Consider the following 91,609-nt stretch of genomic DNA (forward strand, 5'->3'; position numbering starts at 1 on the left):
GGCCCCAGGGGTCGTTGGGCAGGCGCTCCAGGTAGGCGCGCCAGGTGCCGGGCTTGGCCGAGGCGGGTTTTTCCACCAGTACCTTGAGGCCCTGGGCGGCGCTGGGGTAGCTGCCGTTGTCCAGGCGGTAGAGCTTGAGCGCCTGCATCAGCCCGGCGATGTCCTGGCGGGCGGCGGTGGCACGCGCCTGGTCGGGGCGGTCGAGCACCTTGGGCACCACCATCGCTGCCAGGATCCCGAGGATGACCACCACCACCATGATCTCGATCAGGGTGAAGCCGCGTTGGCGACGGGGGGCAGAACGGCGTGGGCAGGTAAGCGACATCTCGGCATTCCTTGGCGGGATTCGGGGGCCGATTGTGGCAAGGGCATATGTCAGTGGTATTGAAAATCCTCGGGAGTTCCGGTCGCCAATCGGTCAGACAGACCCCCTAGGATGCAGCTTTGCCCACACCGAGATGCCCATGCGCAGACGCCGCCCGCAACAGGCCGGTTTTACCCTGATCGAAGTGCTGGTGGCGCTGGCCATCGTGGCCGTGGCGATGGCCGCTGCAGTGCGCGCGGCCGGGCTGATGACCCAGGGCAATGGCCTGCTGCGCGACAAGTCGCTGGCCCTGCTCTCGGCGCAGGCGCGCCTTGCCGAACTGCGCCTGGAAGGCCAGGCAACCCCGGGCCTGCGCCGCTTGGAGTGCGACCAGGGGCGCCTGCGCCTGCGCTGCGAGCAGCAGGTCGACAGCCGCCCCGGTGGGCTGCTGCAGGTGCGCCTGGAGGTGTTCGAGCGTGACCGTGAAGGCCCGCCGCTGGCGCGCCTGGAGAGCTGGCTGGGCCAGGCGCCTAGGGGCGAATGAGGCGCGGCAGCGCGGGGCCTTCGGGCAGTCGCGCGATGCCGATGCGGCTGCGCTCCCCGGCGCGCTCGATCACCAGCGCATCGGCTTCTATGGCCACCAGTTGCACCCCCTGCGCCAGTTGCTCGCCCACCCGCACGGCCTGTGGCGCGCCGCCGTTGAGCGAGACGATGGCCACCGCACCGGCACTGCCGGCCAGCAGCCCGCTGAGGCTGATGTCGACCTGCGCCGGCAGGTTGGCGAACCACTGTCCGGCGGCGGCCGGGGGTGCCGATAGGGTCTGCTCCATGGCAGCCGGCACTGGTTGGGGGGTGGGCGTCCAGAGCAACGTGCCCCAGGTCGCGAGCCCGGCTAGCGCCGCGAGCAGCGCCGCGCCCTGGACCAGTTGCGGGGCAGCCACGGGTTTGAATGCTAGTGCCATGGGGAACGGTCTCCGTGTGGTTCCTGGCCCGAGCATACGCGCCGATTCTCACGCTTTTGTTTCACACGACGATCATCTTCGCCGTGCACGCTGTCACCAGCCAAGGAGGCATCGCCCCATGCAACGCAGCCATCCACAACAGGGCTTTACCCTGATCGAACTGATGGTGGTGCTGGTGATCGTCGGCATCGCCAGCGCCGCCATCAGCCTGAACATCCGCCCCGACCCGGCCAGGGCCTTGCGCGAAGACGCCGAGCGCCTGGCGCAATTGCTGCTGGTGGCCCAGAGCGAGGTGCAGGCCGATGGCCGCGCCCTGCTCTGGCAGGCCGACCGCGACGGCTACCGTTTTGTGCGGGCCGGCGCGGCGCTGGACAGCGACCCGCTGCTGCGCCCGCGCCCCTGGCAGGCCGCGCCGGTGACGGTGCAGCGCACCCCGCAGCGGGCCGTGCGCATCGACCCGGAATGGATCGGCGAGCCGCCGANNCCGCTGACCCTGCGCCTGGTCAGCGGCCAGCAGCAGATCGAAGTGCGCCGCGATGCCGCCGGCCGCGTCGAGGTGCACCAGCCATGAGGCGCCACCCGCAAGGCGGGTTCACCCTGATCGAGGTGATGGTGGCGATCCTGTTGATGGCCATCGTCAGCCTGGTGGCCTGGCGCGGGCTGGACAGCGTCAGCCGCGCCGACCGCCACGTCAAGGACAGCACCGAACAGGCCCGCGCCCTGCTGCGGGTGTTCAACCAGCTGGAGCGCGACCTGGCCTTGCGTGCCAGCAGCGAACTGGTCGAGCCGGTGCTGGCGGGCATGGACCCGCCCAGCGAAAAACCGCTGCCTGCGGTGCGGGTGCAGGCCAGCGACGGGCGCCCGGCGCGCCTGGAGCTGATTCGCAGCAGCGCCGCCGACGACGGCCTGATGCGCGTGCGCTGGTGGTTGCAGAGTGGCACGCTGTACCGCGCCGCGGCGCCGGCACGCGACCGCTTCCCGCTACCGGCACCTGCCGGCCGGGTGGCGGTACTGGAGGATGTGGCTGAATTCAACCTGCGGGTGTGGGAGCCGGGCAAGGGCTGGCGGCACCTGACCGGCGAGGCCCGGGACAATCCGCCGGGGCTCGAGATCGAACTGCTGCGTCAGAGCGCCCAGGGCCCGCAGCGTTACCGCCAGGTACTGGGGCCGCTCAACTGAGCAGCACCACGCCACCGGGCAGTTCGGTGCAGCGTGCGCCGTAGGCGTCGCGGATCAGTTGCGCCACCCCTGGCAGCTGCGCCAGGCTGAAGCGCGCCTGCACCTTGCGTCGCCCCAGGCTGGGGTTGAGCAGCACCAGCATGCCGGGGCGGTAGCGGTTGATTTCGTCGATCACCTGGCTCAGCGGCGCGTCATGGAACACCAGCCGCTGCTCGCGCCAGGCCATTACCTGTTCGGCATCGAACGGCTGCGCGCTGCCGGCGCTGCGGGCGTCGTAACGCAGCTGCTGGCCGGCGGGCACGGGCAAGCTGCGGCCCTGCCAGAGAATCTGCACCTGGCCCTGCAGGCAGGTGACGCACACGGCCGAATCGGTGTGGCGCACATTGAAGCGCCCGGCCTGGGCCGACACCCAGGCCTGCCCGGCCTGCACCTGCACCGGGGCCTGGGCCAGCACCTCGACCTCGCCTTCGAGCAGGGCGATCGCTTCGCCGCTGCGGTTGATGCGGGTCTGGGTGTTGAGCTCCAGCGCGATGCCCTGGGTCAGGTCGATGCGCCGCTGCTCGCCAACGCCGGTGTGAAAGTCTGCCGCTGGCGTGCCGAGCCCGTCCACCAGGTTGCTGCGCAGCAGCACGAAGGCTGCCGANNGGGGGGGGGGGGCCGCCGGGGCCGCCAGCGCGCCACCCAGGAACGCGCGGCGCCCCAGGGTGCGCAGGGGCTCCACGCGCTCGGCCTGGCGCGCCGCCGGCTCCAGCTGCTGCCACAGCTGGCGGGCCTGCTCGAAGGCCTGGGCGTGCGCCGGGCTCTGTGCGCACCACTGGCGCAGGGCGCGTGCGTCGGCGACGGTGGCGCGCCCGGAGGTAAGCAGCAGCAACCAGTCCTGGGCCTGGCTGTGCAGGCTGGGTTCAGCCGAAGTCTGGGGTGTCATGGTCTGAGGGGCCTGCATCAAAATGGCGCTGTGTATTGTTCAAGACGGTTTTCCCGCACCGGGACCGAACCGCTGGAACACTTTTCTTTCCAGCCGCGTGGCGCAGTAACCCAGTGCGGCCTTGAGCTCCTTCTCGACCATGCGCGTGGAGATGCCGAAGCGCTGGGCGATTTCCAGGTGCGAGGCTTCCTCCAGGCGCGCGGCGATGAAGATGCGCCGGCGCCGTGCCGGCAGTTCGTAGAGTGCGCCGAGCAGGCACTGGATTTCCTGCTGGCCGCCGACGATGCGCGCCGGGTCCTGGTCTTCGGCCACCTGCAGCAGGTCTTCGACCTCGGCGCCGGTGAGCAACCGGGCGTCGGCCTGGCGCCGGTCGGCGGCGATGTTCAGGGCCATGCGGTAGAGGTAGGCATTGGGCTTGTGCAGCGCGTGGGTGGCCTGCATGCGGTCGACCCGCAGGTAGGTTTCCTGGAGCACGTCGCAGGCCAGGTCGTCCGAACCCAGGCGGCGTTTGAGGCGCACCTTGAACTCGTCGTAAGAGGTCAGGAACAACGTGACCAGAGGTGTATTCATACTGCCTAGCCTCCATGCGATTAAGGGCAGTCCATGCGTGTATCGGGCAACAGCAGCAGCGTCACCGGTTGCGCCAGCGCCGAGGGCGGTGGCCGCTCCAGGCGCAGGGCGCGCAGGCTTTCGACCAGCGCGCTGTCACGCCGGTGATCGCCGGTGGAGGCCAGCAGGCGGCTCTGGGCCAGCACCCCGCGGGCGTCGATCCATACCTGCACGGCGGCCCGGTAATGGCCTGGGCGTGCCAGCGCGCTGGCACACAGCGCCTGTTCCACGGCGCGTTGCAGCGTGCGCGCATAATTGCCGGCCGCGCTGGCCCCGCCTGTGGCACGCGGGTTCGGCGCGGCTGCCGGCAGTGCCACGCGCTGCACGGTGAAGGCCTCGGCGCCGCTGTAGCGGGCCATCAGCCCGGTGCCTTCGAGCAGCCTGCGCAGGCCGTCGCGGGCGCTGAACGCGCCGCTCAGCGGCATCGAGCGCTGGCGTGCGGTCAGCTCCCGGTCCACCAGCACCGCCATGCCGCTCTGCTGGCCGAAGGCGTGCAGCGCCTCGTCCAGTGGCTGGGCCGGTATGTCGAAACGGATCGGGCCTGCGCCGTGCACCGGCATCGCCAGCACGGCCAACAGCAGCACGGCGATTCTGGCAAGGCAGTGGCGCAAACCGGTGTCTCCCCCGAAAGTCGCCATCGTGGGGCCTGTGTATGAATCTGATGTGACAGCGGTAGGCAAAAAACCTTAACGATGTGGGAAGTCGCCTGGGGCTAGACTGGGGGAAACCGCTTCAGGGAGGGCATGGACATGGGCTGTCGAATCGCGGGGTTGTGGCTGGTTGCCGGTCTGCTGAGTGGGCTGTCGAGTGGCGTGGTGCATGCGGGTCAGGACGAGGGTTGCATCGACGTGCAGGTGGGCCAGGCGCGGGCGCTGGCGTACGACTGCCTGACGCGCCAGTTGCAGAACGGCAATGGGCAGCGCGCGGCGCAGGCCAACCGCAAGGCGATGGAGGTGGATGTGAGCCGGCGCGCGCCGAACCAGCTGGGGTTGTTCAACCAGTCGGCCACGGGGCAGCGCATGGGCAATGCGTTCGGGGTGTCGGTGCGGCCGCAGCGGCCGGGGCCGTGAATTCGACTGCGGGGGGTGTCAGTGCCACCCTCTTCGCTGGCAAGCCAGCTCCCACAGGTGGTGACTCAAGGACCGCGTAAAGATCTGCAAGATCGTGGTGAGCCCATCGCGGGGCAAGCCCGCTCCCACAGGAACCGTGGGGACCCGGGGCCTGTGCAAAACCTGTGGGGCTTGACCTCTTCGCTGGCAAGCCAGCTCCCACAGGTGGTGACTCAACGACCGCGTAAAGATCTGCAAGATCGTGGTGAGCCCATCGCGGGGCAAGCCCGCTCCCACAGGTACCGTGGGGACCCCGGGCCTGTGCAAAACCTGTGGGAGCGGGCTTGACCCGCGATGGGCCGCGCAGCGGCCCCTACCGCCCCCGCGGCAAGCAGATGCGAAACTGCGCCCCCCCCAACGCCGACTGCCCCACCGTCAGGGTGCCACCCTGCCCCTCGATCACCCGACGGCTGATCGCCAACCCCAGGCCAAACCCGCCCGTGGCACGGTCCCGACTGCGATCCAGGCGGTAGAACGGCTGGAAGATGCGCTCGCGCTCCTCCTGCGGAATGCCGATGCCGTCATCCTCGACGGTCAGCACGCACGCGCCCTTGGCATCCACGCTCAGGCGCAGCAGGATGCGCTGCCCGCAATAACGCATGGCGTTGCGGATCAGGTTCTGCACCGCCCGCGCCGTCAACCGCGGGTCCAGCACAAAGCGCGACAGATCCGGCTCGGCACGCACCTCCAGGCTCACCCCGCGCCCATCCAGCTCTTCGGCATAGCTGCCCAGGATGCTGTCGACGAACTCGGGCAGCGCCACCTCCACCCGCTCGCCACCCTGGCCATTCTGCAAGCGATTGTACGACAGCAGCTCAAGCACCAGCGCATCCAGCTCGCGCACGTGCCCCACCAGTTCCAGCAGGCGCTTGCGACTGGCCGGGGGCATTTCGTCGTACAGCAGCACCAGGCCGAAATCCAGGCGGGTCAGCGGCGTGCGCAGCTCATGCGACACCGCATTGAGCAACTCGCGCTGCTGGGTCAGCAGGCATTCGATATCCGCCGCCATGGTGTCGAACACCTTGGCCAGCGCGCCGATGTTCGAGCGTGGCGAGATCAGCGTGCGCTCCGCCAGGTTGCCTTCGCCCAGGCGCTGCGCCGTGGCCTTGAGCCGCTGCAGGTCACGCCAGTGCGGGCGCACCCAGAACAGCAGGCAGCCCAGCAGCGCCGCACCGATCAGCACGGTGATGCCCCACGACAGCAGGTAGATGTCCGCCGGGTCCGGCGGGTTGCGCAGCACCACCATCCACTCGCTGTCCAGCGGCGCCAGGGCGGTTTCGTAATAGCCCCACTCCCCCAGGCGCACCACGTACTGGCCGGCCTGCAGGTGCGCCTGCTCCTCGGCGTTCAGGTCCAGGTCGGCGCGCCGGCGCAGCTCGATGCTGAGGGGGGCGAAATCGGTGTTCAGCGCCTCGGCCACCTGGGGCCAGCTGTCGCGGTGCTTGAGGTGGAACTGGTTGACGATCAGGCGCTGCACGCCCCGCGCCTGGTCCTGGTTGTAGGCGATGTAGCGGTCATGGAACACATGCAGGATCAGTTCGGGGATCAGGAAGATCGACCCGGCATACGCGACGATGGTCACCAGATACAGGCGTACCAGAATTTTCAGCATGGCCGTGGCCGCTCCTCAGAATTCCCACTCGACTCGGCTGAACAGGTAGCCCTTGCCCCACACCGTCTTGATCTTGCGCGCCTCGCCGGCGCTGTCGTCGAACTTGCGCCGCAGCTTGGATATGGCCACGTCCACCGAGCGGTCGGTGCCGTTGAACTCGATGCCGCGCAACTGCTGCAGGATGCAGTCGCGGCTGAGCACGCTGCCGGCATTGCGCGCCAGCACCACCAGCAGGTTGAACTCGCCGCTGGACAACTCCACCGTCTGGTCGCGCCACAGCACGGTGCGTTCGGCCAGGTCGATGCGCAGCCCGCCGATCACGATCAGGTCGCTCTCGAGATGCGGCTCGTTGATGCTGCTGCGCCGCAGCAGGGTCCGCACCCGCGCCAGCAGCACGCGCGGCTCGCACGGCTTGCTGACGTAGTCGTCGGCGCCCATCTCCAGGCCCAGCACCTGGTCGTGGCTGTCGTCGCGGGCGGTGAGCATGAGGATCGGCAGCAGCAGCGATTCGGCGCGCAGCTGTCGGCACACCTGCAGGCCGTCCAGGCCCGGCAGCATCAGGTCGAGGATCACCAGGTCGGGTTTGCTGCGCCGCGCCTCTTCCAGCACGTGGTCCCCCCGCGCAATCACGCTGACGCTGAAACCATTGCGTTGCAGGTAGCTGGCGATCAGTTCGCTCAGGGCGCAGTCGTCTTCGACCAGAAGGATAGTGGGCATGGGTAGTTTGAAAGGCCGGGAAAGTCAGGCAGGATATAGCGCTTATTCGCAGGTCGCGAAATTCTTCACACTTTTTCACACTCGCCCTACATAGCTTAACAACTGCCTGTAGCGCGGCTGCCTTAGCATTGCCGGGTCATTTATGGAAGATCCGCATGCCCAGTTCAAGCCCCGTCCGTCTGCGTACCCTGGCGCCCCTGTTGCTGCTGAGCCTGGCCCTGGCCGGCTGCGACAGCAAGCCGCCCGCCGAAGAACAAGCCCCCAAGCCCGCCGTCAGCGTCGAAACCGTGCGCGAGCAACCCCTGGCCATCAGCACCGAGCTGTCGGGGCGCATCCTGGCGCCACGCATTGCCGAGGTGCGCGCGCGGGTGGCCGGGGTGGTGCTCAAGCGGGTGTACCGTGAGGGCAGCGACGTGAAACAGGGCGACGTGCTGTTTCGCATCGACCCGGCACCGTTCAAGGCCGACTACGACAGCGCCCGCGCCAACCTGGCCAAGGCCGAGGCCACGCGCTTTCAGGCGCGCCTGCAGGACCAGCGCTACGCCGAGCTGATTTCGATCGACGCGATCAGCCGCCAGGAGCATGACAACGCCCGCGCCGCCGCCATGCAGGCCGACGCCGAAGTGGCAGCGGCCAAGGCCGCGCTCGAGCGTGCGCGCCTGAACCTGGGCTATGCCACCGTGACCGCGCCGATTTCCGGGCGCGTGGGCCGTGCCCTGGTGACCGAGGGCGCGCTGGTGGGGCAGAACGAATCGACCCCGCTGGCGATCATTCAGCAGCTCGACCCGATCCATGCCGACCTGACCCAGTCGACCCGCGAGATCAACGCCCTGCGCCGTGCCCTGCGTGCCGGCGAGCTCAAGCAGGTGGGCCAGGACCAGGCCCGCGCCACGCTGATCCAGGATGACGGCACCCCTTACCCGCTGGCGGGCAAGCTGCTGTTCTCCGACATCAGCGTGGACCCGAGCACCGGCCAGATCACCCTGCGCAGCGAGTTCCCCAACCCCGACCTGGACCTGCTGCCCGGCAGCTTCATCCGCGTGCGCCTGGAACAAGCGGTGCAGCCCAAGGGCATCAGCGTGCCGCAGCAGGCCATCCTGCGTGACAGCGCGGGCCTGCCGCGGGTGCTGCTGGTGGACGCCGAGCAGCGCGTGAGCGAGCGCGCCGTGGTGCTGGGCAGCGTGCAGCAGGACCGCTGGATCGTCACCGAGGGCCTGGCCCCGGGCGATCGCATCGTCACCGAAGGCCTGCAGCACGTGAAGGTGGGTGACCAGGTGAGCGTGACCCCCGCCACCGACACGGCTGCCCCCATCGCCCAGACCACCGCCCAGTGAGGCCCTGATCCATGCCGCAGTTCTTTATTGACCGCCCGGTGTTCGCCTGGGTGGTCGCGCTGTTCATCCTGCTCGGCGGTGCGCTGGCCATCCCGCAGTTGCCGGTGGCCCAGTACCCCAACGTGGCGCCGCCACAGATCGAGGTGTACGCGGTATACCCCGGTGCCTCGGCGCAGACCATGGACGAGAGCGTGGTCAGCCTGATCGAGCAGGAGCTCAACGGCGCCGATCACCTGCTGTACTTCCAGTCCACCAGCAGCCTGGGCAGCGCCACGGTAACGGCGACCTTCCAGCCGGGCACCAACCCGGAACTGGCCCAGGTCGATGTGCAGAACCGCCTGAAGATCGTCGAGTCGCGCCTGCCGCGGGCGGTGACCCAGCAGGGCCTGCAGGTGGAGAAGATCTCCACCGGGTTCCTGATGCTGGTGACCCTGACCGCCGACGATGACCGCCTCGACGAAACCGCGCTGAGCGACTTTCTGGCGCGCAACGTGATGAACGAGGTGCGCCGGGTACCGGGCGTGGGCAAGGCGCAGCTGTATGGCTCGGAACGCGCCATGCGTATCTGGCTCGACCCGCAGAAGCTGATTGGCTTCAACCTCACCCCCGAGGATGTGAACCTTGCGATTGCCGCGCAGAACGCCCAGGTGGCCCCTGGCAGCATCGGCGACCTGCCCGGCAGCCCGACCCAGGAAATCACTGCCAACGTGCTGATCAAGGGCCAGCTGTCGACGCCCCAGGAGTTCGCCGACATCGTGCTGCGCGCCAATGCGGATGGCTCGCGGGTCACCGTGGGTGATGTGGCGCGGGTCGAGATCGGCGCCCAGGAGTACCAGTACGGCACGCGCCTGAATGGCAAGCCGTCCACCGCCTTCAGCGTGCAGCTGGCGCCCGGTGCCAACGCCATGCAGACCGCGACCCTGGTCAAGGCCAAGATGGACGAGCTGTCGCGCTACTTCCCGCCCGGGGCGGTGTACGACATCCCGTATGACACCTCGCCGTTCGTCAAGGTGTCGATCGAACAGGTGATCAACACCCTGATCGAGGCCATGGTGCTGGTGTTCCTGGTGATGTTCCTGTTCCTGCAGAACATCCGCTACACGCTGATCCCGACCCTGGTGGTGCCGGTGGCGCTGATGGGCACCTTCGCGGTGATGCTGACGCTGGGCTTCTCGATCAACGTGCTGACCCTGTTCGGCATGGTGCTGGCCATCGGCATCCTGGTGGACGACGCCATCGTGGTGGTGGAGAACGTCGAGCGGATCATGGCCGAGGAAGGCCTGCCGCCCAAGCAAGCCACGCGCAAGGCCATGCAGCAGATCAGCGGCGCCATCGTCGGCATCACCGTGGTGCTGGTGGCGGTGTTCGTGCCGATGGCGTTCATGCAGGGCTCGGTGGGGGTGATCTACCAGCAGTTCTCGGCGTCGATGGCGGTATCGATCCTGTTCTCGGCGTTCCTTGCCCTGAGCCTGACCCCGGCGTTGTGCGCCACCCTGCTCAAGCCGATCGCCAAGGGCGAACACCACGTCAAGCGCGGTTTCTTCGGCTGGTTCAACCGCAAGTTCGAAGGCATGAGCAACGGCTACCAGCGCTGGGTGATGCACGCGATCCAGCGCAGCGGCCGCTACCTGGTGGTGTATGGCCTGCTGCTGGTGGCGCTGGGCTGGACCTTCAGCCAGCTGCCCTCCTCGTTCCTGCCTACCGAAGACCAGGGCTACACCATCACCGACGTGCAGCTGCCGCCCGGCGCCAGCCGCAACCGTACCGTGCAGGTGGCCGAGCAGATCGAGGCGCACAGCGCAGGCGAACCTGGCGTGGGCAACACCACGGTGATCCTGGGCTTCAGTTTCTCGGGCAGCGGGCAGAACGCGGCGCTGGTGTTCACCACGCTCAAGGACTGGTCCGAGCGCACCGCAAAGGACAGCGCCGAGGCCATCGCCGAGCGCGCCAACATCGCCTTCAGCCAGTTCAAGAACGCGGTGGCCTATGCGGTGCTGCCGCCCTCGGTGGATGGCCTGGGCACCTCGACCGGTTTCGAGTTCCGCCTGCAGGACCGTGCCGGCGTGGGCCATGCCGGGCTTATGGCGGCGCGTGACCAGTTGCTGGCCGAGGCCGCGAAAAGCCCGGTGCTGGCCAACGTGCGCGAGAGCGCCCTGGCCGAAAGCCCGCAGGTGCAGTTGCTGATCGACCGCAAGCAGGCCAACGCGCTGGGCGTGTCGTTCGACGACATCGGCACGGTGCTCAACACGGCCATCGGCTCGACCTACGTCAACGACTTCCCCAACCAGGGCCGCATGCAGCGGGTGGTTGTGCAGGCCGAGGGCGACCAGCGCAGCCAGGTCGAGGACCTGCTCAAGATCCACGTGCGCAACACCAGCGGCAAGATGGTGCCGTTGTCGGCCTTCGCCCAGGCGCAGTGGGTATCGGGGCCGGTGCAACTGACCCGCTACAACGGCTACCCGGCCATTGCCGTGTCGGGCGAGCCGGCACCGGGCTACAGCTCGGGCGCGGCGATGGCCGAGGTGCAGCGCCTGGTCGATGCCCTGCCGCTGGGCTTTGGCCTGGAATGGACCGGGCTGTCGCTGCAGGAGCAGTTGTCCGGGGCGCAGGCACCGATGCTGATGGCGCTGTCGCTGCTGGTGGTGTTCCTGTGCCTGGCGGCGCTGTACGAAAGCTGGTCGATCCCTACCTCGGTGCTGCTGGTGGTGCCGCTGGGCGTGCTCGGTGCGGTGCTGGCGGTGACCCTGCGCGACATGCCCAACGATGTGTTCTTCAAGGTCGGCCTGATCACCCTGATCGGCCTGTCGGCGAAGAACGCGATCCTGATCATCGAGTTCGCCAAGAGCCTGGTGGACGAAGGGCATGACCTGGTCGAGGCCACCGTGCAGGCCGCGCGCCTGCGCCTGCGGCCCATCGTGATGACCTCGCTGGCGTTCATCCTGGGCGTGGTGCCGCTGGCGATTGCCACCGGCGCCAGCTCGGCGAGTCAGCAGGCCATCGGCACCGGGGTGATCGGCGGCATGCTCAGCGCCACGCTGGCGATCGTGTTCGTGCCGGTGTTCTTCGTGGTGGTGATGCGCGTGACCGGCTGGCGCCGGCGTGACGCCCAGGCCGACACTGCGGTGGTCGAACAAAGCTGATGGACAGCCGCGCGGCGGTCATGGGATGGTGCTAGCCCGCTTATGGACTGGAACCTTGCAATGACCGCCGCCGTACTTCCCCCCTGCTCCATTCTTTTGCTGGCCGGCGGCCGTGGCCAGCGCATGGGCGGGCAGGACAAGGGCCTGCTGTCCTGGCAGGGCCGCCCGCTGATCGCGCACGTGCACGCCGTGGTGCGTGACCTGAGCGATGACCTGATCCTTTCCTGCAATCGCAACCAGCACGCCTATCGGGCGTTTGCCGACCAGTTGGTGGGCGATGCCGAGCCTGGGTTTCCCGGGCCGCTGGCCGGGGTGCTGGCCGGGCTTGCGGTGGCGCGGCATGCCTGGCTGGTGGTGCTTGCGTGTGATGCACCGATGATCGAGCGCGGGTTGCTCGAGCAGTTGCTGAGCGTGGCGGTGACCGGGGACTGCGCGGCGATGGTGCGCCAGGGCCAGCAGTGGCAGCCGATGTTCTGCGTGATCCCGGTGCGCCAGCAGGCGAGCTTGCAGGCGGCATGGCAGGCCGGTGAGCGCAGCCTGCTGCGGGCGTTGCTGGACCATCCGTTGCAGGCAGTGGAGTGTGCAGAGGAGGACCGGCGCCTGAGCAACTTCAATACGCCGCAGTGGTTGGGGCAATAAGGCTTTTTGTGTCGTCTGTGAGGGCCTCTTCGCGGGCCAAGCCCGCTCCTACAGGGGACGGCGGTGACATTTAGGCCCGTGCAATACCTGTGGGAGCTGGCTTGCCAGCGAAGGGGCAGTTCAGGCGCCGGAGATTCGAGGCCCATCGCGGGCCAAGCCCGCTCCCACAGGGACGGCGGTGACCTTTAGGCCCGTGCAACACCTGTGGGAGCTGGCTTGCCAGCGAAGGGGCAGTTCAGGCGCCGGAGATTCGAGGCCCATCGCGGGCCAAGCCCGCTCCTACAGGGGACGGCGGTGACCTTTAGGCCCGTGCAATACCTGTGGGAGCTGGCTTGCCAGCGAAGGGGCGATTCAGGCGCCGGAGATTCGAGGCCCATCGCGGGCCAAGCCCGCTCCTACAGGGACGGCGGTGACTTCGAGGCTTGCGCTACCCCTGTGGGAGCGGGCTTGACCCGCGATGGGCGGCACCGCCCCCCTCGAACACCACACACCGATTGCGCCCCGCCGCCTTGGCCGCATACAGCGCCTGATCGGCCGCCGCCACCAGCGTCAGGGGCGTTTCGCCCTGCCCCGCCATGCCTGCCACGCCGATACTCACCGACACCCGCCCGAACGGGCTGCCAGCATGCACGATGTTCAGCTCGGCCAACCGCGCCAGCACCGTCTCGGCCACCACCACCGCGCCCGCCACCTCGGTATTGGGCAGCACCATCGCCAGCTCTTCCCCGCCATAACGCGCCACCACATCCGTCGGGCGGCGCACGCACTCGCGCAACAAGGCGCTCACCGCCTTGAGGCATTCGTCACCGCCGATGTGTCCGTAGGCGTCATTGAAGCGTTTGAAATGATCGATATCGATCAGCAGCAGCGCCAGCGGCTGGGCCTCGCGCTGGGCACGCCGCACTTCGCTGGCCAGCACCTCGTCGAAACGCCGGCGGTTGGCCAGCCCGGTGAGCGTGTCGTGGGTGGCCAGCACCGCCAACTGCCGGTTGGTGGCCAGCAGTTCTTCGCGCGCCACCAGCAATTGCGCATCCATCTCGGCACGATGGCGCATGTCGCGGATCAGCAGCCGGCCAATCACCGCAATCACCCCCTGCAACGCCAGCACCAGCCCCACCGTCAGCCACGCTTCCATGCGCCAGGCGTCCAGGGCCTCGCGCTTGCCGATGGCCACGGTGGTCACCAGTGGCAGGTGCTCGTTCTTGCGAAACGCATACAGGCGCTCCACCCCATCCAGGCTCGAGGCAAACGAAGCCGTGCCCACCGAGTTTTCCACCAGGTAGCGGGTGTAGATCGGCGACCGGGAAAAGTCGCGGCCCATGTCCTGCTCGCGAAACGGGTAGCGCACCAGGATGCGCCCACTGGTGTAGGTGAGCGCGATCGCACCGTCCTTGCCCACGTCGATCTTGCCGAACAGGCGCAGAAAGTTCTCCACCCCCAGGGTCACCGCGATCACCCCGGCGAACTGCCCCCCGGGCTGCTCGAAACGCCGGCTGACGGTGATCACCCATTCATGGGTGGAGCGGCTGCGGATCGGCGGGCCGATGAACACCTCGCGGGACGGGTTGTTGCGATGGTGGATGAAGAACTCGCGGTCGGCGCTGTTCGCACCGTCCGGAATCGGGCCGTTGGTCGACATCAGCCATTCGCCCGTCGGGCCATAGACGGTCAGCCCATGCAGTTGCGTCAGCAGTTCGTTCTGCTCCTCCACCAGCCCGGCCAGGCGCGCCAGTTGCTGCGGCCCGCCGCCATCGACTTCGAGCCGCTCGCTCAGGCCCAGCAGCATCATCGAACTCTGGCGGATGATGCCCTCGGCATAGGTGTCCAGTGCCTGGGTCAGGTTGAGGCTGTGTACCTGAACCTCGTTCAGCGCGCGCTGACGTGCAGCCCATATCTTCCAGGCCGTCAGCGATGCCAGCGATACGCAGATCACCAGCAACAGCAGCACGGCCAGGCGCACGTCACGCTTGTGCGGCAGCGGCACCGGCAGTAAGGGGGTCGACATCATGAAACGCTCCTGCGATGCCACAACTGAAGGCATCCTGCCATCAGCTGTACTCCGGAATGCCCTGTACCGCAAGGGGCAGAGCATCAGGCGCGCAATCAAGCGGTGGGGGTCACGACGGGCTGCTGCAGAATCCGGCAGGCAGAAGTTGCAGGGCAGTGAAGCTGAAAGTGGGACGCAAGGCCGCCCGCTCCAGTGAGCAGCCTTGCGCATGCATGCAGGCAGGCCTTGCGGTGCGCCGCTGGCGCGGTTGCCCTTCAGTAGCGGAACTTGCCGCCATGAATGTCCTGCAGCACCTGATCGGTCACCCGCACGTAGGTTTCGGTGCCCGGCAGCCAGGCATACACCGGGTCTTCGCCGGTCTGGCTGGGGTCGAAGGCTTCGCTTCTGAGCTTGGTCTTCTGGTACTTGAAGGTGCCGGTGGTTTCCATGCAGGTCTTGACGCGCAAGAACATCGGCACCGCGTAGTGAGGCATCTGGCTCTTGACGAAGCGCAGCAGGTCGCAGAAATCCAGCTGCTCCAGCGGCGCCGACGGGGTGATGGCGGCCATCCCGGCGCGACCGTTGGTGTTCTTGATTTCCACCCCGTAGGCCACGGCTTCGGCAATGTGGGGGTGCTGCACCATGATGTTCTCGACTTCGGTGGTGGAGACGTTCTCGCCCTTCCAGCGGAAGGTGTCCCCCAGGCGGTCGACGAACTGGGCATGGCCAAAGCCGATATCGCGAATCAGGTCGCCGCTGTTGAAGTAGCGGTCGCCCTTTTCGAACACGTCGTAGAGCACCACCTTCTTGCTCTTCTCCGGGTCGGTGTAGCCATCGAACGGGGCGTCGTCGTCGATCTTGGCCAGCAACAGGCCCTGACCGCCCTTGCCGACCTTCTGCATGAATCCGTCGGCGTTGCGCCGTGGTTCGCCGGTGTCGTGTTCGTACTCCACCAGCGACCAGGCGTTGATGGCAAAGCCGATGGTGTTCTCGAAATTGAGGATGTTGGTAAAGCCGATGTTGCCGTCACTGGCGGCGTAGAACTCGCAGACCCGCTCGATGTTGAAGCGTTTCTTGAAGTCGAGCCACACGCCCGGACGCAGGCCGTTGCCGATCATCTTCACCACCGGGTTATCGCCATCGTTGCCGGCCGCAGGCTGATCGATCAGGTAGCGGCACAGTTCACCGACGTAGCAGATGGTGGTGGCCTTGAATTTGCGCGTGTCTTCCCAGAACTGGCTGGCGCTGAACTTGCGGCGGATGGCGAAGCCCGAGGCACCGGCCAATGCCGAACCCCAGCTCACGCACAGGCCGGTGCCGTGATACAGCGGCAAGGTGCAATAGACGATGTCATCGGGGCGCATGTCCAGGGCGATCATGCCGAAGCTGCCGTAGACCTTCATCCAGCGCCCATGTTTGAACACCCCGGCCTTGGGCAGGCCGGTGGTGCCGGAGGTATAGATGTAGAAGCAGGCGTCGTCGAGGTAGACCTGCTGGGTAGTCGCCGGATTGGCCGTAGCGTGCCCCTGACTGGCAAGGGTCAGGTTGACGTAGCCCTCGGGGGCGGTGCCGGCATCGCGCGTGGTGTCGGTGTCGGCCAGGAAAAAGGTGCGCTGCCTGTCGATGGCCACCTCGTCGCGCACCGCCTCGAACGATGGCACCAGCTCCTGGCCGACGATGATCGCCGACGGGTTGACCAGGCCCAGGCTGTGGATCAGCACGTTGTTGGTCTGCGAGGTGTTGAGCATGGCGCAGATGCCGCCGATCTTGCTCACGGCCAGTACGCTGACCAGCAATTCGGGGCGGTTCTCGATGAAGATGCCTACCACATCGCCTTTTTTCAGGCCACGGGCCAGCAGGTAGTGGGCGAAACGGTTGGCCCACTGGTTGACCTGTTCGTAACTGAAGCGTGTGTCCTTGTAGAGCAGCGCCGGCCCTTGAGGGTTGCGCGCCACCGCCTGTTCGAAGGCCCAGCCCAGGCCACAGGGCTGATCGGCCTTGAGTTTGGAAACCTTGAGGCCCCTGACGAGCCGAGGAATGGCCCGAGTGATCGAGGGAATTTTGCGCAGCATCATGCCCCAGGTAATCATGTCGCTATTACTACTCATGGCACCTCCTGGTGGATTGACCGTGGCCGCCAGGCGGTTCGACAAACGCCATGACCAGCCAATCGTTTTTATTGTTGTGCACGCCATGTGAAAAAGTCCTCGCGCAGCGGGGTGCGCGAGGACGCCTGGTGCCGATCAATCAGAACTCGTCGGCGACCGACTCGAGGATCTTGCCCATCAGGTAGACCGTGGTGCGGGCCACTTGCTTGACCGCCTCTTTTTCTTCGTCGGTCACGACCCAGCGGTCGATGGCGGCGTTGACCTGCTCGGAGTGCTTCTCGTCGATGATCGCGTGGGCGACGAAGAAGGTCAGTTGCTGGTCGGTCAGCTTGAGATGGTTCTTGCACACGTCCATCAGGGGTTCGAGGTGCTCATAGCAGTCCTCGGCCCAGAAGCTGTAGCCCAGGCGCGGAATGATGCCGCGGCATACGGAAACGAAGTCCAGGTAGCCGTAGAACGCCTCGGTGGCCGGCAGCATCGGTTTCTCGAACTCCGACGGGTCCACGCCAATGGCGATCAGGTCGTTGTACGCCATGTTTTCATGGCCCAGTTCTTCCAGCGCATGCTTCATCGCGAAACGCAGCAGGCCGACCTTCTTGTGGTCCTGGTTCCAGCACGCCACCGCCTGGTTGATCGCGTTGTTCTTGGTGTAGTGGTACACCTGGACAATCGACTTGATGTACAGCTCACGCTGCAGTTCGGGACGCTTCATCATCTGGAAGAAACGGCCGGCCTTGATCTTTTCCCATTCGGCGTCACAGATGGCTTTGAGCTCTTTGCGAAACGCGGTCACTTCAGTCATTTCACTCTCTTCCTTGGCGTGTTGATAAATCGTTCATGACACGTGTTATACGGTCAGGCGAATACGGCGTTACAGGCGCAGCACGGACTTGATGATGTAGATGAACTTGGAAAAGAAGCCCAGGCCTTCGATAGTGTCCCAGTGTTCCATCAGCACACCATTTTCAACACGGTAGATATCGATCACCTTGTAGTTCACCGTGAAGAACCTGTGCTTGGCCCAGTGCTTGGCATACAGGAAGACATAATCGCCTTCGGCGCAGACCCGCTCGATACTGGTACCCGACTCGGGGAACGTCTTGAAGAACTGCGTGAAGTAGGTCTTGAAGCCTTCGCGGCGCGGGGGAATGAACACGTTGTTGTGCTGCACGTAGTCCTCGGCAATCAAGGTATCGGCAACCGCCAGTTCACGCTGACCAAACATGCGCTCGTAAAACTCGATGACCACTTCTTTGTTCCTGGCTTCCATCTTGGATCAACCTCAATGTTGTCGTTATTGTGTGATGCTTATCCCGCCAGTGACTGCCTCGCGTGACGGGCGGCCAAGGTATGGCGAATCAGGTCATCGACGTCCTTCAGGTCTGCCGGGCAGCTGGGCAGGCCGAAGAAGGGCGTCACCGACGGCATCAGATCGCCTTTGTACAGGGCGTAGTAATGATCGCCACGGGCCTTGATCTGGAAGAAGATGCCGTCCTGATCGAACACGAAGCTGTCGAACTTCGGCGCCAGCCGTGGCTTCACATAGGTGATGAATGTCTTGTAGCCGCCTTGCAGGGCCACCAGCGAGGCACCGGTCATGGCCAGCCCGTTGACCACGTTCTTGACCGGGGCATGCTTGTCGACGATCAGGCGCGAAAGTTCGACGCACTCGTGCTCGTAGTTGGGCCCGGAGAACTGCACCAGTTGTTCATGGCTGATGAACTCACCCGACTCGTGAGGGAACGGCGTAATACGCTGAGTGCCGATGATTTCACCATCATGATAAAAGGCAAACACATAGGAACGCGGGTCGTATTCATCCAGGCACACGGTATTGTCGACCGAGTTGCCAAACAGCGTCTTGTAATAGATCTTGCGCTGCCCATACAACCGGCTACGGGCACGAGAAAGTTCGATGAATTGCGCAGGCGTTACCACCTGCCTGACCTTTACCTTGTCAGACTGGCACAACTCCTGGAGGACTGAATCATAGAAACTGTAGATGGCCGAACCGGCGGAATCATCCTTTACCAACTGCATACTTGCCGAAGGCAAGTCAGCCTTGTTACTGGCGAGTGACGGCATGAGAAATCCCTTCTTATTGTGATCTGTAGTATTCAACTCAGCCCAGCGCACGACTTAAGTTTCCACAGGACAATACATAGCTTCGCCTCCTTGCGTAGATAGCCATAGGTTGTTGATTTACGGGCTGCGCACAGCCAGACACTCACCCGCTAGTGGCGGGCGTGCCGTTGAACCAGAGCGAGGTACAGTCAGTTCGGTGGTAGCGAGGCCAAGGCTCGGCAGATCTGCTCGGCGCGCTCGCCCAGCACCTGTGGCGTGGCGATCGGGAGGTCCGCATGACCCAGGTTGAAACCGTCACCGACAAAGCGGGCCAGCACATGCAGGTGCGCGTGACCTACGGTCTGCCCGGCCACTGCGCCATCGCACAGCAGCAGGTTGATACCTTCACAGGGCTGTTCTTCGAGGCTCAGGCCGCTTTCACGCAGGGCGGCCGCCATCCGTTGACCCACACGCATCATGTGGCCACAGGTTTGAGGAGGGATATCACCCAGGCCGCTTGCGTGGGCCTTGGGAATGACCAGGACATGGCCAGGAGTGATCGGCTGAATCGAGAGAAAGGCCAGGCACTGCTCGTCTTCGTAGACAACGGCAGCCGGTGCTTCTTTCTTGGCGATTGCACAGAAAATGCAGTTCACGGATAGCTCCCTCTATTGTTGTAGGTGCAACCCCGGTGGAGGCATGAAGATCCGGGATGCTACAGGCTGCATTCCATTGCAGAGTTGACCGCGCAGCTTGTAGGAGAAATTACCCCTGGCCTTCCTCAGCTGTACACGGGAGTTTTGAAATTTTTTGTATCTGAATCCCGTAAATTTCCTAATGGGTTGATTTGAATGGGTTTTCCCAAGGTAACTTTTTGTATCCGGGCTGCATGGGGGCGTCACCGGCCAGGGCCCTGAGGGCCGAGGACGGTGACGCGATCACCCACCCGCTGTGCGTGGGGTCGCCCGGCCTGAGCTACACGAACGCATCGGCATGAAAATGCGCGGGCTCCAGCCCCCGCTGCTCGACGAAATCGCGTCGCGCCGAGTCGACCACGATCGGCGCACCGCAGGCATAGACCTCGAAGTCCTTGAGGCTATGGAAGTCCTGCAGCACCTGGCGGTGCACGAAGCCGGTGGCACCCTGCCAGTCGCAGGCCGGGCCCGGCTCGGACAGCACCGGGGTGTAGCGCAGCCACGGCAACTGCGCCTCCCAGGCCAGCAGCTGTTCATGCCGGTAGAGGTCCTCACGGCGCCGCCCGCCCCAGTACAGGTACACCGGGCGGCGGTTGTCGCCGCGCTCGCGCAGTTGCTCGAGCAGCGCCTGCACCGGGGCAAAGCCGGTGCCGCTGGCCAGCAATACTATCGGCCGTTGGCTGTCGCGCAGGTAGAACGAACCGAACGGCCCCTCCATGCGCAGGATCGCCCTGGGCTGCAACGCATTGAACACATGCCCGCTGAACACCCCGCCCGGCATGTGCCGGATGTGCAGCTCAAGCTGGTTGTCGCGCGCCGCTGCGGTGGCCATCGAGTAGCTGCGCCGGCTGCCGTCCTTGAGCAGCACCTGCACGTACTGCCCCGGCAGGTAGGCGAATGCGGCGCCCGGCGCGAGCATCAGGCGCAGCACCGCCACGTCGTGGCTGACCTTGTCGAGGCTGGCCACGCGCACGCCCATCTGCTGGATGCCGATGCCGCGCAGCTCGGTGACTTCCGGCGCGTCGATGACCAGGTCGGAACGTGCCCTGGCGCAGCAGAACAGCGCCAGGCCCTGGGCCCGCTCGGCTTCGCTGAGCACTGCCAGCGGGCTGTCGGCGTGGTCCACCTCGCCGCTGAGCACCTGGCCCTTGCAACTGCCACAGGTGCCGGTGCGGCAGCTGTGCTTGAGCATCAGGCCATCGGCCAGGGCAGCGTCGAGCACGCTCTGCCCGGCGTTGACCGGGCAGCTCAGGCCGACCGGCTGGATCTGCAGGGTGAAGCTCATGTGCGTACCCTCCGTCACTGCGCGCGTCCGGCGGCGGCCAGCAGGTCCAGCGCCACGTCGACGATCATGTCCTCCTGGCCGCCGACCATGCGCCGCTTGCCCAGCTCGACCAGGATGTCGACGGTTTTCAGGCCATAGCGCGCCGCGGCGATTTCGGCGTGGCGCAGGAAGCTGGAGTAGACCCCGGCATAGCCCAGCGCCAGCGATTCGCGGTCGACCCGCACAGGGCGGTCCTGCAACGGGCGCACGATGTCGTCGGCTGCATCCATCAGCGTGTAGAGGTCGGTGCCGTGGTTCCAGCCCAGGCGCTCGGCGGCGGCGATGAACACTTCCAGGGGCGCGTTGCCGGCGCCCGCGCCCATGCCGGCCAGGCTCGCATCGATGCGATCGCACCCCTCCTCCACCGCGGTGATCGAGTTGGCGACCCCGAGGCTGAGGTTGTGGTGGGCATGCATGCCGGTTTCGGTCTCGGGCTTGAGCACGGCCTTGAACGCGCGAAAGCGATCACGCACGTCCTGCATGTTCATCGCCCCACCGGAGTCGGCCATGTACACGCAGGTGGCGCCGTAGCTTTCCATCAGCTTGGCCTGGGCGGCCAGCTGCTCGGCCGGGATCATGTGGCTCATCATCAGAAAGCCCACGGTGTCCATGCCCAGCGCGCGCGCATATTCGATGTGCTGGCGGGCCACGTCGGCCTCGGTGCAGTGGGTGGCCACGCGCACCACGCGGGCGCCGGCGTCATACGCGGCCTTGAGGTCATGCACCGTGCCGATACCGGGCAGCAGCAGGGTGGTGATCCTGGCGTGACTGATCACGTCGGCCACGGCCTCGATCCACTCCAGGTCGGTGTGGGCGGCAAACCCGTAGTTGAAGCTGGAGCCCTGCAGGCCATCGCCGTGGGCCACTTCGATGGAATCGACCCTGGCCTTGTCCAGCGCACGGGCGATGTCCTGCACGTTCTGCAGCGAGTACTGGTGGCGCACCGCGTGGCTGCCGTCGCGCAGGGTCACGTCGCTGATGTAGAGCTTCTTGGCGGGATTGAACGTCATGCGGGCATCCTCAGTTGTGCGCCATGGCCTGGGCCATGCGCTCGGCGGTCGCCATCGCGGCGGACGTCATGATGTCGAGATTGCCGGCGTAGGCCGGCAGGTAGTGGGCGGCGCCTTCGACTTCGAGAAACACCGAGGTCTTGAGCCCGCTGAAGCGGCCCAGGCCCGGGATCAGCAGCGGCGCCTGGGGCTCGATCACCTCGAACTGCACCTGCTGCTTGAGCCGGTAGCCGGGCACGTAGGCCTGCACCGCCTGGGCCATCTCGTGGATGGAAGCTTGCACGCGGGCCTGCTCGCAGGCTTCGGAGAGCACGAACACGGTATCGCGCATGATCAGCGGCGGCTCGGCCGGGTTCATCACGATGATCGCCTTGCCCCTGGCTGCACCGCCGATGGCTTCGATGGCCTTGGAGGTGGTTTCGGTGAACTCGTCGATGTTGGCGCGGGTGCCGGGGCCGGCGGACTTGCTGGCAATCGAGGCGACGATTTCGGCGTAGTGCACCTTGGCCACCCGCGACACCGCAGCCACCATCGGGATGGTCGCCTGGCCGCCGCAGGTGACCATGTTGACGTTCAACTGCGCCAGGTTCTGCTCCAGGTTCACCACCGGCACGCAGTACGGGCCGATGGCTGCCGGGGTCAGGTCGATCAGGCGGATGCCGGGCTTGCGTGCGCGCAGGTAGGCGTCGTTGCGTACATGGGCGCCGGCCGAGGTGGCATCGAACACGAAGTCGATATCGGCGAACTCGGGCATGCGCGCCAGGCCCTCGACCCCTTCGTGGGTGGTGGCCACGCCCAGGCGGCGGGCGCGTTCCAGGCCGTCGGAGGCCGGGTCGATGCCGACCATCACGGCCATTTTCAGGTGCTTGCCGTGGCGCAGCAGCTTGATCATCAGGTCGGTGCCGATATTGCCGGAGCCGATGATGGCGACATTGAATTTTGCAGGGTTCATACGGCTTCTCCGTAGACTTCGGCGAGGAGGATGACGCTCGGGTCGAGGCTGTCGGCGTACAGGCGCTGCACGGCCTCGGCGCGCAGGCTCAAGGCGGTGCGCTGGTTGATGTAGCCCTTGTCGGTGATCTCGCCGTCGTTGAGGCTGGGCGGCGAATCGAGGATCACCAGGCGCACGGCATGCTGGGACGAGGCCGGGTATTCCCGGGCCAGTGCCTGCAGGCCCGCGCACAGCGCCAGGCGCACCTCGGGCTGCAGCGCCAGCTGTGCACCGCTCATGTGCTGGCCCTCGTCGCCGAGCAGGTCGCGCAGGGCCTGGGACGGGTAGACCAGCGCGCCGATCATGTCGCGGTCATGCCCGCCGATCACGCAGTCGCTGGCATACGGCGCCAGCGCGCTGACCAGGCGTGGGCGCAGCGTGCCCACCGACACCCAGGTGCCGCTGCTGAGCTTGAAGTCCTCGGTCACACGGCCGTCGAACTGCACGCCCAGCTCGGGGCGCGCCGGGTCGACCAGGCGCCCGGCGTCGCCGATACGGTAGAAGCCCTCTTCATCGAACGCCGCCAGGGTGCTGGCCGGGTCGCCCAGGTAGCGCGGGAACACCGAGGGGCCGCGCACGCGCATCTCCAGCTTGTCGCCGGCCGGCACGAACTTGAGCTCGGTGCCCGGTACCGGCAGGCCGATGATGCCGGCCTTGTCGGCGGCAAAATGCACGCTGGTGACCACCGGCGAGGTTTCGGTGGAGCCCCATTCGGTGGCAAAGAACAGCGGCGTGTCGCGCACCTTCCCGGCACACGCCACCAGCCGGCTCCAGCTGCTTTGCGGCAGGGCGGCAGCGGCATAGAACAGCATGCGCAGGCGCCCGAACAGGGCCTGGGCCAGCGCCGGGTCGCGCTCCAGGTGCGGCAGCAGCATCTCGTAGCCGCGCGGCACGTTGAAGAACAGCGTGGGCCTGACCGAGCGGATGTTCTCCAGCGTGCGGTCGATCTGCCCCGGCACCGGCAGGCCGTCGTCGATGTACAGGGTGCCGCCGTTGCGCAGCACCAGGTTGAAGTTGTGGTTGGCGCCGAACACGTGGCTCCAGGGCAGCCAGTCGAGCACGATCAGTTCGCCCTGCTCCAGAAAGCGCCAGCACTGGGCAATCGCCTGCTGGTTGGCGCAGAGCATGCCGTGGGTGTTGACCACGGCCTTGGGCGCACCGGTGGAGCCGGAGGTCATCAGGTAGCGCGCCGGGGTGTCGCCATCCAGGCGCGCGAAGGCGGCCATCACCGCCGCGGTCTCGGCCTTGTACAGGTGCGGCAGGGCCAGCGCACCGGGGATTTCCTGGGCGTTGCGCGCCGCCACCACCGGGCAGTCCGGGTCGACCAGGGCGATGGCGCGGCCATAGGCATCGCCGTCGTTGACGAAGATCAGCCCTGGCTTGAGCACCTCGACAATCGCCTTGAGCTTGGCGCAGCCGCTGCCGGTATTGCGCGAGTAGGCCACCGAGATGGTCGACACCGGGATGCCCACGTGCATCGCCGCCAGGGTCAGCAGCGCCTGGTCCAGGTCGTTTTCCGAAAGCATCAGCAGCGGCCGGCCGGCTGCGATGTCCAGTTCCAGCAGGCCCTGGGCCAGGGCGCCGACGCGCTGGCGCACCTGCTCGTAGGTCAGGCTGAACCAGCCCGCGCCGCGCCGTTCGGCCAGGTAGGCACGCTGCGGCGCCTGCTCGGCCCAGTGTTCCAGCCACTGGCCGATGCAGCGCGCATAGGGTTGCAGCGGCTCGGGCGAGCTGAGCACGAAGCTGCCGTCGGCACGCGGTTCGTACAGCACCTGGGCGGGGGCCAGCTGGGTGGGGTCGTTGAAGAAGTCGTACATTGCACGCCCTCGTGAGCGCGGCAGGCCGTCGGCCCGCTGCTCACTGGTTTTATTGTTGTAGGTACCGGCGGTCGGTCAGGCCGCCGGGTTCAAGCCGGCACGGCTCAGGTGAAGCGACAGCTCACTTCGCCCAGGCGGGTCAGGCGCAGGCGCAGGCTGTCGCCCGCCACCACCGGCACCATCGGCCCCAGCGCGCCGGACAGCAGCACGTCACCGGCCTGCAGCGGGCGCCCGGCCAGGGCCATGGTGCGCGCCAGCCACAGGCAGGCATCCAGCGGGTTGCCCATACACGCGGCGCCCACGCCGATGGCGGCCTGGGCACCGTTCTTCTCCAGCAGCATGCCTTCCAGAGCCAGGTCCAGGCCGTGCAGCCTGACCGGGGTCTTGCCCAGCACGTAGAGGCCCGAGGAGGCGTTGTCGGCCACGGTGTCGACCAGGGTGATCTTCCAGTCCTCGATGGCCGAGTCGACGATCTCCAGCGCCGGCAGCACATGGTCGACCGCGCGCAGCAGCTCGCCCAGGGTGGTGTTGGGGTCGGGCAGGTCGCGCCCCAGCACGAACGCGATCTCGCCCTCGGCCTTGGGCTGGATCAGCCGCGTGCTGTCGATGGCCTGGCCATCGTGGCATTCCATGTCGGCGAACAGCATGCCGAAGTCGGGCTGGTCGACGCCCAGTTGCTGCTGCACCGCCAGCGAGGTGAGGCCGACCTTGCGCCCGCTCAGGCGCCGGCCGGCGGCCAGCGCGGCCTGGGTGGCGAGTTCCTGCACGGCGTAGGCGTCGTGCAGCGACTGGATGTCGAAACGCTCGGAAATGCGCCCGCACGGGGTGCGGGTCGAGCGGGCCTGGGCCAGCGCTGCGGCGGCGGCCTGAAGGTTGGGGTGGGTCATGGGGTTGCTCCTGAACGGGTCCGGTTGGCTTACAACGCGCGCGCGCGACTCTGGCGATAGCCCTGGTGCAGTTCGTCGACCAGCTCGGCCACGCTGCAGGTGCGGGTGATCTGGCCCACGCCCTGCCCCGCCGACCACACGTGCTTCCACGCCTTGTTGGCGGTGGCGATGTCGCCGGAGAAGTCGATGCTGGGGCGGGTTTCGCTGCGCGGGTCGATGCCGGCCTTGTCCAGCGACGGCTGCATCCAGTTGGCCAGCACACCGCTGACCGCCTTGGTGGTGGTCACCTGGTCCAGCGAGCACTCCACCAGCATGTCGCGGTAGGCGTCCTCGACCAGGCTTTCGTGGGTGGCGATCAGGCGCGTGCCCACCAGCGAGAAGTCGCAGCCCAGCACCTGCGCGGCATGGATGTCGCGCCCGTTGGAGATCGCCCCGGCCAGGCCCAGCGGGCCGTCCCAGAACTCGCGCACTTCGGCGACGAAGGCGAACGGGTTGTAGTTGCCTGTATGCCCGCCGGCGCCGTTGCACACCAGCACCAGGCCATCGACGCCGGCGGCCACGGCCTTGCGTGCCAGGGCCGGGCTGATCACGTCGGCGATCACCACCCCGCCATAGGCGTGCACGGTGTCGAGCACGCGCTTGGGGCTGCCCAGGGCGGTGGAGACGATCGGCGGCTGGTAACGGCGCACCAGTTCAAGCTCGGCCTCGAAGCGGTCGTAGGTGCTGTGCACGATCATGTTGAGCATCCACGGCGCCCACTGTTCGCCACGCTGCTGCGCGGCGTCACGCTCGCCGACGATCTGTTCCAGCCATTGCTGCAGTTGCTCGACGGTGCGCGCATTGGGCGCCGGCAGGCTGCCGACGATGCCGGCCTGGCAGCTGGCGGCGAGCAGGCGCGGGCCCGACACCAGGAACATCGGCGCGGCCAGCACCGGCAGGTCGAGCCCGGCGAACAGGTTCAGGAGTTGCTGTTGCGGTGCACTCAGGCTTGTTGTTGTCATCACGCATCTCTCTTGTTCTGGTTATCAAGGCTCAGGCCTTGCGCGACCGCGTGGGGCCGGCGCTGCGAATCTCCCAGCCGCCATCGCTGTGGATGATGTTGGCGGTGGTCAACCCGGCATTCTCGCGCGAGGCCAGCAGCACGTAGTGCCCGGTGTGGTCCTCGGGCTCGGCAATCCGTTGCAGGGGCACAGCCTGCGCGGCACCGGCCTCGAACCCGGGGATCTGGTTGAGCGGTACGCTGCGGCTGTTCAGGCCATCCAGGCTTTTCATCGACGTGTTGGTCGCCCCCGGCGCCACGCCGTTGACCCGGATGTCCGGCGCCAGCTCGTAGGCCAGCTGGCGGATCATGCCCACCAGCGCATGCTTGGCGGTGACGTACAGAATGCCACCACCGCCGGCATAAAAGGCACTGTTGGACAAGGTAAAGATCATGCTGCCACGGGTTTGGCGCAGCGCCTCGATCGACGCCTGCGCGCCGAGCAGGTAGCCCTGCACGTTGGTGGCGAAGAGTTTCTGGAACGCACCCTCGAAATCCGGCGGGGCGATGCGGTCCAGGCGGGTGAAATAGTCGAACACCGCGGCGTTGCCGACGAAGGTGTCGAGCCTGCCGAACGCCTCCAGGGTGGCGGCCACGGCGCGCTGGTTATCCTGATAGCGCGCCACGTCGCCCTGCACGGTGATCACCGCATCGCCCAGCTCGGCAGCCAGCGCCGCCAGTTGCGCCGCGTCGCGGCCCATTACCGCGACCCTGGCGCCTTCGGCCACGTAGCGGCGCACGATGGCGCTGCCGATGCCGCCGGTACCGCCGGTGACCAGTGCCACCTGCCCTTTCAACCAAGCCATGTGCAGGCCCTCATAGGAACGTGTTGATGTTCTTGCACAGCAACATCGCGTTGGGGATCAGAATCTTGCGCTTGAGCAGCTTGAGGCCCTCGGCCTCCAGGCGCAGCACGTCCTCGCGCCGCCCGGCCAGCTGGGCGTGTTCGTCCAGGCCGCGGCTGCGCACGTTGACGAAGCACGAGTACGCCAGGTACTCGCCCGGCTCGGCGCCGGCGTACACCTCGATGTTGCTGACCAGGTGCACGTTGCGCGTGGGCGGGTTCTCGGCCCAGGCCGAGGGCTGCTTGAAGCGCGCCACGCGGCGCCTGAGCTCGCGCATGCCGTCATCGAAGAAGGCCATGTGCTCCAGGCGGTAGGGCCCGGACTTGTCTTCGCGGCGACGGTTCTCGATGCCGGGCATCCAGTAGTGGATGGCTTCGCTCAGGCTCAGCAGCCATTGGTCCCAGCACTCGTTGTCGAGCAGGCGCGCCTCGCGCAGCAGAAACTGTTCGACCCGGCGGGCCTCGTCGATGGACACCGGGGTGTCCTGCAGTTGGTGTGTCATCTCGCCCCCTCAGCGCAGCGTGCCGTTGCGGTCTGGTACGTCGGCCCAGGTCGGTGCCTGCAGCAGGTCTTTCCAGCGCTGGTAGAATGCCCGCGCGTTGCATTCGTTGAGCTGGCCCTTGAACACGTTGCCCGGCAGCTCGCTGTCGTCCAGGCGGGTGTGCATGCCCAGGCCCACGTACAGGTCCTGGTAGCGCGTGACCACGCCCCGGCTGGTCTTGGTGCAGTACTCCCAGTTCTCGCCGTCGTCCATCTCGAACACGCCGGTGGGCGAGAAGGTCATCATCGCGCCACGGCGCCATTTGTCCTTGATGTCCTGCGGGGCGTTCTTGTTGACGATGACCCAGGTGAACAGCTCGATCTTGTGCGGGCCACGCGGCTGCCAGATGCGCACGGTGTTCTGCCCCGGCAGGAACGAGAAGTTGGGGAACACGGTGAACGAGGAGATTGCGCCGATCAGCTTCGAGCGGAACTCGCCCAGGCGCTCGGCGACCTTGGGGCGCAGCACGTGCAGGTACTTGTTGATGTCCTTTTCGCCCAGGGTGGCGGCGTTGCCGACCACGTCGGTGGCGAACTCGTAGCCGTGGCCGTTCCAGTTCACCGAGTAGGATTCGGGCAGTTCGCCGACATTGGCCACCGGGCCACCGAGCATGGCCTTGGCCGCCGAGTCGTGGGTCCAGCCGCCGTGCAGGATGTCGCCGACGAAGTTCTCGGCGGCGATCTTCCAGTTGCACTCGATGGTGGAGCGGATGCAGCCGCCCAGGAACTCGCTGCCGCCCTCGTCCATGTCGAGCATCACGTCCATGTACCAGGTCATCGGCCCGAGGTACTCCTCCAGGGTCGGCGCATCACTGGCAAAGGTGGCGAACACCAGGCCCTTGTAGCTGGCCACGCGGGCTTCGCGCAGGCCATGCCTGGACTTGTCGAACTGGCTTTCTTCGTAGCACTTGGATTCGTGCATGCCCATCAGGCGCCCGCCATCGGCGCCGAACGACCAGCCGTGGTAGTTGCAGATGAAGCCGCGGGCGTTGCCGGCCTCGGCAAAGCACACCTTATTGCCGCGGTGCGGGCAGGCATTGAGGAACACCTTGATCGAGGCGTCCTTCTGGCGTACCACCAGCACTTCGTCTTCACCCATCGAGGTGGTCAGGTAGTCGCCGGACCTGGGCAGCTGGGATTCGTGGGCGACGAACAGCCAGCAGCGCGCGAAGATCTTCTCCAGCTCCTGCTCGTAGATCGCCTCGTCCCAGAACACCTTGCCCGACAGGCGCCCCTCCTGCATGTCGCAGAGGCGGTCGAGGTTGCCCAGGGCGGGCGTGCTTTCGAGGGTTCTGAGCGGTATGTGCTTGTTGTTATCCATGGTTCAGACTCACAGGTATGCGGTTGGACGGCGCCCGGTCAGACCGGGCTGTCGGCGTCGGCCAGCGCCTCGTCGGCTTCCAGGGCCGTGTCGGCATACACCTCGCGGTCGGTGACGATGACCTTGTAGGTGCGCAGGTGCCGTTCGCAGGGGAAGGTCACGGCCTTGCCGCTGGGGATATGGAATTGGCCCCAGTGCACCGGGCAGGTGATCAGGTCGTCTTCCATGTCGCCTTCGGCCAGCGAGGCGGTGGCGTGGGTGCACATGTCGGTGGTGGCGTAGAAGGTGCCGCCCAGGTTGTAGACGCACAGGGCATCGCCATCGCCGTTGGCGACCTTCTTCAGTTCGCCCGGCGCCAGCTCGTCACGCTGGCAAAGCAGTACGCGGCTCATGCCGGCTCCTCGTTGTTGAGTTGCACAAAGCCCAGGCCGGTGACCCAGGCGGGCACGGCTTCATAGGCGATCACTTCACCGCGCGGACGCTCCAGGGCGGCCATGGCGCAGGCGAAGTTGCGGATTTCCATCGCGCCGTTGCCGGCCCGACGCAGGATGTCTTCGTCGCGGTAGGCACACAGTGCCTGCAGGTCGCCGTTTATCGCGTGGGCAAGGATTTCGCGGTCGAAGTCCTCGGCCACCTGGCCCATCTCGACGGTGCCTACCCAGTGGCTGATGCCGCCGCTGCCGATGATCACCACGCGCTCGTCGGCGTCGAACGCCTCGACTGCCGCGCGCAGTTGCCGGCCCAGGTCGGCCGAGCGCTCCAGCGAGATGTACGGGTCGACGCCGCACGCCAGGTACACCGGGATGCTCGGCAGCTCACGGCCCAGCAGGGCCTCGGCCGGCTTGACCACCAGCTGGTGCGGGATCGAGAACGAATGGTCGACGGTGAAGCTGCGCGCCACGGTCCAGTCCACGCCCTGCCCTTCACCGTGATGGACGATGTGCTCGGCCAGCGCCTGGTGGTTGCGCACCACGCCCCGGTCCAGGCCCGGCAGGCGGTCGATGGGGCCGTCCACGTCGCCGGTGCCGATCACGTAGCGCGGCAGGCAATGGGGGCCGAACAGGATGTAGTGATCACAGCCGACGATGATCACCGCCGTGGGCTGCAAGGCGGCCAGGCGCTCGGCGCATTGGGCATAGGCGCCCCATACGGCATCGCGTTGTGCGGCCGGTGGCGCTTCGGGCGCCACGAACATCACCGGGTCATGCGGCATCCAGAAGCCGCCCACTATCTTGCCCATCGGTTCACCCCTTGAGCGCGGCGGAAAACCCCGCGCCTTGTTCATCGGTACAGCCCAGGCGCTGCTTGTAGACGCGCATGCTGCGTTGCGGCGAAAGCTCCTGCCAGAAGCCCATGGTCAGCATCGGGTTGACCCCGGCCGCCTGCAGGCCGGCCACGTCGAAGTCGAGGATCATCTGCGCCTCGTCGGGGGCCAGGGCAAAGCGCTGCACGAAGCCTGCGGCGTCTTCACGAAAGCGCTGCTTGGCCGCGCGCTCCACGCACAGCTGCCACAGCACCCGCTCCATCACGTTTCTGCTCATGCCGGACTACTCGCCGAGAAAGTCGCGAACCAGCGCGGCAAAGCGCCGTGGCTGCTCGCTCTGGACCCAGTGACCGCAGCGCCCGAACAGGTGCAGGTCGGCGTCGGCAATGCTGTTGGCGATCAGCAGCCCGCACTCCGGCGGCACCACACGGTCTTCACGACCGTGTACCACCAGCGTCGGCGCCACGATCTTGGCCAGCGCGGCGGCGGGGAAGCCCTTGACCATCGTCTGGCCTTCGGCGGCGGGCTGCGGGATCAGCTTGCGCAAGGCGGCCTGGGCACCGGGCCGGGCACTGGCCTCGTAGCGGGCCTGCACCATGGCGTCGGTGATCAGCGCCTTGTCGTAGGGGAACAGCTCCATCAGCTGACGCATGTTGGCCAGCGACGGCTCGTACTCCCAGGCACCGCGCAGGCCGGGGGTCTGCACGAACTCGCCGGCCGGGGTGCCGAGCAGCACCAGCTTGTTGACGCGCTCGGGGGCGAACACCGCCAGGCCGATGGCCAGGGCGCCGCCGAACGAGTTGCCGATGAAGGAGGCCTTCTGGATATCCAGGGCATCCATGATGCCGATCAGGTGGCTGACCCACAGCTTGATGTCGTACCGGGCGTCATCCTTGAACTCGGTGAAACCGAAGCCGGCGATGTCCGGCACGATCACCCGCCAGCGGTCGGCGAACACCGGCACGCTGGCGGCCCAGTTGGCCCAACCCGAAACACCCGGGCCCGAGCCGTGCAGCAGGAACAGCGGCTCGCCCTGGCCGGCCTCGTGGTAGTGGGTGTGGTGCCCTGCTGCGAGCAGAGTCTTTGCAGTTGCGCTCATGTCGGCCTCCGGTTTTTATTCTTAACATACAGTTGTGTATCTGCATGCTATTTACCGTTTTGACCTGAGTCAATGAAAAAACATGACTATTTTCAAATAATGAGCAGCCTCACCTACACCTATGTACTGTCATGTATGGCAGGATGCGGACACCCGGCACTGGCCTTGTGGCCAATGCCGGCAATAGCTTCGCCGTTGCGGCGGGCGTTAGAATGACGGTTTGCTGCCAAGGCCAAGCGTCGAACCCTGCGCTGCCCTGGCGCTTATCCAGCTTGTTGGACAAGGCCCTACACAATGTCATCACGCACCAACCTCACGCGGGAAGATTGGATTCATGCGGCACAGGAAGTGCTTGTCACCAGCGGCGTCGACGCCGTGCGCGTCGACACCCTGGCCAAGGAACTGAAGATCACCCGTGGCAGTTTCTACTACCACTTCAAAAGCCGCGGCGAACTGCTCGAAGGCATCCTGGGCAACTGGCGCGCACGCGCCACCGAGGATGTGATCCTCAACCTGCGCACGGCCCACAGCTCGCCGCTGCAGCAGTTGCAGCGCCTGCTGGAGCTGCCTTCCCACGGCCAGACCGCCAAGGACGCCGCCTCGATCGAACTGGGCATCCGCGGCTGGGCGCGGCGCGACAAGCAGGCACGCCAGGCCATCGACGAGGTGGACAGCCATCGCCTGAACTACATCGAGGGGCTGCTGATTCAGGCCGGCGTGCCCAGCGACGAAGCCCAGGACCGCGCCTACCTGATCTACGCCTACCAGATCAGCCTGTCGCTGCTGCACAGCGAAGACACCCCGCAACAACGCCTGGCGCGCAGCCAGCGCATGGCCGGCATCCTCCTCCCCGCGTGCAGCCACGCCCCGGCCTGAGCGCCTGTGCCGACCCGCTCGGCACATTGCAAATACACAAATGTATCTTTGTATATCCAGTACCCGCCATCCAGCGGGTATTGGCACGCTCGTCTTGAAAAATATTTATTCAATAAATTCAAATAGATAATCGAATAAATCGGCGAATGCAGGCGCGCCGCTGCGGCGCCTGTTGACAAGCCGCCCACCTTCCCGCGTAGTCTATACATACACATGCACATGTGTATTTGAACGCCTTGCATGTTGCCCTGCCCCGGGCAGGGGCGCACCACAATAAGAATAGAAAACGAGTACTTCACTATGCACGCGCCTGCACGCTCTCGCCGGGTCCCGCCCTGCGCGCCCGACCCGTCACGCCCCCGGTACGGCACCGCCGCACCGACGCCGACCGCCCTCTGCGGCCGGCACCCCACCTCCCCCTTGCCCACTGCTCGCTGAGGCCTGCCCATGGATTTCTCGATACTGGCGTTTCTTGCCCAGGACGGCCTGACCACGGGCGCGATCTACGCACTGGTGGCGCTGGCCCTGGTGCTGGTGTTCTCGGTGACGCGCACCATCCTGGTGTGCCAGGGCGACTTCGTCACCTACAGCGCCCTGACCCTGGCCACCCTGCAGCTGGGCCTGATGCCCGGCACCGTGTGGCTGCTGCTGGGCTGCTCGCTGGCCGCCTGCGCACTGGACTGCACCGACGCCGCACGGCGCCGTCAATGGCGCCGGCTGCCGGGCCTGCTGGCGCGCTACCTGAGCCTGCCGCTGCTGTTGTGGGCGGTGCTGGGCAACCTCGACCTGGCGAGCCTACCGGCGCTGCTGCAGATTCTGCTGACCCTGGCCCTGGTCACGCCGCTGGGGCCGTTGCTGTACCGCCTGGTGTACCAGCGGGTGGCCGAGACCTCGGTGCTGTTGCTGTTGATCGTGTCGGTGGCGGTGCATATCGCGCTGGTGGGCGTGAGCCTGCTGATGTTCGGCGCCGAGGGCGTGCGCACCGAGGCCCTGGCCGAGTCGGTGTTCATGCTCGGCGAGCTGCCGGTGGGCCTGCAGAGCCTGCTGGTGATCGGCAGCGCGCTGCTGCTGATCGGCCTGCTGTATGCCTTCTTCGGCCACAGCCTGTACGGCAAGGCGCTGCGTGCCACTGCGCTCAACCGTACCGGTGCACAGCTGGTGGGCATCCCCACCCAGTTGGCCGGCAAGGCCGCGTTCGGCCTGGCCGCGCTGATCGGCGCGATCTCCGGGGTACTGATCGGCCCGCTGACCACGCTGTATTACGACTCGGGCTTTCTGATCAGCCTCAAGGGCTTTGTGGCGGCGATCTTCGGCGGCCTGGCCAGTTACCCGATAGCCGCGGCCAGTGCGTTTTTCGTCGGCGTGCTGGAGAGCTTCGCCAACTTCGGCGCCTCGGCCTACAAGGAGGTCATCGTGTTCACCGTGGTGATCCCGGTGCTGCTGTGGCTGTCGCTGAAAAACCCGCATCTGGAGGAGCAACACTGATGGCCCTGCGACTGATCCCCCTGTTGGCCCTGCTGCTGGTGGCGGGCCTGGCGCCGCTGGTGCTGCCCGCGTTTCACGTGACCCTGCTCAACTACATCGGCCTGTACAGCCTGGTGGCCCTGGGCCTGGTGCTGCTGACCGGCATCGGCGGCATGACCTCGTTCGGCCAGGCCGCATTCGTGGGCATTGGCGCCTACGCCAGCGCGGTGCTCACCACCCAGTACGGCCTGTCGCCGTGGCTGGGCCTGCTGGCGGGGCTGGCGATCACCCTGGTGGTGGCCACCAGCCTGGGCCTGCTGACCCTGCGCCTGGCCGGGCACTACCTGCCCATCGGCACCCTGGCCTGGGGCCTGGCGCTGTTCTACCTGTTCGGCAACCTGCCGGGCCTGGGCGGCTTCGGCGGCCTGCAGAACCTGCCGAACATCGAGCTGCTGGGCTGGCAGATCAGCGGCTCGGCCGATTTCGCCGTGCTGATCGGGTTGTTGCTGGCGGCCAGCCTGTGGCTGCTCGACAACCTGCTGCACAGCCGCCAGGGCCGTGCCATCCGCACCCTCAAGGAATCGGCCGGGATGGCCGAGGCGATGGGCATCGATACCGCACGCAGCCGCCTGCAGGTGTTCATCATCGCCGCCCTGCTCGCGGCCCTGTCGGGCTGGCTGTACGCGCACCTGCAGCGGGTGGTCAACCCCACGCCGTTCTCGGTGGTTATGGGCATCGAGTACCTGTTCATGATCGTGCTGGGCGGCGTCGCCAGCCTGTGGGGCGCGCTGCTGGGCGCAGCGTTGCTGACCCTGATCAAGCAGGTGCTGCAGGACGTGCTGCCGCAGCTGTTCGGGCATGCCGACAACGTCGAGATGATCTTCTTCGGCGTGCTGGTGATCCTGGTGCTGCAGTACGCCCGCGGCGGCCTGCTGCCGGTGTTGCGCAGCGTGCTGCCGGCCAGCCGCCCGCGCACCCTGGCGCTGGATGACGCGCCGGCCCTGCCCCGGCGCAGCATGCCGGCGGCCGGCAAGCCGCTGATGGTGGCCCAGGGGCTGCTCAAGCAGTTCGGCGGGCTGGTGGCCAACAAGAACATGGGCCTGTCGGTGAATGCCGCCGAGGTCACCGCGCTGATCGGCCCCAACGGCGCCGGCAAGTCGACCCTGTTCAACCTGCTGTCGGGGGTGCTGACGCCCAATGCCGGGCAGATCACCTTCAACGGCCAGCGCATCGAAGGCCTGTCGCCGCGCGCCATTGCCCACCTAGGCGTGAGCCGCACCTTCCAGCACGTGCGCCTGCTGGGCGAGATGAGCGTGCTGGAGAACGTCGCCCTCGGCGCCCATGCCCGGGGCAAGGCCGGGCTGCTGCGCTCGATGCTGCACCTGGAACGCAAGGAAGAAGCCGCCCTGCTCGCCGAGGCCACGCGCCAGATCCAGCGGGTGGGCCTGGGCGAATACCTGCACACCCCGGCCGGCAGCCTGCCGCTGGGCCAGCAGCGCATCGTCGAGATCGCCCGCGCGCTGTGCAGCGACCCGTTGCTGTTGCTGCTCGACGAACCCGCCGCCGGCCTGCGCCATGGCGAGAAACAGGCGCTGGCGCAACTGCTCGAGCAGTTGCGTGGCGAGGGCCTGGGCGTGCTGCTGGTGGAGCACGACATGGAGTTCGTGATGGGCCTGGCCGACCACATCGTGGTGATGGAATTCGGCCAGCCCCTGGCCAGCGGCACCCCGCTGCAGATCCAGCAGAACCCTGCGGTGCTGGCCGCCTACCTCGGAGGTGTCGAATGAGTCGCCTGCTGGATGTGCGCAACCTGTCGATCAACCACGGCAAGGTCGAGGCGGTACGCAACCTCGACCTGCACCTGGAGGAAGGCCAGATCGTCAGCCTGATCGGCCCCAATGGCGCCGGCAAGACCACCCTGATGGCGGCGCTGATCGGCCTGCTGCCCTGCCAGGGCCAGGTGACCTACGCCGGCCAGGCGTTGCTGGGCCACCACGACGTGGCCCAGCGCATCGACCAGGGCATGGTGCTGGTGCCCGAGAGCCGCGAGCTGTTCGGCCTGATGAGCGTGGAGGACAACCTGAGCCTGGGCGCCTTCAGCCGCCACCGGCGCGGTTTTCGCGACCATCAGCAGACCCTCGACGAGGTGTTCGGGCTGTTCCCGCGCCTGCTCGAACGGCGCCAGCAGGCCGCCTGCACGCTCTCGGGCGGCGAGCGCCAGATGCTCGCCATCGGCCGCGCGCTGATGGCCAAACCGCGCCTGCTGATGCTCGACGAACCGAGCCTGGGCCTGGCGCCGCGGGTGATCGGCGAGATCTTCACCATCTTCGACACCCTGCGCCAGAGCGGCGTGTCGATCCTGCTGGTGGAGCAGAACGCCCGTGCTGCGCTGAAGATTTCCGACTACGGCTACGTGCTGGAGGTCGGCGAGATCGTGCTTGAAGGCGACGCCCAGGCGTTGGCCTGCAACCCCCGGGTGGTCGAAAGCTACCTGGGCCGCGCACCCGCGCCCACCGCCACCACGGAGGTGATCAGCGCTACCGGCACGTAGCGCCCCGCAGCACTTGCCACACCCATAAAAACAATATCAGGAGCTTGCATGAAACCGATTCTTCCCTTGCTGTTGCTGGCCACGCTGTCGACCGCTGCACAGGCCGACATGACCGTCGGCGTGATTCTCTCCACCACCGGCCCGGGGGCCTCGCTGGGCATCCCCGAGCGCAATACCGTGGCGCTGCTGCCCAGGGAGATTGCCGGGCAGGCCGTCAAATACGTGGTACTGGACGATGCCAGCGACAGTACCGCCGCGGCCAAGAACGCGCGCAAGCTGGTCAGCGAGCACAAGGTCGACCTGCTGATCGGCTCGACCACCGTGCCCACCTCGGCAGCAGTCGCGCAGATCGCCAAGGAGAGCCAGACCGCGCAGATCGCCCTGGCACCGTTCAGCCCCGCCAGCGGCGAGCAGAGCTGGATCTTCACCATCGCCCAGACCAACACCCTGATGGCCCAGGCGCTGATCGAGCACATGCAGCAGAACGGTGTGAAGACCCTCGCCTACATCGGCTACAACGATGTGTGGGGCGAAGACTGGCACAAGGTGCTCAGCGAAATGGCGCCGGCGGCAGGCATCACGCTGGTGCGCGACGAGCGCTTCAACCGCACCGACTCGTCGGTCAGCGGCCAGGCGCTGAAGGTGATGAGCAGCAAGCCCGACGCGGTGCTGATCGGCGCCACCGGCACCCCGGCGGCGCTGCCGCATACCGAGCTGCGCCGGCTGGGCTACAAGGGCACCGTGTACCACACCCACGGCGCGGCCAACAGCGCGTTCCTGCGCATCGGCGACAAGGCGCTCAACGGTGCGATACTGCCGGTGGGCCCGGTGGTGGTGTGGGACAAGCTGCCCGCCAGCCACCCCTCCAAGGCCATCGCCAGCCAGTACGCGCAGGACTACCAGGCCAAGTACGGCGACAACAGCCTGTCGCCGTTCGGCGCCTACCTGTACGACGCCATGCTGCTGGTGCAGGCGGCCACCCCGGCGGCGCTCAAGGGTGCCGAGCCCGGCACCGCGCAATTTCGCCAGCAACTGCGCGACCAGCTGGAGCAGACCCGCGACGTGGTCGGCACCCATGGCGTGTACAACCTCAGCGCCACCGACCATTTCGGCCATGACCAGCGCGCGCGTGCACTGGTGAGCGTGCAGGACCAGCAATGGGTCCTGCTGCATGCCCCTGAATAAACCCCCACAACAATAATAAAAAAGGCAGATCCATGAGCACTCTGAAACGGGTCAACACCACCCTCGCCCTCGGCACCCTGTGCGGGCTCAGCCCGGCACTGCTGGCCCAGGGTTTCATCGAAGACAGCAAGGCCACCCTGACCGCGCGCAACTACTACTTCGACCGTGATTACAAGGGCGAATCGGCGCAGTCGGCGACGCGCGAATGGGCCCAGGGCTTCATCCTGCGCTTCACTTCCGGCTACACCCCGGGCACTGTCGGCTTCGGCCTGGATGCCCAGGCCATGCTGGGCCTGAAACTGGACTCCAGCCCCGCGCGCACCGGCACCGGGCTGTTGCCGTTCGACCCCAGGGACCGCGACCCGCGCGACGATTATTCGGAGCTGGGCCTGACCGGCAAGGTCAAGGTCTCCAGGACCGAACTGCAGGCCGGCACCCTGGCACCGTTTTCGCCGATCCTGTTCGCCAGCCCCACGCGCCTGCTGCCGCAGACCTTTCGCGGGGTGCAGTTCAAGTCCCAGGACATTGACAACCTGACCCTCAGCGGCGGGCGCCTGGACCGCATGAACCAGCGCGATTCCACCAACTACCAGAAGATCACCGTCGCCGCGCCCAACCGGCGCTTCAATGGTGCAGCCGAGTCGGACAGCTTCACCTATGGCGGCGGCGACTATCAGTGGTCCGAGCAGCTGGTGCTCAAGTACTACCATGCGCAGCTGGAGGACATCTATCGCCAGGACTACGTCGGCTTCGTCGACAACCGTGCGGTGGCGAACGGGCGCCTGAAGACCGATGTGCGTTACCACATCAGCGGCGAGGACGGCCCGGCCAGGGCCGGCAAGGTCGACAACCGTACCTTCGGCGTGATGAGCACCTACAGCCTGGGCGCACACAGCCTGGGGCTGGGCTACATGCAATTGAGCGGCGATACGGCGATGCCGTACATCGCCGGGTCCGAGCCGATGGTGGTGAGCGAGGGCGCATTGAGCAGCGAGTTCCTCAACCCCAAGGAGCGTACCTGGCAGGTGCGCTATGACTACGACTTCGTCGCCCTGGGCGTACCGGGGCTCAAGGGCATGCTGCGTTACCTGGACGGCAGCCGCATCGAATTGCCGAATGCGCTGGGCGGCAGCGGGCGCAGCGAGAGCGAGAAGGACATCGAGTTGTCGTACGTGGTGCAGAGCGGCACGTTCAAGAACGTTGCATTGCGGTTGCGCCATGCGTGGTACCGCAATGACTTTGCCTCGACTGCGGCGTTCAGGGATGACAACGAGCTGCGGGTGAACGTGGATTACACCGTGGCGCTTTGGTAACGCGCTGGCATCGTGTGTAGATGAACAAACGCCCCGGCTTGCCGGGGCGTTTTGCATTCCAGGGTGGCCATGACAGTCCGATTGTCTTGCAGTGCCTGGTCAGGCCTCTCGCGGGTCAAGCCCGCTCCCACAGGGTCTTGCGGTGCGTCCAAAATGCTGGCGTGGCGGGTGAGATCCTGTGGGAGCGGGCTTGACCCGCGAAGGGGCCCTCACAATTTACCCCGTAACCACCTGCCCCACCTGCTCCTCCAGCTGCTGCGCCAACGCCCTCAGCTCATCACACGACTGGCGCGTCTGCTCGATGGTGCGCGCGCTCACCGTCGAGGCGTCGTGGATGCGCGTGACGCTGCGGTTGATACCGTCTGCCGTGGCCGCCTGCTGCTCCGCCGCACTGGCAATCTGCAAGGTCATCTGGCTCACCGTGGACGCCGACGCATCGATCAACGCCAGCGCCTGCCCCGCCCGCGCCGAGGCCGCCACCGGCTGCTGCGCCGACTCGACGTTGGCGCCGATCTGCGCCGCCGCCTGGCTGGCACCGGCCTGCACGCGGTTGATGATCTGCTGGATCTCCAGCGTCGACTGCTGCGTACGCCGCGCCAACGTGCGCACCTCGTCCGCCACCACCGCAAAGCCACGCCCATGCTCACCCGCGCGCGCCGCCTCGATGGCAGCATTCAACGCCAGCAGGTTGGTCTGCTCGGCAATCGCGGTGATCACGTCCAGTACGCGCCCGACACTGCCCGAGTCGGTGGCCAGTTGGTCCACCACGCTGCGGCTGTGCTCCAGCGCCTCGGCCAGCGCACCAATCGCCTCACCGGCATCGCGCACCGTGGCGCTGCCGGCCGTGGCCTGTTGCTCGGCATCGCGGGTGGCGCTGGCGGCGACGCTGGCGTTGTGCGCCACGTCCTGCACGGTGCTGACCATCTCGCTCATGGCCGTGACCACGCTGTCGGTCTCCAGTTGCTGGGCCTGCATGCTGCGTTGCGCCGCCTCGGTGATCTGCCCCAGGCTGTCGCTGGTGCTGGAGATGCGCTGGCTGGCCTTGGCCATGCTGCGGGTGACGCGGTGCGCAGCCTCCACCAGGCGGTTGAAGCTGTGCGCCACCTGGGTCAGCTCGTCGAAGCCGTCGGTGGGCAGGCGCAAGGTCAGGTCGGTGTGGCCATCGGTGGCGCGGGCCAGCGCCTGCACGGTGTGGTTGAGCGGCCGGGTGATGCTGCGAATCAGCAGCCAGGCGCACAGCGCCATGCCGAGCAACGCCACCAGCACCAGCAACGCCGGCATGCGCAGCACCGTGTTCACTTCATGGCGCACGTCCTGCGGGTGGATGCCGCTGGCCAGCACCCAGCCCCAGGGCTTGAACAGCACCACCTCGGACACCTTGAATTCCGGCGCCTGCCCGGCTGCCCGCGGGAACCAGTACTCGACCGTGCCGCGCCCCTGGGCCACGGCCCGGTCGATCATTTCGCGGGCGAACGGCTTGCCGTTGACGTCCTTGAAATCGGCCTGCGACTTGCCCACCAGGGCGGGTGCCTTGGGGTGCATGAGCATGCGGTGCTGCAGGTCGAGGATCAGCAGGTAGTTGTCGCCCAGGTAGCGAATGCGGCTGACCATTTCTGCCGCCTGGCGCTGCGCCTCGGCGCGGCTCAGGTGGCCTTCCTCGGCCTGCTTCTCATAATGCGCCAGCAGGGTGGATGCGGTGTCCAGCGCAGTGCCGACACCGGCCATCTTCTCCTGCAGCAGGCTGCGTTGCAGGGTCAGCCCCAGCCAGCCACTGAGCAACACGACAAACAGGGTGATACCGATCACCAGCACGGTGATGCGGGTGCTGATACGCAGATGTCTCAACCCGATCATAGGGGGCAATACCTCATTTTATTGTTATGCACGAAGGCGCAAGGCGCACCGCGCACAAACATACACTATTGTATTTTAAAATGAAGATTGACCCGCTTCTAATATGTCATTTACCTCTTACAAAAAGATTCAGACATGTATTCGTTCAGTAGGCGAATGCAGCCCGGTGCTTGCGCACGAAATCCACCCAGCGCACCGGCTCGCGGCCGGTGATGGCCTGGAAGTTGTCGAACACCTGGTCGACCCCGGGGATGGTGCCGGCGGCCATGCGCGTGAAGTTGTCGTGCACGCAGCTCATGTAGGCCATCTCGGCGCCGGCGGCGCGCATGTTTTCGAGAAACACGTCGGGTGATTGCGCGTCATAGCGAAACGGCTGGCCGAGTACCTCGCTCATCACCTGTGCCACCTCGTCGTAGGACTTCACGTCGTAGCCCAGGCGGTAGGTCTGCCCGGCATGGCGCTGCGGGTGCAGCAGGGCCTGCGCCGCCACCCGCGCCACGTCTTCGCCGTCGACCCAGCTGAACCGCGTGTGGCCGGTGTACTGTTCGATCACGCCGTTGCGCACGGCCTGGGTGCCGTCGTAGCTGAGCAGGTTCTGCATGAAGCACTCCGGGCGCAGGTGGGTGAAGCTGAAGCCGCACCATTGCACATAGCGCTCCACGAACTGGTGCCAGGCCCAGTGGCCGATGGTGGCGTCGTCGTCGCCACAGGCCCCCAGGTGCACCACGTGCTGCACCCCGGCGTGGCGTGCGCGGTCGAGAAAGGCCTTGCTCTGGCGCAGCATGTCGACGCTGTAGCCGGTCACCAGCAGCACCCGGTCGACGCCCTGCAGGGCCGGCGCCAGGGTGTGCTCGTGGTCGAAGTCCATGATCACCGTGCGGATGCCACGGGCCTGGAAGGGCTGCGCCTTGGCCGGCGAACGCACAGCGGCCACCAGTTCGATGGTGTCGTCGCCTTGCAGAAAGCGCAGGGTGTCGCCGCCGATCTGGCCGGTGGCGCCGGTGATGAGGACGGTGGGCTTGGTGTCGTGCATGGTCGCAACCTGTTGTGCAGTAGTGGTTGAATCAGGCTACTCGGGAACAAACGGCGTATTGGCGATATGTTTTACCGGGTAAAGTGACTGCAATTCATCAATGGGGTGGGCACATGTATTCTTCGGAACGCCTCAAGGGCATCGACGTGTTCGTCTGCGTGGCCGACCTGGGCAGCTTCAAGGCCGCGGCCGAGCGCCTTAACCTGACCGGCTCGGCAGTCAGCAAGAGCGTCGCGCGGCTCGAGGCGCGGCTGCACACGCGCCTGTTGGCACGCACAACACGGCGCGTGGCGCTGACCGAAGCCGGGGCGGCGTTCTATCGCACCTGCACCGGCGTGCTGGCCGAGCTGGAAGAGGCGGAGCTGGCGCTGAGCACCCAAGACGCCGAGCCACGCGGCCGGGTACGCATCGACCTGCCGGCGGCCTTCGGGCGCCTGCACGGGCTGCCGGCGATTCTGGCCTGCGTGCGCGAGCATGCGCTGCTGATGCCGCACGTGACCTTCTCCGACCGCTTCGTGGACCCGGTCGAGGCCGGCATCGACCTGTTCGTGCGCATCGGCGGGCCGCAAAGCTGGCCGGCGGCGGTGGGGCACCATTACCTGGGCTCGCAGCGCGTGGTGTTCTGCGCCGCCCCCGCGTACCTGGAGCGTCATGGCGAGCCCGGCAACGAACTCGAACTGGAACGCCACAGCTGCATCGTGTACGGGCTCAATGACGGCATGGTCGGCCCGTGGCACTTCCCTACCGCCCGCCCCGGGCATACCGAGCGTCGGATCATGCCGGCACGCATGGCGGTGGGCGATGCCGAGGACCAGGTGGCCGCAGTGCTGGCCGGGCATGGCATCGCACAGCTGCCGACCTGGCTGATTCGCCGTCAGCTGGAAGACGGCAGCCTGGTACAGGTGCTGGCGCCGCTGGCCACCGACGGCCTGCCGATTCACCTGGCGTGGCTCAAGAGCCGGCAGGCGCAGCCCAAGGTCGCGACGCTGCTGACGCACCTGCGCCAGTGCCTGTCGGGGGACGGTTTCGAGCCGCCGTCGCCGTCATCGTGTGGCAACGCGTCGCGCTCCCGGGCGAACGTTTCCAGATAATTCGTATACCATATCCCTAAATCCCCTCGAATGATTGCCACCGTGAACCTACCCAAACTCAACGCGCCGGACCTGGGCAACACGCCCTCCACGTCCGAGATCATCACCCGGCACCTGCGCGATGCCATCGTGGCCGGGCACTTCGACGAAGACGAGCCGATTCGCCAGGACGACATCGCGCGCCAGTTCAACGTCAGCAAGATCCCGGTGCGCGAGGCGCTCAAGCGGCTTGAGGCCGAGGGGCTGGTGATGTTCCAGCGCAACCGTGGGGCGATGGTCACGCGCTTGTCGGATTTCGAGTTGGCGCAGATGTTCGAGGTGCGCATGTTGCTGGAGGACAAGGTGTTGCGCCTGGCCATCCCGAACATGACCGAGGCCACGTTCGAACAGGCCGAGCGCATCTGCCAGGAGTTCATTGGCGAGAACGACGTGGGGCGCTGGGCGCAGTTGAACTGGGAGTTGCATGCGTGCCTGTACGAGCCGGCGCAGCGACCGTTTCTGGTGAGCATGATCCGTTCGGTGAACGACAAGCTGGAGCGGTACCTGCGCATGCAGATGAGCCTGTCGGCGGGCAAGGAGCGTGCCGACCACGAACACCGCGAGATCCTCGATGCATGCCGGGCGGGTGATGTGGAGCGCGCGGTGGGCTTGCTGGATGAGCATATTGCGGGGGTGTGCGAGACCTTGCTGGAGCACTTGCCGATGGCCAAGCCCCACCCCAGTCTGGAGCCGGGCCAACAAGGCTGATCTCTCAAAACCCCCAGGCCATGGCGCGTTGCAACAGTTCGGACATGTCATGGCCCTATGCCGATTTCGTCATCCACACCGCGCAATTCCATCAAGACGCCACCCCCCACCAACCGCCACCCTTGCGTCCATACCCCCAACGGACGCGCCCCATGAAACGCATCACCGTGATCGACTCCCACACCGGCGGCGAACCCACGCGCCTGGTCACCGCAGGCTTCCCCGACCTGGGCCACGGCAGCATGGCCGAACGCAGGCAACAGCTGGCCGAACACCACGATCAGTGGCGCGCCGCCTGCATGCTCGAACCCCGCGGCAATGATGTGCTGGTGGGCGCACTGCTCTGCGAACCGGTCGACCCCAGCGCCTGCGCCGGGGTGATCTTCTTCAACAACACCGGCTACCTGGGCATGTGCGGCCACGGCACCATCGGCCTGGTGATCTCGCTGGCCCACCTGGGCAGGATCGGCCCCGGCACCCACACCCTCGAAACCCCCGTGGGCAACGTGCAAGCCACCCTGCACGACGACCACTCGGTCAGCGTGCGCAATGTACCCGCCTACCGCTATCGCCACGCCGTCAGCGTGCAGGTGCCCGGCATCGGCGAAGTGACCGGCGATATCGCCTGGGGCGGCAACTGGTTCTTCCTGGTGGCCGAGCACGGCCTGCGTATCAGCGGCGACAACCTCGACGCGCTCACCGCCTACACCGTGGCCGTGCAGCAGGCCCTGGAAGATCAGGGCCTGCGCGGCGAGGACGGCGGCCTGATCGATCACGTCGAGCTGTTCGCCGACGACCCCGACGCCGACAGCCGCAACTTCGTGCTGTGCCCCGGCAAGGCCTATGATCGCTCGCCCTGCGGCACCGGCACCAGCGCCAAGCTGGCGTGCCTGGCCGCCGACGGCAAGCTGCAACCGGGCCAGATCTGGCGCCAGGCCAGCGTGATCGGCAGCCAGTTCGAAGGCTCGTTCGAAACCGCCGGCGATCGCATCGTGCCGACCATTCGCGGCCGCGCGCATATCAGCGCCGAAGCCACGCTGATCATCGAGCAGGACGACCCGTTCGCCTGGGGCATCCGCCTGTGACCCAGGGCCTGGCCGCCGATGTGATCGTGGTGGGCGCCGGCATCATCGGCGCGGCCTGCGCCCAGGCCCTGGCCCGGCGCGGCCTCGACGTGCTGGTGCTGGATGCCGGACTGCCCGGCGCCACCGCCGCCGGCATGGGCCACCTGCTGGTGCTGGACGACAACCCCGCCGAACTGGCCCTGAGCCAATACTCGCTGCAACGCTGGCGCGACATTGCGCGCAACCTGCCCGAAGGCTGCGCCTACCGCAGCAACGGCACCCTGTGGCTGGCCGCCAACGCTGAAGAAATGGCCGTGGCCGAACACAAGCATGCCAACCTGCGCGCCCATGGGGTGATCTGCCAGCTGGTCGGCGCACCTCGATTGCGCGAACGCGAACCGTTGCTGCGCGAAGGGCTGGAGGGCGGCCTGCTGATCGAGGACGACGGCATTCTGTATGCCCCGGCCACCGCACGCTGGATGCTCGACCAGCCGCGCATTCGCCAGCGCCAGGCACGGGTCGCCGAGGTGGATGGCGCCCGCGTGCGCCTGGACGACGGCCAGTGGCTGGCCGCCACGGCCGTGGTGCTGGCCAACGGTATCCAGGCCACCGAACTGTGCCCCGAACTGCCGATACAACCCAAGAAGGGCCACCTGCTGATCACCGACCGCTACCCCGGCCAGGTCACCCACACCCTGGTGGAACTGGGCTACGTGACCAGTGCGCACAACGCCAGCGGCCCGTCGGCCGCGTGCAATATCCAGCCGCGCACTACCGGCCAGCTGTTCATTGGTGCCTCACGCCAGTTCGGCACCACCGACCCGCAGGTGGAAGGCTGGATGCTTGCCAGGATGCTCAAGCGCGCCACCGAATACGTGCCGGCGCTGGCCCAGCTCAATGCGATTCGCGCCTGGACCGGCTTTCGCGCCGCCAGCCCCGACGGCCTGCCGCTGGTGGGCCAGCACCCGCAACGCCCCGGCCTGTGGCTGGCGGTGGGGCATGAAGGACTGGGCGTGACCACGGCCCCGGCCACCGCCGACCTGCTGGTGGCGCAACTGTTCGACGAACACCCGCCCCTGGCCGCACAGGCCTACCTGCCACAGCGTTTTCTCGGAGAACCGACCCATGCCTGAACTGACCCTGGACGGACGTGCCCTGCGCGTGGCCGAAGGCACCAGCGTGGCCGCTGCACTGGCCCTGGCTGGCGACGGCTGCACGCGTACCTCGGTGAGCGGCCAGCGCCGCGCACCGCTGTGCGGCATGGGCATCTGCCAGGAATGCCGGGTGAGCATCGACGGCCGGCGCCGCCTGGCCTGCCAGACCCTGTGCCGCGACGGCATGCAGGTGGAGACCCGCGCATGAGCGCCCATGCCGACGTACTGATCATCGGCGCCGGCCCGGCCGGCCTCAATGCCGCACTGGCCGCTGCCCCCAGCGGTGCACGCATCGTGCTGCTGGACGACAACCCCTGGCCCGGCGGGCAGATCTGGCGCGACGGCCCGCAGGCCAGCGTGCCGACGCAGGCACAGCGCCTGCGCGAGCACGTGGGCGCCTTGAACAATGTGCAGCACCACCCGCAGACCCGCGTGATCGCCGCCACCGGCCCGCGCCAGTTGCTGGTGGAAGACGCCGAGCGCGGCTGGGTGATCGACTACGACACGCTGATCCTGTGCACCGGCGCACGCGAACTGCTGCTGCCCTTCCCCGGCTGGACCCTGCCCGGCGTGACCGGTGCCGGTGGCCTGCAGGCACTGATCAAGGGCGGCCTGCCGGTACGCGACCAGCGCGTGGTGATCGCCGGCAGTGGCCCGCTGCTGCTGGCCAGCGCTGCCACGGCGCGGCACAACGGCGCGCAGGTGGTAGGCGTTGCCGAACAGGCAACCCGCGGCGCGGTGGCGGGTTTTGCCGCACAACTGCCGCGCTGGCCAAACAAGCTGCTGCAAGCGTTCGGCCTGTTCGACCGCCACTACCGCACCGACAGCCATGTGGTGGAGGCACTCGGCACCGAGCGCCTCGAAGGCGTGCGCCTGCGCCAGCACGGCAAGCTGGTCGAGCTGGCCTGCGAGCGCCTGGCCTGCGGCTTCGGCCTGATTCCCAACAGCCAGCTCGGCCAGGCCCTGGGCTGCACACTCCATGGCCAGGCGCTGGCCGTGGATGCGTGGCAGGCCACCAGTGAGCCGGGCCTGTTCGCGGCCGGGGAATGCACCGGTTTTGGGGGCAGCGAACTGGCGCTGGTGGAAGGCACCATTGCCGGGCTGGCGGCCGTGGGCGACCGCNNGGGGGGGGGGGTGGGGTGGGGGTGGGGGGGGGGGGGGGGGGGGCGGGGGCCCCCCCCGGGGCCCCCCCCCGCCACTGGCCGCAGCGAGCGCGCTGGCAGGGCTTCGCCAAGGCGCTCAACCACGCCTTCGCCCTTGCCCCGCAGCTCAAGCAACTGGCCCGCCCCGACACCCTGGTATGCCGCTGCGAGGACGTGCCCTACAGCAAGCTCGCCGGCCAGCGTGACTGGCGCGAGGCCAAGCTGAGCAGTCGCTGCGGCATGGGCGCCTGCCAGGGCCGGGTGTGCGGCGCCGCAGCGCAGCACCTGTTCGGCTGGCAGCCCTCGGCGCCGCGCCCGCCGTTCAGCCCGGCGCGCATCGAGACCCTGCTGTGCCTGGACGACACCCCGCCCGCATGAAACGCACCCCGGGGCTTTCGAGGCGGGCGCCGGATCTCTATGATCCCGAAGGTGCCCACCAGACCGCCAGCGCCATGTACGTATCGCTCAACAGCTTCCAGCCCTGCGACCTGCCCAGCCTGCTGAGCAGCCTGCAGCCGATCGCGCCGCTGCTCGATACGCTGAGCGACGTGGTGTTCTTCATCAAGGACACCCAGGCCCGCTACGCCTTCGTCAACCACACCCTGGCGCGGCGCTGCGGCTTCAGGCACAGCCACGAGCTGCTGGGGCTGACCGCCGACAGCGTGTTCCCCGAGCGCTTCGGCCCGCTGTACACCGCGCAGGACCGCCGCGTGCTCGACAGCGGCCGCGAGCTGGCCGACCAGCTCGAACTGCACCTGTACTTCGGCAACCAGCCGGTGTGGTGCCTGACCCACAAGCTGGCACTGTTCGACACCCAGGGCCAGATCGTCGGCCTGGCCGGCATCTCCCGCGACCTGCAGGCGCCCCAGGCCAGCCACCCCGGCTTCGATCGCCTGGCGGCGGTGGATGCGCACATTCGCGAGCACTTCGCACGGCCCGTGAGCCTGGCCGAGCTGACCGCGATTGCCGGGTTGTCTGCCGCGCAGCTGGAGCGCAACTGCAAGCGTGTGTTCCAGCTCACCCCGCGCCAGATGATCCACAAGGTGCGCCTTGAAGAAGCCTCGCGACTGCTGCACCACAGCGACCTGCCGATCACCGAGATCGCCCTGCGCTGCGGCTACACCGACCACAGCGCGTTCAGCCGCCAGTTCCGCGCCCTCACCAGCCTGTCGCCAAGCCAGTACCGCGATACCCGTCGCTAGACGCGGTGTGTTCCTTTAGGGTGCGCCGCCGCACCCACTGCTCCCATATGTAACACCGCCGGCACCGGGCAGCGTTTCCTGCGCACCGCCCGCCTGCCCTGCCGGATTCAACGCAAGTCCTCTGGCTCAAGGGCCGCACAGCAATTGCATCGCCCGGGCAAAAACAGGCACGCGCATTGCTATAAAAATATCGTATACGAAATTCACAATACGCCCGCTACCAGCACCTTCCGACAAACGAGGCTTCCATGAAAAACCCCGCTTTTGTTGTAGCTCTCAGCGCTGTGCTCAGTACCTCCTTCATCGCCACCGCCCAGGCCGACAAGCTCGATGACATCATCGGCTCCGGCAAGCTGCGCTGCGCCGTGACCCTGGACTTCCCGCCCATGGGCTTTCGCGACGACGCCAACAAGCCGGCCGGCTTCGACGTCGACTACTGCAACGACCTGGCGAAGGTCCTCGGGGTAGATGCCGAGATCGTCGAGACGCCGTTCCCGGACCGTATCCCGGCGCTGGTCTCGGGGCGGGCCGACGTGATCGTGGCGTCCACCTCCGACACCCTGGAGCGAGCCAAGACGGTCGGCCTCACGGTGCCCTACTTTGCCTTCCAGATGGTCGTGCTGACCCGCGACAACACCGGCATCAACAGCTTCGACGACATCAAGGGCAAGGCCCTGGGCAACACCAGCGGCACCTATGAAGCCATCGCACTGGAGAAGGACGTGAAACAGTGGGGCAGCGGCAGTTTCCGCGCCTACCAGTCGCAGAACGACACCATCCTGGCCGTGGCCCAGGGGCACATCGATGCCACCGTGGTGACCAACACCGTGGCCGCCGCCACGCTCAAGTCGGGCAAGTACAAGAACCTGAAGATCGCCGGCAACGCACCCTACGTGATCGACTACGTGTCGCTGGGGGCCAAGCGCAACGAGTACGGCCTGCTCAACTACCTCAACCTGTTCGTCAACCAGCAGGTACGTAGCGGCCGCTACAACGAGCTGTTCGTCAAATGGGTAGGCACCGATATCCCGCCGACCGACCTGACCGTGCCGAAGGTCTACTACTGAGGTGCCCGGCATGCCCAGCCCTTCCACTGCCCTGAACGGGCGTAGCCTGGTCGATGGCGCGGCCAGTGGCGAGTTGCTGTTCGCCGACATCGGCCTGAGTTTCTGGGGCGGTGTCGACGCCTTCAGCGGCGAGGTCATCGACCGCCATCACCCGCTCAGCGGCGCACACCTGGCCGGCCGCGTGCTGGCCATTCCCAGCGGGCGCGGCTCGTGTACCGGCAGCAGTGTGATGATGGAGCTGATCAGCAACGGCCATGCACCGGCGGCACTGGTGCTGGCCGAGCCGGATGAGATCCTGACCCTGGGCGTGCTGGTGGCGCAGTTGCTGTTCGGGCGCTCGCTGCCGGTGCTGTGCATCGGCCAGCAGGCCTTTGCCGCCCTGCGCGGCAAGGCCTTCGCGCAGGTGCAGGGCGAGCGCCTGGTGCTGTTCGACCAGGCCCCCGCCGAGGCGCTGCCGGCAGCCCCCGCCAGCCCGCCGGCGGCGACGCGCCCGACCACCCTCACCCTTACCGACCACGACCAGGCCTTGCTCGCGGGCGACCTGGGCAAGGCCGCGCAGGTGGCGATGCAGATCGTGCTGCGCATGGCCGAGCTGCAGGGCGCACACAGCCTGGTGGACATCAGCCAGGCGCATATCGACGGCTGCATCTACACCGGACCCGCCAGCCTGCGCTTTGCGCAGCAGCTGGTGCAGTGGGGCGCCAGGGTGCGGGTGCCGACCACCCTCAACTCGATTTCCGTGGACCAGCGCCGCTGGCGCGAACTGGGTATCGACGCGGCGCTGGGCGAACCTGCCAGTGCGCTGGGCGATGCCTACATGGCGATGGGCGCGCAGATGAGTTTTACCTGCGCCCCCTACCTGCTCGACAGCGCGCCGAAGCTCGGCGAGCAGATCGTGTGGGCCGAGTCCAACGCCGTGGTGTACGCCAACAGCGTGCTCGGCGCGCGTACCCTGAAGTACCCCGACTACCTGGATATCTGCATCGCCCTGACCGGCCGCGCGCCGCTGATCGGCTGCCACCTGGAGGCCCAGCGCAAGGCGCGGGTGCAGATCGACCTGCCGGCGCTGACCCACCTGGACGATGCGTTCTACCCGCTGCTGGGCTATCACATCGGCGCCATGGTCGGCAGCCGGATCCCGCTGGTGACAGGGCTGGAGCGTTTTGCCCCGACCCACGACGACCTCAAGGCCTTCGGCGCCGCGTTCGCCACCACCTCGGCGGCGCCGCTGTTCCATATCGCCGGGGTCACCCCCGAAGCGCTGGACCCGGCCCAGGCGGTCAGCGCGGGCGAGGTGCTGCCGGTAAAACGCATTGCCCTGGCCGACCTGCTGGTGAGCTGGCGCGAGCTGAACAGTGCCCGTGACAGCCAGGTGGACCTGGTGTCGCTGGGCAACCCGCACTTCTCCCTGGGCGAGTTCGCGCACCTGGCACAGCTGTGCCGCGGGCGCACACGCAACCCGGCGGTCAGCCTGGTGATCACCTGCGGCCGTGCGGTGCTGGAGCAGGCCCGTGACGCCGGCCACCTTGCCCCGATCGAAGCCTTCGGCGCGGTGCTGGTGACCGACACCTGCTGGTGCATGCTCGGCGAGCCGGTGATCCCGCCCGCCGCCCGCACACTGATGACCAACTCGGGCAAATACGCCCATTACGCCCCCGGGCTGGCGGGCCGGGCGGTGCATTTCGCCAGCCTTGGCGAGTGCGTCGAGGCCGCCTGCACCGGCAGCGCCAGCGGTCGCCTGCCGGCCTGGCTGCAACCGGCCGCCCCACAGGAGAGCCCCGCGCATGTTTGACTACACCTTCCAATGGCGCTCGGCCCTGCGCGCCCTGCCCGACATGCTGGCCGGCGCCTGGGTCACCTTCGAGACCGCCGCGCTGTCGATGATCTTCGGCGTGCTGATCGCCCTGGCCTTGACCGTGATGCGTGAAGCGCAGCAGCCGGTGTTGCGCGGCATCGGCAATGCCTGGGTATCGATTGCGCGCAACACCCCTTCGCTGTTCCAGATCTACATCCTGTACTTCGGGCTTGGCTCGCTGGGGCTGCACGTGAGTTCGTGGTTCGCGCTGCTGGCCGGCATCACCTTCAACAACGCCGGGTACCTGGCGGAGAACTTTCGCGGCGGGCTCAAGGCAGTGCCGACCACGCAGATGCGCGCGGCACGCTCGCTGGGCATGAGCGCGTTCCAGGCCTACCGCATGATCATCGTGCCGCAGCTGCTGCGGGTGGTGTTCTACCCCTTGAGCAACCAGATGGTGTGGGCGGTGCTGATGACCTCGCTGGGGGTGATCGTGGGGCTCAACAACGACCTCACCGGCGTGACCCAGGACTACAACGTCAAGACCTTCCGCACCTTCGAGTACTTCGCCATTGCAGCGGTGCTGTATTACCTGATCGCCAAGCTGATCGTCGCGGTGGCCCGGCTGATGGCCTGGCGGCTGTTCCGTTACTGAGGAGCTGTCCATGTTTTCTACAAGCTTTACCTGGAACGACATGCTGTTCCTGCTCGACGGGGCCTGGGTCACCCTGCAGCTGACCTTCTGGTCGATCATGCTGGGCTCGGTGGCCGGGCTGGTGTTCGGCCTGCTGCGTGCGCTGCTGCCACGCGCCAGCCTGCCGCTGGCCTGGGTGCTGGATGTGTTTCGCAGCGTGCCGCTGCTGATCCAGTTCGTGCTGTTCAACTCGTTCAAGAGCATCGTGGGCCTGAACATCAGCGCCTTCAGCGTGGGCTGCATCGTGCTGGGGGTGTACGCCGCGGCGTACTTCACCGAGATCGTGCGCAGCGGTGTGCTGGCGGTACCGCCCAGCGTGCGCCGGGCCAGCCGGTCGCTGGGCCTGAGCTACCTGCAGGACCTGCGCTGGATCGTGCTGCCGATGGCCTCGCGGGTGGCCTTTCCGGGCTGGCTGAACCTGGTGCTGAGCGTGATGAAGGACACCGCGCTGGTGATGTGGATCGGCATCGTCGAATTGCTGCGCGCCTCCCAGACCATCGTCACACGGATTCAGGAACCCCTGCTGGTGCTGTGCATCGCGGGCCTCATCTATTACGTCATGAGCCTGGTGGTCGCACGCCTGGGCGCCCGACTGGAAAGAAGGTGGCAAGAAAATGATTGAGATCGACAACGTACACAAATCCTTCGGCGACCTGGAAGTGGTCAAGGGCGTGAGCCTGACGGTGAACAAGGGCGAGGTGGTGTCGATCATCGGCGGTTCGGGCTCGGGCAAGTCGACCCTGCTGATGTGCATCAACGGCCTGGAGCCGATCCAGAAGGGCAGCATTTGCGTGGATGGCATCGAAGTGCACAACCGCGCCACCGACCTCAACCGCCTGCGCCAGAAGATCGGCATCGTGTTCCAGCAGTGGAATGCCTTCCCGCACCTGACGGTGCTGGAGAACGTGATGCTGGCGCCGCGCAAGGTACTGGGCAAGAGCCGCGAGGAAGCCGAGGCACTGGCGATCCAGCAGCTGACCCACGTGGGGCTGGGCGACAAGTTCAAGACCTTCCCCGGCAAGTTGTCCGGTGGCCAGCAGCAGCGCATGGCGATTGCCCGGGCGCTGGCGATGTCGCCGGACTACATGCTGTTCGACGAGGCCACCTCGGCGCTCGATCCGCAACTGGTGGGCGAAGTGCTGGACACCATGCGCATGCTTGCCGAAGACGGCATGACCATGGTGCTGGTGACCCACGAGATCCGCTTTGCGCGGGATGTGTCGGACCGGGTGGCGTTCTTTCGCAACGGGCTGGTGCACGAGATCGGCTCGCCGGACCAGGTGATCGGCAACCCGCAGCAGCCGGAGACGGCGGCGTTTCTCAAGTCAGTGAAGTAACCAGGGGCCTCATCGCGGGTCAAGCCCGCTCCCACACAGATCAGCCCATACCCTGTGGGAGCGGGCTTGACCCGCGATGGGCTGCGCAGCAGCCCCAATCAATCAGGAGCCAGGCAATGCGTTCATCAAAGGTGATTCATGTAGTCAGCTGCCACGCCGAAGGCGAGGTCGGCGATGTGATTGTCGGTGGCGTCGCGCCGCCACCGGGCGACACCCTGTGGGAACAGTCGCGCTGGATCGCGCAGGACGACACCCTGCGCAATTTCGTGCTCAACGAACCGCGTGGCGGCGTGTTCCGCCACGTCAACCTGCTGGTGCCGCCCAAGAACCCGGCCGCGCAGATGGGCTGGATCATCATGGAGCCGGCCGACACCCCGCCGATGTCCGGCTCCAACTCGCTGTGCGTGGCCACGGTGCTGCTCGACAGCGGCATCCTGCCGATGACCGAGCCGCAGACCCGCCTGGTGCTCGAAGCCCCCGGCGGCCTGATCGAGGCCGTGGCCGAATGCCGTGACGGCAAGGTGCAGCGCGTGGAGGTCAGGAACGTGCCCTCCTTCGCCGACCGCCTGGACGCCTGGATCGAGGTCGAGGGCGTGGGCTCGCTGCAGGTCGACACCGCCTATGGCGGCGACAGTTTCGCGATTGTCGATGCCCAGCGCCTGGGCTTTGCCATTCGCCCCGACGAGGCCGCCGACCTGGTGGAGGTGGGCCTGAAGATCACCCGCGCCGCCAACGAACAACTGGGTTTTGTGCACCCACTCAACCCCGGCTGGTCGCATATCTCGTTCTGCCAGATCGCCGCGCCCATCGTGATGGAGAATGGCGTGGCCACCGGTGCCAACGCGGTGGTAATCCAGCCCGGCAAGATCGACCGCTCCCCCACCGGCACCGGCTGTTCGGCGCGCATGGCAGTGTTGCAGGCCAAGGGCCTGATGCAGGTGGGCGAACGCTTCATCGGCCGCTCGATCCTGGGCTCGGAGTTCCACTGTCGCATCGATTCGCTGACCGAAGTGGCCGGCCGCGCCGCCATCTACCCGTGCATTTCGGGGCGTGCCTGGATCACCGGTACCCATCAGTTGCTGCTCGACCCCGCCGACCCGTGGCCACAAGGCTACCGACTGTCGGACACCTGGCCCGGCGCCTGATCGCTAAGCCCTTGATTCACAAACCCTAAGCAAAAAGACCAGCAAAAACCCCGAAATAACGCTGGTCTGCTCCACACACATAAAATATCGTATACGAAATACTAACAACCACCGGAGACAACCAATGAGCAAGCGCATCAACTGGAGTGGCGTGTTCCCTGCGGTCACCACCCAATTCAACGACGACTTCTCCATCAACCTGGAAAAAACCCACCAGGTGATTTCCAACGTGATCCGCGACGGCGTGTCGGGCCTGGTGGTGTGCGGCTCGGTGGGCGAGAACACCTCGCTGACGGCCGAAGAAAAGATTGCCGTGACCGAAGTGGCGGTGGATGCCTCGCGTGGGCGTGTGCCGGTGATCTGCGGCGTGGCCGAGTTCACCAGCGTGCAGGCCGCCAAGGTGGCCAACGCGGTGCGCAAGGTGGGCGTGGACGGGGTGATGCTGATGCCGGCACTGGTGTACGGCTCCAAGCCGTTCGAGACCGCCGAGCACTACCGTTACGTGGCCAAGCATGCCGACGTGCCGCTGATGGTCTACAACAACCCGCCGATCTACAAAAACGACGTGACCCCGGACATCCTGATTTCCCTGGCCGACTGCGACAACGTGGTGTGCTTCAAGGATTCCTCCGGCGACACCCGTCGTTTCATCGACGTGCGCAACGAGGTGGGTGACCGCTTCGTGCTGTTCGCCGGCCTCGACGACGTGGTGCTCGAAAGCATCGCGGTGGGCGCCGAGGGCTGGGTGTCGGGCATGTCCAACGTGTTCCCCAAGGAGGGCGAGACGATCTTCCGCCTGGCCAAGGCCGGACGCTTTGCCGAGGCCATGCCGATCTACGAGTGGCTGATGCCGATCCTGCACCTGGATGCCCGCGCCGACCTGGTGCAGTGCATCAAGCTGTGTGAAGCCATTGCCGGTCGCGGCAGCGCGCTGACCCGTCCACCGCGCCTGGCCCTGCCAAAGGACGACCGCGAGTTCGTCGAGCAGATCATGGCCAAGGCCCTGGCCAACCGCCCTGAACTGCCGGATGTCGGCCTCTGAGTGAGTGCCGGGCGGGCCTCTCTGCGGGGCCCACCCGGCGCGCCTGTTTTTCTGTCTTGCGCCTGCACAGGAAACGCCAGCATGAGCACTGCACACCCCTCTCCCCGCGCAACCACCGCCCCGGCGGGCCTCAAGCGTGTGGTAGCGGCCGCCATGGCCGGTACCGTCGCCGAATGGTATGAATTCTTTCTCTACGGTACGGCCTCGGCACTGGTGTTCGGCCAGTTGTTCTTTCGCCAGACCGACAGCCCCATCGACGGCATCATCGCCGCCTTCGCCCTTTACGCCGTAGGTTTTCTGGCCCGCCCGCTGGGCGGCCTGGTGTTCGGCCACTATGGCGACAAGTTCGGGCGCAAGCGCCTGCTGCAACTGAGCCTGGTGGTGGTCGGCATCACCACCTTTCTGATGGGCTGCCTGCCCGGTTTCGACAGCATCGGCTACGCCGCGCCCATCCTGCTGGTGCTGCTGCGCCTGATCCAGGGGTTCGCCTTTGGCGGCGAATGGGGCGGCGCGATCCTGCTGGTGTCCGAGCACTGCCCGGACAACCGTCGCGGCTTCTGGGCCAGCTGGCCGCAGGCCGGCGTACCGGCGGGCAACCTGCTGGCCACGGTGGCGCTGCTGGCGCTGTCGAGCACCCTGAGCGAGGAGCAGTTCCTGGCCTGGGGCTGGCGCGTGGCGTTCTGGCTGTCGGCACTGGTGGTGCTGATCGGCTACTGGATCCGCACCAGCGTGGATGATGCCCCGATCTTCAAGCAGGCCCAGGCCCGCCAGGCGCAGCACAAGGTGCAGCAGCTGGGTGTGGTGGAAGTGCTGCGCCATCACTGGCGTTCGGTACTGGTGGGCATCGGTGCGCGGTTTGCCGAGAACATCCTGTACTACACCGTGGTGACCTTCTCGATCACCTACCTCAAGCTGGTGGTGCACAAGGACACCTCGCAGATTCTGCTGCTGATGTTCGGCGCGCACCTGCTGCACTTCTTCCTGATCCCGCTGATGGGCTACCTGTCCGACCTGGTGGGGCGCAAGCCGGTGTACCTGACCGGTGCGGTGCTGACCGCGTTCTGGGGCTTCGTCGGCTTCCCGATGATGGACACCGGCAACAACTGGCTGATCATGGCGGCGATCACCCTGGGCCTGGCCATCGAGTCGATGACCTATGCGCCCTACTCGGCGCTGATGGCCGAGATGTTCCCCACCCATGTGCGCTACACCGCCTTGTCGCTGTGCTATCAGGTGGCGCCGATTTTCGCCGGCTCCCTGGCACCGCTGATCGCCATCACCCTGCTCAACAAGTACAACAGCTCGACGCCGATTGCCTGGTACCTGGTGGGCGCCGCGGCGATCTCCATCGTCGCCGTCGGCCTGACCCGTGAAACCCGTGGCAAGTCGCTGCACCTGGTCGACGCCGAGTCGGCCGAGCGGGTTGCCGCCAGCACCGACACCGCCAGCGCTCGCGGCAACTCGCTGGCCTGAGCCCAACCCTTTCAACAGGAGGTCTGCATGACCGAGATCATCGGCCACAACTACATCGGCGGTGCGCGCAGCGCCGCCGGCAGCATCACCCTGCACAGCCATGACGCCACCACCGGCGACGCCCTGCCGTACCGTTTCACCCAGGCCACCGCCGAGGAAGTGGACGCTGCCGCCCGCGCCGCAGCGGCGGCCTACCCGACGTTTCGCAACCTGCCGGCCGGGCGCCGGGCGGAGTTTCTGGAGGCCATAGCCGAGCAGCTGGACGCGCTGGACGATGACTTCGTCGCGCTGGTAACCCGCGAAACGGCCTTGCCCACGGCACGGATCAAGGGCGAGCGCGGCCGCACCAGCGGGCAGATGCGCCTGTTTGCCCAGGTGCTGCGCCGGGGCGACTTCTACGGTGCACGCATCGACCGCGCATTGCCCGAGCGCCAGCCGCTGCCACGGGTGGACCTGCGCCAGTACCGTATCGGCGTGGGGCCGGTAGCGGTGTTCGGCGCCAGCAACTTTCCGCTGGCGTTCTCCACCGCCGGGGGCGATACCGCAGCGGCGCTAGCGGCCGGCTGCCCGGTGGTGTTCAAGGCCCACAGCGGGCACATGGCCACGGCCGAGCACGTGGCCAACGCGATCATTCGCGCCGCCGAGCGCACCGGCATGCCCGAGGGCGTGTTCAACATGATCTACGGCGCCGGGGTGGGCGAGGCGCTGGTCAAGCACCCGGCGATCCAGGCCGTGGGCTTTACCGGCTCGCTCAAGGGCGGGCGCGCGCTGTGCGACATGGCGGCGGCGCGGGCGCAGCCGATCCCGGTGTTTGCCGAAATGAGCAGCATCAACCCGGTGCTGGTGCTGCCGCAGGCGCTGCAGGTGCGCAGCGAGAAAATCGCCACGGAGCTGGCGGCGTCGGTGGTGATGGGCTGCGGGCAGTTCTGTACCAACCCCGGGCTGGTGATCGGGCTGCGCTCGCCGCAGTTTTCGGCGTTTGTTGCGCACTTGGCGGCGACGCTAGGCGAGCAGCCAGCGCAGACCATGCTCAATGCCGGCACCCTGCGCAGTTATGCCAGGGGCGTGCAGGCGTTGCAGGCGCACTCTGGGGTGAGCCACCTGGCGGGCCGTGAACAACAGGGCAACCAGGCGCAGCCGCAACTGTTCAAGGCAGATGTGAGCTTGCTGCTCGCCGGTGATGCGCTGTTGCAGGAGGAGGTGTTCGGGCCGACCACGGTGGTGGTGGAAGTGGCCGATGCGGACCAGTTGCACAGCGCGCTGGCGAGCCTGCATGGGCAGTTGACCGCCACCCTGATTGCAGAAGCCGACGACCTGGCGCAGTTTGCCCAGGTGCTGCCGCTGCTGGAGCAGAAGGTTGGGCGGGTGCTGTTCAACGGCTACCCGACCGGTGTTGAAGTGTGCGATGCGATGGTGCATGGCGGGCCCTACCCGGCCACCTCGGATGCGCGGGGGACATCGGTGGGGAGCCTGGCGATCGATCGGTTCCTGCGGCCGGTGTGTTACCAGAACTGCCCGGATGATCTGCTGCCGGCGGCGTTGCAGGATGGCAACCCGTTGGGGATTGTGCGGTTGGTGGAGGGTTGTAGCAGTCGCGAACCGCTCTGACTGATTTGGGGCTGCTTTGCAGCCCATCGCGGGTCAAGCCCGCTCCCACAGGTACACCACTGTGTTCATGGTCAGTGGAGACCCTGTGGGAGCGGGCTTGGCCCGCGATGGGGTTTCAGTTCAGCAATGCCTTGAGGTCGTTGTACAGCGCCTCGGGGATCTGCACGCCCTCCTCCAGGCTGCGCTTGCGCGCCTCGAAGCGGCGCTGTGACGGCAGCCGCGCACCCTGCCCCTCGATGCCCGCAAACACCGCCTCCGCCCGCGCCAGGTGCGCCTCGGCGCCCGCCCCCAGAAACCGCTGCGGGTCCAGCGCGAGAATCAGCTCGCCATGGTACGGCGAGGACTTGCTGCCCGCGTCATAGGCCAGCGACTCGGCACTGGTCAGGTCGCCGATCAGCGGCCCGGCAATCAGCTCGACCATCGCCGCCAGCGCCGAGCCCTTGTGCCCGCCAAAGGTCAGCATGGCGCCACTGTCGAGCACCACGTTCGGGTCGGTGCTCGGTTGCCCCTGGGCATCCACGCCCCAGCCTTCGGGGATGGCCTTGCCGGCGCGCCGATGCAGCTCGATGTCGCCGCGCGCAATCGCGCTGGTGGCAAAGTCGAACACGAACGGGTTGGCGCCCGCACGCGGCCAGCCGAACGCGATGGGGTTGGTGCCAAATACCGGCTGGCTGCCCCCGGCCGGCGCCACCCAGGCATGGCTGGGGTTGCACGCCAGCGCCACCAGGCCGGCCTCGGTCAGTTGTTCGATCTCGACCCACAACGCCGAAAAGTGCACGCAGTGGTTGATGGCCAGGGCCGCGATACCGTTGCTGCGGGCCTTGGCCTGCAGCATCGGCAAGCCGGCCTGGAACGCCAACTGCGAGAAGCCGCCAGCAGCATCCACACGCACGATCGAGGGCGCCTGGTCGATCACCTGCGGCTCGGCCGCCGCCGACACCTTGCCGGCCTTGAGCGAGTTCACACAGCCGATCACCCGGTACAGCCCATGGGAGGCGCAGCCATCGCGCTCCCCGGCGACCACCGTGGCCGTCACGGCTGCGGCGTGCGCCGCGTTGAAACCGTTGTGCAGCAGGATCGACTCTGCCAGTTCATGGGCTTGGGTAAGGGTCAGTCGAATCATGGTCAGCTCCTTGGACAGACCGTCCATCGTGCCCCATCGACCGGGGCCGGGCTTGATCGATTCGGACCACGGGCATGACGAACTTGGCACAGTGGCCAACAGCCCCCCACGCACACCCAGGGAAGCTGTTCAGTTTGTAATCAAACTGACGCAGCCCTTGTGGTACGCAGCGTGTAGCGCTTTATCCACAGAGCTACCCACTTTTTTTGTGGATAGCTTCAGCGCAGTTCGACCGGTTGCAGGTCGGCCCAGGATTCAACCGGGCCGGGGTTGCTCGGGTCGCTCGCGCCGCCCAGGCACACGGCAATCTTGTTCACCGCATTGAGTGCGCTGGTGACCGCGCCCTCGGCCCAGCCACCGGTCCAGGACACGTCGTCGCCGGCCAGCACGAAGCCGTAGGGCGTGGCGCTGCCCACCCCGGTCATGAACTGCGCGAAGAGCCTGCGCTGGTAGGCGTACTGCCCGGGCAGGTTCATCTTGAAGGCGCCCAGGTAGTGCGGCTGGTCCTCCCAGTTGAACTCGACGAAGGTGTTGCTGGCACTGTAGTGCGCGGCGAGGTCCACGTTGGGGTAGATGGCCTGCAGCAACGTGGTGCACAGCTGGGCATGCTGCGGCGCCGGCCTGGCGCGGTCGCCCAGGAACTTCAGCGCATCGTCGTTCCAGGTGTACGACAGGAAGATGCCGCTGCCGCGGTAGCCGCTTGGCGCCTGCGCGTAATCGACCAGGTAGGTGCCACGGGTGAGGCCATCGGACAGCGTCACGCTCAGCGTGCGTTCCTGCATCGGCCCCGGTCGTTCGTGCCAGAAGGGCCGCCGGGTGGCCGCGAAGATCTTTGCCGCCTGCATGTAGTGGGTGTATTTGACGGCCTCCCAGGTCGCGCTGGGCAGCAGCGCGTCCATGGCCTTCAGTTGCTGCACGTTGCCGCTGGCGCGCAGCTTGTCGAGCACCCGCAGGTGCGGGGTGTAGACCACGTGGCCGATGGTCAGCCAGGCGCTGGTATCGCGCTTGAGGTCGTGGACCAGTACCGAGAACTCACCGTTCGCCAGCGGGCTGATATGCCGGACCTCCTGGTTGAACGGCTCGGCGAATACCTGGCGGGTCATCGACTCGACGCTGCTGTCGCCCTGGCCGTTGGCGCAGGGGTCGCCCAACGCAGTGGGCGATTGCGTCCACAGCGCCCTGGGCAGTGCCTCGGCGCCCTGGTACATGAGCCGGTGGCTGGCATCCAGCCCGGTGTACAGCACCCGCAGCACTTCGAGAATGCTGTTGGGGTAGTCGGTGTTCCAGCCACCGGTGCCGAAGCCGATCTGGCCGAACAGGTTGATCTGCTCGCGGCTCCACCCCGACTCCTGCAGCAGGGCCTGATAGAAGCTGACGTCGTCCCAGCTGCGGCCGGCGCCGCAGTGGACGATGGCATTCCACAGGCGCTTGATGGCTTTCTGGTCGATGCTGCCTTCGGTCATGGCGGTTTCCAGTTCATGGAAGTGGAACGGCGCGCCCGCCAGAAAGGTGTCGAAGAACTGCTCTTCGAGCTGCAGGTACTCCGGTGGCACGGGGAACACCGGGCTGTCGTGCTCGTAGTACTTAACGCGGCCCTGGTAGTCGACCACGGTGCTGACTGCGGCCGCTGTGCCGGGGTTGGGAAAGTCCGCCGACTGCGCGGTCATGCCCACCTTGTCGAAGTAGTGGAACAGCGCCTTGCCGGATACCGGAAAGCGCATGGCGCCCAGCTCGCAGATCACCTCGGCGCCGGGGTCGCCCATGACCCTGGAATACAGCCGCCCGCCGATGCGCTCGCCGGCCTCCAGCACCACCGGGTGCAGGCCCATCTTCAGCAGTTCGTAGGCCGCCACCAGGCCGGCGATACCGGCGCCGACCACCAGCACCTTGCGGCCCCAGCACTCGGGCGGCACGCGGCACAGCGGCTGGCCGGCGGCACGGGCGGCGGCGAGGTAGTCGGCGTAGTGGAACGGGAAGTCCGGGACCAGCGCGGTCACGTCCTTGTTGCGGGCAAGTGGCGTCCTGCGGGGGCTGCGCGAAGGGATGGCGGACATGGCAGTGGCTCCTGAGGTAGTCGGGTTCTTCCGTTGAGGTCACAAAGACTGCCAGCGATGTGACTTCTTTCAGAAAAGACCAGATCGACCCGGAGCACCAACACGCACCCGACCGGCGGCCTGTGACGTACACAGGCCGCCGGTGCGATTCAAGGTGCGGCTTTGTGGCGCGCCATGTAGTCCTCGTACTCGCGCGACATCACGTAGAGCTTGATCTGCTCGACCTCCTCGGGCTTGAGCGAGTCGTCGAACGACGGCATGCCCAGTGGCTTGAGCGCGCCCTGCAGGACGATCTGCTGGAAGTGCTCGCGGGTGGCGTCGCTGGACTGGCGCAGGTCGGGGATCAAACCGCCGCTGATGGTGCCCATGCCGTGGCACACGCTGCAGAACTGGCCATACAGCTGCTTGCCGGCCTGCACCTGCTCGGGTGCTGCGGTGACGGGCTGGGGCACGCGCTCGACCTTGGCGGGCGCCGGGGCCGGTGGCGGCAACTGCGCCTTGCCATCGAGGGCGAACACCAGCAGGCGGCTGCGGTTCTTCATGCCCGGCAGGTTCATCGACTCGCCGCCGGTCAGGGTGGCCACGCCGCCCCAGCCGGCCATGATCGCCACGTACTGACGCCCGGCCAGTTCGAAGGTCATGGGCGCGGCAACGATGCCGCTTTGCGCCTCGAACTGCCACAGCGCCTCGCCCTTGTCGGCGGAATAGGCATGCATCTGCCCCGCCGCAGTGCCCTGGAACACCAGGTTGCCGGCGGTGCTCAGGGTGCCGCCGTTCCAGTGCGTGGGGTACGGCACCTTCCAGGCGGCCTTCTGCTTGACCGGGTCCCAGGCCAGCAAGGCGCCGCTGACCACGGCGGCCGGCACGTCGGTGGCGTCGGCAAAGCCGGCGGCGGTGTTGAATGCCTTGCGGGTAACGAAGTCCTTGCCTTCGTTGCGGTACACACCGGGCACTTCCTGGTAGGGGATGTACACCAGGCCGGTGCCGGGGTTGAACGACATCGAATGCCAGTTGTGCGCGCCGAAGGGGCTGGGCCACATCACGATGGGCTCTTTTTCGTAGCGCACCCCAGGGGCCTCGACCGGCCGGCCGGTGGCGAGGTCGACCTTCTCGGCCCAGGTGACCTTGCCGAACTTCTCGGCCGAGATCAGCTTGCCGTTGGTGCGGTCGAGCACGTAGAAGAAGCCGTTTTTAGGCGCCTGCATCAGGACCTTGCGCGGTTTGCCGTCGATGTTCAGCTCGGCCAGGGTGATCTGCTGGGTGGCGGTGAAGTCCCAGCTGTCGCCCGGGGTGACCTGGTAGTGCCAGGCCAGCTTGCCGGTGTCGGGGCGGATGGCGAGGATCGACGACAGGTACAGGTTGTCGCCACCGCCCGGGCTGCGCACCTCGCGGTTCCACGGCGAGCCGTTGCCGGTGCCGACGTAGAGCAGGTCCAGCTCGGGGTCGTAGGCCATGCTGTCCCACACCGTGCCGCCACCGCCGAGCTTCCAGTACTGGTCGCCCTGCCAGGTCTTGGCCGCTTCGCGCAGTTCGGGGTGCTCGTAGGGCAGCGCCGGGTCGCCCGGTACGGTGTAGAAGCGCCAGGCCAGTTTGCCGGTGTCGGCGTCATAGGCCGAGACGAAGCCGCGCACGCCGTATTCGGCGCCGCCGTTGCCGATGATGACCTTGCCTTTGACCACCCGTGGCGCGCCGGTGATGCTGTAGGGCTTGGCCGGGTCGGTGGTCTGCTGGCTCCAGATGGCCTTGCCGGTCTTGGCGTCGAGGGCGATCAGACGCCCGTCCAGGGTGCCGACGTAGACCTTGTCGCCCCACAGTGCCACGCCGCGGTTGACCGCGTCGCAGCACGAGGTACGGGCCTTGACCTTGGCCACCTCGGGGTCGTAGCGCCACAGCTCCTTGCCGCTGGCGGCGTCGACCGCGATCACCCGGCTCCAGGACATCGAGGTGTAGATCACCCCGTCGTGGAACAGCGGCGTCGCCTCCAGGCCGCGGGTGTTGTCCAGGTCCATGTACCAGGCCAGGCCCAGTGACTTGACGTTGCTGGCGTCGATCTGTTTGAGCGGGCTGAAGCGTTGTTCGGCATAGGTGCGGCCGTGGCTGAGCCACTCGCCGCCGGCCTGTTCGGTGGCGCGGATGGCGGCCTCGTCCACCCCGGCGGCAAGGGCTGCCAGCGGGGTGGCCAGGCACAGCATCAGCAATGAAGTACGCAAAGGTTTTTTCATGTTCGGTGTCCTCGGTGATGGCTGCAGGTGCGGGTCAGAACACCTGCATCAGGCGTACGTTGAAGCGGTCGCCTTCCTTGAAACCGTTTTCCACCGACTGGTCACGGCCATAGTTGAACAGCAGCTGGGTCTTGGGGGTGACGAACCAGCCTGCGCCCACCAGAAACTTGGCGGTGTCGGGTTTGTCGTGCTGGTCGACGCCGTCCAGGCGGGTTTCGCCGCCCCACAACCTGGAGTAGCCCACGCGCAGGTCCAGGCTCGGGGTGAGCTGGTAGCGCAGGAACGCCTGGCCCTGGTACAGCGCGGACTGGCGCAGGGTCAGGCCGGCGGAGGTGGCGTCGTCGTTCTTGCCGAACCAGGTGACGTCGCCGATCAGGTCCAGCCACCACTTGTCGCCCAGGCCCTGGATATAGCCGGCCTGCAGCGCGAACTTCCAGCGGTTCTCGCCGATGTTGAGCGCGTCGTCGCGGTCGTAGCGGCCGGTGGGCACGTAGAGGAACGGGGTGATGCCGAAATAGGTCTTTTCTTCCGGGCGCTCCACCAGCCACACGGTGGAGGCCAGGATCAGGTCGCCGATGCCGCCATCGCTCTTGCCCAGGCCCGAGGTGTCGCGCTTGCCTTCGAGCTGGCCGAAGGGCAGCAGGAACTGCGGGTCGATGGTGAACCCGCCCAGCTTCATGAAGTGCACGCCCCTGAGAATGCCGATGTCGGAGTTCAGCCCGGCACGCACCGGCTGCTTGTGGCCACCGGAGTACAGCGAGCGACGTTCGGCATGCTGGTAGTAGACCATGCCCAGGTTGGTGCCTTCGGGCAACGCGGTGTAGTCCCCGGCGTCCACATCCACGGCGTGCGCCTGGCTGCCCAGGCAGCCGGCGAGGCCCAGCGTCCAGGCCTGTGCCCAGCCCAATGCAGTACGACGGCGGTGTGCCGGCACGCTTGACAGTACGGTCTTGCTCATCGAGTCACCTGTTTATTGTTTTTGTCGGATGAGCCACCCAATGGGCGGCACACAGGCCGTAGCAGGCTTCGTGCCAACGAAATTAATCCATTGATATCAATTGGTTGCGCTTTGAGGGCGTCAACCTGCGGTGAAGTGCCCGGCTGCCACCTGCCCCGTTGCAGGCCCGGTTTGCAAGGCTTTGCGGGGTTTCTCAGGGGCGTCTCATGTGTCTCACCGTTTGTCTCGACCTAATACGCACAGAACCGGCTCAAGCCCTCCAAACCCCTGAAAAACAAGTACTTTGGTAGTAGAAAAAAGCTGGCACAAGGGTTGCTGAATGCCTCGGGTTCCTTTCAATAACAAGAGAGCCACACCCATGACCCATGCCTTCCCGGTTCACAGTGATACCCAGGCGTTCGTGCAGCGTCAGCACCGCATGCTGATCGGTGCCGACTGGCGCGGCGCCAGCGATGGCGCCACGCTGCAACTGCTCAACCCGGCCAACGGCCAGGCGCTGGCCCAGGTGCCTGCCGCCACGGTCGAGGATGTCGACCAGGCGGTACGTGCCGCGCGCCAGGCGTTCGATGACTCGCCCTGGAGCCGCATGCGCCCGCGCGAGCGCCAGAACCTGCTGTGGAAGCTGGCCGACCTGATCGAGCGCGATGCCCAGGTGTTCGCCGAGCTCGAATGCCTTAACAACGGCAAGAGCGCGCAGGTGGCGCGGGTGATGGATGTGCAGATGGCCATCGACTCGCTGCGCTACATGGCCGGCTGGGCAACCAAGATCGAAGGCACCACGGTCGACCCGTCGCTGCCGCTGTTCGACGGCGAGTTCCATGCCTATGTGCGCCGCGAGGCAGTGGGTGTGGTGGGTGCCATCGTGGCGTGGAACTTCCCCCTGCTGCTGGCCTGCTGGAAGCTGGGCCCGGCGCTGGCCACCGGGTGCAGCGTGGTGCTCAAGCCGGCGGACGAGACCCCGTTGAGCGCGCTCAAGCTGGCCGAACTGGTACTGGAGGCCGGCTACCCGGCGGGCGTGTTCAACGTGGTCACCGGCGTGGGCGCGGTGGCCGGTGCGGCGCTGTCGGCGCACCCGCTGCTGGACAAGGTGACCTTCACCGGCTCGACCGAGGTGGGCAAGCTGATCGGCAAGGCGGCGATGGATTCGATGACGCGGGTGACGCTGGAGCTGGGCGGCAAATCGCCGACCATCATCCTGGCCGACGCCGACCTTGAGGTGGCCGCTGCCGGTGCCGCCAGCGCGATCTTCTTCAACCAGGGGCAGGTGTGCTGCGCGGGGTCGCGCCTGTATGTGCACCGCAAGCATTTCGACCGCGTGGTGGCCGATATTGCCGGCATCGCCAACGGCATGAAGCTGGGCAATGGCCTGGACCCGAGCATCGACATGGGGCCGTTGATCTCGGCCAAGCAGCAGGCACGGGTGGGCCGCTACATCGACATGGGCCGCGAGCTGGGCGCCAAGGTGGCGTGTGGCGGCGAGTATTACGGGCCGGGGTATTTCGTGCAGCCGACGGTGATTGCCGACGTCGACCAGCAGTGCCCGCTGGTGCAGGAGGAGATTTTCGGGCCGGTGCTGGTGGCGATTCCGTTCGACGACATGGACGAGGCGATTCGCCTGGCCAACGACAGTGCCTATGGCCTGGGCGCGAGCATCTGGTCCAACGACCTGACGCAGGTGCACCGCATGGTGCCGCGCATCAAGTCGGGCTCGGTGTGGGTCAACTGTCACAGTGCGCTGGACCCGGCGCTGCCGTTTGGCGGCTACAAGCTGTCGGGCGTGGGGCGCGAGATGGGCGCGGCGGCCATCGAGCATTACACCGAGCTGAAGTCGGTGGTGATGAAGCTGTAGGCGGCAGTTGGGGCCGCTCTGCGGCCCGATCGCGGGTCAAGCCCGCTCCCACAGGAGGGGGCTTGCGCCGTGATGGGGTCAGCCCAGTACAGGGCGGAAGAAACTGCGCTCGTAGCTGATGATGCACCGGGTGTCTTCGGCGTACTTGAACGCGGCGATGCACTCGGCGTCGGTTTTCGACTGTTCGCGGTAACGTTCGTACGCTGCCAGGCTCGGGAACGAGAACATCGCCAGGGCGACGTTGTTGGCGCCTTCGCTGGGCAGGAAGTAGCCATGGTGCTGGCCGCCGAATTTCTCTACCAGCGGTATCCACATGCGCCCGTAGGCTTCGAACTCTTGCAGCTTGTAGGCATCGACGATGTAGCGCAGGTAGCAGGTAACCATTGCAGCACTCCATGAAAGGGACCGGCAGCGAGCCTAGTGGGCGTCACGGGCGGGCGTCAATACGCGACAGGTGCAGCGAGCATCAGCGCTCGCACCGTTGAACCCGCGTGCAGCCCTTCAGCGGGTCGGTGCCGCCGGCGCCTGTTCGATGTGGCGCAGATGGCTTGAAGGCACCCAGCCAGCCTGCGCGTCGCGCGGCCTTGTGCACCAGGACCATCCGTTGAGCGACCTCACGCAGAGCAACTCATCGCCAATGTCCACGTCCAGTTCCCTGGCGGTGTAGTCCTCGCGCGCGCGGCCTGCCTGCTCGCCCAGCCTTTCGATCACCTGCGCCGGCACCCAGCCACCCTGCTGGCCGGGCGTGGTGCAGAAGTACCAGTTGTCCCATCCTTCATCGCCCTGGTACACCTCCCCCACCTCCAGCACGGCCCCCTTGGCAAAGGTGATGGGCTGAGGGAATTCGCTGCGGTGCGCTTTAATAACGCGGTATTGCATGTGTCTTCTCCTTGGTGAACTGAAGCCGGCGCCCACCCAGCGGCGCGGCTGTGCGAAAATAGCGCCTTTGTTATCAACAGGTTGGAGATGTACGGTTTGGTTACACACTATTCGGCGAACGGCGCCAATGCCGCCTGCGGGCGTACCAGTCAGACCCTCAACAGCACTCAGGCAGCGGATCAGGTGTCGTGCAAGTCCTGCCTGCGCTCGCTGGCTGCCCCCGACTCGGCAGCCGTGGCCGCCAAGGCCAAGACCCCTTCGCTGGCCGAACTGCGCAAGCAGCGCCAGCAACAGGCCGCGCCGGCGCCGGTGCCCGCGTTCAGCGTCAAGGCCAGCTGGCAGGCCCGCCTGAGCAGCCAGGCCGACCGTTGCCGCCTGCCACGCGGTGCGCGCAAGCAGATCTGCGTGTGACCCCCGGGCAGGCCGGCTTGCTGTGGCAAGTCGGCCTGCCCGCCGTTGCCCTCAATACAGTTCGGAATCCAGCGCCAGCATCTGGTCGGACGCAAAGGCGGCCTTGAGGTGCTCCATGGTATCGCTGGTGCGATCTTCGGCCTTGCAACTGAGCCAGGCGATGGACGCCGACAGCAGTACCAGCAGGCGCTTGGCCTGGGTGGTCAAGGCGATGGCCGGCTTGTGCACCATGCTGATCTGGGTGCTGGCGGCACGCCCCGGATCATGCTCGAGCATGTGCATGATGCGTACGGCAACGGTGCTGCACAGGTCGCGCTTGAGCTCGATGTCCGAGCCGTTGATGGCCTGCCAGTAGGCGTCTTCCTGGCCGTCCTCGATGAACAGGTCGACCCAGGCCCGGTATTCTTCGTCCTTCGCGATGCTGAAGGCCATTTGCGCCCACTGAACCTTCAACTGCTCGATGTGTTGCCCGGACGCCTGCAGCGCCTGGGTGAAGGCCAGCGTCTCCTGCATCAGCGAGGTGTGTCGCGGGCCAAGCTGGTTGCTTGCCTGCAGCAGCGCATCGCTGCACTCGCGGTATTCCTGGATCAGCGCGTTGCCTTCATGCAGGTTGAACAGCACCGGAAAGATACGGTACTTGGCCGCGTGCACTTCCTTGACGAACAGGCGGGTCTGTTCGATCAGTTCGGCGATGCTGGCCTGGGTTTCCTGGAAGCGATCACTGTCGACCAGCATTTCGCGCATTCTGGCGGGCGACGCGTCCTGCTCCCTCAGGCGACGCGACAGGTGCGCCATGTGAATGATCTTCTGGGTGGGCGCGATGATCTGGTGGGTGAACTGGCGGGACAGGGTTTCGAGCTCTTCCTGCAGTTGCTGGATGGAGATGGTGCGCACCTGCTCGTGAAGCTTCATCACCGCTTCGGTCTTGTTTTGACGGCGCTGGTTGAGCATGAAGGTGACCGCCGAGCCGACGATCGCCACGCTGGTGGCGATATCGACACCGATAGACAAAGCCGAGATTTCCATGCACCGCTCCTTAGATAATGGAGCGGTTTTTATAGAGGGTAATCGCGCCCGGCGCCACCACCGCGCGCCTGGCGACTTCAGGCCAGTGGCTGGATCACGTCGACCCACTGCGCGTTGACCAGGGTGGCCAGGCGCTCGGGCTCGATGCGCACCGCCGCATTGACCGCACCGCCGGCGGGGAAGACCACCTCGAAGTCCTTCAGCGACTCGTCGCAGTACACCCGCAGCGGCTGGCTCAGGCCGAAGGGGCACACGCCGCCGATGGGGTGGCCGGTGTGCTGCTCGACCTGCTCGGCCTCGAGCATGCGTGCCTTGACGCCGAACTGCTGCTTGTACTTGCGGTTGCACAGGCGCGCATCGCCGCGTACCACCAGCACGATCACCTCCTCGCCCACGCGCAGCGAGAGCGACTTGGCGATCTGCCCCGGCTCGACCGCCAGCGCCTCGGCGGCCAGGGCGACGGTGGCGGTGCTGGACGCCAGTTCCAGCACCTGCAGGTCGGGTGAATGGTGGGAGAAAAACGCTTTGACTGACTGCAGACTCATCTTCGCTTGATCCTCTGAAAAAACAGCCCTGGCGGGATACCGTTGCGTACCCTACCAGCTTGGGCAGGCAAAAAACTCAGTCGCCCAACGCGACGCCCTCGCGACGTGGGTCGGCACCGGCCGACCAGCCCTGCCCATCACGCACGATGACCTGCGTGCCGCTGGTCATCTCGATGGGCGATACCGCATGCCCGCGGGCCTTGAGCTGCTCGATCAGGGCGGGGCCGATCAGCCCGGCCTCCACTTCGGTGCCGACGTTGCGGCTGCCGAAGTTGGGCAGGTCGACGGCCTGCTGCGGGTCGAGGTTCCAGTCCAGCAAGCCGATCAGCGCCTTGTTCACGTACTCGATGATCTGCGAGCCGCCGGGCGAGCCGAGGGCGGCCACCAGCTGGCCGCTGGCCTGGTCGAACACCAGGGTCGGCGCCATCGAGGAGCGCGGCCGCTTGCCCGGTGCGATGCGGTTGGCCACCGGCTTGCCGTTCTCCTCGGGGATGAACGAAAAGTCGGTCATCTGGTTGTTGAGCAGAAAGCCCTTGACCAGCACATGAGAGCCGAACGCCGCCTCGACCGAGGTGGTCATCGACAGCGCGCCGCCCTGATCGTCCACCGCGACGATCTGCGAGGTGGAAATGCGCAACGGCGAGCGGTCAGGCGCCCATGCCAGGGGCATGCCGGGCGGCACACCGGCAGTGGCGACGCCCATGCTCCGGTCACCGATCAGCGTGGCGCGTTGGGCCAGGTACGCCTTGCTGGTGAGCCCTGGCACATTGACCGGCACCTGGTCGCCGTCGGCCAGGTACAGGGCGCGGTCGGCATAGGCCAGGCGCTCGGCTTCGGCAATCAGGTGCACGGCCTGGGCGGAGGGTTGCATGACGCCCCCGGGGCGAGCTTTTTCGGGCGCCATTGCGGCCAGGTCCAGTGCCGGTTTCTGGCGCTGCAGCGCCTCCAGAATGCCCAGCGTCTGCAGTACCGCGACGCCACCGGACGACGGTGGCGGCATGCCGCAGACCGTCCACTGCTTGTACGGCCCGCATACCGGCTCGCGCACCTTGGCCCGATAGCCTGCAATGTCGCCCAGCGACAACGTGCCGGGGTTACTGTGGGTATTGACCTGCTGCACCATCGCCTCGGCGATGGGCCCGTGGTAGAAGGCGTCCGGGCCCTGGTTGGCGATGGCCTCCAGGGTTTGCGCCAGCTCGGGGTTCTTCAGCAGCGTGCCCACGGGCATGGGCTGGCCCTGGGGCGTGAGCAGGTAGCGGGCCAGTGCAGGCGACTGCGGTATCGAGGTGGAGGCGGCAATCAAGGCATGCAGCCGCGCAGACACGGGGAAACCGTCGCGGGCCAGGTCGATGGCCGGCTGGAACAGCGCGCGCCAGGGCAGCTTGCCGTGTTGCTGGTGCGCCATCTCCAGGGCCCTGAGCACACCGGGCACGCCCACCGAGCGACCGCCGATCTGGGCGTCCTTGAATCCCATCGGCGTGCCGTCCGGCTTGAGGAACAGGCGGCTGTCGGCCCCTTGGGGCGCCGTCTCCCGCCCATCGAACGCCTGCACCTGCTTGCCATCCCAGTACAGGATGAAGGCGCCGCCGCCGATGCCGCTGGACTGCGGCTCCACCAGGGTCAACACCGCCTGCATGGCAATGGCGGCATCGATCGCAGACCCGCCCTTGCGCAGCATCGCCTGGCCGGCGGCGCTTGCCAGGGGGTTGGCTGCCGCGGCCATGTGGTGCTGTGCCTGTACCGGGGCCATGCCTGTGCGGTAGCCCGAGGCGATTTCCGGGGCGGCGGGCAAGGCGGTGCTGGATGGCGCAGGCGGGGTTGCGCTGGTACAGGCGCCGAGCAGCAACGCTGCCATCGAGAAGCCGAGGGCGTGGATCAGGTGTTTGCGGGTGGTTGGGTAACCGGTCAAGACCAACTCCATTGAGCGTTTGGGGAACGCGGGCAATGGTAGCGTGATTGACGCGAGCAGGCCCGGTACTCACCGCGCCTTGTGCGGCGAATCCAATGCGCGTGCCCTGATTCTCGACGCGTAGGGTGCAGATTGATTAAGCTTCCCGCTTTAACGTTTCAGTTTGTTTCAAGGATTCAGATGACAATTCAGCAAGCGCCGCCACTCGCCTATTCCAGAGCCACCGTCGGCAAGATGGAAGCCGCCATGGCCCTGGGGAGTTTTGCCATCGGCACCGGCGAGTTCGCGATCATGGGGCTGATGCCCGACATCGCCAGCAACCTGCACCTGAGCGAGCCCCAGGTGGGCCATGCCATCAGCGCCTATGCCCTGGGCGTGATGGTGGGTGCGCCGGCCCTGGCGATTCTGGGCGCCAAGCTGCTGCGCAAGCACATGCTGCTGTTGCTGATGGCGCTGTATGCAATCGGCAACCTGGCCACGGCCTTGGCGCCCTCCTTCGCCGGGCTGGTGGCGTTTCGCTTTATCAGCGGCCTGCCCCACGGCGCCTACTTCGGCATCGCGGCGGTGGTGGCCTCGAGCATGGTGGCCACCGACCAGCGCGCGGGCGCGGTGGCACGGGTGATGATGGGGCTCACCCTGGCGATGCTGCTGGGCAACCCGGTGGCGACCTTCCTGGGGCAGTTCTTCGGCTGGCGTGCGGCGTTCGTGCTGGTGGGCGCGATTGCGCTGTGCACCATCGGGCTGGTGTGGCGCTACGTGCCGCAGCGTCACGATGAAGTGCGCAGCGACCCGCGCAAGGAGCTCCAGGCGTTTCGCCTGCCGCAGGTGTGGATGGCGCTGGCTATCGCCTCGATCGGTTTTGCCGGCATGTTCTGCGTGTTCAGTTACCTGGCGCCGACCATGCTGCAGGTGACCAAGGTGTCGCCACAGTGGATTCCATTCGGGCTGGCGGCGTTCGGGGTGGGCGGCATCATCGGCAACATCGCGGGCGGCAAGCTGTTCGACCGCCTGCAGTTTCGCGCGGTGGGGTTGGTGCTGGTATGGTCGATTCTCGTGCTGAGCCTGTTCCCCTTCGCGGCCAGTTCGCCGTGGGGCGTGCTGCTGGGCTGCGGGCTGGTCGGCACCATGATCGCACTGGCCGCCCCCTTGCAGATTCGCCTGATGGACATTGCACATGAAGCGCCGAGCCTGGCGGCGGCATCGAACCATGCGGCGTTCAACCTGGCCAATGCGCTGGGGCCATGGTTTGGCGGCATGGCGATTACCGCGGGGTTCGGCTGGACCAGTACCGGCTACATTGGCGCGGCGACTGCGCTGGTGGGGTTGGGGATCTACCTGGTGGCGCGGCGGATGAAGGGCGGGCACTGAGGGCCTGCCAGGTTTTGCCAAAGGAAAGAAACCAACGTGAACCAGCTTTCAATCGCCAGCTTCAAATCGAAGTACAGCCAGGGCTTCTACTCGACCTTCGCCATCGATGGCGTGCCGCTGGAAGTCTGGCTGCCAATACGAGACCCCGCTGCACAGCTTCATCTGGTGGCAGCGCATGCCGGCCTCTACGGCGAAGACGATAATGAACTGGTGTGGGACCGCAGCTACTCCACTGCCCCTGGGTGGACCACCCTGGTGCCGCTGCTGGTGTGCTCCGATGACCTGGACCTGAGCTGCACGGTCATCGTCGTGGAGCAACACGCCCATGAGGATCACATACACTGGCGGCGCTTCGGCCTGCTGCACGAGGTGATCACCCTGGAGCAGCCCCGCGTCAGCTGGTTCGAGGCCGCTTGCACCGCCACCTTTGAACGCGCCGAATTCCACCGCACACTGGATGAATTTCGCCGGCTGGAAGGCGTGGTGATGGCCTGGGACTAGGGTCTGTATGAAAAGTCTTGAGACGAAGGTCAGGCTGTTTTCAACGCAGCATCACCGAGTATCAAGGCTTTTCGTACAGAGCCTAGGCCGTTATCGAAGCCTGGACTGTTCGCATGCAGCCTTGAGGCGCTGCATGGCATCGGGCGCCATGGGCGCAGTCATCATGGCGTGATAGTTCATGCATTCCCGGGTTTGCTGCTCAGCCGTGGGAGCGCCGCTGGAGGTACAGCCGGCGAGGATGAACAGCGCAAGGGCCGTGATCAGTGGTTTCATTTGTGTATCCGAGAAAGGACCTTTGGCGCGATGCGGCAGTATGCAATGAAGCCGTGTCAGCAGGGCTCATCACTTAGGGCTACTGAACTGATTACGAAGCGGCAGCCCCAAAGACTACTACTTTGAAAACTTTCCCATTGACGTAGGAAATAGCGCCATCCAGTTTGGCCGGGCTACCTGCATCAGCCTGCTGAATGAGTTCGGCAAGAGTAGCCTGCATCTCACGGATATCGTAGCTGTACGCCAGGCCGTAGCGTTCACAATGTGCGTTGTAGCGAGCGCAAATAATCTCTGTATCCAACGGAATGTTCAGCTTCGCACAGTGGCTGTTGGCATCCGCTATGACCTTCAGCAGTGTGTCGGTATCAATGCTCATCAAAGCCCCCCAATCGTCAAAAAAATCGAACCACAGGTAGAAATAAAAAGCTGGAAACTAAATTAGATAGCTTGTGCGAGTCAGGGATTCCGGGGAGTACACCGCAAAGCAAGTGCTCCCAGACACACCATGCTCCCCATCATGAACGTGGCTAATGCTCCCATGAAATCAATTCAATTTAACTCGTTCGATGCCCGGACATAAAATACGCCCCAATTAAGGAACACTTCAAGACGCCCGAGCAAAAAAACCTACAACGAATCAAACTTGCCGAAGAGGGCAAATGTAGATTCGGTTTTTATCTCGGACCATCAGGGCACCCGATTAAAATGAGCACAGCATTTACATTCTCGATCAAGCGTATTCGTTTCGACGAACATTATCGCCCCGCTGAAAACACCCGCACGACCACCAACTTCGCAAACCTGGCGAGGGGGCAGCGTCGCCAGGAAAACCTGCGCAACACCCTGACGATGATCGACAATCGTTTCAATGCCCTGGCGCACTGGGACAACCCGAAAGGCGACCGCTACAGCGTCGAACTTGAAATCATTTCCGTGGAAATGAACATGGATGTCGAGCACAGGGACACCGCCCTGCCGCTGATTGAAATACTGCAGACCACCATTGTGGATCGCAAAACACGCGAACGCATCGAGGGTATCGTAGGCAACAACTTCTCCTCGTACGTGCGCGATTATGACTTCAGCGTGCTGTTGCTGGGGCACAACAAGAACCAGCAGGGGTTCAGCACGCCGGATGATTTCGGCGAGCTGCACGGCAAGCTGTTCAAGCATTTTGTAAACTCGAGCACTTATAAAGAACACTTCAAAAAACCACCGGTCATCTGCCTGAGTGTTTCAAGCAGCAAGACTTATCAGCGCACCGAAAACCAGCACCCGGTATTGGGCACCGAATACCAGCAGGACGAATATTCCCTGACCGATGAGTACTTCCGGAAGATGGGCCTGAAGGTTCGCTACTTCATGCCTGCCAACAGCGTGGCACCGCTGGCGTTCTACTTTGCTGGGGACCTGCTTGGGGATTACACCAACCTTGAACTGATCAGCACCATCAGCACGATGGATACCTTCCAGAAGATCTATCGCCCTGAAATCTACAACGCGAATTCAGCAGCAGGTCGATCCTATCAGCCGAGCTTGAATCACCAGGATTACTCGTTGACCCGCATTGTCTACGATCGAGAAGAGCGCAGTCAGTTGGCCATCGAACAGGGCAGGTTTGTCGAAGAGCACTTCATCAAGCCCTACCAGACCGTGCTTGAGCAGTGGTCCGCCCAATACGCGCTTTGATCATTCAGAACATACAAGGTCATCTATCGTGAAAAAACTGCTACCCACCTCCACTGCTGGCAGCCTGCCCAAACCGTCCTGGCTTGCACAACCCGAGACGCTCTGGTCGCCCTGGAAGCTGCACGGCGAGGAGCTGCTCGAAGGCAAGCAGGACGCCTTGCGCCTGGCCCTGCAGGAACAGCAACACGCAGGCATTGATATCGTCAGCGACGGCGAACAGACCCGCCAGCATTTCGTTACCACCTTTATCGAGCACCTGAGCGGAGTGGATTTCGAAAAGCGCGAAACCGTCAGAATTCGTGACCGCTATGACGCAAGCGTGCCGACCGTTGTGGGTGCTGTTGCCAGGCAAAAACCGGTGTTTGTCGAAGATGCCAGGTTTCTGCGCCAGCAGACCAGCCAGCCCATCAAATGGGCCCTGCCCGGCCCCATGACCATGATCGACACGCTGTATGACAGCCACTACAAAAGCCGGGAAAAGCTGGCTTGGGAATTTGCCAAGATCCTCAATCAGGAAGCCCGAGAGCTGGAGGCGGCGGGCGTGGACATCATCCAGTTCGACGAGCCTGCCTTCAACGTGTTCTTCGACGAGGTGAATGACTGGGGCGTGGCCACCCTGGAACGGGCGATCGAAGGGCTCAAATGTGAAACGGCCGTGCATATTTGCTACGGCTACGGCATCAAGGCCAATACCGACTGGAAAAAGACGCTTGGTTCGGAGTGGCGCCAGTATGAGGAAGCCTTCCCCAAGCTGCAGAAATCCGGCATCGATATCATCTCGCTGGAGTGCCACAACTCCCATGTCCCGATGGACCTGATCGAGCTGATTCGCGGCAAGAAAGTGATGGTGGGGGCCATCGATGTGGCGAACCACGCCATCGAAACCCCCGAGGAAGTGGCCAACACCCTGCGCAAAGCGCTGCAGTTCGTGGACGCCGACAAGCTCTACCCGTGCACCAACTGCGGCATGGCCCCTCTGCCCCGCGAGGTGGCGCGCGGCAAGCTGAACGCCTTGAGCGCCGGCGCGGACATCGTGCGCAGAGAGCTCTTGAACCGATAAGGGTGCAGGAGGGGTTGCAGCGCTGATCGAGCGGCTTGCCCCCTCCCCACCGCCTTTGGATCCGCCCCTTCAGCCAGGACCTACCATGTCACGTTCCAGTACTGCCATCGAGCCATTGCGCTTTCGCGAAGCGCTCGGGCACTACGCATCCGGTATCACGGTGATCACGTCGCAGATCGAGGAGGAGCCGGTCGGCTTTACCTGCCAGTCGTTCTATAGCGTGTCGATGAGCCCGCCGCTGGTGTCGTTCAGCGTGATGGCCGGTTCGGCCAGCTACCCCAGGATCCGCCAGGCAGGCCGCTTCGCGGTCAATATCCTGTCCGGTGAACAGGTCGGGATCTCCAACCAGTTCGCCCGACGAGGTACCGACAAGTGGCAGGGCGTGCAATGGCAGGCATCGCCACTGGGCAACCCGATCATTGCCGGCAGCCTGCACTGGCTCGATTGCGAGATCCACGCCGAACACGTCGCCGGTGATCACCTGATCGTGATTGGCGAAGTGAAAGCGCTGAACCTGCAGCAAACTGCCGCCACACAGCCCTTGCTGTACTTCAAGGGGCAATACTGCAACCTCGCCGCCCACGGTGCAGGCTGAGGAACAGGGGCCTGGCCTTCTCAACAAGCCCCTTGCATCGCGGTATCGACCGCTTCCACAAGCATCTGCGCATGCTCTTCGGTAAACGCCAGCAGCGGACGGATTTTGAGCACGTTCTGGTGCGGACCAGCGGCGCTGATCAGTACGCCCTGCTCGCGCATCGCGTTGACCACCTGGCGGGCCTGCCTGGCTGCGGGTGCCCTGGTGGCGCGGTCGGTGACCAGCTCAACCCCAAGGAACATGCCGGCCCCCCTGACGTCGCCGATCATTTGATGGCGCTGGGCAAGCCGTGTCAGGCCGTCCAGCAGGTAGCTGCCAATGTGATGAGCCCTCTGCTGCAGGTGTTCTTCGCGGATCACGTCCAGCACCGCCTGACCTGCCGCACACGAGACCGGGTTGCCGCCAAAGGTATTGAAGTAGCGCATGCTCCTGCCGAAGTGATCGACCACCTGGGAGCGCCCGACGATGCCGGCAATGGGCTGGCCATTGCCCATGGGCTTGCCGAGGGTGACGAGGTCCGGGCGCACGTCGTGCCTGGTAAACCCCCACATGTTAAGGCCGGTACGCGCAAAACCCGGCTGTACCTCATCGGCGATGTACAGCAGGCCTTCGGCCTGGGCCAGCGCCACACCCTCGGCGATACAGCCCGCCGGCCCTGGCAGCACGCCGTCGCTGGAGAAGATGCCATCCAGCAGGATTGCCGCCGGGCGGATGCCGTGCGCCTTGAGGTCGTCGATTGCGGCGCGCACGTCTGCGGCGAACATCGACGCCACGTTTTCGGCCCCCAGACGGTAAGCGTCAGGTGCGCGAACGGTGCGCACATGCGCCGGGAGCACCATGGCGCTGCCAAGCGATGGTGAAAGCTCGGCGATGTCTGCGGTGACGCCGTGGTAGGCGAACCGGGTGATGATGACGCCGGTGCCACCGGTGCAGTGCCTGGCGATACGCAGCGCCAGATCATTCGCCTCGCTCCCGGAGCAGGTGAACATGACGCGATCCAGGTCATCGGTGAAGGTACCGAGCAACTGCTCGGCATAGTCGAGAATGCCCTCCTGCAGGTAACGGGTGTGCGTGTTCAGCACCTGCGACTGCCGATGCATCGCCTCGACCACCCGGGGATGGCAGTGACCGATGGAGGCAACGTTGTTGTAGGCGTCCAGGTAGCGACGGCCCTGCTCGTCGAAGAGCCATACGCCCTCCCCTCGAACGGTGTGCAGCGGTCGCTCGTAGAACAGACGGTATGCCGGGCCCAGTAGCCGCTCGCGGCGCTCGATCAGGCGTCGCTGCGATGCCGAAAGCCGGGTGGCGTCGGCTGACGTGAAGCTGTTGATCATGCTCATGCTCGATTTGCTCGCAGGCAGGCCGAAGCAATTCGGTCTTCTGTTTCAGCGCGAGACAGCGCCGACAGTGCCTTCAGGTTTGCCCAGGCACGCTGGGTGTTTCGAAGGATGTACTGGCGATTGTCCGGATGCAGTTCGGCGCGCCAGGAGTTGATGCACAGGGCCAACGCCAGGCGCGTGGCCAGCAGCTCGGGCAGCAGCGCCAGCTCCTGCTGGTTCAGGGGGTTGCACTGGTGGTAGCCGACAATCACATCCAGGGCCGGCTCCAGTACATCGCCTACCTGCCCAAGGTGGTAGGAAGCGGCAACCGCGACCTCGTTGACCAGGGGCGCATGCACCATGTCACCGAAATCGAGGATGCTGCGCAGCACATCGGGGTTGTGGGCATCCACGATGATGTTGTGCGGGTTGGTGTCATTGTGAATGACCTGCTTGCGCAACCCGGGGATGCTGGGCACCACCACCGACGCATACTGCTCGAGGCTGCGCTGCACCAGGCTTCGTCCGGGGCCGGGTTCGATGTGCACCAGCAGCGGTCGAAGGTGCGCGGCGTGCTGCATGTCCCACAGCAGCGCATGCCCGGCGGCGGGGTGGGCAAACCCTTGCAGCGCCACGTCAAGCCGGGCGATGGACTGCCCGATGACCCGGCGAAACGTCGGTGTGGGGTGACTCACGCAGTGAAGGGGCATGCCGTCTTCGAAGGACAGCAGCCGCGCCAGCATGCGCTGCCCGTCGATCTCGACGAAGGTGGCGTACTGGCCCTCAAGCGAGGGGTGCACGCGCTGAACCGCCAGCCCGGGATCGCGAAGCTCGATTCTTCGCATCGCCTGGTTGTGGAAGTCGACCACATCGGGGTTTTCAAGCGGGTGGGAGAGCTTGAACAACCGGGATGAGCCGTCTTCGAGCATCACGCGGAAATTGAGGTCGCGCTCGCCGCCCAGTTTTTCGAGCGTGCCGGTCAAACCGAATTGCTGGCGCAGCACTGCACACGCCTGCGCATAGGTGACCTGTGCCGGAGCAGCTTCGAGCAGGCTGTCATCGACAGCCAGATTTTCAAGGGGCATGACTGGCATCCTTATACGGCCTTTGAATGGCGCCCCCGGTTTCAGGGGCGCCATGCATCACTTGTTGACCCAGGCGTTGAAGCGTTCCTCCAGGTCCTCACCGTGGTCGATCCAGAACTCGGCGTCGGTGGCACGGGCGTTTTTCAGGTTTTGCGGGGCGGTGGGCAGTTTTTCCCCCACGCGTTTGTCCAGCAGGTCCATCGCGCCGGTGTTGCTGGGCCCGTAGGGGATGGCCTCGACGAAGTTCTTCTGTTGCATGGGCTCGCTGGCGAACGCGATGAAGCGCTCGGCCAGTTCCTTTTTCGGCGCCCCTTTCACGATGGCCCAGTGATCGAGGTCGTAGAGGCTGCCATTCCATTGCATCGCGAACGACTGGCCTTCCTCCTGGGCAGAGGTGACACGGCCGTTGTAGGCGGAGGTCATGACCACGTCACCGGCGATCAGCCATTGCAGCGGCTGCGCGCCGGAGTCCCACCACTGGATGCTGGACTTGATTTCATCGAGCTTCTTGAACGCACGTTTGACACCCTCTTCAGTACCCAGCAGCGTGTAGAGGTCCTTGTTGTCTACCCCATCGGCGAGCAGCGCGAACTCCAGCGTGAACTTCGCGCCGCGGCGCAGGCCGCGCTTGCCGGGGTACTTCTTCAGGTCCCAGAAGTCGGCCCAGCCTTGCGGGCTGGAGGCGAGTTTGTTGGGGTCGTAGGTCAGCACGGTGGACCAGATGAAGATGCCGACACCACAGTCGCTGACGGCCGCAGGAATGAAGTCTTCCTTGTTGCCTATCCGGCTCCAGTCCAGCGGTTCGAACACCCCTTCGCTGCAACCACGGATGAGCTCGGGCGATTCGACCTCCACCACATCCCAGCTGGTTTTGCCGGTGTCGGCCATCACCTTGATCTTGGCCATTTCGCCGTTGTAGTCGTCGGCGGTGATGGCCACGCCGGTCTGGGCGGTGAAGGGTTTGTAGAACGCCTTCTCCTGCGCCTGGCGGTTGTTGCCGCCGAAGGACACCACGGTCAGCTTTTCAGCGGCATACAGCGGGCTTGCGATGGTTGCGATGGTTGCGATGGTTGCGAGCAAAAGTACAGCTGCGATTTTCTTATTCATGCGTCTCTCCAGGTCAGCTACGGGTCGTGGGCAGCTTTAAAGGGATGGCAGTTTTCTTGTAGTGGCAGCAATCGATCGAACGTGACGCTTCCCCGGTGGGGACGGGACGCATTAAAACACATAATAAATATGATGCATCATATTTTACGCTACACTTGCCCTCACCAATGAACAGGGAACCCGCCATGACCGATCAACGTACGCTGCTTCTCACCGGTGCCAGCCGGGGCATCGGCCACGCCACCGTGAAACATTTCAGTGCTGCGGGTTGGCGCGTGTTTACCGCCTCGAGGCAGGACCTGGGCGAAGGCTGCCCCTGGGCCGAAGGCATCGCCAACCACATTCACCTCGACCTGGGGAGCGTGGAGGACATACAGCGCAGGCTTCCGGAAATCCGGGAAAAACTCGGGGGGCGGCTGGATGCGTTGGTCAACAACGCCGGCGTTTCACCCAAAGGCCCGGATGGTGGGCGACTGGGGGTGCTGGAGTCCGACTACTCGACCTGGCTGAATGTGTTCAACGTGAACATCTTCTCGACGGCCCTACTGGCGCGGGGGTTGTTCGAGGAGCTCAAGGCGGCGAAAGGCTCGGTGATCAACGTCACCTCCATTGCCGGTTCGCGGGTGCACCCGTTCGCAGGGGTGGCGTATGCCTGCTCCAAAGCGGCGCTGTCGGCGCTGACGCGCGAGATGGCGCATGACTTCGGGCCCTATGGGGTTCGGGTGAACGCGATCGCCCCGGGGGAGATCGACACCTCCATCCTGTCCGCTGGCACCGAGCTGATCGTGGAGCGATCGATCCCGATGAAACGCATGGGCAAGCCCGAGGAAGTCGCGGCGTTGGTGCATTTTCTCTGCACGCAGGGCGCTTCGTACGTCAATGGCGCAGAAATCCATGTAAACGGTGGGCAACATGTTTGAGTTACTCGATAATCGCTGCCGGTAGCCTCCCCTCTCCCGCCGGGCCCGCGCCGCACACGAGTACGCGATGAATTATCCGATTGAGCACCTGAAACACTCCTACCTTGGCAGCGGTATCTATGGCCTGCTGCGCGAAGCCCTGATTACAGGGCGCTTCCAGCCTAACGACCGGCTGCGCATACGCGACCTTGCCGAACAGCTGGGTACGAGTGTCACACCAGTGCGGGACGCGATTCTTCAACTGGCAAAGGAGCAGGCGCTGGTTCTGAAGACACCGCGGGACATTCGTGTGCCGGTACTGACTTCCAAGCAGTACCTGGAGATCAGGAGCATCCGGCTCTCGCTCGAGGGGTTGGCGGCCGAAACAGCTGCATCGCTGGCGACCGAGGAGCAAGTGGCGCGGCTGCAAACCTGCATTCAGAACAACCTGCTGGCGATCAAGGACAATGACTTGAGGTCCGCGCTGACCTTCAACCACGAGTTTCACTTCAGGTTGGCGGAAATCGCCGATATGCCGGTGCTGGTCAGCCTGCTGGATGGGTTGTGGATGCGTACCGGGCCGCTGATTGCCCGGGCCTACGGCGGGTTCAACGAGCGCATGGCGATTGATCATCACTGGGATGTGCTGGAGGCGTTGAAGCAGCGCGATGGTGCGGCGGCTCGCCTGGCGATCTGCAGTGACATTCTGGATGGGAGCCAGAAGATGCTGGAGTATGTTCAGATGGAGCATGACTGAAGGGGCGTGGTGCTGGCGATAACTCGGCATGCGACAGGCCGCATGCTGCAAGTGGCGCCGCTGGCGTTCTGAAACCGATTCTCCCCCCCTGTTCCGGCGTCCTGCCGACCGAAAAAATTCCCCTCCCCGTGCAATTCGTCGCCTCGGCTCGCCGTGCTCGCCCGACTGGATTACTGTATATACAAACAGTACCCATATGGTGGCGGAAATGACCCAAGACATTGAAGACCTTGACGGCTTCGGAGCGCCCACTGAGCTGGAGATGTGGAAGCACCAGGTGGTGCTCATTACGAATGAGGCCGAATACCTGACCCGAGAGCTGGGCAAGGCGCGCAGGAACATTGCCAAGCTTGTGGCGATGAACCAGGGGCTGACGAAGGACCTGCACGACCTGCAACTGAAATCGACAGGGCGAGTGCTCCCCACGAGCTGCGCACTCAGTGGCAGCCCGGCACAGGAAATCGCGGAACTTCATAAAAACTCATAAGGCGTGTCGTCACCGTAAAACTTAGCGGAAAAGGCAGGAAACTTACACGGTGCACGACCCCATTAAAGTGAGAGCGAAACTTTTTTTGAACAAGAAATAAATTGTAACAATGACCTGTTGAAATATTTTAAATACCAGGAACCCAACCTTTATTGACCAAAAAATGTGAAGCCGTGCGTTTTTATAGCTGGATGGAAACCCAGTTCAATAAAACCTCACCCGATGGTAACGTATGCTTTCGCATTGCTCAGAATAATAAAAACATGAGCAAACTTGTTGGTTGAATAAAGGATTAACGAATGACTATCGAGCGAGAGATTTTCTCGGCCCTTATCGCGCAGAACGCATTCCAAGGTGAAAAGCCGAGCGTACAAAGCTACGCCCAGCTCGCCGTAGACAAGGGGTTCAGAGCGCTTACGTCAAGGCAGCAGGCGGTGGTGAGCCCCTTCCTGAAGAAACAATGCGAGGGGATGAGAAAACCAAACGAAAAACACAACAACTGCCAAAACACGATAGCCGGTCGTGATTTGGTTGCAGCGCTTGAAAAAGCAGAAAGTTACAAGGGATGGCGCTGCGAAAGCTGCCGGAGTGCATCTTAAAAGCCAGAAAGCACCGCAAAAAGAGTAGCCCTCCAGAAAAGCTGTAAAGTAAAAAACACTATTGCACTCGCTACTCCTGACTGTTATTGCAGCAGGCCGCCATGGCCTGCTCGCAAGTTTTTCTTTTTATGCCCTGATCAGCCCACCCGCCAATCGTCGTTCACTCGTCACGCACCTGAGCGCCTTGAAAAAATAGTGCACGAAACAGCCCGATTCTTTTGCGCGGCCAACTTTTTTTAGAGAGAAAAATAGTGCCTATCTACCAGGCAGCACTACTGGTTGTGCGCCGGGTCATCGCTTACAGTGAGGCCAGCATCCTCGACAGCGATGTTCGGTGCGGGCGGGCTGGCACTCGTAGCCAGACCAATTAGCGGGCCTACCAAGAGCTGGCGAGTGCTTCAATGACGACGCTGCCCGTCAGAGCATCAACGCTTCCGGTGCAGTTCGGGTGACCAGGCGCTGCTCAGGACGATAACCCCGAAGATCACCAGGTACAGCGGGTATCGACCGTGAACACCCGGTTGAGTCGATTAGGGGCAATGATCGATGGCCGCCCTTTGATTGCGCGCGGAGCTTTGTAGCCTCTTAGCGCCCTGATTTTGTAGGTGCGCATCAATCCGGCGACACGGTGCTTACCGCAGCTTTCTCCAGCCTCACGCAAGTCAGCAAACACCCGCCGTGCGCCATACACACCTCGGCTGGCTGCATAGGAGTCGCGGATCAGTCCTAACAGTCGACCATTCTCTTTTCACGATCAGATACAGGCTTAAGTAGCCATTGATAGAGCCCGGCACGAGCAACCTGCAAAACCCGGCACAGCGTAGCGACGCGTATTGATGCCGATGCTCGTTCATAAAGCGGTATTTCACTCGGATTCCCTGGCGAAGTACCGCGCTGCTTTTTTTATATGTCACGCTCTTCTTCCAAGCGCCGCATTTGGGCTCGCAGCAGTAAAATCTCGCTTTTGGCTTCGAGCAGTTCGCTGGCCTGTTTCTCGGTTTCGTCAGGCGTCACGGGTTTAACCCACTTGTAGAGGCTGTGGGTCTACACACCGAGGCGCTCGGCTGTTTCCGCAACGGAGTATCCGCGTTCAATGACTTGCCTGACTGCTTCGGCCTTGAATTCCGGCGTGAATCGTTGGGTACTCATAGACGTCCTCCTATGCTCAAAGCATAGGCTGGAGATGTCTACGGTGCCGGGGGCAGTCCATCCTGATTGCGTATCTCAGCACAATATTCGAGCGCGCAAGCCCCTGCCGTCAATCTACTAGCAGGTCGCACTCATGGGATTTAGTACTCAGCGCCCTTCACCTCCTGGTCGACCTTCGACGAATCCAAATGAGGTTTCGAGCCCTCAATTTTTTCTCGGCAGCTTGGATCGCTACCTCCCCAGTGGTAACTGATATTCATCAGGAAGAGCACCGTAATGCTGCACTATCGCATCCACATCCATGAAGTGCCCGCCGACAAAATCCGCAAACAAACCCGCCGCGTAATTGGACAGCTTCTGATCAACTCCCAAGATATCGAGGCTGGCCCTGAGTGCTACTGCCAACCAGAACTCGGCGGATTGATCACCACGCTCGTACACAAACAGGCGAAGACCATGGTTGAAAACATGCTCTTCATATTGCCCCAAAGGTGTGTAAGCAGGGGCCCGCGTTGCAGGCATGGCGAGCCGGTAAAAAGTACACACGATGTGCGAAATCAGCAGTTCGAGCAGCAACCATAATCGGGCGTCGTCCGAGAAAATCTGACGCCCGTGATTCTCAAAGATTTTGCTCAGGATCATACTGGACAATGGATTAGGGTTTCCCGCCAAACCCTTCAGCTCTGTCAGCATCAGCGGTCGCGGCAAAGTGTTCAGAGCGAAGAGCAGCAGGCCATGGCGACGCTCTTCGAAATCGAAGTCAGGCGTGTCGGTGACACTGAGCAAAATGGTGTTCACATTCGCTACCTTCCAGCCTTTCGAGTAATGCAGGCCGGCAAATGCGAAGTCCATGCAGAACCATGGAATCTCGTTAGCTGCCGATAACTGGATCGCCAGGTACACGGTGGCATCAATCCCGTCTTTGATGGAGTAAAGCTCCAACGCGGTATCATGCACAACCGGGTGTTTTACTACTGCTTCTTCCAGGATGCGCCTCATCCCGCGCAGGGTGTGACCATCGCGAGCCTGGACATCCGATGCTGTCGTTCTGAACAACCTGCCAGCGCCGTTGACGCCCATCATCAAGAAGCTTTCATGCGAGACATGTTCAACCCACCGCTGCAAGATCACCTTGGTTTCACCCGGCAGGACGAATGTGTAGCCCTTGTTCAGGAGCTTATCGACAATATTGGTCATCGTCAGGTAAGCGATTGAGTAGGCATCCAGCACAATCTCGCCGGGCTCAGCACTGCCCTCGTTTACCAACAACGATTTCGGTATGGTGCTGTCAGACCATGCGTTCAGCGCAGCCTTAATTGGATTGTCGCCCTGCTCTGCATGCGAGCGAATGAAGAGCGGAATGTCGTCATTCAGACTCTCCTTACGAGGAGAACGGTTAACCCTCAGCTTTTGCTCCAGATACGTAACAAAGTCCGCCGGATCCTTAGGTAGCTGGAGAATGGCGAAAACGTCGCTCCCGTCGTTTTGCAAATGCCTTAGCTGTGAAGCAAGGCGAATGCACGCCACGTAAGGGGGCACGCGGGATAAAAGCTTGTACTCCACGACACCCAGCAGCGCCGCCTGGTTGACCTCCAGCGAAACCAGGAGGTTACCAAGCTGAGAATCCCTGATTAGCACATGCTGTCCCTTCGCCTCACCCTCCTCGACGATCAACCGAATTTGTGGTTTTCCATCTTGTTCGAACTCAATACCCTCAAGGCAACCCGAAACGACACTCGACACGTTGAAGCCTGCCTGCCGGCGCCACGCACTTCCAAAATGGAAATTTACCAACATGACAGCCCTGCCGGACGGATCTTCCAAGAACCATCGCACCAAGCGAGGCTCCGCGCGCTTGAAGTTTCCAGCGGAGGTAAGAAAACGCATCGCCACCATGGATTCGTGTGAGTAATCCTCCAGGATTTCATCGGGAATGCCATCATGGAATTGCCGCTGCTCATCGAGGTTGTGATAGCGCTCACGCAGCTCACATCCGCGCAACCAGCAGCTGAGGTTGTGTGGAGCTATCTGGATCATCTGGTCACTTAGCTCCAGAGCGCGCTCTACATCTCCCAGCGCCTCTTCCTTTAGCGAAAGGAAATGCATCAATGAAAGCGATCGCTCACCCCCGGGAATCCGAGCAATGAGGGTATCAAACGACTGATACTGCTGGGTTTCGAGCAGGCATCTCAGGTGGAGCAGCACGAACGGCGACGGCCAAAGCTCACCATCTGGCAACACTGCAGACGTCAGCGTGAGCGCCTTTTGAGGGATCTCCGCCTCATACAGGTTTTCAGCCACTTCTAAAACGATCCAAGCAGACAGCTCGCTCTGGATACGCTGACCAAACAGACCAATAAACTCATCGACCTTTCCCTCCAACTCATAACGCTCAACCAAGTCGTTGGTATGAACGACAAGCTGAGAATGAGCCAGAAGCATCACCATCGCAGTATCAATATCGCCCGCGTCGGCAATGATCGCCTCAGTAGTAAGCCAGCGCCTGAGTTCATCCGGCTTCGCGAATCGGGTGAAAAAAACGGCATCCAAGAGCTGGACAGCGTCGCTGGCCAGAAATGCTTGGCACCAAGCGATTCGTGCATCCTGTGCACCTTGGGCAGCAGTCACCGACTGCATGGACTCAGAAAGGCCTGAGTGGTCTCCCTGGGTTGATCGAATGCGCGCAGCCACTTCTGGGTATGACGCCTCCATGTGGTCTACGTACTTCGCACAGACATTCAAAAGCCTGATAGGCAGTGAGGTCTGAAAGTAATCGAGGATCGGGCCAGCCATATCGTAGAGCCTGGCATCACTGCCATTCGACTGCTCGATCAGCTCCGCGACCTCCGCCACCAACTCGTCGATCGAGTGCTTGAGCTGTGGATCAGTCAACCAGTAGGAGCGCTCCTTGACTGCGGGATTCAGGCGCAGCGCCTTCGTGATCAGCAGCAGAACCCTTGAGTTGTCCGATGGGTAAAGGTCATGAAGACGGACAGCTGCAGGTGATGCGATATCCAGGGCTTCCAGACGGCAGGCACCATCGACGATACCAGTGAGCTCGCCTTCGCTCAGAATCAGTTTTTTGCTCGCTGCAAGTAAGACATCCACTGTTGCGTAGTAGCGGTAGAAGGCTTCGCGGGCGTACGGGCCAGGATTGGTGGTCTCGTCATAGAGCTCCTTGGCTGACTCTTCGGAGTCTGTCTTTCGCGAAAATTTCAGGAGCGCTGCGATGCAGTGGTCTTTGACGATTGCGTCCTGAGTCGTAGCGGTGACCCGTGTAACGGCGTTCAGGGCTTCCTGCGTGCCTTCGGGCTCGACCAAGTCTCCATAGAGCGCGATGACATCCAGCAGCGCAGAGACTTCCGAATTGCCGTGTTCGGTCGCCTTCATTGTTTCGAGCCGCACCTTAGCGGAAACAATGTTCTTCTTTCGGACATCGGCCAGAAGGAGATCGATGGCCTTGCGCAGATGGGAAGGTGCCAGCGCCTGGATGACGATGTCGAGCTTGTGCTGGACGTTGTCGCCCGTCCCGGTGTGGTGCTGATTAATTGTGCTCACGGTGCCACCCTGAACCATAACGTCGCACCCTACCCTTTGTACGAGATCTTGTTACCCGCGACGTTGTCGCCGCTCCCGTTGTGGGTTTGGTTGACAGTAGTGATCGTGGACGGCGCAACTGTCGCCACGTGGGCGTTGATCTGGCGGATCAGGGCGTCGAGTTCGGGGGACTTATCGATGCGGCGCTCGATGGCGATTGGGCTGTGTTCATCCGTGATTTCGAGCTTGGCCAGTTGCTCAGCCAGTTGCTCGGCTACGGCATCCTCGGTGATCCAACGGCTAAGACCCTCCTTGACCTTGTCTTTGGTGATCAGAAAGCCATGTTTGACGATGTCGTAGGCAGCGTTAGAGATGATTGCGGTGGTGATGAAGTCCATAGCTGCATTTCCTTGCATTGCGGTCGAGGTCAATTTACGGCAGGGCAAAAATGCCGTCGGTGGGAGAGGAAACCTGGTTGGCGATGAGGCGGCCTGGCGTCTCAATTTTGCACCTGATCAAGCCTGATCAGGCTATGAGCCGTGCTTTGCATAAGAGCTTACAGACCTGGCATGAAGCCAAATTGTAACCGATAGCCTAACGATAGCTAAGTGCCACCAACTGACCGATACTATAACCAATCGCGCGCCTCCTCCGGCTTCTGGTGGCTGGGTAGTTCGGATGCTGGCGATTGGCCTCAAGGAGCGTAGGCGGTTTGGTAGGACTTTCTGGGCGAACGGATGAGTGGGTTGACAGGGAGGTTGGTTTGCCGCGGAGCTTTGAGCCTGGGGAGCCAGAGTAAAATGCAAGTCATGAGCGGAGTGCGGGCCCTTGGGTTTGCACGTTCTGATTCGTGCCAAGATTGCCAACCTCATCACCTTTGAATTTCCGCTCATTGCTCCATCGACTGCGCTGCCTTATCGGTCACTTTTTGATGCAACGCTACAACTGGCAGCGACCGCATCAGCTGAACAGCGGGCTGACGCCCGCTGTTGCTGAGGAAAAACTTAACGCAGTGTCCGGGATTAGTTGACCACTACAAGCGTGACATCGTCCCGAAGAAGGCGGCCCGCACCCAGAAAGACAACCTGGCCGAGATACGTCAGTTGCGCAATTACTTCGAGAAGGCGCCAATCGACGGAATCACGCCTGCGCATGTGGCGAAGTATCGCGATGCTAGGACTGCGCCGGTCAGGGCGAACCGCGAGATCGCCACCCTGTCGCACATTTTCAACATCGCCCGGGAATGGGGCCTCACCACCAACGAGAACCCGTGCCAGGGCGTGCGCAAGAACAAGGAGGTACCGCGAGACTTCTATGCCAATGACGAGATCTGGAACGCGGTCTATGCGAAAGCGGTGGGTGAACTGAAGGACGCCATGGACTTGGCGTATCTGACGGGCCAGCGTCCGGCGGACGTTCTTGTGATGAGGCGGGACGACATCGAGGGCAATGCCCTGGGTGTGAAGCATAAGAAGACCCATAAGAAGCTGCGGATCATGCTGGAAGTGGATGGCGCGGAGAGCAGCCTGGGCGCCCTGATCAGGAAGATTCTGGCGCGCAACGCTTCGCATGGGTCGCCATACCTGCTGCTGACCGACAACGGCAAACGGGTGACGGCAGCGATGCTGCGTCACCGCTGGGACGACGCCCGGGAGGAGGCGGTGAAAGAAGCAGTCTCCGCCGGTGACCAGGTCCTGGCTGGAAAGATCAGACAGTTCCAGTTCCGCGACATTCGCCCGAAGGCGGCTTCCGAGATCACCGATGTCGACCACGCCAGCCTGCTGCTAGGCCACACCAAGGGCGACATTACCGAGCGGGTTTATCGTCGAATTGGAGCCTTGGCGAAACCCACCAAGTAGCAAAGTATTGTCAGCGCTGACAAATCAAACCATTCCCAAGGGTGTTCCCATGAGTAGTTTTTCTATGCCCCAAAAACGCAAAAAGCCCTGACTAATCAGGGCTTTGAAGATGGCGGAAGCGTAGAGATTCGAACTCTAGGATAGTTGCCCATCGACGGTTTTCAAGACCGATAGACAAATGCCCGCCCGCCGTGGCTTGCAACAGATTTTCGGTTCCAAAACTAAAGCCCAACAGCACCTCTGCAGGCCGCATGCTGCAAGGGGTGCCGATGGAGTTTTGGAACCGATTTTCACCCCTCCTCCGGCGTCCTGCCGACAGAAAAAATCCCCCTCCCCGTGCAATTCGTCGCCTTGATTCGCCGCGCCAGCCCGACTGCATTACTGTATATACAGACAGTATTCGCAAGGTGATGAAAATGACCCAGGAAATTGAAGACTTTGACGGCTTCGGAGCGCCAACTGAGCTGGAGATGTGGAAGCACCAGGTGGTGCTCATGACGAATGAGGCCGAATACCTGACCCGAGAGCTGAGTAAGGCGCGCAGAAATATCGCCAAGCTTGTGGCAATGAACGAGGGGCTAACGAAGGACCTGCACGACTTACAGCTGAAATCTACCGGGCGAGTGCTCCCAGCGAGCTGCGCACTCAGTGGCGAGTTGCCGCCGGGCCTCCAAGCACAGCCTGCTGATACTCACTGACAGCCTGCATCAGCGCCTCGGCCTCAAGCCGCAAGCGGTCGACCTCTTCTGCCGCGGTAAGCGAATCTCGCGCCTCGTGGTAGCGCCGCACCGCATCCATCGCTTGCTGCATCAGCGGCTCACCCGCCGCCATCTTCTCCTGCAAGTCGTCCATGCTGCCCTCCGATTTCGGTCAGGGCAGTATAGGCCTGTTCGCAGGTTGCTCCCCTTCCCCGGCTTTGATCAGCATCTGTCGCCAGGTCTCCCGCTCTTTCATCAGCGCGCTTGAGCACGTCGGCAAGCACCAGGGCGACGCGGGAAGCTGCCGCGCTTGCTGCGGCAGTGCAGGAATGGCCGCTGGCCGCACTTGCGGCACGGCCGGCTGCTCGATCGACTTCGTCCCGCAGGCTGAGATCAGCGCGAGCAGCGGCAGCATCAGCCACCGCACGGTCAATGGTTTTCTGTCCATCCTGAATCGCCTTGTTCATCTGTTGTTGGTGGGCCTGCTCCTTGGTTCGCTCTGCAGCCTCGGCCAGCGCCCAGGCCTGCTTGTCGCCGGCATCGCGCGCAGCCCACCTGCCCTGCCACTCACTATCCTTGGTCGTGCGCCCGTGGTCGTAGGCACCCCAGTACGACGCCAGCAACAGCAGCATGGCCGTAGCGCGCCAGACCCAGCCGTTCACGCCAGCCTCCCGCCGGCCGCGATGTAGTGCGCCAGCAGGTCATCAAGCTTGCGCTCATGCTGCCCGTACCCGGCGCCTGGCAGGCTGGCCCAGATATTCCGGCACTTCGTGATTGCGGCCGGGATACGGCCGGCGTGCACCTCCGCCAGGGCGCCGCGCTCCTTGACCAGGTGCAGGGCCAGCCTGTCTTGGCTGGTGGGCCCGAAGTCAGGCAGCTTGAGCAGGTCGCGGTAGTGCGGCCAGTAGCGCTGGAGCTGCTGGTACCGGCCAGCGGCCGTGGACTTCAGGCCCTTGTTGTTCACTGTCACCAGCACGCCAGGGTGAGTGCTGTAGCTCTTGAACGTGTTCGGGCTATCGATGCCGCCAACAACCACGTCATAACCATCGTCGCGGGTGTGCTTGCTAGTCGAGGTGCCTTCGGACCAGGCCAGCATATCGAGGAAAGCGAGCGCGTTCTTGCTGCCCGCCAGGGAGTCGGAAATTCGAGCCATGCGTTTCTCCAGGCAATAAAAAACCCGCCGCGGCGGGTATCGGTTCTCATCTGTGATCAGGCCGGCGGCGCGGGCCAGTCGATGTCAGTCGGGTAACCTGGCTGCTCAGGCAGACGGCTCAGCGCGACCCGGTATTTCTT

The 91,609-nt window shown here is 64.9% G+C and carries 88 protein-coding genes, 1 tRNA gene and 3 pseudogenes; 41 read left to right on the plus strand and 51 right to left on the minus strand.

Going from position 1 to position 91,609, the window contains the following annotated elements:
• Positions 1 to 325, minus strand: a 325-nt coding sequence (gene gspG / locus B4I46_RS24760) for a type II secretion system major pseudopilin GspG (RefSeq protein ID WP_286902267.1), incomplete at its 3' end; no start/stop codon positions are given.
• A gap of 139 nt (positions 326 to 464) precedes the next feature.
• Here gspG and gspI point away from each other — a divergent pair.
• Positions 465 to 848 (plus strand): type II secretion system minor pseudopilin GspI, encoded by a 384-nt coding sequence (gene gspI / locus B4I46_RS24765; RefSeq protein ID WP_043860346.1) that lies wholly within the window; start codon positions 465 to 467, stop codon positions 846 to 848.
• Here the strand turns inward: gspI and B4I46_RS24770 are convergent.
• Positions 835 to 1,266: a type II secretion system protein N gene (locus tag B4I46_RS24770; protein WP_043860347.1), complete on the minus strand. Its 432-nt coding sequence runs from the start codon at positions 1,264 to 1,266 to the stop codon at positions 835 to 837. The two genes, gspI and B4I46_RS24770, sit on opposite strands and share 14 nt — an antisense overlap.
• A 118-nt stretch (positions 1,267 to 1,384) precedes the next feature.
• Between B4I46_RS24770 and B4I46_RS24775 the strand changes: the two genes are divergently transcribed.
• Positions 1,385 to 1,837 carry a GspH/FimT family pseudopilin gene (locus tag B4I46_RS24775; RefSeq protein WP_286902269.1) on the plus strand — a complete coding sequence of 151 codons (453 nt, stop codon included), beginning with the start codon at positions 1,385 to 1,387 and terminating at the stop codon, positions 1,835 to 1,837.
• On the plus strand, positions 1,834 to 2,445 hold the full coding sequence (locus B4I46_RS24780; RefSeq protein WP_286902270.1) for a PulJ/GspJ family protein: 612 nt from the start codon (positions 1,834 to 1,836) through the stop codon (positions 2,443 to 2,445). Before B4I46_RS24775 ends, B4I46_RS24780 begins: the two co-directional genes overlap by 4 nt.
• On the opposite strand, the gene B4I46_RS24785 is transcribed toward B4I46_RS24780, so the two are convergent.
• The 3 genes from B4I46_RS24785 to B4I46_RS24795 are packed head-to-tail and all read right to left on the minus strand — an operon-like array spanning position 2,438 to position 4,590.
• On the minus strand, positions 2,438 to 3,388 hold the full coding sequence (locus tag B4I46_RS24785) for a FecR family protein (protein WP_422662690.1): 951 nt from the start codon (positions 3,386 to 3,388) through the stop codon (positions 2,438 to 2,440). The genes B4I46_RS24780 and B4I46_RS24785 overlap by 8 nt on opposite strands.
• Positions 3,389 to 3,409: 21 nt before the next feature.
• Positions 3,410 to 3,940 carry a sigma-70 family RNA polymerase sigma factor gene (locus B4I46_RS24790; RefSeq protein ID WP_043860351.1) on the minus strand — a complete coding sequence of 177 codons (531 nt, stop codon included), beginning with the start codon at positions 3,938 to 3,940 and terminating at the stop codon, positions 3,410 to 3,412.
• 20 nt (positions 3,941 to 3,960) lie between these two features.
• On the minus strand, positions 3,961 to 4,590 hold the full coding sequence (locus tag B4I46_RS24795; RefSeq protein ID WP_286902273.1) for an STN domain-containing protein: 630 nt from the start codon (positions 4,588 to 4,590) through the stop codon (positions 3,961 to 3,963).
• A gap of 138 nt (positions 4,591 to 4,728) precedes the next feature.
• Between B4I46_RS24795 and B4I46_RS24800 the strand changes: the two genes are divergently transcribed.
• Positions 4,729 to 5,049 (plus strand): hypothetical protein, encoded by a 321-nt coding sequence (locus tag B4I46_RS24800; protein ID WP_286902274.1) that lies wholly within the window; start codon positions 4,729 to 4,731, stop codon positions 5,047 to 5,049.
• A gap of 352 nt (positions 5,050 to 5,401) precedes the next feature.
• Here B4I46_RS24800 and B4I46_RS24805 read toward each other — a convergent pair whose 3' ends face one another.
• Both B4I46_RS24805 and B4I46_RS24810 read right to left on the minus strand, forming a co-directional pair.
• Positions 5,402 to 6,700 carry an ATP-binding protein gene (locus B4I46_RS24805; protein ID WP_286902275.1) on the minus strand — a complete coding sequence of 433 codons (1,299 nt, stop codon included), beginning with the start codon at positions 6,698 to 6,700 and terminating at the stop codon, positions 5,402 to 5,404.
• Positions 6,701 to 6,715: 15 nt separating this feature from the next.
• Positions 6,716 to 7,417, minus strand: coding sequence for a response regulator transcription factor (locus B4I46_RS24810; RefSeq protein WP_043859689.1), 702 nt, complete (start codon positions 7,415 to 7,417; stop codon positions 6,716 to 6,718).
• Positions 7,418 to 7,572: 155 nt separating this feature from the next.
• Here B4I46_RS24810 and B4I46_RS24815 point away from each other — a divergent pair, with 155 nt between their 5' ends.
• Genes B4I46_RS24815 through mobA form a run of 3 tightly spaced genes read left to right on the plus strand, consistent with a single transcriptional unit; the run spans position 7,573 to position 12,530 of the window.
• Positions 7,573 to 8,751 carry an efflux RND transporter periplasmic adaptor subunit gene (locus B4I46_RS24815; protein WP_043859688.1) on the plus strand — a complete coding sequence of 393 codons (1,179 nt, stop codon included), beginning with the start codon at positions 7,573 to 7,575 and terminating at the stop codon, positions 8,749 to 8,751.
• Positions 8,752 to 8,762: 11 nt separating this feature from the next.
• Positions 8,763 to 11,891 (plus strand): efflux RND transporter permease subunit, encoded by a 3,129-nt coding sequence (locus B4I46_RS24820; RefSeq protein WP_123752453.1) that lies wholly within the window; start codon positions 8,763 to 8,765, stop codon positions 11,889 to 11,891.
• Positions 11,892 to 11,951: 60 nt separating this feature from the next.
• The gene (gene mobA, locus B4I46_RS24825; protein ID WP_286902276.1) at positions 11,952 to 12,530 is read left to right on the plus strand and encodes a molybdenum cofactor guanylyltransferase MobA; all 579 of its coding nucleotides are present in this window, start codon (positions 11,952 to 11,954) and stop codon (positions 12,528 to 12,530) included.
• Between the two features lie 427 nt (positions 12,531 to 12,957).
• Here mobA and B4I46_RS24830 read toward each other — a convergent pair whose 3' ends face one another.
• The 19 genes from B4I46_RS24830 to B4I46_RS24920 all read right to left on the minus strand — a co-directional run bounded on the left by B4I46_RS24830 (position 12,958) and on the right by B4I46_RS24920 (position 31,521).
• A complete protein-coding gene (locus B4I46_RS24830) occupies positions 12,958 to 14,535 on the minus strand; it encodes a sensor domain-containing diguanylate cyclase (RefSeq protein WP_286902277.1) in 1,578 nt (525 codons plus the stop codon).
• A 257-nt stretch (positions 14,536 to 14,792) separates the two neighbouring features.
• Entirely contained in the window at positions 14,793 to 16,625 is a 1,833-nt protein-coding gene (locus tag B4I46_RS24835; RefSeq protein WP_043859799.1) for a long-chain-acyl-CoA synthetase, read from the minus strand.
• 139 nt (positions 16,626 to 16,764) lie between these two features.
• Positions 16,765 to 17,427 carry an iron-containing redox enzyme family protein gene (locus tag B4I46_RS24840; protein WP_043859798.1) on the minus strand — a complete coding sequence of 221 codons (663 nt, stop codon included), beginning with the start codon at positions 17,425 to 17,427 and terminating at the stop codon, positions 16,765 to 16,767.
• A 69-nt stretch (positions 17,428 to 17,496) separates the two neighbouring features.
• Positions 17,497 to 17,895: a nuclear transport factor 2 family protein gene (locus B4I46_RS24845; RefSeq protein WP_043859797.1), complete on the minus strand. Its 399-nt coding sequence runs from the start codon at positions 17,893 to 17,895 to the stop codon at positions 17,497 to 17,499.
• Between the two features lie 38 nt (positions 17,896 to 17,933).
• The gene (locus tag B4I46_RS24850) at positions 17,934 to 18,710 is read right to left on the minus strand and encodes a hypothetical protein (RefSeq protein ID WP_231390606.1); all 777 of its coding nucleotides are present in this window, start codon (positions 18,708 to 18,710) and stop codon (positions 17,934 to 17,936) included.
• A gap of 188 nt (positions 18,711 to 18,898) precedes the next feature.
• The gene (locus tag B4I46_RS24855) at positions 18,899 to 19,345 is read right to left on the minus strand and encodes an HIT family protein (protein ID WP_058541171.1); all 447 of its coding nucleotides are present in this window, start codon (positions 19,343 to 19,345) and stop codon (positions 18,899 to 18,901) included.
• Between the two features lie 319 nt (positions 19,346 to 19,664).
• Positions 19,665 to 20,669 (minus strand): CDP-6-deoxy-delta-3,4-glucoseen reductase, encoded by a 1,005-nt coding sequence (locus tag B4I46_RS24860; RefSeq protein ID WP_043859794.1) that lies wholly within the window; start codon positions 20,667 to 20,669, stop codon positions 19,665 to 19,667.
• Between the two features lie 14 nt (positions 20,670 to 20,683).
• On the minus strand, positions 20,684 to 21,718 hold the full coding sequence (dmpG, locus tag B4I46_RS24865) for a 4-hydroxy-2-oxovalerate aldolase (RefSeq protein ID WP_043859793.1): 1,035 nt from the start codon (positions 21,716 to 21,718) through the stop codon (positions 20,684 to 20,686).
• 10 nt (positions 21,719 to 21,728) lie between these two features.
• Positions 21,729 to 22,670, minus strand: a complete 942-nt coding sequence (locus B4I46_RS24870) for an acetaldehyde dehydrogenase (acetylating) (protein WP_043859792.1) — start codon at positions 22,668 to 22,670, stop codon at positions 21,729 to 21,731.
• Positions 22,667 to 24,526, minus strand: a complete 1,860-nt coding sequence (locus tag B4I46_RS24875) for a feruloyl-CoA synthase (protein ID WP_286902278.1) — start codon at positions 24,524 to 24,526, stop codon at positions 22,667 to 22,669. Before B4I46_RS24875 ends, B4I46_RS24870 begins: the two co-directional genes overlap by 4 nt.
• A 104-nt stretch (positions 24,527 to 24,630) precedes the next feature.
• Positions 24,631 to 25,413 carry a 2-keto-4-pentenoate hydratase gene (locus B4I46_RS24880; protein WP_286902280.1) on the minus strand — a complete coding sequence of 261 codons (783 nt, stop codon included), beginning with the start codon at positions 25,411 to 25,413 and terminating at the stop codon, positions 24,631 to 24,633.
• Positions 25,414 to 25,442: 29 nt separating this feature from the next.
• Positions 25,443 to 26,414: an NAD(P)H-dependent flavin oxidoreductase gene (locus tag B4I46_RS24885; RefSeq protein WP_043861080.1), complete on the minus strand. Its 972-nt coding sequence runs from the start codon at positions 26,412 to 26,414 to the stop codon at positions 25,443 to 25,445.
• 31 nt (positions 26,415 to 26,445) lie between these two features.
• Positions 26,446 to 27,258, minus strand: coding sequence for a 3-(cis-5,6-dihydroxycyclohexa-1,3-dien-1-yl)propanoate dehydrogenase (hcaB, locus tag B4I46_RS24890; protein ID WP_286902282.1), 813 nt, complete (start codon positions 27,256 to 27,258; stop codon positions 26,446 to 26,448).
• A gap of 10 nt (positions 27,259 to 27,268) precedes the next feature.
• Positions 27,269 to 27,799: a 3-phenylpropionate/cinnamic acid dioxygenase subunit beta gene (locus B4I46_RS24895; RefSeq protein WP_078480810.1), complete on the minus strand. Its 531-nt coding sequence runs from the start codon at positions 27,797 to 27,799 to the stop codon at positions 27,269 to 27,271.
• Positions 27,800 to 27,808: 9 nt separating this feature from the next.
• A complete protein-coding gene (locus B4I46_RS24900) occupies positions 27,809 to 29,158 on the minus strand; it encodes an SRPBCC family protein (protein WP_043861077.1) in 1,350 nt (449 codons plus the stop codon).
• A gap of 38 nt (positions 29,159 to 29,196) precedes the next feature.
• A complete protein-coding gene (locus B4I46_RS24905) occupies positions 29,197 to 29,550 on the minus strand; it encodes a non-heme iron oxygenase ferredoxin subunit (RefSeq protein WP_043861076.1) in 354 nt (117 codons plus the stop codon).
• The gene (locus tag B4I46_RS24910) at positions 29,547 to 30,398 is read right to left on the minus strand and encodes a protocatechuate 3,4-dioxygenase (RefSeq protein WP_043861075.1); all 852 of its coding nucleotides are present in this window, start codon (positions 30,396 to 30,398) and stop codon (positions 29,547 to 29,549) included. The genes B4I46_RS24905 and B4I46_RS24910 overlap by 4 nt, the downstream gene beginning before the upstream one ends.
• Positions 30,399 to 30,402: 4 nt before the next feature.
• Positions 30,403 to 30,699, minus strand: a complete 297-nt coding sequence (locus tag B4I46_RS24915) for an extradiol ring-cleavage dioxygenase (RefSeq protein WP_043861074.1) — start codon at positions 30,697 to 30,699, stop codon at positions 30,403 to 30,405.
• Between the two features lie 6 nt (positions 30,700 to 30,705).
• Positions 30,706 to 31,521 (minus strand): alpha/beta fold hydrolase, encoded by an 816-nt coding sequence (locus B4I46_RS24920; RefSeq protein ID WP_054916107.1) that lies wholly within the window; start codon positions 31,519 to 31,521, stop codon positions 30,706 to 30,708.
• A 294-nt stretch (positions 31,522 to 31,815) separates the two neighbouring features.
• Here B4I46_RS24920 and B4I46_RS24925 point away from each other — a divergent pair, with 294 nt between their 5' ends.
• The 6 genes from B4I46_RS24925 (at position 31,816) to B4I46_RS24950 (ending at position 38,910) form a co-directional block, all read left to right on the plus strand.
• The gene (locus B4I46_RS24925; RefSeq protein ID WP_043861072.1) at positions 31,816 to 32,397 is read left to right on the plus strand and encodes a TetR/AcrR family transcriptional regulator; all 582 of its coding nucleotides are present in this window, start codon (positions 31,816 to 31,818) and stop codon (positions 32,395 to 32,397) included.
• A 447-nt stretch (positions 32,398 to 32,844) separates the two neighbouring features.
• On the plus strand, positions 32,845 to 33,882 hold the full coding sequence (locus tag B4I46_RS24930) for a branched-chain amino acid ABC transporter permease (protein WP_043861071.1): 1,038 nt from the start codon (positions 32,845 to 32,847) through the stop codon (positions 33,880 to 33,882).
• Complete coding sequence (locus tag B4I46_RS24935) at positions 33,882 to 35,648, plus strand: ABC transporter permease subunit (RefSeq protein WP_052504234.1); 1,767 nt, start codon at positions 33,882 to 33,884, stop codon at positions 35,646 to 35,648. The genes B4I46_RS24930 and B4I46_RS24935 overlap by 1 nt, the downstream gene beginning before the upstream one ends.
• A complete protein-coding gene (locus B4I46_RS24940; protein ID WP_274097268.1) occupies positions 35,645 to 36,412 on the plus strand; it encodes an ABC transporter ATP-binding protein in 768 nt (255 codons plus the stop codon). The genes B4I46_RS24935 and B4I46_RS24940 overlap by 4 nt, the downstream gene beginning before the upstream one ends.
• 48 nt (positions 36,413 to 36,460) lie before the next feature.
• The gene (locus B4I46_RS24945; RefSeq protein ID WP_043861069.1) at positions 36,461 to 37,597 is read left to right on the plus strand and encodes an ABC transporter substrate-binding protein; all 1,137 of its coding nucleotides are present in this window, start codon (positions 36,461 to 36,463) and stop codon (positions 37,595 to 37,597) included.
• 32 nt (positions 37,598 to 37,629) lie between these two features.
• Positions 37,630 to 38,910 (plus strand): OprD family porin, encoded by a 1,281-nt coding sequence (locus B4I46_RS24950; RefSeq protein ID WP_054916110.1) that lies wholly within the window; start codon positions 37,630 to 37,632, stop codon positions 38,908 to 38,910.
• Between the two features lie 216 nt (positions 38,911 to 39,126).
• Here B4I46_RS24950 and B4I46_RS25735 read toward each other — a convergent pair whose 3' ends face one another.
• From B4I46_RS25735 to B4I46_RS24960, 3 genes and pseudogenes are all read right to left on the minus strand, one after another.
• The gene (locus B4I46_RS25735) at positions 39,127 to 39,960 is read right to left on the minus strand and encodes a methyl-accepting chemotaxis protein (RefSeq protein ID WP_371920459.1); all 834 of its coding nucleotides are present in this window, start codon (positions 39,958 to 39,960) and stop codon (positions 39,127 to 39,129) included.
• Between the two features lie 30 nt (positions 39,961 to 39,990).
• Positions 39,991 to 40,764: pseudogene (locus B4I46_RS25740) on the minus strand (cache domain-containing protein); the annotation flags it as partial.
• A gap of 145 nt (positions 40,765 to 40,909) precedes the next feature.
• Positions 40,910 to 41,797, minus strand: a complete 888-nt coding sequence (locus B4I46_RS24960; protein WP_210014002.1) for an SDR family oxidoreductase — start codon at positions 41,795 to 41,797, stop codon at positions 40,910 to 40,912.
• A 113-nt stretch (positions 41,798 to 41,910) separates the two neighbouring features.
• Here B4I46_RS24960 and B4I46_RS24965 point away from each other — a divergent pair, with 113 nt between their 5' ends.
• From B4I46_RS24965 to B4I46_RS25040, 16 genes and pseudogenes are all read left to right on the plus strand, one after another.
• Positions 41,911 to 42,888: a LysR family transcriptional regulator gene (locus B4I46_RS24965; RefSeq protein ID WP_286902283.1), complete on the plus strand. Its 978-nt coding sequence runs from the start codon at positions 41,911 to 41,913 to the stop codon at positions 42,886 to 42,888.
• 42 nt (positions 42,889 to 42,930) lie between these two features.
• A complete protein-coding gene (locus tag B4I46_RS24970) occupies positions 42,931 to 43,635 on the plus strand; it encodes a GntR family transcriptional regulator (protein ID WP_043861088.1) in 705 nt (234 codons plus the stop codon).
• Between the two features lie 152 nt (positions 43,636 to 43,787).
• Positions 43,788 to 44,720, plus strand: a complete 933-nt coding sequence (locus B4I46_RS24975; RefSeq protein WP_054916112.1) for a 4-hydroxyproline epimerase — start codon at positions 43,788 to 43,790, stop codon at positions 44,718 to 44,720.
• Positions 44,717 to 45,832, plus strand: coding sequence for an NAD(P)/FAD-dependent oxidoreductase (locus B4I46_RS24980; RefSeq protein WP_286902284.1), 1,116 nt, complete (start codon positions 44,717 to 44,719; stop codon positions 45,830 to 45,832). Before B4I46_RS24975 ends, B4I46_RS24980 begins: the two co-directional genes overlap by 4 nt.
• Positions 45,825 to 46,061, plus strand: a complete 237-nt coding sequence (locus tag B4I46_RS24985; protein WP_043861063.1) for a 2Fe-2S iron-sulfur cluster-binding protein — start codon at positions 45,825 to 45,827, stop codon at positions 46,059 to 46,061. The genes B4I46_RS24980 and B4I46_RS24985 overlap by 8 nt, the downstream gene beginning before the upstream one ends.
• Positions 46,058 to 47,373, plus strand: a pseudogene (locus B4I46_RS24990) (FAD-dependent oxidoreductase). Before B4I46_RS24985 ends, B4I46_RS24990 begins: the two are co-directional and overlap by 4 nt.
• Positions 47,374 to 47,447: 74 nt before the next feature.
• Complete coding sequence (locus B4I46_RS24995; protein WP_043861061.1) at positions 47,448 to 48,197, plus strand: AraC family transcriptional regulator; 750 nt, start codon at positions 47,448 to 47,450, stop codon at positions 48,195 to 48,197.
• A gap of 248 nt (positions 48,198 to 48,445) precedes the next feature.
• Positions 48,446 to 49,264 (plus strand): transporter substrate-binding domain-containing protein, encoded by an 819-nt coding sequence (locus B4I46_RS25000; RefSeq protein ID WP_043861060.1) that lies wholly within the window; start codon positions 48,446 to 48,448, stop codon positions 49,262 to 49,264.
• A 10-nt stretch (positions 49,265 to 49,274) separates the two neighbouring features.
• Positions 49,275 to 51,056, plus strand: coding sequence for an aconitase X (locus B4I46_RS25005; protein ID WP_078480793.1), 1,782 nt, complete (start codon positions 49,275 to 49,277; stop codon positions 51,054 to 51,056).
• Complete coding sequence (locus tag B4I46_RS25010; RefSeq protein WP_043861058.1) at positions 51,049 to 51,714, plus strand: amino acid ABC transporter permease; 666 nt, start codon at positions 51,049 to 51,051, stop codon at positions 51,712 to 51,714. Before B4I46_RS25005 ends, B4I46_RS25010 begins: the two co-directional genes overlap by 8 nt.
• A 10-nt stretch (positions 51,715 to 51,724) precedes the next feature.
• The gene (locus B4I46_RS25015) at positions 51,725 to 52,375 is read left to right on the plus strand and encodes an amino acid ABC transporter permease (RefSeq protein WP_043861057.1); all 651 of its coding nucleotides are present in this window, start codon (positions 51,725 to 51,727) and stop codon (positions 52,373 to 52,375) included.
• A complete protein-coding gene (locus B4I46_RS25020) occupies positions 52,368 to 53,090 on the plus strand; it encodes an amino acid ABC transporter ATP-binding protein (RefSeq protein ID WP_286902286.1) in 723 nt (240 codons plus the stop codon). Before B4I46_RS25015 ends, B4I46_RS25020 begins: the two co-directional genes overlap by 8 nt.
• Positions 53,091 to 53,206: 116 nt before the next feature.
• Positions 53,207 to 54,235 (plus strand): trans-3-hydroxy-L-proline dehydratase, encoded by a 1,029-nt coding sequence (locus B4I46_RS25025; RefSeq protein WP_054916117.1) that lies wholly within the window; start codon positions 53,207 to 53,209, stop codon positions 54,233 to 54,235.
• Positions 54,236 to 54,359: 124 nt separating this feature from the next.
• On the plus strand, positions 54,360 to 55,277 hold the full coding sequence (locus tag B4I46_RS25030) for a dihydrodipicolinate synthase family protein (protein WP_043861054.1): 918 nt from the start codon (positions 54,360 to 54,362) through the stop codon (positions 55,275 to 55,277).
• Between the two features lie 81 nt (positions 55,278 to 55,358).
• Entirely contained in the window at positions 55,359 to 56,750 is a 1,392-nt protein-coding gene (abaF, locus tag B4I46_RS25035) for a fosfomycin efflux MFS transporter AbaF (RefSeq protein WP_054916119.1), read from the plus strand.
• A 27-nt stretch (positions 56,751 to 56,777) separates the two neighbouring features.
• A complete protein-coding gene (locus tag B4I46_RS25040; RefSeq protein ID WP_286902287.1) occupies positions 56,778 to 58,358 on the plus strand; it encodes an aldehyde dehydrogenase (NADP(+)) in 1,581 nt (526 codons plus the stop codon).
• A gap of 115 nt (positions 58,359 to 58,473) precedes the next feature.
• Here the strand turns inward: B4I46_RS25040 and B4I46_RS25045 are convergent, their stop codons facing one another.
• From B4I46_RS25045 to B4I46_RS25060, 4 genes are all read right to left on the minus strand, one after another.
• The gene (locus B4I46_RS25045) at positions 58,474 to 59,481 is read right to left on the minus strand and encodes an Ldh family oxidoreductase (protein ID WP_054916121.1); all 1,008 of its coding nucleotides are present in this window, start codon (positions 59,479 to 59,481) and stop codon (positions 58,474 to 58,476) included.
• A gap of 218 nt (positions 59,482 to 59,699) precedes the next feature.
• Positions 59,700 to 61,535 (minus strand): flavin monoamine oxidase family protein, encoded by a 1,836-nt coding sequence (locus B4I46_RS25050; protein WP_286902288.1) that lies wholly within the window; start codon positions 61,533 to 61,535, stop codon positions 59,700 to 59,702.
• 149 nt (positions 61,536 to 61,684) lie between these two features.
• Positions 61,685 to 63,757 (minus strand): PQQ-dependent dehydrogenase, methanol/ethanol family, encoded by a 2,073-nt coding sequence (locus B4I46_RS25055; protein ID WP_116054624.1) that lies wholly within the window; start codon positions 63,755 to 63,757, stop codon positions 61,685 to 61,687.
• Positions 63,758 to 63,791: 34 nt separating this feature from the next.
• A complete protein-coding gene (locus B4I46_RS25060) occupies positions 63,792 to 64,715 on the minus strand; it encodes a transporter (RefSeq protein WP_052504233.1) in 924 nt (307 codons plus the stop codon).
• A 358-nt stretch (positions 64,716 to 65,073) separates the two neighbouring features.
• Between B4I46_RS25060 and B4I46_RS25065 the strand changes: the two genes are divergently transcribed.
• The gene (locus B4I46_RS25065) at positions 65,074 to 66,564 is read left to right on the plus strand and encodes an aldehyde dehydrogenase family protein (protein WP_286902289.1); all 1,491 of its coding nucleotides are present in this window, start codon (positions 65,074 to 65,076) and stop codon (positions 66,562 to 66,564) included.
• A gap of 78 nt (positions 66,565 to 66,642) precedes the next feature.
• Here B4I46_RS25065 and B4I46_RS25070 read toward each other — a convergent pair whose 3' ends face one another.
• Together B4I46_RS25070 and B4I46_RS25075 are read right to left on the minus strand one after the other, a co-directional pair.
• Positions 66,643 to 66,948: an NIPSNAP family protein gene (locus tag B4I46_RS25070; RefSeq protein WP_043861047.1), complete on the minus strand. Its 306-nt coding sequence runs from the start codon at positions 66,946 to 66,948 to the stop codon at positions 66,643 to 66,645.
• 117 nt (positions 66,949 to 67,065) lie between these two features.
• Positions 67,066 to 67,443, minus strand: a complete 378-nt coding sequence (locus tag B4I46_RS25075; RefSeq protein ID WP_229589314.1) for an SH3 domain-containing protein — start codon at positions 67,441 to 67,443, stop codon at positions 67,066 to 67,068.
• A 96-nt stretch (positions 67,444 to 67,539) separates the two neighbouring features.
• Here B4I46_RS25075 and B4I46_RS25080 point away from each other — a divergent pair, with 96 nt between their 5' ends.
• Positions 67,540 to 67,854, plus strand: a complete 315-nt coding sequence (locus B4I46_RS25080; RefSeq protein ID WP_043861086.1) for a hypothetical protein — start codon at positions 67,540 to 67,542, stop codon at positions 67,852 to 67,854.
• 51 nt (positions 67,855 to 67,905) lie between these two features.
• On the opposite strand, the gene B4I46_RS25085 is transcribed toward B4I46_RS25080, so the two are convergent.
• From B4I46_RS25085 to ggt, 3 genes are all read right to left on the minus strand, one after another.
• Positions 67,906 to 68,880 carry a hypothetical protein gene (locus B4I46_RS25085; RefSeq protein ID WP_043861045.1) on the minus strand — a complete coding sequence of 325 codons (975 nt, stop codon included), beginning with the start codon at positions 68,878 to 68,880 and terminating at the stop codon, positions 67,906 to 67,908.
• Between the two features lie 77 nt (positions 68,881 to 68,957).
• The gene (locus tag B4I46_RS25090) at positions 68,958 to 69,425 is read right to left on the minus strand and encodes a YbaK/EbsC family protein (protein WP_043861044.1); all 468 of its coding nucleotides are present in this window, start codon (positions 69,423 to 69,425) and stop codon (positions 68,958 to 68,960) included.
• A gap of 76 nt (positions 69,426 to 69,501) precedes the next feature.
• On the minus strand, positions 69,502 to 71,280 hold the full coding sequence (ggt, locus tag B4I46_RS25095; RefSeq protein WP_286902302.1) for a gamma-glutamyltransferase: 1,779 nt from the start codon (positions 71,278 to 71,280) through the stop codon (positions 69,502 to 69,504).
• Between the two features lie 234 nt (positions 71,281 to 71,514).
• Here ggt and B4I46_RS25100 point away from each other — a divergent pair, with 234 nt between their 5' ends.
• Together B4I46_RS25100 and B4I46_RS25105 are read left to right on the plus strand one after the other, a co-directional pair.
• Positions 71,515 to 72,702, plus strand: coding sequence for an MFS transporter (locus tag B4I46_RS25100; protein ID WP_275727441.1), 1,188 nt, complete (start codon positions 71,515 to 71,517; stop codon positions 72,700 to 72,702).
• A 36-nt stretch (positions 72,703 to 72,738) separates the two neighbouring features.
• Positions 72,739 to 73,203, plus strand: a complete 465-nt coding sequence (locus B4I46_RS25105; protein WP_238596440.1) for a hypothetical protein — start codon at positions 72,739 to 72,741, stop codon at positions 73,201 to 73,203.
• Positions 73,204 to 73,293: 90 nt separating this feature from the next.
• Here B4I46_RS25105 and B4I46_RS25110 read toward each other — a convergent pair whose 3' ends face one another.
• Positions 73,294 to 73,476, minus strand: coding sequence for a hypothetical protein (locus B4I46_RS25110; protein WP_054916126.1), 183 nt, complete (start codon positions 73,474 to 73,476; stop codon positions 73,294 to 73,296).
• A 91-nt stretch (positions 73,477 to 73,567) separates the two neighbouring features.
• Positions 73,568 to 73,852: a hypothetical protein gene (locus B4I46_RS25115; RefSeq protein WP_286902291.1), complete on the minus strand. Its 285-nt coding sequence runs from the start codon at positions 73,850 to 73,852 to the stop codon at positions 73,568 to 73,570.
• Between the two features lie 329 nt (positions 73,853 to 74,181).
• On the opposite strand from B4I46_RS25115, the gene B4I46_RS25120 reads away from it, so the two are divergent.
• From B4I46_RS25120 to B4I46_RS25130, 3 genes are all read left to right on the plus strand, one after another.
• Entirely contained in the window at positions 74,182 to 75,165 is a 984-nt protein-coding gene (locus B4I46_RS25120) for a DUF1852 domain-containing protein (RefSeq protein WP_286902292.1), read from the plus strand.
• A gap of 28 nt (positions 75,166 to 75,193) precedes the next feature.
• Positions 75,194 to 76,225, plus strand: coding sequence for a methionine synthase (locus B4I46_RS25125; RefSeq protein WP_043861040.1), 1,032 nt, complete (start codon positions 75,194 to 75,196; stop codon positions 76,223 to 76,225).
• An 85-nt stretch (positions 76,226 to 76,310) separates the two neighbouring features.
• Complete coding sequence (locus tag B4I46_RS25130; RefSeq protein WP_054916127.1) at positions 76,311 to 76,820, plus strand: flavin reductase family protein; 510 nt, start codon at positions 76,311 to 76,313, stop codon at positions 76,818 to 76,820.
• Positions 76,821 to 76,840: 20 nt separating this feature from the next.
• Here B4I46_RS25130 and B4I46_RS25135 read toward each other — a convergent pair whose 3' ends face one another.
• Genes B4I46_RS25135 through B4I46_RS25145 form a run of 3 tightly spaced genes read right to left on the minus strand, consistent with a single transcriptional unit; the run spans position 76,841 to position 80,331 of the window.
• On the minus strand, positions 76,841 to 78,160 hold the full coding sequence (locus tag B4I46_RS25135) for an aspartate aminotransferase family protein (RefSeq protein WP_286902294.1): 1,320 nt from the start codon (positions 78,158 to 78,160) through the stop codon (positions 76,841 to 76,843).
• Entirely contained in the window at positions 78,157 to 79,224 is a 1,068-nt protein-coding gene (locus tag B4I46_RS25140) for a phosphotransferase (protein ID WP_286902295.1), read from the minus strand. Before B4I46_RS25140 ends, B4I46_RS25135 begins: the two co-directional genes overlap by 4 nt.
• Before the next feature lie 57 nt (positions 79,225 to 79,281).
• The gene (locus B4I46_RS25145; RefSeq protein WP_286902297.1) at positions 79,282 to 80,331 is read right to left on the minus strand and encodes an ABC transporter substrate-binding protein; all 1,050 of its coding nucleotides are present in this window, start codon (positions 80,329 to 80,331) and stop codon (positions 79,282 to 79,284) included.
• Between the two features lie 185 nt (positions 80,332 to 80,516).
• Between B4I46_RS25145 and B4I46_RS25150 the strand changes: the two genes are divergently transcribed.
• The 4 genes from B4I46_RS25150 (at position 80,517) to B4I46_RS25165 (ending at position 83,073) form a co-directional block, all read left to right on the plus strand.
• On the plus strand, positions 80,517 to 81,251 hold the full coding sequence (locus B4I46_RS25150; protein ID WP_078480772.1) for an SDR family NAD(P)-dependent oxidoreductase: 735 nt from the start codon (positions 80,517 to 80,519) through the stop codon (positions 81,249 to 81,251).
• A gap of 67 nt (positions 81,252 to 81,318) precedes the next feature.
• The gene (locus tag B4I46_RS25155; RefSeq protein ID WP_286902298.1) at positions 81,319 to 81,987 is read left to right on the plus strand and encodes a GntR family transcriptional regulator; all 669 of its coding nucleotides are present in this window, start codon (positions 81,319 to 81,321) and stop codon (positions 81,985 to 81,987) included.
• A gap of 208 nt (positions 81,988 to 82,195) precedes the next feature.
• Positions 82,196 to 82,474: a hypothetical protein gene (locus B4I46_RS25160; protein WP_143516652.1), complete on the plus strand. Its 279-nt coding sequence runs from the start codon at positions 82,196 to 82,198 to the stop codon at positions 82,472 to 82,474.
• A 299-nt stretch (positions 82,475 to 82,773) separates the two neighbouring features.
• Positions 82,774 to 83,073, plus strand: a complete 300-nt coding sequence (locus B4I46_RS25165) for a hypothetical protein (RefSeq protein WP_043861032.1) — start codon at positions 82,774 to 82,776, stop codon at positions 83,071 to 83,073.
• 505 nt (positions 83,074 to 83,578) lie between these two features.
• Here the strand turns inward: B4I46_RS25165 and B4I46_RS25170 are convergent.
• The 3 genes and pseudogenes from B4I46_RS25170 to gapS6a form a co-directional block, all read right to left on the minus strand.
• A pseudogene (locus B4I46_RS25170) lies at positions 83,579 to 84,222 on the minus strand (transposase); the annotation flags it as partial.
• Between the two features lie 231 nt (positions 84,223 to 84,453).
• On the minus strand, positions 84,454 to 87,780 hold the full coding sequence (gene gapS6b / locus B4I46_RS25175; protein WP_236171708.1) for a GapS6b family protein: 3,327 nt from the start codon (positions 87,778 to 87,780) through the stop codon (positions 84,454 to 84,456).
• 29 nt (positions 87,781 to 87,809) lie between these two features.
• Positions 87,810 to 88,157 carry a GapS6a family protein gene (gene gapS6a / locus B4I46_RS25180; protein WP_229589322.1) on the minus strand — a complete coding sequence of 116 codons (348 nt, stop codon included), beginning with the start codon at positions 88,155 to 88,157 and terminating at the stop codon, positions 87,810 to 87,812.
• A gap of 591 nt (positions 88,158 to 88,748) precedes the next feature.
• Between gapS6a and B4I46_RS25185 the strand changes: the two genes are divergently transcribed.
• Entirely contained in the window at positions 88,749 to 89,618 is an 870-nt protein-coding gene (locus B4I46_RS25185; protein WP_286902299.1) for a tyrosine-type recombinase/integrase, read from the plus strand.
• Between the two features lie 110 nt (positions 89,619 to 89,728).
• Here B4I46_RS25185 and B4I46_RS25190 read toward each other — a convergent pair.
• The 5 genes from B4I46_RS25190 to B4I46_RS25510 form a co-directional block, all read right to left on the minus strand.
• Positions 89,729 to 89,835, minus strand: a tRNA-Ser gene (locus tag B4I46_RS25190).
• 428 nt (positions 89,836 to 90,263) lie between these two features.
• Complete coding sequence (locus B4I46_RS25195) at positions 90,264 to 90,470, minus strand: hypothetical protein (protein ID WP_254506177.1); 207 nt, start codon at positions 90,468 to 90,470, stop codon at positions 90,264 to 90,266.
• The gene (locus tag B4I46_RS25200; protein ID WP_286902300.1) at positions 90,436 to 90,978 is read right to left on the minus strand and encodes a DUF2514 family protein; all 543 of its coding nucleotides are present in this window, start codon (positions 90,976 to 90,978) and stop codon (positions 90,436 to 90,438) included. Before B4I46_RS25200 ends, B4I46_RS25195 begins: the two co-directional genes overlap by 35 nt.
• A complete protein-coding gene (locus B4I46_RS25205) occupies positions 90,975 to 91,469 on the minus strand; it encodes a glycoside hydrolase family 104 protein (RefSeq protein WP_286902301.1) in 495 nt (164 codons plus the stop codon). The genes B4I46_RS25200 and B4I46_RS25205 overlap by 4 nt, the downstream gene beginning before the upstream one ends.
• Positions 91,470 to 91,525: 56 nt before the next feature.
• Positions 91,526 to 91,609 (minus strand): phage tail assembly chaperone (locus tag B4I46_RS25510; protein WP_349681959.1); only part of this gene is annotated, 84 nt, incomplete at its 5' end.

It is taken from the genome of Pseudomonas sp. UBA7500 (assembly GCF_002478435.1).
GTDB classification, from domain to species: domain Bacteria; phylum Pseudomonadota; class Gammaproteobacteria; order Pseudomonadales; family Pseudomonadaceae; genus Aquipseudomonas; species Aquipseudomonas palmensis.

Excerpts from the sequence above, each read along its gene's own strand:
- gspI (WP_043860346.1), top strand. The coding sequence starts at position 465 with ATGCGCAGACGCCGCCCGCAACAGGCCGGTTTTACCCTGATCGAAGTG.
- B4I46_RS24770 (WP_043860347.1), bottom strand. The coding sequence starts at position 1,266 with ATGGCACTAGCATTCAAACCCGTGGCTGCCCCGCAACTGGTCCAGGGC.
- B4I46_RS24780 (WP_286902270.1), top strand. The coding sequence starts at position 1,834 with ATGAGGCGCCACCCGCAAGGCGGGTTCACCCTGATCGAGGTGATGGTG.
- B4I46_RS24790 (WP_043860351.1), bottom strand. The coding sequence starts at position 3,940 with ATGAATACACCTCTGGTCACGTTGTTCCTGACCTCTTACGACGAGTTC.
- B4I46_RS24800 (WP_286902274.1), top strand. The coding sequence starts at position 4,729 with ATGGGCTGTCGAATCGCGGGGTTGTGGCTGGTTGCCGGTCTGCTGAGT.
- B4I46_RS24805 (WP_286902275.1), bottom strand. The coding sequence starts at position 6,700 with ATGCTGAAAATTCTGGTACGCCTGTATCTGGTGACCATCGTCGCGTAT.
- B4I46_RS24810 (WP_043859689.1), bottom strand. The coding sequence starts at position 7,417 with ATGCCCACTATCCTTCTGGTCGAAGACGACTGCGCCCTGAGCGAACTG.
- B4I46_RS24815 (WP_043859688.1), top strand. The coding sequence starts at position 7,573 with ATGCCCAGTTCAAGCCCCGTCCGTCTGCGTACCCTGGCGCCCCTGTTG.
- B4I46_RS24820 (WP_123752453.1), top strand. The coding sequence starts at position 8,763 with ATGCCGCAGTTCTTTATTGACCGCCCGGTGTTCGCCTGGGTGGTCGCG.
- mobA (WP_286902276.1), top strand. The coding sequence starts at position 11,952 with ATGACCGCCGCCGTACTTCCCCCCTGCTCCATTCTTTTGCTGGCCGGC.
- B4I46_RS24830 (WP_286902277.1), bottom strand. The coding sequence starts at position 14,535 with ATGTCGACCCCCTTACTGCCGGTGCCGCTGCCGCACAAGCGTGACGTG.
- B4I46_RS24835 (WP_043859799.1), bottom strand. The coding sequence starts at position 16,625 with ATGAGTAGTAATAGCGACATGATTACCTGGGGCATGATGCTGCGCAAA.
- B4I46_RS24840 (WP_043859798.1), bottom strand. The coding sequence starts at position 17,427 with ATGACTGAAGTGACCGCGTTTCGCAAAGAGCTCAAAGCCATCTGTGAC.
- B4I46_RS24845 (WP_043859797.1), bottom strand. The coding sequence starts at position 17,895 with ATGGAAGCCAGGAACAAAGAAGTGGTCATCGAGTTTTACGAGCGCATG.
- B4I46_RS24850 (WP_231390606.1), bottom strand. The coding sequence starts at position 18,710 with ATGCCGTCACTCGCCAGTAACAAGGCTGACTTGCCTTCGGCAAGTATG.
- B4I46_RS24860 (WP_043859794.1), bottom strand. The coding sequence starts at position 20,669 with ATGAGCTTCACCCTGCAGATCCAGCCGGTCGGCCTGAGCTGCCCGGTC.
- dmpG (WP_043859793.1), bottom strand. The coding sequence starts at position 21,718 with ATGACGTTCAATCCCGCCAAGAAGCTCTACATCAGCGACGTGACCCTG.
- B4I46_RS24870 (WP_043859792.1), bottom strand. The coding sequence starts at position 22,670 with ATGAACCCTGCAAAATTCAATGTCGCCATCATCGGCTCCGGCAATATC.
- B4I46_RS24875 (WP_286902278.1), bottom strand. The coding sequence starts at position 24,526 with ATGTACGACTTCTTCAACGACCCCACCCAGCTGGCCCCCGCCCAGGTG.
- B4I46_RS24880 (WP_286902280.1), bottom strand. The coding sequence starts at position 25,413 with ATGACCCACCCCAACCTTCAGGCCGCCGCCGCAGCGCTGGCCCAGGCC.
- B4I46_RS24885 (WP_043861080.1), bottom strand. The coding sequence starts at position 26,414 with ATGACAACAACAAGCCTGAGTGCACCGCAACAGCAACTCCTGAACCTG.
- hcaB (WP_286902282.1), bottom strand. The coding sequence starts at position 27,258 with ATGGCTTGGTTGAAAGGGCAGGTGGCACTGGTCACCGGCGGTACCGGC.
- B4I46_RS24895 (WP_078480810.1), bottom strand. The coding sequence starts at position 27,799 with ATGACACACCAACTGCAGGACACCCCGGTGTCCATCGACGAGGCCCGC.
- B4I46_RS24900 (WP_043861077.1), bottom strand. The coding sequence starts at position 29,158 with ATGGATAACAACAAGCACATACCGCTCAGAACCCTCGAAAGCACGCCC.
- B4I46_RS24905 (WP_043861076.1), bottom strand. The coding sequence starts at position 29,550 with ATGAGCCGCGTACTGCTTTGCCAGCGTGACGAGCTGGCGCCGGGCGAA.
- B4I46_RS24910 (WP_043861075.1), bottom strand. The coding sequence starts at position 30,398 with ATGGGCAAGATAGTGGGCGGCTTCTGGATGCCGCATGACCCGGTGATG.
- B4I46_RS24915 (WP_043861074.1), bottom strand. The coding sequence starts at position 30,699 with ATGAGCAGAAACGTGATGGAGCGGGTGCTGTGGCAGCTGTGCGTGGAG.
- B4I46_RS24920 (WP_054916107.1), bottom strand. The coding sequence starts at position 31,521 with ATGAGCGCAACTGCAAAGACTCTGCTCGCAGCAGGGCACCACACCCAC.
- B4I46_RS24925 (WP_043861072.1), top strand. The coding sequence starts at position 31,816 with ATGTCATCACGCACCAACCTCACGCGGGAAGATTGGATTCATGCGGCA.
- B4I46_RS24930 (WP_043861071.1), top strand. The coding sequence starts at position 32,845 with ATGGATTTCTCGATACTGGCGTTTCTTGCCCAGGACGGCCTGACCACG.
- B4I46_RS24935 (WP_052504234.1), top strand. The coding sequence starts at position 33,882 with ATGGCCCTGCGACTGATCCCCCTGTTGGCCCTGCTGCTGGTGGCGGGC.
- B4I46_RS24940 (WP_274097268.1), top strand. The coding sequence starts at position 35,645 with ATGAGTCGCCTGCTGGATGTGCGCAACCTGTCGATCAACCACGGCAAG.
- B4I46_RS24945 (WP_043861069.1), top strand. The coding sequence starts at position 36,461 with ATGAAACCGATTCTTCCCTTGCTGTTGCTGGCCACGCTGTCGACCGCT.
- B4I46_RS24950 (WP_054916110.1), top strand. The coding sequence starts at position 37,630 with ATGAGCACTCTGAAACGGGTCAACACCACCCTCGCCCTCGGCACCCTG.
- B4I46_RS25735 (WP_371920459.1), bottom strand. The coding sequence starts at position 39,960 with ATGGCCAAGGCCAGCCAGCGCATCTCCAGCACCAGCGACAGCCTGGGG.
- B4I46_RS24960 (WP_210014002.1), bottom strand. The coding sequence starts at position 41,797 with ATGCACGACACCAAGCCCACCGTCCTCATCACCGGCGCCACCGGCCAG.
- B4I46_RS24965 (WP_286902283.1), top strand. The coding sequence starts at position 41,911 with ATGTATTCTTCGGAACGCCTCAAGGGCATCGACGTGTTCGTCTGCGTG.
- B4I46_RS24975 (WP_054916112.1), top strand. The coding sequence starts at position 43,788 with ATGAAACGCATCACCGTGATCGACTCCCACACCGGCGGCGAACCCACG.
- B4I46_RS24985 (WP_043861063.1), top strand. The coding sequence starts at position 45,825 with ATGCCTGAACTGACCCTGGACGGACGTGCCCTGCGCGTGGCCGAAGGC.
- B4I46_RS24995 (WP_043861061.1), top strand. The coding sequence starts at position 47,448 with ATGTACGTATCGCTCAACAGCTTCCAGCCCTGCGACCTGCCCAGCCTG.
- B4I46_RS25000 (WP_043861060.1), top strand. The coding sequence starts at position 48,446 with ATGAAAAACCCCGCTTTTGTTGTAGCTCTCAGCGCTGTGCTCAGTACC.
- B4I46_RS25005 (WP_078480793.1), top strand. The coding sequence starts at position 49,275 with ATGCCCAGCCCTTCCACTGCCCTGAACGGGCGTAGCCTGGTCGATGGC.
- B4I46_RS25010 (WP_043861058.1), top strand. The coding sequence starts at position 51,049 with ATGTTTGACTACACCTTCCAATGGCGCTCGGCCCTGCGCGCCCTGCCC.
- B4I46_RS25015 (WP_043861057.1), top strand. The coding sequence starts at position 51,725 with ATGTTTTCTACAAGCTTTACCTGGAACGACATGCTGTTCCTGCTCGAC.
- B4I46_RS25020 (WP_286902286.1), top strand. The coding sequence starts at position 52,368 with ATGATTGAGATCGACAACGTACACAAATCCTTCGGCGACCTGGAAGTG.
- B4I46_RS25025 (WP_054916117.1), top strand. The coding sequence starts at position 53,207 with ATGCGTTCATCAAAGGTGATTCATGTAGTCAGCTGCCACGCCGAAGGC.
- B4I46_RS25030 (WP_043861054.1), top strand. The coding sequence starts at position 54,360 with ATGAGCAAGCGCATCAACTGGAGTGGCGTGTTCCCTGCGGTCACCACC.
- abaF (WP_054916119.1), top strand. The coding sequence starts at position 55,359 with ATGAGCACTGCACACCCCTCTCCCCGCGCAACCACCGCCCCGGCGGGC.
- B4I46_RS25040 (WP_286902287.1), top strand. The coding sequence starts at position 56,778 with ATGACCGAGATCATCGGCCACAACTACATCGGCGGTGCGCGCAGCGCC.
- B4I46_RS25045 (WP_054916121.1), bottom strand. The coding sequence starts at position 59,481 with ATGATTCGACTGACCCTTACCCAAGCCCATGAACTGGCAGAGTCGATC.
- B4I46_RS25050 (WP_286902288.1), bottom strand. The coding sequence starts at position 61,535 with ATGTCCGCCATCCCTTCGCGCAGCCCCCGCAGGACGCCACTTGCCCGC.
- B4I46_RS25055 (WP_116054624.1), bottom strand. The coding sequence starts at position 63,757 with ATGAAAAAACCTTTGCGTACTTCATTGCTGATGCTGTGCCTGGCCACC.
- B4I46_RS25060 (WP_052504233.1), bottom strand. The coding sequence starts at position 64,715 with ATGAGCAAGACCGTACTGTCAAGCGTGCCGGCACACCGCCGTCGTACT.
- B4I46_RS25065 (WP_286902289.1), top strand. The coding sequence starts at position 65,074 with ATGACCCATGCCTTCCCGGTTCACAGTGATACCCAGGCGTTCGTGCAG.
- B4I46_RS25070 (WP_043861047.1), bottom strand. The coding sequence starts at position 66,948 with ATGGTTACCTGCTACCTGCGCTACATCGTCGATGCCTACAAGCTGCAA.
- B4I46_RS25075 (WP_229589314.1), bottom strand. The coding sequence starts at position 67,443 with ATGCAATACCGCGTTATTAAAGCGCACCGCAGCGAATTCCCTCAGCCC.
- B4I46_RS25085 (WP_043861045.1), bottom strand. The coding sequence starts at position 68,880 with ATGGAAATCTCGGCTTTGTCTATCGGTGTCGATATCGCCACCAGCGTG.
- B4I46_RS25090 (WP_043861044.1), bottom strand. The coding sequence starts at position 69,425 with ATGAGTCTGCAGTCAGTCAAAGCGTTTTTCTCCCACCATTCACCCGAC.
- ggt (WP_286902302.1), bottom strand. The coding sequence starts at position 71,280 with ATGGCAGCGTTGCTGCTCGGCGCCTGTACCAGCGCAACCCCGCCTGCG.
- B4I46_RS25100 (WP_275727441.1), top strand. The coding sequence starts at position 71,515 with ATGACAATTCAGCAAGCGCCGCCACTCGCCTATTCCAGAGCCACCGTC.
- B4I46_RS25110 (WP_054916126.1), bottom strand. The coding sequence starts at position 73,476 with ATGAAACCACTGATCACGGCCCTTGCGCTGTTCATCCTCGCCGGCTGT.
- B4I46_RS25115 (WP_286902291.1), bottom strand. The coding sequence starts at position 73,852 with ATGAGCATTGATACCGACACACTGCTGAAGGTCATAGCGGATGCCAAC.
- B4I46_RS25120 (WP_286902292.1), top strand. The coding sequence starts at position 74,182 with ATGAGCACAGCATTTACATTCTCGATCAAGCGTATTCGTTTCGACGAA.
- B4I46_RS25130 (WP_054916127.1), top strand. The coding sequence starts at position 76,311 with ATGTCACGTTCCAGTACTGCCATCGAGCCATTGCGCTTTCGCGAAGCG.
- B4I46_RS25135 (WP_286902294.1), bottom strand. The coding sequence starts at position 78,160 with ATGAGCATGATCAACAGCTTCACGTCAGCCGACGCCACCCGGCTTTCG.
- B4I46_RS25140 (WP_286902295.1), bottom strand. The coding sequence starts at position 79,224 with ATGCCCCTTGAAAATCTGGCTGTCGATGACAGCCTGCTCGAAGCTGCT.
- B4I46_RS25145 (WP_286902297.1), bottom strand. The coding sequence starts at position 80,331 with ATGAATAAGAAAATCGCAGCTGTACTTTTGCTCGCAACCATCGCAACC.
- B4I46_RS25150 (WP_078480772.1), top strand. The coding sequence starts at position 80,517 with ATGACCGATCAACGTACGCTGCTTCTCACCGGTGCCAGCCGGGGCATC.
- B4I46_RS25155 (WP_286902298.1), top strand. The coding sequence starts at position 81,319 with ATGAATTATCCGATTGAGCACCTGAAACACTCCTACCTTGGCAGCGGT.
- B4I46_RS25160 (WP_143516652.1), top strand. The coding sequence starts at position 82,196 with ATGACCCAAGACATTGAAGACCTTGACGGCTTCGGAGCGCCCACTGAG.
- B4I46_RS25165 (WP_043861032.1), top strand. The coding sequence starts at position 82,774 with ATGACTATCGAGCGAGAGATTTTCTCGGCCCTTATCGCGCAGAACGCA.
- gapS6a (WP_229589322.1), bottom strand. The coding sequence starts at position 88,157 with ATGGACTTCATCACCACCGCAATCATCTCTAACGCTGCCTACGACATC.
- B4I46_RS25195 (WP_254506177.1), bottom strand. The coding sequence starts at position 90,470 with ATGGACGACTTGCAGGAGAAGATGGCGGCGGGTGAGCCGCTGATGCAG.
- B4I46_RS25205 (WP_286902301.1), bottom strand. The coding sequence starts at position 91,469 with ATGGCTCGAATTTCCGACTCCCTGGCGGGCAGCAAGAACGCGCTCGCT.